Genomic DNA, 111835 nt, shown 5'->3' on the forward strand with positions numbered 1-111835 from the left:
AACTCCGAGTCAGCCCGACTCGCGGCTCTGCCAGCATGGGTCCACGAGTACAACCACCACCGGCCCCACTCAGCAATCGGGAAGGCCACACCCATCACCAGGTTGGACAACCTGGCTGGGCATCACACCTAGTTGGTCGATCCATCGACCCGGTTTCCTGGGCATTCATTGATGGATCAACTAGGAAAGGCGCCACATTGCGTCGTCTACACAAGCTCATCGCTGCAATTGCACTCGTTCCGGCTTTCGCCACTTTGACTGCGAACCCAGCGAGCGCCATCGAGAACTCGGCGAGTGGTTCGAAGCCTGCAGGAGGTGGCTATAACTTCCGGGTCAGTTTCACTGACACGTGGTCAACCCCGTCGACCTCCACATGGCGTTTCGACACCTCGCGTTCATCCACGAACTGGGCTGTCCCTGGTCCCGTGGCCCCCACTTCCCCGTACGCCAACAACATCAAGTTGACTCTGACCGACGAGATCTGTGTGTCGAAGTACGGCTTTGGTGGCGTTGATTTCACGAAGCCGCCGTCCGTCCAGGTCGAGGGCAACTGCGTGAAGGATTCGACCACCTGGGACAACCGGCGGAGCGGGTCGCACAACTGGGACGGCGTCACCGCTCGGGGCAATAGCTACGGTCGATGGCTGTGGGTGTCCCACGACTCGTCGTCGAAGCTTGTCTGGCAAGGATCCAGCTGGAATGTGTACGCGTACAAGAAGGTCCACCCGCAGGGCTACCCGATCTGACAATGCGCCGACATGCATTCGGGCGGGGAGCGCGATCCATGTGGATCGCGCTCCTTGCTCTCAGCCTTACGCTGTCCCTCGTGAGTTGCACGGACGACGGCCGCTCATCCGCGCCTTCGTCGGCTCCTGATCTACCCGACCGTGCCCCTGAGCTTGACGCAGTCTTGACCGCCCTCGCGATCACGGACCAGCGTGGGGGAGTTGAAGCTATGGCGATTCCTGACCACGCTGACCCCGAGCGCGTGCTGCGGGCAAGGATCGTGTTGACACTCGTTGAGGACGAGTTTGCCGACGCGTCCGGGGATCTGGCTCACGAGCTCCGACGCTGGGCAACGCACTTTGACACCAACGACGTCGGTCACTGGGATTTGTTGGTGGCTGCGAAACTGTCCTTGGGTGAGGCGTCCTTTCGAAGAGCAATCGGGCCGCGTGTCCGGCGAGAGCTAAGTACGGCAGAACCGAAATCGGCTGGGCACCTTCGCGCGATTGGCGCCATGGATGCTAGCCGCGACAAGTCATCGGAATGCGACTGGCGTCTCAGCCCTTCAGAGGCAACCGTGGGTGCATTCCTGGACCGCGCTGCGGTAGCCACTTCCGGTCGGTGTCCCAGTTCGGTCGGCCTGCCTCGCGCCTCGGCAGCCTCGAAGTACGTGGCGAAGGGGCCCATGCAGACGGTCGCTGTGCTGGACGGCCTACAGAGCATCGCGGCGTCAAACCACGCCGATCGATCAGCGATTGCGAACCTTGAAGGACAGGTGCGGACAGTCGCCTCCCAGTGGCTCTCTGGAAGTGCGACGCTGAACCAGGCTGAGGTCTTCAATCTCGCACGGGTCGTCGCTTCGTCGGGGTCCCGGCTTCCGAAGTTGCAGGCGGACACCTTGAAGCGCCTTAGGGCAACCGTCATCTTGGCGGGACGCACCATCGATCAAGGGGAGCCGTTTACCGTCGCGGACTCGGTGGCGCTTGTCGCAGCATGGCGAATCCTCGGTAAGTCCGTTCCGCTTTCGACCGGTTCCGCTGGGGATGATCGCTCTGTCATCTTGGGTGCATGGAGCCTGATGCTTGCAGGCGGCGCTGCGGCTGACCTCGCGCAGGTCGACCTTGACTTTGTCGCCTCGCTTGGCATCGCGGGGAGGGCTACAGCTGCCACGGTAAACCTCGTTGTAGGTGATTCACCGTGTGACGCTTTTCCAGGGGGCGACACTGGACATGTGGTTGACGACGAGATCGTGTCGGACGGCGGCGCTTTCTGGGGACTGGTTCTCGCTGGATCCATCAGCGAATGCGCGCCAGATGAAGCGGAGCGTCTCAGAGAGCAAGCGCTCCGTGCGAGTGCAGCGACAACCGGTCTCCTCCGAGAATGGCTGCGATACCAGTCGGCATGCGATGGCGGTTCCGACTCTCGTCCGCCGTCAGTACTCCCTGCATACCAGTCGAAAGGCGAGTTGGGTCCAGCGTCTGAGGTACTTGCCTATCTCATGTTGGAGTCACAGCGGACTGGCGAAAAGTGTGTCGCTCTCCATCGCGCAATCCTAGGATTGGATCAGAAGTGAAGAGGTATCTTGCTAACGGTTTTGTCACTTGCTTCCTCATTCTTGCGAGTTTCGTCAGTTTCGCTCGCGTAGCACTATTGACTCCGGAGCCGTCGCGTCCGGCCGCGTGGTGGGCAGCCTTTGCGGGCTTCGCGCTCGCCCTTCTCGCGTCTGTCATCGGCCGAGGCAAACAGGGCGTGACGTCCATGTGAACGGCCAACGCGGGCAGGGAGGATGATGAACCCTTGCTACGGCGTACCGCAGTGCGGCTCCGACTGGACGACACGGTGTTGCATGTCTTCCTAGTGACCCGACGTAGAGGACGGGTCACTGCCCTAAGTTGCAGCGAAAGCCGGCGACCTTATCCAATCTCTACCGATTCGATCGTCACTGCCTTGCTGGGAGCGCCCCCGCCGGCGGGGTGCGCGCCATCGTTGCCCTCCATTGCGATCTCGTTGATAACGGCGAGGCCAGCCTCGTCGATCGTGCCAAAGGTCGTGTATCGGGGCGGAAACTGCGAGTCGCGGAAGACGAGGAAGAACTGAGCTCCATTGGTGTCCGGCTGCCCGGTGTTGGCCATCGCGAGCGTACCGGCGGGGTACGCCTCGTCACCGCTCAGCTCGTCGGCGAAGGAGTAGCCCGCGCCGCCCGCACCGGTCCCGGTCGGGTCGCCGCACTGGAGGATGCCGAAGCCCTCCAGGTCGCCGATGCGCGGGCACGGGGTGTCGTCGTAGAACCCCTGCTCGGCCAGCGAGACGAACGAGTTGACCGTGCACGGCGCGCTCGCGGCGTCGAGGGTGAGGCCGATGTCGCCGAAGTTCGTCGTGATGGTCGCGGCGATCGTGCCCTCGGCCTGCGCCTCGGCGTCCGGCGCCTCGACCTCGCGGGCGGCCTCGCGGCCGTCCTCGGGGTACTCGCACGTGGTCGTCTCGCCGGAGGCCGTGGTCTCCGAGGACGACTCCGAGCCGCCGGCGGGGTCCGACGCGGTGTCGTCGCCGCTGTCACCGCATCCGGCGAGGACGAGGACGGACAGGCACGCCAGGACGGCGGCAGGACGCTTCAGTGCGGGTCGCTTCGACATGCGGGCGATCGTAACGAGCCGCGCCTCACATCTCCTCGTGGGTGTCGGGGTCGCCGCCGAACAGGCGCCCGTCGTCCTCGCCGAGGGCGGTGATGGCGGCCACCTCGGCGGGGGTGAGCTCGAAGCCGAAGACGTCGAGGTTCTCGGCCTGGCGCGTGGCGTCGGCCGACTTGGGGATCGGCAGCGAACCGAGCTGGACGTGCCAGCGCAGGATGACCTGGCCGGGGGAGACGTCGTGGGCGCGCGCTGCGGAGGTGACGGCGTCCTCGTCGAGCGGGGCGCGACGCTTGCCCATCGGGCTCCACGCCTCGGTGCGGATGCCGAGGCGCTCGTGGACCTCGCGCATCCGGTCCTGCGGGAAGCGCGGGTGCAGCTCGACCTGGTTGACCGCGGGCGTGACGCCGGTGTCGTCGATGATGCGACCGAGGTGCTCCTCGGTGAAGTTCGAGACGCCGATCGACCGCACGAGTCCATCCTTCTGCAGCTGCACCAGCGCGCGCCACGCCTCGACGTACTTCCCCTGGCTGGGGTTGGGCCAGTGGATCAGGTGCAGGTCGGTGTGCTCGAGGCCGAGGCGCTCCAGCGATGCGCGCACCGACGCGACGGCGTCCTCGTAGCCGTGGTGGCGACCGGGGATCTTGCTGGCCACGAGCACCTCGTCCCGGGGCAGGCCGGAGCGACGGAGCGCCTCGCCGACCTCGAACTCGTTCTCGTAGTTCACCGCGGTGTCGAGCAACCGGTAGCCGACCTCGAGCGCGTTGAGGATCGCGCCGGTGCCGGCCTCGCCACGCAGCGGATAGGTGCCGAAGCCGATCGCCGGGATCGTGGTGCCGTCGTTCAGGGCGTACGTCGGGGTGTCAGCCATGCGCCCCAACCTAGGCGCCCGGACCACGCCTCGTCCCGCGGCGGTCGGCCCACGACCTCATGGAGCGCCGCGCGGCTCCTCGTGCGCCGGGCCGTCGCTGAGCTCGTCGACGACGAGGAGGTCGCGCCGGACCTGACCGGACCGGAAGGACGCCCGGCCCACCATGTGGCTGGCCACCACAGTCGTGGCCATCTGCAGGACGACGACGAGCGCCAGCAGTCCGACGACCCCCGGGTCGCGCAGTCGCAGGGCGACGCCGGTCATCACGAGCACCGTGCCGAGGACCTGAGGCTTGGTCGCGGCGTGCATCCGGCTCAGCAGGTCCGGCATCCGGAGCACCCCGATGGACGCGAGCAGCGCGAGCACGGCCCCGAGCAGGATGCACACGGCGGCAGCGAGGTCGGCGGCGGCGGTCCAGCTCATCGCGCACCCCCCCGCCGCTTCTCGGGCGCGCCGGCCTCGAGGTCGTCGCTGCGGCTGGCGTAGCGAGCCACGCTCACGGGCCCGACCAGGCCGCACCCCGCGAGCACCACCAGCACGGGCAGGACGTAGGTGACCCCGGTGTGCGCGACGTGGAGCGCCGTCGCGCAGACCGTCACCGCGACCAGCACGTCGAGAGCGACGCTGCGGTCCAGGATCGTGGGGCCAACGGTGAGCCGGACGAGCAGGAGTGCAGCGGCGACGGCCAGCATCGCTCCGGCCGCGACCAGGACCCAGGTCATCGTGCCCTCCGATCGGCCTCGGCGGCACGGGGCGGCAGCGCGCGGAGCACGCGTTGCTCGAGGTCGAGCGCGGTGCGTCGGAAGGCGTCGGCCGCCGACGCGTCGGGGGTGTCGAGCACGTGGAGGTAGAGCGTGTGGGTGGACCGTCTCACCTCGACCACGACCGACCCGGGGATGAGCGACAACATCGAGGCGACGAGGGTCGTGATGAAGTCCGACTCGGTCTCGAGGTCGACGGCCACGACCGCGTTGCGGACCGGTCGGCGCCTCAGCACCACGCCCGCGACCTGCACGCTGGCGCGCACGACGTCGACCGCGAAGCGGACCACCACGCCGAGCAGCGGCAGCGGGTGGATCCTGGAGCCGAGATCGATGGGTGGCAGCGGGAAGACGACGCTGACGAGGACCGCGCACAGCACGCCGCCGACGATCAGGAACGGGGTGACGTCGCCCCACAGGGCCAGCCAGACCAGCAGCAACCACGCGACGGACAGGGGCTGGACTGCGCGGTGGCGAGCGGGCCGCACGGTGCCGTCACGCCTCGTGCGCATGACGGGGCTCATGGCGTCTCCTCGGTGAGCACCGCGGTGAGGTAGGTCGTGCGCTCGTGGAGGTCGTACGCCGCGCGGTCGCCGAGCGCGTAGAGCGGGCCGGCGACCACCGTCAGCAGGACGCTGACTGCCACGAGCGCGGCTGCTGGTGCCACCATGCCGAGAGGGGAGTGGCGCAGGTCGTCGCCGTCCTGGATGAGGGTGTGGAAGTCGCGCTCGGGCTCGCTGTCGTCACCGAGGCGTCGAGCCTCCTCGATGTCGCTGCGGCTGACGGTGCCCTGCGCGGTGTGGACGTGCCCGCGGTGCGGGTGCACGACGCGCGTGTCGTGGCCGGGCACGGACTCGGCGTCACCGATGGCCTCCAGTGCCTCGTGGGCCTCGAGCGGCGTACGCCAGAAGGCGACCGCCCACGTCTTGGCGACGGCGTACAGGGTGAGCAGGCTGGTGGCGGCGCCGGCGCCGACGAGGGTCCAGGCAAGCCAGCCGCCGTCGCTCTCGGCCGCCCGGAAGAGCCCGACCTTGCCGATGAAGCCGGAGAACGGCGGGATGCCGGCGAGGTTCATGGCGGGGACGAAGAACAGCACGGCGAGGAGCGGCGCGATCCGGGCGAGACCGCCGATGCGCATCAGGGCGGTGCTGCCGGCCCGGCGCTCCACGAGCCCGAGCACGAGGAACAGCGCGGTCTGGATGGTGATGTGGTGCACGACGTAGAAGATCGTTCCGGCGGTGCCCTCGCGGCTGTCGAGGCCGATGCCGAGGATGAGGTAGCCGATGTGGCTCACCAGCGTGAAGGACAGCATCCGCTTGATGTCGGACTGCGCGATGGCGCCGAGGATGCCGATCAGCATCGTCAGCAGCGCTGCCCAGAGCAGCAGGCCGGTGAGCGGGCTGTCGGGGAACAGCAGCGTCTGCGTGCGCAGGATGGCGTAGACCCCGACCTTGGTGAGCAGCCCGGCGAAGACGGCGGTGACCGGCGCGGGCGCTGTCGGGTAGCTGTCGGGCAGCCACAACGACAGCGGGAAGACGGCCGCCTTGATGGCGAACGTGGTCAGCAGGAGAAGTTGGAGCATCAGCGAGACGTGGTCGGGCAGCTCGGCGAACCGTTGGGCGAGGTGCGCGAGCGTGAGGGTGCCCGTAGCGGCGTACGTCACCGCGAGGCTGATGAGGAACAGCGTCGAGGACAACAGGTTCACCAGGACGTAGATCGTCCCGGCCCGCACCCGTGCCCCGGTGCCGCCCAGCGTCAGCAGGACGTAGCTGGCGAACAGCAGCATCTCGAAGCTGACGAAGAGGTTGAACAGGTCGCCGGCCAGGAAGGCGTTGGACACCCCGGCGACGAGTACCAGGAAGGTCGGGTGGTAGACCGAGATCGGCGCACCCTCCTCGTCCTCGGTCATGCCCTGTCCCACGGAGTAGGCGAGGACGGCGAGGGTCACGATGCTGCTGACGAGCAGCATCAGCGCCGCCAACCGGTCGGCGACCAGGACGATCCCGAGGGTCTCGGGCCACGCGCCGATCCAGACGGTCTGCGGGCCGTGGGCGTCCGCCTGGACGAGGAGCATCGCAGAGATCGCGACCACCGAGCCGAGGACAACAAGGCTGAGCCACCGCTGGAGGCGGGGATGGTGTAGCAGGGCCAGAGAGGCGCCGGCGCCGAGGACGGGCAGCAGCACCGGGAGGGGGACGAGCGAGTTCACGACGACCTCACCTCCTCCTCGGTGGACGCGAGCGGGTCATCGTCAGGTCCCTGGTTCACGTCACCGCTGGAGTCGTCGCCGGGGTAGTCGGAGGTCGTCGCGTCGTAGGCCTCGGAGGTGACGTCGCGTAGTGCCAGGCGCCTGATGGTGTCGTCCTCTATGTCGTCCTGCACGTCGTCGTGGCCGTTGAGCTGCCAGCTGCGGTAGGCCATGGCCAGGACGAACGCCGTCGTGGCGAGCGTGATGACGATGGCCGTCAGCACCATTGCCTGGGGGAGTGGGTCGGTGAGGCCTCCGGTGGGTCCGTCCTTGGTGACGATCGGGGCGCGGCCGGCGGGCCCGCCCGCAGCCATGAAGGACAGGCTCACGCCGTTGCCCGCCATGACGAACCCGACCAGCACGCGCGACAGGCTGCGCTCGAGCACGAGGTAGACACCGCAGCCGAGGAGAGCCGCCGCGACCAGGACGAGGGTGAGGTTGACGCTCATGCGGTGTGGACCTCCGCCTGCGCGCGCCGCAGGTCGCGCTGGATGTCGCGGTCGATGTGGGAGCCCAGGGCGCGTAGGAGGTCGAGGACGAGTCCCACCACGACGAGGTAGACGCCGACGTCGAACAGCACGGACGAGACGAGGTGCAACTCGCCCAGGAGCGGGACCTGCACGTCGACGACGGCCGACTGAAGCACCACACCACCGAAGGCGAGGGGGAGCAGGGCGGCCAGCGCCGCGACCGCGAGCCCCGCACCGATCAAGCGTCCGGCGTCCACGGGAGCAGCCTCGTCGAGCTCGTAGCGACCCCCGGCGAGGTAGCGGACCACGAGCGCCAGCCCGGTAGTCATGCCGGCGGCAAAACCGCCGCCGGGCAGGTTGTGCCCGGCGAGCAGCAGGTAGATGGAGATGACGACCAGCGTGTGGAAGACGAGCCGGACGATCACCTCGAAGATGATCGAGCGCTTCTCCGGCGGCAGCGTGCGCGACCCCGGCAGCCAGGCTCGACGACCAGGCTGGGTCGCGACCTTCTTCACCCCCGACGGGTAGGGGATCTCGTGCACCCGGCGGATGTCGGCACCCCGCGCGTTGACGTACACCAAGCTCGCCACGCCTGTCGCTGCTGCCACGAGGACCGCGAGCTCGCCGAGGGTGTCCCACGCGCGAGTGTCGACGAGGACGACGTTGACGATGTTGCCGCCACCGCCGAAGTCGAGCGCCTCCTGCGGCAGGGCCACTGACACCGGCGGTCTGGTGCGAGCCGCCCCGGCCACCAGCAGGAACCCCGCCGTCACGACCGCGACGGCCAGGCCGAGCGCGGCACGCAGGTAGCGCTGCCGGCTGAGCGGTCGGTCGGTGAAGTACTCCGGGAGCCGGCGCAGGGCGAGCACGAAGACGACGACGGTGAGGGTCTCGACCAGCGCCTGGGTCAGGGCGAGGTCGGGCGCGCCCTGCAGCACGAAGAGCACCGCTGTGCCGTAGCCGGTGACTCCCACGAGCAGGACCGCCCGGATGCGGCGGCGCGAGCGGGCGGTCATCAGGGCCGCGACCACGATGACCACGCCGACGACACCTTGCGCGGGCGTGTCCCACGCCTTCACCTTGATGTCGTCGAGGCCCTGCACCAGCGCCGCGCCGGGGAGGATCACCACCACGAGGAGGATGATGGCGAGGTACGCCGCGGCGGAGCCTCGCTGGACGACACCGGTGACCTCCACCGCGGTGCGGTCGAGCAGTCGCATCCCGCCGCGGTAGGCCCGCTCGAGGCTCCAGTCGTGCGCGAGGGCCGCCTGCACCCGGGCGACGGGTTCGCGCGCCACGAAGAGCGCCATGCCGAGGGCGAGAGTGACGACCGTGAGCAGCAGCGGGAGCCCGACGCCGTGCCACAGCGTGAGCTCGGGCTCGTGCGTACCGGCGGGGAAGGCGAACGCCGGACGCTCGAGCACGCGGGTCAGCGGTCCGCCGAACATCCCGAGTGCCAGGGAGAGAGCCGCCAGGGCCACGGGGACGGCGACGAAGGGGAGCGATGGGGAGCGGACCGTGAGGGGCTCGTCCACCTCGCGGGTGCCGAACGCTCCCCACACGAATCGTGCCGAGTAGGCGGCGGTGAGCACCGACCCCGCCACGACACCGGCCACCAGCAGCCACCCAGTGGTTGCGGCGATGCCCGTGCCGTCACCCTCGCGCGCCACGTCTACGAGGGCCACCAGCACGCTTTCCTTGGCTACGTAGCCTAGTAACGGGGGAAGCCCGGCCATGGAGCCCGCTGCGAGCGTCGCGGTCACCGTGAGCAGCGGCAGCCTCCGGCCCAGCCCCGTCAGCTGTCGCATGTCACGGGTGCCCGTGGCGTGGTCAACGATGCCGACGACGAGGAACAAGGTCGCCTTGAACAGGGCGTGGGCTAGCAGCAGGGCGAGCCCGGCCAGCATCGCACTGCGGGTGCCGATGCCCAGGACCAGCACGAGGAAGCCGAGCTGGCTGACCGTGCCGTAGGCGAGCAGGAGCTTGAGGTCGTGCTGGCGCAGGGCGCGTATGCCGCCCACGACCATCGTGGCGAGGCCGAGGCCGAGGAGCGCCGTCCGCCAGCCGGCCACCCCGGCAAACGCGGGCGCCAGCAGCGCGACCAGGTAGACGCCGGCCTTCACCATCGCCGCGGCGTGCAGGTAGGCGCTCACCGGGGTCGGTGCCGCCATCGCCGAGGGCAGCCAGAAGTGGAAGGGGACGAGGGCCGACTTGCTGATCGCACCGACGAGGAGCAGGTGCACCCCGACGGTCACCGCGGCGCCGGCCGGGGGATCGGCCAGGATGTCCGAGATCCGGTAGGTGCCTGCCGTCTCGCCGAGCAGGATCGCGCCGACGAGCAGGACGAGTCCGCCGAACGTCGTGACCACGAGCGCCTGGATCGCTGCCCGACGGCTGGCCCGGCGGTCGGGATCGTGCCCGATCAACAGGAACGAGAAGACGGTCGTGAGCTCCCAGAAGACGTAGAGCAGCAGCAGGTCGTCGGCCAGGACCAGCCCGAGCATCGAGGCGATGAACGCCACAAGGACACCGGCGAACCGGGGGACCCCGACGTCGTCGTCCCGGAAGTACGACGCACAGTAGGCAAGCACCAACGCCCCGACGCCGAGGACGACGAGCGACATCACCCACTGCAGGGTTCCCATCGCGAACGCGAGGTCCATGCCGAGACTCGGCACCCAGGGATGGACCTCGACCAGCGCCTCGCCGGCGCTGATCGCCGGCCCCTGGGCCGCGATCCAGATGGTGCCGGCCGCCGGCACGAGGGCCAGGACGCCCAGCATGCGGCGCCCGGAGCGCAGGACGAGCCACGGTGACAGCGCGGCGACCGCGAGCAGGGCAGCGATCAGCAGCAGCACGGCGGTGGTCCTCGTGGTCCGTTGTGGTCGTGCCGGGCGGATGTCACCGGCAGCACCAAACGTAGCGGCGTTCGAACACGCACCACGAACACGCAGGCGCTCGCACGCCGAAGATGGGGGACAGACCCCATGCGGAGCAGCGCGATCGGACCGGGAACTGCACTACTGGACACCCTGCGTATCAAGTTTCGTCGCATCGACCTTCAATCACGGGGCTGGCGGCTCTGATCGGACGGACGCGTCTGCGGCCATGGGCAGCCATCTCTGAGAGCCAACACGGCTGTTAGAGCGGCTCGCGGATTCTCTTGGCGGGAAACCGACGATGTCAGCCCTGCACCGACCGGTCGACCATTCGATCTCGGGAGCCTTGCGAGGCGTAGGCGCCCATTCCTGCGATGAGCGCGCCTGCTACGAGCGCAAGGTACGCATTGGACACGTCTCGCTGGTAGATGACGTTGTATTCCCAGGGGACAAGACCGGGAGCGCTGAAGACGAAGGCGAAGACAACTGGCAAGAGCCAGCCCAGCCCCACACCGAGCAGGCTGACGCCCAGAGCGCAGAGGGCCACGAACAACATGGCGTCGACCGTCACGATGACCACCGGCAGAGATGCGATGACGGCGGTGACCACCGCAGCAGCGGATGTAAGGACGTAGATGCCCGAAACCAGCGCAATCCGGGGAACGATCAGCCTGCGCGCGGCCGATCCAATCAGGTCTCGTGGACCCTCATACAAGACCGTGCAGCTAACTATGACGGGTATCACGATGCCTGCGATAACGCCCGAGTCGACAACGGTTCCCAACGCTTCGTAGGGGTACTTGATTGGAACGGTGATGGCGGCAAATAGGCTCACAGCCGCCCAAGCCACCAGCACCGCACCGCACCAGCGCCATGTCAGTGCGTGAGCTGCGGCCCATGCGCTGACCATTCTGTAGTGACGCCGGGGCGCCGTCGTGGGGACCCGGTCGTGCCGTGCGGTCCTCATCAGTGTTCGAAAGCCTCCCAAGTGAGCGATCCGGTCCGGATCTGGTCCGCGTGCTCATGGAACCAGTCCGCGCGTGCGTCCGCGTCAAGGTCGGAAAAGAACGCGAGATCAGACTCGTGGCTGTCGTAGTTGAGAAACCGCGGGTCGAGAGTTGGGCCACCGAATGGGCCGGACCCGTCAGTCTTGGCGCCGGCCTCGGTGAGGTACCAACGCCAGAGGACGTCAGTCGGCGAGGCCAGGGGGCGCAAGTCGGCTACTTCTGAACCCCTCTCCGCTCCATCGCCGGACGCGGTGGACGCCACCCGTGGGATGAAGTAGGCCACAAGGCCGTAGTGGACTTGATCGGTGTCAAGGTAGGCGTAGGCGCTGATGTCGCTGGCTTGTGACAAGGAAACAACGTCGGCGTCCAGAGCTTCTTCTCGTGAAGTGATTTCTTCTATGTCCCGGTTGACCTCTGCGGAGATGCCTGCCGCCTCGTCGTCAACGTAGGTCACTTTTGGCAGCAGGCCGGCGAGAAGGTTTGTCGCGAGGTGAAGTTCAGGGCCAAGTTGTTTACGTACGATCTCCTTTCCGCGGGGCAAACACAAGGACGACGCCAAAGACTTGGTGCCTGCCGGGGAGTCGGTTTCCCCTGCCGGCGCACCCGACGTCACCTCGCAGCGCAGTTCTGTTGCGGCAAGGTCCACCCCTCTGGTCTCTGGTGTGATGGCCAAGAGTGGCGTTGCTACCAGTCCCGCAGCGATGAGGGCAGCCGAAGAGACTCTTTTCGCGCCTACCCTTCGCATCAAGACATGCAGTGCGACTGTCAGCCAGAACACTGTTTGCAGTCCCAGTACCCATGCAAGCACGGGTTGGAACGTCACTCGCCTTTCGTCGATGGGAGTCATCGCCAGAAGAATGGAGTCGGCGTTGAAAGAAAGGAATCCGAGCAGGAGGTAAACGGCCAAGGCGCAGATTGGGGCACCTAGGTACCAAGGCAGTCTCGAACCAGCGACCTGACCAATGATGGTCACGGCGCATATGCAGGCGACTTGAGCGAGCACGGGCAACAATGCGGGTCGGCCATACTCGGCGCTGAAGGAAGTTGCAACCAGGCCCGGCGTTGCGCCGAGCAGATAACCGACGGTGGTCCAGGCAGCAGGTTCAAGCACGGCGCGTGCTTGAACCTGCAACGCGTTGCGTCCGGCTGCCTGGCGCATGGAATCCATGCCGTTGCGGGCCGTGGTTGCGCCTAGGAACGCCCCGACCGCCGCAGCCGCGGGCAAGGCGAAGATGAAGGCAGTGCCGGTGTGCTTCTGGGTTTCGGTCCACAGACCTAACCATTGATCCCATCGGCCTACGTACGCGATGGGCAGACAGAGGGCAACACCTAAGGCGCCTATCAATCCTAGTCGAGGCGGTATCTCGAGGAACAGCGGCCTAGGCATCAGGCTGCCCAAAAGTGCGGCTCGAGTCCTCGCCTGGCCGGTCTCCTTCTTGACGTGGATGTGTGGCGTTCAAACGGCGGTCGGACGCAGCCAGCACGTCCAAGAAGCCGGCACGCAGGTCTAGGTGAGGCGAGCCGTCATACCCGGAGCCCGCACCCTGCTCGGACCTACTCGCATCAGCGCCCTCGCGGCGGACGCGACGGCCCCGGTCGGCAAGCTCCTCTGTGGTGGCGTCGTAACACACCGTGCCGTTGTTGAGCACGACGACCCGACCTGGGAACGCCTCGACATCCTCAAGCAGATGGGTCGATATGAACACGATGCGATCTGCTGCCAAGGTGCGCACGATGTCGTGAAATCTAGCTCGTTGCTCAGGATCGAGTCCCACGGTGGGTTCGTCCAGCACGAGCAGGCGAGGCTCGTGCACGACCGCTTGCGCGATGCCTGCGCGACGCAACATCCCGCCAGATAGTTGACCGAGGCGCCGTGCACGTTGGTCGGCAAGATCAGTCCGGCGTAGCGATTCATCGACTCGCATCTCGACGTCGGTCGGCGTCACGCGCTTTAGCCAAGACGCGTATCGCAAGTAGTGCTCGACTCTCATCGACAGCGGCGCGGCTAGATGCTGGGGCAGCCAACCGGTGTCGGCATGGTGGGCGCGCCAATCCTCGGCACGAGTCAGCTCTCGTCCATTGCGGACGAGCTTGCCGTCATCGGGGCGCTCGATTCCGGTAAGCATGCGACAAAGCGTTGACTTCCCCGCACCGTTACGACCGAGGAGCACCGTTGTGCCCGGTTCTAGGTCGAGCGTCACGTCCTGCAGCGCCTTCACTGACCCGTATGTGTGTGTGACAGCAGCCAGGCCGACGGCGACAACGCCGTCGGCCTGGGGCGGAAGCTGTGTCGCCAACTCCGCGGGTGACTTCAGAGGTTGCGGGACAGCTGCTGGTTGCGCCAGCCGTCGAGCATCATCTGGAGCACTTGCTCGTCGGGTCGGAGGACTGGCGTCGACTGGACCAGCTGGACCCGCCCTGAGTCGTCAATCTGCATCGAGCACTCCCAAATCTCCCGTTACATCCAGTGAGTCAATGATGCATCTGATGAGACCGGCTTTATGTCTGCGCAGGTCAACGGCGTGTCGCTCGGCCAGTAGGGCGACGGCTTCGACCACACGAGTGCCCCGCCAACGTCCGTAAGGAGGTCTGGTTCTGCAGTGTTTTCGCAGGTCACGAGCATTTTGGTCGTTGCAGGCGGGGCAGTGGATGTCCCGTCTCATCCGATCCGACGCACGGAACGTTCAACAGCGCGGGATGCGTCAACTTCAGCGAGACTGGTGGTCAGCCCGCCTCTCACTGAAGTTGGCGCAACTCCTCAAGTCGACCTGGACCGCGTCCTGGAACCAAATGGCTCTGAAGCAGTTGCGACCTGCGCGACGCGCATGCAAAGAGTAACCGCCTTGTGCACTACGTGAGCGGGATCGGCCCAGCGTACGGGTGTGTGCTGATCCGAGGGGGAGCAAGCCGAGTCAATCAGGCTCGTGACAATCCAGAGTGCGGTTGGGGTCTGAAGAGTCCTTTGAACGAGGGCGATCAAGAACCGAGTTGAGCCTGCAACTCGCTAAGCGAGAAGTTCACCACGCCGCCGCTCGCGGACTCCATCAGACTCTTGACCTGCCCCTCACCGTTCACTCCGTATACGAAGTACGCGTCAAGAACCTGACCAAGTCCGTCCAAGGTGACGGTCTTTCCGGCCACTAGTAGTCTCGAATACTGGGCGATATCCTTGCGCTGAGGAGCAACCTCGGGGCCGGCAATGAATTCCACGTCACCGATCTTCCCGCCGCCAACAATCAGTCTGATTGGGTCCTTCACCACCGCGTTTCCGCGGTGAACCGAATCGACAGTCGCATCAATCGGCGTAACGATAAACTCGTCCGCCGACTCCGAACCGTCAGGTCCGATGCTGCCGATGAACTGAGGGGCCCCGAGTTTGGTTGCCTTAACGACCACGATGGTGTCGACGTCAGGCATAGTGACGAGTCCCGCAAGCGACCGATCGAGAGGGTAACCCGAGACTCGAGTCACAGTCGCAGGACTGGGACCCGTGGTCGGCTTTTCCGCCTTTGCTTCGCCAACCGTCTCTCGTTTGGTCTCAGCTTGGCTGCAGCCAGTTGCCCCAAGAGCGAGAGTCGCGACGATTGTAACTAGAGCCTGACGGGTCCTAGTACCGTTCATAAGTCAATCCTCACTTCATGAAGGCCGCGCCGGCCCTGTCGTCGCTGTTAACATTCCACTTCTGAACATAATTGGGGTTCATGGCGGCCGCGATTTCTGCGGAGGACATCGGGCCGCACTGATTGGGGTGTTCAAGAACCAGTTCGTGGCCAAGCTCATGGACCGTGATGGTTCGGACATCGGCTACCCGATTCGCCTGATTGAGATTGCCGTTCAGGTTCCATGACCAGTTCGGATTCAAGTACACATCACCGCTAACGACCGTGTTTCCGGAGATCGCCAGAGTCGTCACACCCGGCGCACCGCCGAACCCACCCGCCGGTGTGGCATACCTGAGTGTCATGCTTTCCGCCGCACTCGTAATTAGGATCGCCCAACTGGCGCCCGAAATGTTACTCCACTGTCCAGCCGAGGCCACTATGGCATTGTTCCATCCCGACGGTACGTTCGACCCGATCTTCATGTACAGGTTGCTACCGGCCCAGGTGTAGTTGCTGCCGCAGTAGGCCTGAGCCGGCGCAGCCGCAGCAAGCGGCGCCAACGCGGTGCCGGCAACCAGTGCGGTGGCCATGAGTCGCATCGCTCGTCTCTTCATCAGTCTTCCTCTGTACGATGGTTGCAAGGAGCCGAAAGGGAGCTGGTAAGCGGACGGCGGTCCGATCGTTTCAGCCGGTGGGAGCTTCGCCGAGGCCTCCACCGCACCTCGGACGCGGGAAGCTTGCCCGAGAAGTGCTTATGAGTGTAAGCACCTCACGGGCAATTGCGCTATGACCGAACTGCAACTTCGACGTGCAATGTCGCCACGCGGTTCCCGCCTTCGAGGGCCATCGGAAGATGCCGGACGGCGTGGGTCAGGTACTGGCACTCTGGGCCAGGGGTGCGCCGGGCCGGGGTAGCACCCGCTGGGCGGGGACTCCGTTGTTGAGGTGGTGACGGAGGGGGTCTTGGCCGCCGGTGGGGTAGTAGCCGTTGGTGACTGTGTCGGCGACGCGTTGGAGGAAGTGTCGGACGCGGGTGTCGTCTGCGTTGAAGGCGAGGTGTCGCCAGTGTGGTGAGGTCAGCAGGGCGGTCAACGCGACGGCAGTGGGGTAGCGGGCGGCGTGTACGAGCGGATCGAGGTAGGTGCAGGGTCGTCCTGCTCGGAGGCTGTCGAGTCGGGCGGTCACGGCGGGGAGTGACCGGTTCTGGTGGTGCCAGTCGGAGACGATGCGTGCGGAGGTCTCATAGACGTCGTGGACGGCCGTGCGGCCGCGGCGGGTGATGAGGTTGCGGTGTCGCCGCCAAGCGGCAAGGACGTCCGGATGGCCAGCGAGGTCGAGCTGCTGGGTTGCTTCGTCGAGAGGGCTTCCAAGCCAGTGTCGGTGGTGGAGGCAGATGACCTCGTCGTGGGTGACCCAACGCCGCACGTCCTGGGCGATCCCGGCGCGTCGACAGCACAGCTGGCAGGCGCTGTGGGTATGGGTCGGCTCCCCTCGAAGGAGCGGAGCAATGCGTCGATCGTCGGTGCGGAGTTGCGGCAGCGCGAACCTCAAGGCGTCCGCCGGGCGGCCGGTGAGTGCACCGAGGATCACTGCTATGTCGTCGCCGGGCTTGATACCGAGGTTGGCTCCGGTCCGGTCGGCGGGCAGGCCGTTGGCGATCTGGAGCCGCCGTAGATACGAGGCGAGGGTCTCGTGGGAGAAGGGCGGGACCGGGCGCGGTAGACGTCGACGCGGCCGGGTCAGGACGGGGCTCGTCAGGAGGCCGGTGCTAGGCATGGCGGGCCGTGTGGCGGCGGGGTTCGGGTGCGGCCAGTTCGGCTGCGTGGTCGATCACGGTGGCGTCGAGCAGTGCACGGTCGATCGCTTCGGTGCCGAACAGGATGGCGGTGATCGCGGCCTGGCGGACAAGGTGGGAAAGGCTGCTGATGGAGCCGTTGGTGCGCTGGTGCAGGTACTTCGCTTGGCCGGTCAGGCTGCCCCGCCGGTGCTCATGCAGCCGCAGCGCGGACTCGATGGTGGCCACGAGGGCCTTCCACTCGTCGTTGAACGGGAACGGGCCCGTCCGGGTCAGGACAGAGCGGCCGGAGATTTGCTGGCCGCGGAGCCCGGTGAACAGTCCGGAGGATTCGACGTTGATGCCGGCGTAGACGAAGGTCGCTGGCAGGTGTTCGGTGAAGTACTTCAGGTGGTCCGACATGTCCTCGCCGGCGGTGGTGGCGAGGTTGAGGTTGTGGATCTCGTCGACGATGACCAGATCGGTGCGGCACTCGGTCAGGACGTGGCAGACGGCCTCGGCGATGGTAGAGAGGTTCTGCCGCGCGCCGGTGGGGATGCCGAGGAAGTTGGCGAACTCGATCGCGAGCTTGCGTGGGGATCCTTTGGGTGGGGTCGTGATGTAGACGACCGGGATCCGCTCCTGGTCGGGGAACCGGAGTCGAGTGCGGACCTCATGGGTCTTGCCGAGCATCTTGATCGCGGTCGTCTTCCCGGTCGCCCATGGCCCGGAGACGATCAAGCTCCGACGGGCGCTGATTTCTCGCTGGTTGAGCAGGGTGAGCAGCCGGCCTTGGTGGATGACGTCCTTGACCGTGGAGGTGTGTACGACAATCAGCTCGGAGTGGTAGGCGACGCGGTGCTCGTCGTAGGCAGCCCGGTGCTGCTCGGACAGCGCATAGTGACGGTCCTCGGGGAGGAGTTCGAGGTCGTTGGGGCCGGCGTTGACGAAGCTGCGCCAGCCGGCCAGCGTGGTGGTCGGCGCACGCCGGGCGTCCACCAGGTCGATCTCGAAGTCACTGGCACATTCACTGCCATTGGCGGCGTCGCTGTCGGTGCTGTTCGTGGTCACCACCATCGTTGTGCCTCCTCGTGGGGGTCGTACACGCCGAGCGGGATGACTGCGGCGAGTTCCTCGTCGTCGGCCTGGGCGGCGTCAGCAAGAACTTTCTCGGCCGTTCCGGGCGCTGGCTCGGGGGCGTCTGGCGGCGCTACCTTGGGGAGCGGGGTTGGAGCGCTGGTGTTCGCGGTGGTCTTTGCTGCGACGCGCCGGTCGCGGTGCGTTGTCTTCGCCCGCTTGCCGGTCGCCGGAGGAGTGTCCGCTTGGTCGCCGGAGGCGCGGCGGAGGAGGTCGTCGACCAGGCGCGCGATCTCCTCTTCGGAGGGGCTGGTGTGGCCGCGTTCGGTGATGATCTTGCGGGCGTGGGTCCAGGCGTCCTCACCGAACGGGACGGGTGCGGAGGCGAGCTGGCGCCACCACAGCGTGATCCAGCCGGCGTCGGGCTGGTGGTGGTTGCGGACCCAGACCCGGGTGACGTCGTAGGGGTCGTGGTGGACCTCCCACAGGTCCTTCATGCCAACGGCTCCGGAGGGCTGGCCGCGGTAGGGGTTGAGCTCCTCGGCGTCGTACACGCGGTGGTTGATCTTGACCCCGTAGGAGTTGATCGCCCGTGGCTTCATCGGCAGAAGTTCGATGTAGTCATCGCCTGACAGCGGCACCGGCACGTAACCGGCGACGCCGAGCAGGGCCGCGTACTTCTCGTTCGGGGTGAGGACCTGGCCGGGGGAGAAGGGATCGCGCAGACCCTCGTGGGGGCGGTTCTGCCACCCGGTGACGATCCACTCATCGAGCAGGTCCTGCAGCTCGACCAGGGAGAACACCGCGTCCTGTTCGGCGTTCTTGCCGCGGCGTTCGACCGAGGAGCCGAGATAGCCGGCGACGTACTGGGCGAACAGGGTGCCCACCGACTGTAGCGTCCGTTCGACGACCGGCTTGTCGGTCGGTGTGTCAGGGTGCGCGGGCTGGAGACTGATCCCCAGCGTGCGGCACGCGGATCGGAACGTGTCGGACAGGTAGGCCTTGCCGTGGTCGACGACAATCGTCTCGGGTACGATCACCGGCTTCGCCGCGGCGTTTTCGAGCCGGTCGTCGACCGAGCGCATCGCCTGGTAGGGGAGCGCGGAGTAGGCCATCGAGATCGCCTGCGGCCAGCCCGGCCGCATCGGCTCCGGCGTCATGCAGCGCGCGAGCAGCAGAGCAGCGTCGACGGCCTTCGTGGTCGGGCGGAGCACGGCCGCGGGCAGCGACCGGGTGGCGACATCGACCACCGCCGTGAGCTCAACCCGGCCGACAATCCCGTCGGCGAGGACCACAGCGACGTCGAGGGGAGTGGAGTCGATCTGCATCAACTCACCGGGCCGCACGGGAAAGACCGCGCCGAACGGGCCGTCCGGTTGCTGGGCGAGCGTTCTTCGCGTCCGTGCCGAGCCGGTCGCGTGGCGTCCTTCAGCGAGCCGCTTGAGGAGGCGGTGGAAGGTGGCGCGTGACGGCAACTGGACATCGTCGACGCCGTGCTCGGTTTCGAGTTCGTTGACCATGTCGCGCCACAGCCGGTCGCTCGTGCCGGACGAGCGTTGTCTGTTCCGTTCAAGCACGCGTTTGAGAGCCTCGACGACGCGCGGATCGGTGCGACCGGCGACTGAAGTTGTCCGCACAGCGCGGCGATCCACCACGCCGAGCAGGCCGTCTGTCTCATAGGCGGCGCGGCGCTTCTGCAACGCGCGCAGCGTCACTTCTTCGCCCATCGCAACGAGCTCGTTGACCTTTGCCTGTTCGCGCTGGCGCAGTGTTGTCGTCGTGACGTCGAACGGCGGTCGGGGGAGCGTCACGTCGGGTGCGGTGCAGGGGACACCGTAGATGACCTCGGTGAGGTGCTCCTCCCACCAGCGTGCCCGCCCTTGGACTGCTGGAGGAAGTTCGTTGAACAGCGCCGTGGGTGGCAGCGATCCGCGTGCTCGTCGCCCGGTTTGGCCGCCGAAAGTCGGGTCAGCGAAGAGCGCGTTGAGGGTGAGCGCCATCGGCTTGCGGCCCTGAGCGGTGAGATAGACGGTGCCGGCGTCCAAGCCGCCTACGTCCCACACCTGCCCGTCGAAGCGGATCCGGTCGCCGACGCGGACGGTCGCGGCCCGTGTCACGGGCGTGCTCGCCGTACCGGGGAGTTCATCCTGAGCCGCCTGGTCCGCAGGGCGGCGTCGAGTTCCCCCGACCAGAGCAGATGGAACAGGCAGGGGAGAACAACCACTGGATCCCCGACAAGCCGAGCCAGGGTGCCGACGGTCTGCTCGGACTTCGTGACGGCGCCCAAGAGAGCGTCCGCAACGTCCTTGGTGCGGCAGCGTGGGTGTCGGTAACCCGAGAGCCAGCGCACGTTCGCGTTCAAGGTGGGAGCGATGTCGCCCAACCGCTGGTAGCCCCAGCCGACCTGCGCGCATGCGGCGGCGGTCGCGTCGAACACCTCAGCGTCCTTCACCGCCCGCTCATCGGGACGGACGTCAATCACGACACCGGTGCCGTCGACGGCCCTGACGAAGAAGTCGGGTGTGTGCCTGCCCGGACCGGACGACATCGGCAGCATCGCCGTGAACGGCTGCGCCGCCACGGCGACGACCTCGGGAGCGAAGTCAAGGAGCATCAGATGATCACGTTCGAGCCAGGACTCGAACGCCACGTGCGTCCGCGTGGTCGCGAACCACCACGAGCCCGCGAAGTTGCGCTGGCCCTTGAAGGCCCGAGGTGTCCGAACCGGAGGCAGCGACTCGAACCGCTCAGGCCAGGCGTCAGCCAGGTCTGCCGTCACCAACTCACGCGTCATCGACCTGAACGTGAGCCGCACGTCCAGATCGCGTCGGGCAACCGCCACAGTCGCCGCGCCAGCCGATGACATACATCGACGGTGGACCCGATCTACGTCAGATTGAGTGAGACACGCCGACCCAATGCGCCGGATTCAATGAGACGAATCTTCGAATGCGCCAGATTCAGTGAGACCGCGCCGACTCAACTGAGACAGGACAGTGGAGCGGTCCAGCGCAGTTGTTTCATCTGACACGATACGCAGACTACTATCTGACATAATGTCAGTTATCGGCGATAAACTAACGGGAGTAGCAACAGATGCAACTACTCCCGTTCTTCGAGTCTGTCCACGTTCCTGCAGGTCAAGCGGCACGTCGCTGCCGAATGGATGCCGGCGATCCGTGCCGAACCTTGCAGCATCCGCGCAGGTCGCCGTAGGGTTCCTGCATTAGATGCAGGTTTCCACGGACTGAGGTAGGTCATGGAGGGTGTTCCGGGCTTCGTCCCTCGTGTCCTTCGAGACGCCGAGGTCGGCCTCTTCCGCGCCGACGAACGCGTGTTCGAGGCGATGCTCGACGGCTGGAAAGCACAGATGCTGGCTCGCGGGCTGACCACCCAGACCATCGAGGGCCGCTGCCGCCTCCTGGCACGTTTCCAGGAGTACGCCGGTACGTTCCCGTGGACGTGGCGGCCCGTCGACCTGGACGACTTCATGGCCGAACGGCGCTCTGGCGAGAAGCCGATCAGCCTCACGACCCTGCGGTCGGACAGCAACGCGATTGCGATGTTCTGTGCCTACGTCTCGTCGCCGAGCTACGGCTGGGGTGAGTTCTGTGAGCAGACCTTCGACGATGTCCCCGCGCAGATCGCCTTCGACTGGAACACCCCGCGCCACACGACCGATGACGCGGTCCCGCCAGGACGGCGAGCGTTCACGCAGAAGGAGCTGCAGAAGCTCTTCGATTACCAGGACGACCTCGTCGACCGCGAGTACGCCGCCGGAAGCAAGCGCTGGCTCCCAGCGTTGCGCGACTCGATCGCGTTCAAGGTCTGTTACGCCTACGGGCTGCGCCGCCGCGAGGTGGCGATGCTCGACCTGCACGACTTCGGCCCGAACCCGCACGTGCCCGCGTACGGCGAGTTCGGCGCCGTGACGATCCGATGGGCCAAGGGCACCGCAGGATCCGGGCCCCGACGTCGCACCGTGCTGACGGTTCCCGAGTTCGAGTGGGTCGTGGATCTCCTGCGGTTCTGGATCCACGAAGGTGGGCGGGACCGCTTCGCCACTGCCGACCGCTCGGCTGCGCTGTGGCCTAGCGAACGGGCCGACAGGATCACGCTGGGCGGCCTTGGGGACTCGTTCGCCGCCGCGCGCGACGCAGTGGGCCTGCCCAAGGAGCTCGGCCTGCACTGCCTGCGCCACTCCTACATCACCCACTTGATCGAGGCGGGCTACGACCCAGCGTTCGTGCAGACCCAGGCCGGTCACGCACACGCCGCGGTCACCGGCGTCTACACATCGGTCGGTGATGACTTCAAGCAGAAGACGATCCAGAAGATGATCGCCCGCCGTATCGCGCGTCCCGAGGAGGCGAACCCCGATGGCTGAGCAACGTCGCATCGGCTACAACTGGAACCTGCGGACCGTGATGGCGCAACGGAACCTTTGGAAGAGCACCGAACTGATGCCGCTGCTGAAGTCGCGCGGCGTCAATCTGTCCGAGAGCCAGGTGTATCGACTCGTCACGGGCACCCCTGAGCGCATCCCTGCGCGCACGTTCGCCGCCTTGTGCGACATCCTCGACTGCGAACCCAATGACCTGTTCGAGCCGTACGTCGAGATGCGTGCAGCGAAGACTGCGGATGCGCCGAAGCGGCCCGAGGACCTCGGTGTGAAGCCGGGCAGCCCGATCGCGCGACGGGTCAGGATCGTCCCGGACGACGAGGATGGCTAGACCCCGCAAGCAGGGCGACGCGACCCGATGGCCGGTCCCTTGCGGCCGCTGCGGTGAGCATCACCAGAGCGTCGCGAACTGGCCAGACGGCGGGGTCTGCGGATACTGCTACCAGCGAGCCAAGCGAACGCGCGGCACCTGCACCTGCGGCCACCAGGGCGTCCTCCCCGGTCGGATCGACGGATATCCCGCCTGCCGGCGATGCTCCGGCGTCAAGCTGAACATCGACTGCAAGACCTGTGGCGCCGAAGACGAGCTCTACCGCGGCGGTCGGTGCCAGAGATGCGAGCTCGCAGTGATCGTCGACCGCATTCTCACCAATCCTGAGACCGGTGTGATGGCCGCCGAGCTCGTCCCGGTGGCCGCAGCGCTGAAGTTGATGAAGCGATCCAACAGCGGAGTGACCTGGATCAGGCAGCGTCACGTCACAGCCTTCCTGAAGGACCTGGCGATGGCGCCGACGATCACCCACGAGAAGCTCGACGAACTGCCGGGAGCGGACCGTACGCGCAACTTCATCCGGGGCCTGCTGGTCGAGCACGGCGCCCTGCCGCGGCGCGACGAGCTCGCAGTCCGCTACAACCAATGGGCGACCGGTGCACTCGAGCGGGTGAGCACCGGCGAGCATCGCGACGTCGTACGTCGCTACATCCGCTGGCACTTGCAGCGGCGGATGAACCAGATGGAGACGGTGCCGCACGGCACGTTCCTCCGATCGAAGCAGACCGTCACCGTGGCGATCGAGTTCCTGAACTGGCTCCACGATCACGGCTTCGCACTCGAGGAGCTCCGGCAGGAGCACCTCGATGCCTGGTTGGCGGACGGGCCGAGCACCCGCAGTCTGGTTGACCGCTTCATCCCGTGGGCGATCAAGTGCCGGCTCGTCGACCCCGACCTCACCATCGCCCGCCACCGCCGCGGCACCAGCCCGAAGCTGTCCGCGTCGGAGCAGGATGCAGCGGTCGAGCGTGTAGTGCACACCGACGAGCTCACCGTGCGCGACCGCGCCGCCGCAATCCTGGTCATCGTCTTCGGCCAGCACATCGAAGATGTCATCCAACTGACCTGGGACGACGTCACCGTGACGGACGACCTCGTCACCATCAGGCTGGGGAGGACCGAGTTCGCACTCCCCTCCCCCTTGGACGAGCCCATGCGCCAACTCGCTGCCGCGCCCGGCAACGACCTGACCGCGTCCCACCCGAACAGTAACTGGGTGTTCCGCGGCTATTCCCCCGGCCGACACATCCACGGCGCCAGCATGCGAAGCAGGCTCAAGTCCGTCTTCGGCACGCGTGCGGCGCGACTTGGGACCCTTCACGAGCTCACCAAGCTCGGGCCGGTGCCGATAATCGCCGACGCGCTCGGCTACCACCCATCCACGATCGAGCGCCACGCGATCGGTTCGGCGAGCACCTACGCCGAGTACATCGGGGCGACGCGCGAACTGAGGCAGATCTCATGAAACAGAAACGATCCGTCGGAATGGAAAGCAGGCAGGGATTGTGCGTCAGGACCTGATCGTCATCGAGCCCCACGACCCTGGGTGGGCAGATGCATTTCAGACGCAGAAGGCTGCAGTCGAGGATGCATTCCGTGACTGGCTGGTTGCCCCTGTGGAGCACATCGGATCGACGTCCGTTCCCGGGCTACCGGCCAAGCCGATCATTGACATGCTCGCCGTGACCGACGACTACCAAGCATTCGTGCCGGCCCTCGTCGGGCTAGATCGCATCGGCTGGGTTCCCGCGCCGGAACCGGGCGACGAAGACCGACGGAAGTGGTCAATTTGTTTCCCGAGCGTGGAGCACCGGACCCATCACCTTCACGTCGTCGAGCACAGCTCCGTGGGCTGGAGGGACTGGCTGCTGTTCCGGGACTACCTCCGGACTCACACCGAGGAGGCAGCGCGATACGCAAAGTTGAAGACGGAGCTTGCGTCAGCGGACCACAGCGACCGAGCTCGGTACCGGACGGGCAAAGCTCCACTCATCGCCGAAATCATGGAGCGCGCGAAGGCTTGGAGCGAAGCAGGTCGCAAGTAGGAGGGCACGATCGCGGTCGTCAGCTGAGAGCCGGAAGCAGATCGGCCACGGCGCCGAGCCTGTCCGGGAGGGGCAACCGTCCGGTGCCCATTAGCACCGCCTCCTTGTCGTCCGATACCCCCGGAAGCGGCTGCGCGATCAAGGTTTCGATCGTCAACCGGGCCAGCCTGAGGGCATTGGCGGGCGCGGGCTCATCGGACAGCAGGTCGAGGTGGTGCACGACGTCTTCGACCGCCCAGATCGCGAGGAAGTCGCCGGCAGCGAAGACATGGCCCTGCCACAGGCACCGACGTTCATCGCGGGAGACGACGCCCCGACGAACGGCGGCCGCCACGTCGCGCAGCTGCGCGGTCGCCGACGCCGGTCGTGCGTACACCGACGTCCGACGGCGCTGGGACATCAGCGCAGGTACCGGGTCGCCCGTCGAGTACTCCGTCGCGAACGCGGACCAGTAGCTCGCGGCGTCCACGGAAGGCTCGTCGTCGACGGGCGAGACCATGCCCCCGAGCATTTCCTGCCATCCGGCCAAGACATGAGTCACCACGTCCAACCGACTCCATCCGTGGCACCGGGAGACATCCAAGAGCTCGTACTCACCGAAGGTCTCTACCGCGCGTAGGAACGAGTCGATCGAGTCCGCGCAGGCAGCGCGCCCATCGTCGAGGGAGACCGAGAGTCCCATGCCGAAACCCTACTTGCGAGTCCGCTGAGCGATCTACTCCCGGCTCATCGACTCCCGTCCCTGCCAGTTTGTCCACGGTGGCGAAGTGCGGTCGTCGTGGTGCGTCTCCCGCACCGTGGTGACCGCACAGTCGTCACAAGCAATTCTCAGGCATGCGTCCTCTAACCCTGGAGCACCTCTGCGATGGCGCTGGCGTCCGACAGCCGTCCGTCGGCGATCGGCGTCAGGTGCGGCATCACTCGCCGAGTCGCCGCAGCACGTTGGCGTTCCTCGAACGCAGTCGGGACGAGGCATCGCGCACCGATGACTCGTGGCCATGGCGGGACTGATCCTTCGTCAGGTGCAGCAGCCACTGCGTGCCTCCGGTGTGGATCAGCGCATAGCGGCGTACGCCGTCGCGCCCGTGCAGCGAGAACACGAGCCGCCGCTCGTCACGGTCGTGCTCCTCCCAGGCGCCGGTGTCCGCGACGGACTTGTGCTCGTCCTCGAAGTCGACGTGGTCGAGCGCGTGGTCGTCGACGGCGATGGCCAGCCGGTCGCGCGCCGGGTCGTCCGGCAGCCCCTTGGGCACCGCCCAGCTGCGCAGCACGCCGTCCTCCTCGAGCCGCAGGTCGAAGTGCGGCGAGGGCTTGCGGTGGTCGTGGAGGACGAAGCGGGCCGGTGTCGGCATGCGGACGACCCTGCCACGGGAACCCCTGCGACGCACGGTGCGTTGGACAATCGCCCGTCGTACGTCGAGAGGAACCCATGCTGCCCAGTCCCACCATCCAGGCCGACCGACTGATCCAGCTCGGTGTGCACGAGCACGCCGGTCTCACTGCCGACCAGCTGCGCGCCGCCGCCGCGACGAGTCCTCCCGGGCTCCTCGTCACCGCGGCGCCGGCCTCCGCGATGGCCCCGCTGATGACCCGGGGCAGGCGCACCGGCTTCGTGGTCGAGGACATGACGGACGTGGACTCCTTCGACGCCACCGACGCCGCTCCCCTGCCTCCCGCGCCGTACGTCGTGACAGGCCTCGACCGCGGCGACGAGCACGCGAACCGGAGCCCCGAGGAGTGCCTGCCCGAGATCCTGGCGGCGGGCCGCTCGCCGCTCACCCTGGTCGAGGGCATCCACTGGGTCCTCCAGGACCCGGACGTGCTCGAGCGCAACCGGTGCTTCATGACCGTCGGGTCCCGGCTGCGCAAGGCCAACGGGTCGTACGACGCCCGCACGCCGGCACTGTGGATCAGCAACGGCACCGGTCGTGACGGGCGCGAGCGCAAGGACGCGCCCAAGGTCGGCTGGTGCTGGTGGGGCAACCGGCACACATGGCTCGGGATCGCCTCGTGCTCCGGCAGGACCCCTGTCGGCTGAGTGTGCCGCGCTAGCGCGGCTCCCAGGCCAGCACCGCGTCGCGCAGCTCGTCCGGAGGTGCGGCGCTGTCGAGCGTCAGCACCGGTCGTCCCGCCTCGGCCAGCCACGCCTCGTGCGCCCAGAGGCTCCGGCCGGTGAACTCCGGGTCGTCGTAGCCGCTCGCCCAGGTGAGGAACTCCTCCCAGGCGTCCGGGTCGACGGTGCGTCCCTCCCGGCGCAACTCCTCGCGGGCGTGCAGCCGGCGCATCCGCTCGGCCGGGTCGAGCCGCAGGAAGACCACCGCGTCGCACTCGGCGACGACCTCCTCGCCCCAGCCCAGCATCGAGCCCGACAGCACCCACGCCTCGCGCGGCACGAACACCTGCCGCATGAGGGCGATCCGGTCAGCCTCCGGCCGCTTCTCGGCGTACGGCGGGTCGGTGGGCACCCAGAAGTAGTCGTCGGCGTCCGCGTGCGGGACCGACCACCACGACGCGAGCGTGCGCGCCAGCGTCGTCGTGCCCGACCCGCTGGCGCCCATGACGTGCAACCGGCAACGCCGCATCAGGTGCCCACCATCAGAAGCGCCGCAGCTGGTAGGTCCCGAGGGTCGTGGCGACGACCTCGCCCTGTGCATCGGTGATCGTCGCCTCCAGCACGAACTCCCCCTTGCCGGTCGCGAGCGCGTCGCGGCGCACCCGCGCCACCTCGTCGTCCGACAGGCTCGTCGAGGCGCGTACGACGCCCAGCGCGGGCCGCCGGAAGCGGATGCTCGACTCCTTGACGAGCGGCACGAAGCCCGCGAGCTCACCGTCCGCGTCGAGGTCGAAGGTCGCCAGGCTCAGCACGCCGCCGAGCATCTCCGCGACGCTGAACAGCGATCCGGCGTAGGTGACGCCGAAGTGGTTGACGTTGGGCTCGGCCGGCAGGTCTGCGACCGCGCGTCCCGGGCCCACGTCGACGAGACGGATGCCCATCGCCCCGAGGATGGGCATCGAGGCGACGGCGTCGGCGAACCGGTCGGACACCTCACGCCTCCAGCGTCGTGCGCAGGGCCGTGACGTCCTCGGGCCCGACGCGGCAGCAGCCGCCGACGAGCCGGGCGCCCGAGACCACCCACGCGTCGACGTCCTGGGCGGTGAAGGCCGAGCGCCCCTCCCACTCGCGGGTCTCGGCGTTCCACGACTGCCCGGAGTTCGGGTAGACCACGACGGGGCCGTAGGGGCCGGCGAGCTGGACGGCGTCGCGGGCGTCGGCCGGTGTCGTGCAGTTGACCCCGATCGCCAGCACCTCGGCCACGTCGGCCGCCATCGCGAATGCCTCCTCGAGCGGCTCCCCCGCCCGGGTGCGTCCGTCCGCGGCCGACAGGGACAGCCACGCCGGGACGCCGGTGCCGTCGAGCTCGGCCAGCACGGCCTCGACCTCGGCCAGGCACGGGATGGTCTCCACCGCCAGCACGTCGGCGCCCTGCCCGACGGTCGAGGCGAGCACGTCGAGCCGCGGCCGGTGGAAGGCCCGCAGGCCGTCGACGTCGAGGTCGTAGTCGCCGCGGTACTCCGACCCGTCTGCGAGCACGGCGCCGTACGGCCCCACGGACGCGGCGACCCAGCCGTGCGGGGCTGCGCCGTCGCGGGCGGCGGCAGCCAAGGCGACGCTGCGGCGCAGGATGGTCTCGACCTCGTCACGATCGGCGCCGGCGGAGCCGAAGCCCTCGAAGGAGACCTGGTAGGACGCGGTCGTCGCGACCTCGGCGCCCGCGGCGAAGAACTCCCGGTGGGCCGCCTCGATCGCGGCCGGGTCGTCGCGCAGCAGGCGTGCGGACCACAGGTCGCTGGACAGGTCGTGTCCGTGCCGCTCGAGCAGCGTCGCGAGCCCTCCGTCGAGGACGACGGGGCGGGAGGCGATGGTCTCGCGGAGGCTGTGCGGGCTCATGTCCCCCATGCTCGCAGGTGCCGGCGAGCCGTCCGGTTGGACCCGTCGGTCACGATCACGGAGTGCCAGAGGGACACACCATCCACCGACTCGCCCGCCGCCACGCCAGGCTGCTGGTCGGCCAGCGCGTCGCCGCAGACAGCCCACAGGGACGCTTCGACGACGGTGCGCGCCTCCTGGACGGCCGGCTGCTCGACGCGACCGACGCGTGGGGCAAGCACCTGTTCCACCGCTACGACGACCTCTGGCTCCACGTGCACCTCGGGCTCTACGGGAAGTTCCGCGACGGCGTCCTGCCCGCCCCGGAGCCGCGCGGGGCGCTGCGACTGCGGCTGGTCGGTGCCGGGCACTGGCTGGAGCTGCGCGGACCGACCGCCTGCGAGGTGATGACCGACGCCGAGCGGGCGTCGGTGCTGGCCCGGCTCGGCCCCGATCCGCTGCGTCGTCGACCGGACGCCGAGGCGTTCGTTGTGCGCGTGCTGCGCAGCCGGGCTCCGATCGCCACGCTGCTGATGGACCAGTCGGTCGTCGCGGGCGTCGGCAACGTCTACCGCGCCGAGGTCCTCTTCCGCCAGCGCCTCGACCCCTACCGCCCCGGCCGCGAGCACGACGCTGCGACCCTGCAGCTGCTCTGGGACGACCTCGTCGTGCTCCTGCGCGCCGGCGTGCGCGCCGGGCGCATCGTGACGACGCTGCCGGAGGACCGCGAGCGTCCGGCGGGCCGACCGCGACGGGTCGACTCGCACTACGTCTACGGGCGTGCCGAGCTGCCGTGCCGGATCTGCGGGACCCCGGTGCTCGACGCGCAGATCGCTGCCCGCCGGCTGTTCTGGTGCCCGGTCTGCCAGGCCTGAACCGACTGCGGGCTCAGGCGCCGACGTACGCCGCGAGGTGCTGGCCGGTCAGCGTCGGCTCCGCCGCCGCGACCATCTCGGCGGGCGGTCCCTCGAAGACGATGGTGCCGCCGTCGTGCCCGGCGCCCGGACCGAGGTCGATGATCCAGTCGGCGTGCGCCATCACGGCCTGGTGGTGCTCGATGACGATGACCGACTTCCCGGAGTCCACGAGGCGGTCCAGCAGCCCGAGCAGGTTGGCCACGTCGGCGAGGTGGAGGCCGGTGGTGGGCTCGTCGAGGATGTAGACGTCGCCCTTCTCCCCCATCTGCGTGGCGAGCTTGAGCCGCTGGCGCTCGCCGCCCGACAGCGTCGTCAGGGGCTGGCCGAGCGTGACGTAGCCCAGGCCGACGTCGGCGAGGCGGTCGAGGATCTTCACGGCCGCCGGGATCCTCGCCTCCCCCTCGCTGAAGTGCTCCAGCGCGGCGACCACGGACATCTCGTGCACCTCGGCGATGTCCTTGCCGCCGAGCGTGTGCTCGAGCACCTCGGCCTTGAACCGACGGCCCTCGCACTCCTCGCACGGCGACTCGACGGTCGCCATCGGGCCGAGCTCGGTGAAGATGACGCCGGCGCCGTTGCAGGTCGGGCACGCCCCCTCGGAGTTCGCGCTGAAGAGCGCCGGCTTCACGCCGTTGGCCTTGGCGAAGGCCTTGCGGATGGGCTCGAGAAGACCTGTGTACGTCGCCGGGTTGCTGCGCCGCGAGCCCTTGATGGCGCCCTGGTCGATCACGATGACCTCGTCGCGGCCGGCCAGCGAGCCGTGGATCAGCGAGCTCTTGCCGGATCCGGCGACCCCGGTGACGACCGTCAGGACGCCCAGCGGCACGTCGACGTCGAGGTCGCGGAGGTTGTGCGTCGAGGCTCCGCGGACCTCCATCGCGCCGGTCGCGGGCCGCACCGTGTCCTTGAGCCGGGCCCGGTCGTCGAGGTGCCGGCCGGTGACGGTGTCGCTGGCGCGAAGTCCGTCCACGTCGCCCTCGAAGCAGATGGTCCCGCCCGCGGCGCCCGCGGCCGGCCCGATGTCGACGACGTGGTCGGCGATGGAGATGGTCTCGGGCTTGTGCTCCACCACCAGCACGGTGTTGCCCTTGTCGCGCAGCTGCAGCAGGAGGTGGTTCATCCGCTCGATGTCGTGCGGGTGCAGGCCGATGGTGGGCTCGTCGAAGACGTAGGTGACGTCGGTGAGCGAGGAGCCGAGGTGGCGGATCATCTTCGTGCGCTGCGCCTCACCCCCCGACAGCGTGCCCGCCGGGCGGTCGAGCGAGAGGTAGCCCAGGCCGATCTCGGAGAACGAGTCGAGCAGGTGCTGCAGGCCCTTCAGCAGCGGTGCGACCGACGGCTCGTCGAGCGCCCTGACCCACTCGGCGAGGTCGCTGATCTGCATCTCGCAGAGGTCGGCGATCGACTTCCCCCCGATCTTCGAGCGCCGCGCCTCGGGCGTGAGGCGCGTGCCCTCGCAGTCCGGACAGGTCTGGAAGGTCACCGCGCGGTCCACGAAGCGGCGTACGTGCGGCTGCATCGCCTCGGGGTCCTTGGACAGCATCGACTTCTGGATCTGCGGGATGATGCCGTTGAAGGTGAGGTTGACGCCCTCGACCTTGATCTTGGTCGGCTCCGACCACAGCATCGTCTCGAGCTGCTTCTTGGTGAAGGACCGGATCGGCTTGTCCATCGGCAGGCCCATGCCCTCGAAGAGCCGGCCGTACCACCCGTCCATGGAGTAGCCGGGCACGGTGAGCGCCCCGTCGGCGAGCGACTTGTCGGCGTCGTAGAGCGCGGTCAGGTCGATGTCGTTCACCTTGCCCATGCCCTCGCAGCGCGGGCACATGCCGCCGAGGTAGACCTCCTGCTTGGCGACCTTGCGCTCGGTGCGACCGCCCTTCTCCGTGGTCATCATCCCGCTGGCCTTGCGGGTGGGGACGTTGAAGGAGTACGCCGTCGGCGGCCCGACGTAGGGGTCACCGAGGCGGCTGAAGAGGATCCGCAGCATCGCGTTGGCGTCGGTGGCCGTGCCGACGGTCGAGCGCGGGTTGGCTCCCATCCGCTCCTGGTCGACGATGATCGCAGTGGTCAGGCCTTCGAGGTGGTCGACGTCGGGACGGGCCAGCGACGGCATGAAGCCCTGGACGAAGGCGCTGTAGGTCTCGTTGATCATCCGCTGCGACTCGGCCGCGATCGTGGCGAAGACCAGCGAGCTCTTGCCCGACCCGGATACGCCGGTGAAGACCGTCAGGCGCCGCTTCGGCAGCTCGACGGTGACGTCCTTGAGGTTGTTCTCGCGCGCTCCCTCGACCCGGATCAGGTCGTGGTCGTCGGCCGGGTGCGTGGTGCTCATGCGTGGTGTTCTCCCCTGTCTGCGCGCCGCGGCCTCCCGCCCGACGGCTGCCGGTCATCCTGCCAGTACGACGTCCCGGGCGGCAGCGACGTGACAGTGCACGCCCCGCGGGATGAGGCTCGGAGTGGGGGCGGCGTGCCATGGTCGTGGCATGACCTCACACGACGACCAGCTCGAGACCGTCGCCCGGATCATGGAGGACACCCGCATCGCGGTGCTGACCTACGTGAGCCCCGAGGGCGCGCTCGTGTCCACGCCGATGGGGACCCAGGACTTCGAGCAGCCCGGGACCACCTGGTTCCTCACCGAGCGCGACACCGACAAGGTGCGCGCCATCGAGGCCGACCCCCGCGTCAACGTGTCCTACTCCAGCGACGCCGGCTGGGTCTCGCTCTCGGGCACCGCGCGCGTCAGCGAGGACCGGGCGAAGCTGCAGGAGCTGTGGGACGCCTCAGCCGGCGCCTTCATGTCGGGCGGACCCGAGGACGCCTCCAACGTGCTCCTCGAGATCGACGGTGCCACCGCGGAGTACTGGGAGTCCCCGGGCAAGGTGAAGGCCGCCGTCGAGCTCGCCAGGGGCCTCGTCGGCCGGCACACGCCCGACATGGGTGACAACGACACCGTCAGCCTCTGATCCCGTGCTGGTCGACGCGCACGGACCTGCCGGCGCCGGCGAGGCGTGGCGGCTCTTCACCACGCCCGAGCTGTGGCCGACGTGGGCTCCCCAGATCAGCTCGGTCGAGGCCTCCGACACCGTCCTGACGACCGGCACCACCGGGCGCGTGCACGGCCCCGCCGGGGTGACGGTCGACTTCACGGTCACCCACGTCGACCACGCCGAGCGCTCGTGGTCCTGGCACGTCGGACGCGGGCCCGTCCAGGTGGGCATGGACCACCACGTCCTCCTAGCCCCCGACGGCTCACGCGCCGTGCTGCGGGTCCCGGGCCGGTCGGCTGCCGTGGCGCAGCCCTACCGCGTCCCCGCCGCGATGGCCCTGCGCCGACTGGTGGCCGGGTCTCCCGGCGGCAGTGACGGCGATCCTGCCGAGGTCGTCCGGACCTTCGACTTCGCGTTCGCGCCGTCGTACGCCGTCGCCGGGCGCGCCTTCGGCATCTCGCCGCGGTCGACGACCGTGGAGGTCGGTCCCGAGTGGCTCTACGTCCGCTACGGCCCGTGGCGCCTGGTCACGCCGCGCAGCAACATCGCCTCCGCCGACGTCACCGGCGGGTTCTCCTGGGTCAAGACCGCCGGTCCCCCGCACCTGTCGCTCAGCGACCGCGGGATCTCGATGACCACCAACGGCGACCGCGCGCTGTGCCTGTCCTTCCACGAGCCGGTGGCGTCGATCGACCCGACCGCCTCGATCGCGCACCCCGGTGCGACGCTCTCGGTCGCGGACCCGGAAGGCCTCGCCGCCGCGCTGGGGCTCGGCGCCTGACGGTCCTGGGTCAGGTCCGGACGACCTGGAGCCCGAGCCACTCCCCCAGTGCCGCCAGCTCGGTGTCGACGCGCCTCCGGCGAGCGGTCGACCAGTCGTCGTCCTCGTGCACCGCGTCCACGACGAGCACGCCCGCCTCGCGGTCGGCGGTCGCGTCGACCTTGCCGACCAGCTCGTCGCCGTCGAGGACCGGCATGGCCCAGTAGCCCCAGCGCCGTGACTCGACCGGCTTGTACATCTCGAGCTGGTAGTCGAAGCCGAAGAGGTCAGCCATCCGCTTGCGGTCGAAGACCAGCCGGTCGAGGGGCGAGAGGATCGCCGTACGCCCCTCGAAGCCGTCGCAGTCGGCGTCGTCGAGGAGCGCGGGCTCGACCCGCCACTGGCCGCGGGTGCCCTCGACGCGCGCGGCCTCGCCGACGTCGCGGACGGCGTACGGCTCGTGCCAGGCCTCCAGCGCCCGCGGACGGGCCAGCCCGAGCGCCCGGAGCCGTCGTGCGGCGAGCGTGCGGTGGGCCTCCTCGGCGGGCACGGTCGGGTCGCCGGGATGCACCCGCTCGGCGAGGTCCCACCGGCGCTCACGGCCCTCGCGGGAGGCGACCGCGACCTCGCCGCGCGCCTCGAGGCACTCCAGCAGCTTCATGACGTTCTTGTTGTCCGTCCAGCCGGTCGAGCGCCACGGCACCTCGCAGGTGTCGGGCAGGTCGCGCGCGGGCGTCGGACCCTCTGCTCTCAGGTACGCCAGCACGTCGCGTCGGCACCCGTCGTTGGCGGCGACCCAGTCCGCGAGGTCGTCCTGCCACGGCTTGACCGGCGGCTCCCCCGGCCAGGCGTCCATGTCGGCGCGCAGGAGCGCGACGTCCTCCCCCGGGCGGAGGAGGCCCTGCACCTCGACCACGGCGCCGTTGCCGACGAGCTCGGCGAGGGCGTCGGGGTCGTAGGACCCGCCGAGCCGGGTCCACAGCGCGAGGTCGGCGTGCTGGGCGACGACCGAGGTGAGGTCCACCTGCAGGAACCCGAGGTGCCGGATCGTGTCGAGGACGTCGACCGGCCGGTGCGCGTCGAGCAGCTGGGCGCGCACGGCGACGCGCCGAGCCTGCTGCCGCGTCAGCTCGTGGACCCCACCCATGGCGTGATCCTAGGGCGCGTGGACCGCTGACCTCGCGCGCGGCCGGACCACGCGGGCATGGCCCGATCGGGTCATTCGGGTGCCAGATCGGGTAAACCGGCGGGTGTTGGGCCCCGAACGGCGTCATCCGGTGTCACTCTCGACGTCACAAGGACGAGGGGCAACCGATGTCCCCGCCACCCGGAAGCGGGAAGGAGCCAGACCATGTGGGACACCGTCCAGACCACCACGGACCACCTGTCGCACGACCTGCCCTGCACGGGGTGCGGGCACGGACGCCACACCTACCTGCCGTGCTCGGACACGTGCAGCTGCGCCGAGGGCCGCGACCGGCTCCTCAGCACTGTCTGACGGGCGCAGTCCAGGGCGCCGGGTCAGCGCTGCTTGACCCGGTCGACGACCTTCGCGTGCAGCCGGCGCTTCATCCCGCGCCGGAGCCGCTGGTGCACCCGCTCGTGGGCGGGCGGGCGTCCCTGCTCGTCGAGGGCGTAGCTCGCCACCTTGGCCAGCCGGGGACGCTCGTGGTCGTCGATCACCTCGCCGGTGACCCACCACATGCGCAGGCTGGGACCGTTCAGCTGGAGGCACGCCAGGTTGTTGTCGAACCACGGCCCCTCGGCGTAGCGCCAGGTGAGTGGTGCGTCCGGCACCCGCGCCGACTTCGAGGCCAGCCGGCCCACCGGTCCGGCGACGCCGTAGGAGAGCACCGCGGTGGCGAAGCGCATGTTGCGCGACAGCGGGTTGCGGATGGGTGAGCAGACCGCCTGGAGGATCGTGGAGCGCATCGGCGGACCGTGCCGCAATGGCTTGGCCTCGCTGACGTAGCTGTGGTGCACGTCGCCGGACAGGAAGGTCACCGTCGACGGGGCGGGTCCGCGCTCCCCGGCGGCCACCTCCATCACCTGGTGTGCCACCTCCTGGAAGCTCTTCTGGAAGGCACCCCAGTGCTCGAGGTCCACGAGCTGGCGCAGCCACTCCCCCGCGCGACCGCCGCGCTCACCCCACGCGCCGTCGGCGAGAGCCTCGCTGAAGGCCTCGAGGTGGTGCAGCCCGCGGGCGAGCATGAAGGGCAGCGAGGTGCCGATGAGCAGGTGGTCGACGCCGCCGCGCAGCTGCTCGTCGAGCCAGGCCGCCTCGTCGGGGTCGAGCAGCGCGCGGGCGTCGGGCTCGAGCTCGCGGGCGGCCCGCGAGTCCACGACGACGAGCCGGGCCTGCGTGTCGAACTCGCGGACGTAGCTCCACCGGTAGGTGCGCGGTTGCTGGTCGACGCGCTCGGCGAAGGCGTCGAGCACCACTCCGAGGTCGAGCTCGTCGTCGCCGGAGTGGGCAACGACCTGCGCCCAGACCTCGTCCTGCGCGCGCTCCTGCGGCGACATGTTGCCGAGGTGCTGGTAGACCCAGTAGGACCCGAGGCCGGCCACGATCCGGCCGTGCCACCAGGTGGTGGCCTCCATCTCGCGCCGCCACTCCTGGGAGGTGTTCCAGTCGTCGCGGATGTCGTGGTCGTCGAAGATCATCGCGCTCGGCACGGTCGACAGCAGCCACCGGTTCGCCGGGTCGGACCACGCGAGCGCGTAGAGGTGGGCGTACTCCTCGTAGTCCTGGAGCTCGGTCCACGGGGCCTGCTCGATGTCGCGCCGCGAGCTGATGAACTCGCGCATCGCCTCGGTCGTCTCGTCAGCGTAGACCTGGTCGCCGAGGAAGAGGACCAGGTCGGGCAGCCGGGTCGGGTCGAGGTCCTCGTCATCGGGATCCATCGGTGCGACCTGGCCGGCGAGCTCGAGGGCCCACGCGCGCATGGCGTCGACGCCGTGGGTGCGGTTGCCCTTCTCGTCGTGGGAGACCGACGTGCGGCACGAGCCGAAGGCCAGCCGCAGCGGACGACCGGCCTCGAGCGTGGCGATCACGGGCGCGGGGAACGGCGAGGACGGCTCCGGCCAGACCTGCTCCCCGTCGATGTCGACGGAGTAGGTCCCGGTGCTGCCCGGCTCGAGGCCCTCGACGCAGACGAGGGCGTAGTGGTGCCCGTGGACGGTGAAGGTCGGCGCGCTCGCCGACGCGGCGCCGCGGGTGACGGTGACCGTCCCGCGGTCGCGGGTCTCGACCCACACCGCCGCGGACGTCTCGTCGACGTGGCGCAGGAGCGGGCCGAGGACCAGGAGGTCGTCCGAGGCGCTCACGGTTGGAGGAGGACCTTGGTCGCGCGGCGCTCGTCCATGGCGCGGTAGCCCTCGGCCGCCTCCGCCATCGGGAGCGTCAGGTCGAAGACGCGACCGGGGTCGATCGCCCCCGACAGCACGCGCTCGAGCAGGTCCGGCAGGTAGCGGCGCACCGGTGCCATGCCGCCGGCAAGACCCACGTTCTTCTGGAACATCCGGCGCACCGGCAGCTCGACGCCATGCGGCACCCCGACGAAGCCGACCGTGGAGCCCGGGCGGGCCACGGCGAAGGCCGTTTTCATCGCGCCATCCGTGCCGACGCACTCCAGCACCGCGTCGGCGCCCACGCCCTGCGTCAGCTCGGCGATGATCGCCTCGCCCTCCTCGCCGCGCTCGGCCACGACGTCGCTGGCCCCGAAGGCGCGCGCAATCTCCTGGCGCGACTCGTGGCGCGACATGGCGATGACGCGCCCGGCGCCCATCTGCGAGGCGGCGAGCACGCCGCACAGGCCCACGGCACCGTCGCCGACGACGACCGCGGTGCCACCGGGGCGTACGCCGGCGGCGACCGCCGCGTGCCAGCCGGTGGCCATCACGTCGGTGAGGGCGAGCAGGGACGGGATGAGCTTCTCGTGGGGCATCCCGTCGGTCGCGACGAGGCTGCCGTCGGCCTGGGTCACCCGGGCGTACTCCCCCTGCCCGCTCGTCGTGAAGCCGAGCCCGGTGCAGGCCGACTGGACGCCGGCGCGACAGTGGACGCAGGTGTTGTCGCTGTGGCAGAACGGCACCACCACGAAGTCGCCCACGCGCACGTCCTTCACGTCCGCGCCGACCTCCTCCACCACGCCCACGCACTCGTGGCCGATGGTGGAGCCCGCGTCGATGTCGTTGTGACCGCGATAGGGCCAGAGGTCGGAGCCGCAGATGCAGCCGGCGACCACCTTGACGATCGCGTCGGTGGGGGCCTCGATCCTGGGGTCGGGCACCTCCTCGAAGCGGATGTCGCCGGGGGCGTGGATGGTGGTTGCTCGCATGGCGGCGATCCTGCCACGCAGCCCCACACCGGCCCACACCCCGGCGAAGCCCGGCAGAGTGGCGTTATCTCATATCTGAGATACCGTTGTCGCCATGGCTGACTACAAGGGTCGCATCGGCAACCTCATCCGTGACGCGCGCAAGCACCGGGGTCTCACCCAGCACCAGCTGGCCGATCTGCTCGGCACCAGCCAGAGCGCGATCAACCGGATCGAGAAGGGTCACCAGAACCTCTCCCTCGAGATGCTCGCCCGCATCGGCGCGGCGCTCGACTCCGAGATCGTGGCGCTCGGCGCCGGCCCCACGCACCTGCGCGTGGACGGCCCCACGACCCTGTCCGGGTCGATCGACGTGAAGACCTCGAAGAACGCGGGCGTCGCGCTGCTGTGCGCCTCCTTGCTCAACAAGGGGCGTACGACGCTGCGCAAGGTCGCGCGCATCGAGGAGGTCAACCGGCTGCTCGAGGTGCTCAACTCCCTCGGCGTCGCGACCCGCTGGCTCAACGACGACAACGACCTCGAGATCATCCCGCCGGCCGAGCTCAACCTCGCCGCGATCGACGAGGCCGCGGCCCGCCGCACCCGCTCGGTGATCATGTTCCTGGGCCCGCTGCTGCACCGCTACGACGAGTTCGACCTGCCCTACGCCGGTGGTTGCAACCTCGGCGAGCGCACCGTCGAGCCGCACATGTCCGCGCTGCGTCCCTTCGGCCTCGACGTGAAGGCGAGCGACGGCAGCTACCACGCCAGCGTGAACCGGACCATCGAGCCCGAGCGCCCGATCGTGCTGACCGAGCGTGGCGACACGGTGACCGAGAACGCGCTCATGGCCGCCGCGCTCCACCCGGGCACGACCGTGATCCGCAACGCCTCGTCCAACTACATGGTCCAGGACCTCTGCTTCTACCTCCGCAAGCTCGGCGTCGAGGTCGACGGCATCGGCACCACCACGCTGCGCATCACGGGGCGCACGTCGATCGACGTCGACGTCGACTACTCCCCCTCCGAGGACCCGATCGAGGCGATGTCGCTGCTCGCGGCGGCCATCGTGACGAAGTCCGAGATCACCATCCGCCGGGTGCCGATCGAGTTCCTCGAGATCGAGCTGGCCACCCTCGAGGAGATGGGCTTCCGCTACGACCGCTCGGACGAGTACGTCGCCAACAACGGCGAGACCCGTCTCGTCGACCTCACGACCTACGCCTCCGACCTCCGCGCGCCGCTCGACAAGATCCACCCGATGCCGTTCCCGGGCCTCAACATCGACAACCTCCCGTTCTTCGCGGTCATCGCCGCGGTCGCCGAGGGACAGACGCTGCTGCACGACTGGGTCTACGAGAACCGCGCCATCTACCTCACCGAGCTCAACAAGCTCGGCGCGCAGGTCAAGCTGCTCGACCCGCACCGGGTGCTCGTCGAGGGCCCGACGCACTTCTCCGGTGCGGAGATCGTCTGCCCGCCGGCCCTGCGCCCCGCGGTGGTGCTGCTGATCGCGATGCTCGCCTCCAAGGGCCGCAGCGTGCTGCGGTCGACGTACGTCATCCACCGTGGCTACGAGGACCTCGCCGAGCGGCTCAACGAGCTCGGCGCGAACATCGAGACCTTCCGCGACATATAGATCGGTTAGCGCCCGCTCAATCGCGGCCACACTCCCATCGGTGGTCGAGTAGCCGAGCGAGGGACGAGCGAGGCGTATCGAGACCTAGCGAGGTGCGGATCTCGATACGGCCTTGCGCGGCTTCGTTCCTCAGCCGCGGGCCTACTCGATCTGCTTTCGCGACGCCGGCCGCTCGTTCCTCGCGGTCGACTGCTCAAGCAAACAGCGTCTCGACCCAGGCGCGCGACTGCTTGCCGACGGACGGCGGGGCCGTCATGTCGGCGGTGATCCGCGGCATCGGGGCCGTGTGCTGACCGGCGTTGCGGTGCCAGTCGGTCTCGGCCTCGACCAGCACGCCGAGGTCGGCGCGCGAGAGGAAGACGCCGTGGCCCTCGGGGCACTGGTGGACGGTGGCCTCGCCGAGGGTGCGCTCGTCCATCTCGGCATCGCATCGAGGACAGGTCATGCTCTCCATCCCCCGACGGTACTCCCGAACCCCATACTTGGGCCGTGACCGCGCCGCACGTGCCCGCTACGGGCTACCTCGACTCGCCCCGCCCCCTCGCCTTCGCCCACCGCGGCGGCGCCTACCATCCCGAGATCGAGGGCCTGGAGAACACGCTCGCGGCCTTCCGGCACGCGGTGGCGCTCGGCTACACCTACCTCGAGACCGACGTCCACGTCACCAGCGACGGCGTGCTGCTCGCCTTCCACGACACCGTGCTCGACCGGGTCACCGACCGCACCGGCAGCATCGCCACCTCGACCTACGCCGAGGTCCAGCGCGCGCTGATCGGCGGCTCGGAGCCGGTGCCGACGCTGGGCGAGCTGTTCGACGCCTTCCCCGACGCGAGGTTCAACATCGACCTCAAGTCCGAGGGCGCGGTGGAGGCACTGGCCGCGTTCATCGAGGAGCGCGACGCCTGGGACCGGATCCTGGTGGGGTCCTTCTCGGCGAGGCGGATGGAGGCGTTCCGGCGCCGCACGGCGCGGCGGGTCGCCACGTCGGCACACCCGCTCGAGGTGGCCGTCTTCGTCCTGTCCCCCAGCGCCCGGCTGGCGCGGCTGCTCACGCGCGGACGCCCCGTCGCCCTGCAGGTCCCGCACCGACAGGGGCGGCTGCTGGTGGCCTCCGCCGGGCTCGTACGCCGTGCGCACGCCGCCGGCGTCCAGGTGCACGTGTGGACGATCGACGACCCAGTTGAGATGAACACCCTCCTGGACCGTGGTGTCGACGGCATCATGACCGATCGCACGGACATACTCAGGGACGTGCTCCGCGCCCGCGGACAGTGGCACGGCCCTGACGAGGGCCGCCCGGACGGCATGGAGGATCAGGCATGAGCAAGGTCGAGGGCGGCATCGCGAACCTGGAGCCCCTGGAGCAGGCGCGGGAGCAGAAGGCCTGGTACTGGTACGACTGGGCGAACAGCGCCTACACGACGACCATCGGCACGGTCTTCTTCGGCCCCTACTTCATCAGCCTGGCCGAGAACGCCGTCGGCGGCGAGGACGGCCGGTTCGAGGTCGGGTCGCTCTCCCTGCCGCCGGACTCGCTCTTCTTCTGGCTGATCACGGTCTCCACGATCCTGTCGGCGATCGTCCTGCCCCCGCTCGGGGCGTACGCCGACCGGGTGGCCAACAAGAAGCGCCTGCTCGCGACGCTCGCGTGGACCGGCGCGTTCTTCGCCTCCCTGATCTTCTTCGCCACCGGTGACAACTGGTTGCTGGCCGCGGTCGGCATCGTGTTCGGCAACCTGTTCTTCGGTGCCGCCGGGGTCGTCAACGACTCGATCCTGCCGCTGATCTCCGACGAGGACGACCGCGACCGGGTGTCGTCGCGGGGCTGGGCGTTCGGCTACCTCGGCGGCGGCCTGCTGCTGGTCATCAACCTCGCCGTCTACCTCGGGCACGAGGCCCTCGGCCTCGACGAGGGACTGGCCGCGCGGTTGTGCATGCTGTCCGCAGCCGTGTGGTGGGCCGGGTTCACGCTCATCCCGTTCCTGCGGCTGCGCAACCACACCCCGGTCGACGTGGAGCAGGTCGAGGGCAACGCCCTGCGCCGCAGCTTCGGCCAGCTGGCCGCGACCCTGCGCGACATGCGCAACTACCCGATGGCGCTCACCTTCCTGGTCGCCTACCTGTTCTTCAACGACGGGATCCAGACCGTCATCGCCTCGGCGTCGGTCTACGGCTCCGAGGAGCTCGGGCACTCCCAGACGATCCTCATCGCGACGATCCTGATGGTGCAGTTCGTCGCGTTCGGCGGTGCGCTCATCTTCGGCCGGCTGGCCGGTCGCATCGGCGCCAAGCGCTCGATCCTCCTGGGCCTCGCGATCTGGTGCGTCATCGTGACCGTGGCGCTCTTCCTGCCCGCGGGCAACGTGCCGTTCTTCCTGATCCTCGGCGCTGCGATCGGCGTCGTCCTCGGCGGCTGCCAGGCGCTCGCGCGGTCCTACTTCTCGTTGCTGATCCCCCGTGGGAAGGAGGCCGAGTACTTCAGCTTCTACCACGCGATGGACCGCGGGACGTCCTGGTTCGGCACCGCGACCTTCGGCATCGTGCTGGCCGTGACCGACTCCTACCGACCGGCGATCTTCGCCCTCATCGCGTTCTTCGTCGTCGGCGGCCTCCTGCTGACCCGCGTGGACACCGAGCGTGGAATCCGCGACGCCGGGAACGACCTGCCAGCCGTCATCTGAGGTCCTCGGAGGTCCTGATCTGCGCGTAACCGCGACCACCTGCACCCCTGGGGGTGAAGTCACTCACGCGTGAGCGTGGGTTCCGACACGATGAATCCACGGAATTGTGGCGGCCCCGCTACGGTTGAAAGATCACAGAGGGGCGAGCCCCGTCGCCACGAGCGGCGTCACGGACCGCGGTCCTGTTCGTCCCCCTACCAACCCGGTACACAATTCAACGGGTGTCAGCAACCCAACTGGAGGTGGGCACGGTGGCGGAGCGCACACTGCGTGGCGCGAGGCTCGGCGGCCAGAGTTTCGAGGACGAGCGCGGGATCGAGTTCGCGGCTCGGCAGCAGGTCGGCTATGCATGCAAGCAGGGCCATGAGTTCGAGGTCACGATGTCGGTCGAGGCCGACATCCCGGCCGTGTGGGAGTGCCCGCGCTGCGGCGCCGAGGCGCTGAGCACGGCGGGCATCCTCCCCGAGGAGAAGGTCGAGAAGCCGGCTCGCACGCACTGGGACATGCTCCTGGAGCGTCGCTCGGAGAAGGAGCTCGAGGACATCCTCAAGGAGCGGCTCGACCTGCTCCGCGGCGGAGAGATCGGCCCGGCGCACCTGCACCGCGCCAACCGCAAGAAGCGGGTCTCCTAGGCCGCACGGCAGCTAGTCGACGACGTCGCCCCGGACCACCGGCCCCTCGGGCCCCGGTCCGGGGCGTCGTGCGTCCCAGCCGGGTGCACCGGGGAAGCCCCCGAGACCCGCACCCGGTACGACGACGAGGCGACGCTCCACCACCGAGGTCAGCAGCCGCCGCGCGACCGGCCGGGTGAACGGCAGGATCAGCAGGATCCCGAGCAGGTCGAGCAGGAAGCCCGGGCTCAGCATCAGGGTGCCGCCGATGAGGATGAGCGCACCGTCAGCGATCTCCCGGGCCGGCATCCGTCCGCCCTGCAGCGCCTCGCGCAGCGCCAGCCAGGCGCGCCCGCCCTCGCGCTTGATCAGCCACGCACCCACCATGCTGTCGAGCACCAGCAGCACGATCGTCCACCAGGGGCCGACCAGCTGGCCGACCTGGAGGATCGCCCAGATCTCGGCCAGCGGGATGACCACGAACGCGAGTGCCAGCACGGGGCGCAGCCACCGGCGCCGGCGACGCGGGCCGGTGCGGGGTCCGAGCGGCTGGCTCACGCGTCGACCTTGCTCCGGTGCAGGCGTGCACGGCGCTCGGACAGGCCCCAGCGGGTGATCTTCTTCAGCGACTCGCTGGCCACCTGGCCGCTCATCTTGGAGTCACCGCGCACGCGCTCGATGAACTCGATCGGCACCTCGGTGACCCGGAGGCCGCGCGAGACCGTGCGGTAGGCGAGGTCGGTCTGGAACACGTATCCAGTAGACAGCACGGACTCAAGGTCGATCGCCTCGAGCGTGGCACGCCGGAACAGGCGGAAGCCGGCGGTGGCGTCCTTGACGCGCATGCCGAGCAGGAGCCGGACGTAGAGGTTGCCGCCGCGCGAGAGCAGCAGCCGCTGGAGGGGCCAGTTCACCACGGAGCCGCCGGGCACGTAGCGCGAGCCGATCACCAGGTCCGCGGTGTGCAGGGCGTCGAGGAGCCGGTGGAGCTGCTCGGGCTGGTGGGAGCCGTCGGCGTCCATCTCGCCGATGACGTCGTAGCCGGCGCGCAGCGCGACGTCGAAACCGTTGAGGTAGGCAGCGCCGAGGCCGGCCTTCTCCGTGCGGTGCACCACGCTGATCGCCGGATCGCCGGCGGCCAGGGCGTCGGCGAGGTCACCCGTCCCGTCGGGGCTGTTGTCGTCGACGATCATCACGTCGACACCGGGCTGGGCGCGGCGCAGGCGCTCGACGATCCACTCGATGTTCTCCGACTCGTTGTAGGTCGGGATGACCATCACGACCCTGCCGAGCCCCTCGACACTCACGCCTGCTGACCTCGTCCCGGTGACGGTGCGACGGCGCGGTCGCTCCGTCGGCCACGACGATAGGCGATCAGGGCCGCGAACGTGTGCACGACGAGGAAGACGAGGGTGAACCTCGCCGGCCAGACCCCGAGTCGTACGGCGGGGGTGATCGTGGTGCTGAGCCCCACGGCCTCCACCAGGACCTCCTGGGTGCGCGCGGGCGCCGACGCGACGACCGACCCGTCGGGCCGGACGACACCCGAGACGCCGTTGATCGCGGCCACGACGACCCAGCGCCCGGTCTCGAGCGCCCGCAGCCGGCTGATCTCGAACTGCTGGTCGAGCTGGGCCGTCTTGCTGAAGAGCACGTTGCTCGTCTGCACCGTCACCAGCTCGGCCCCGCGGGCGACCTGTCCGGAGATCACGTCGTCGTAGGCGACGTCGAAGCAGATCGCGTCGGCCACCAGGAGGTCGCCGACCCGGATCGGGACGAGGCTGGTGCCGCGGACCATGTCGCGTGGCACCAGCCGGAGCTGGCCGTAGGTGTCGGGGATCAGGCTGCCGCGGAACGGGATGTACTCGCCGTACGGCACGGGGTTGCGCTTGGTGTAGCGGTCGGCGCTGCCCAGTCCCGGCTCGAAGACGATCCCCTGGTTGAGGACCCGCGTGTCGTCGAGCGGGTCGTCCGCGATCGCTCCGACGAGGACCGGTACGCCGATCGCCTCGGTGGCGGCCTCGATCCCGGCGCTGGCGCGCTCGTCGGTGAAGGGGTCGACCGCCGTGGAGTTCTCCGGCCACACCACGAAGTCGGGCGCCGGGACCAGCCCCTCTGCGACGTCCTCGGCGAGCTGCTGGGTGGCCCGCACGTGGTTGTCGGTGACCTCGCGGTTGACCGCGACGATGTCGGTCCCGTCACCGGGGATGTTGCCCTGCACCGCGGCGACGGTGGCAGTGCCGGTCTCCTCCACCGGGACCGTGACGAGCACGGGTGCGAAGGTCACCACGGCCAGTGCGCCGACCGCGGCGTACGTCGTGCGCGTGGGCGTCCGGAGACCGAGCAGCAGCCACGCCAGCACCGTCCCCGTGAGGGCGACGAGGAAGCTCACCGCCGTCATCCCGATCCACGGGATCGCGTCGGCCCACGGAGTGTCGGCGGTCGCGTAGACGAGGCGGCCGAAGGGCATGCCGCTGAACGGGAAGCCGCTGCGCCAGGTCTCGATCCCGACCCACCACAGGGCGGCCCACACGGGCCACGCACGCTGGCGGAGGCTCCACGACAGCCCGATGCCCAGCGGCACGAAGAACGACGCCTCCAGGGCGCACATGGCGATCCAGGCGTCGGTGCCGACCGACCGCATCCACACCATCACCGCATAGGTGAACGTGATGCCGAACAGCAGGCTCGGCAGCCACGCACGCCGCGCGCGCAGGCCGCGCACCGAGAAGACCAGCGCCGCGATCGCCGGCGGCATGAGCCACGACCAGCCGATCGGCTCGAAGGCCGCTGCCAGCACGAGTCCGCCCACGAGGGCGAGGAGGCAGCGCTGCGGCACGGGTCAGACCGTAGCCGACGGCTGCGCACCTGCAGCGGAGCGGGAGGGACGTAGGGGCTTCGGACCAACGCGCGACCGGCTGGCTGGCGATCGCGCGAAGTTGTCTAAGGCCCCGTGGTCCCTCCCGCATCCGGCCCCCGCGGGGCGCTCTCGACGGGACGCCGGACGGTGGGCATCGCTGGCTTCGCGTACCCCACGTCGGACCTCCCGGTGTCGAAGGCGCCACCCACGAGCTGCACAGGCGGACCCCGAGACCCTCTCTCCGCCGCAGCGCAGTGTCAACACGGCTCTGACCAGCCAGAACGCGCGTTGTCGCAGGTCAGCGACGTGCGATCACTGGGAACTCACTGAGAAAATTTCACCTGGATCGGCGTGTCGTGCCGTGACACGCCGACGCCTAGTGCGACGCGGGAGGTACGACGACGGTGCCGGTGGCGGTGGTCGCCACGACCGGCGGATCGAGGACCTCGGCAGCGCCGGGCGCGGCCTCGGTCGGAGCGCCGCGTCCGACCACGTGCACGGCGAAGTCCATCACCCGGCTACGGGTCCCTTCCCGGACGAGGGTCGCGGTGATCTCCAGTACGTCACCGGCGCGCACCGGCGCCTTGAACTGGACGTCGGAGTAGGAGGCGAAGAGGCCCTCGTCGCCGTCGAGGACGATGCACATCTCGGTGGCGACGTCGCCGAACAGCCCGAGGCTGTAGGCGCCGTCGACCAGGTTGCCGGCGTAGTGGGCGTGGGAGTAGGGGACGTAGCGCCGGTGGGTGACCACGGTGCCCACTCGGTCCCCGGCGGGGTTGGTGTCGCTCATGAGGCCTTCTCCTGGGTGAGCCGGTGGACGATGAACGAGGCGACCTCGCCCGGCGTCGTGCCCCGGCTGAAGACACGGTCTACGCCGAGCTCGTCGGCCATCGTCTCGTCGAAGCGGGGACCGCCCACGACCAGCAGCGGGCGCCGGGCTGCCGGGTAGGCCTCGCGGAAGGCCGCGGACATCTCGCGGGTGTTGAGCAGGTGGGCGTCGCGCTGGGTGACGACCTGCGAGACGAGGACCGCGTCGGCCTTCTCCTCACGCGCGGCCTCGACGAGCTGCGGGACGGACACCTGGGCGCCGAGGTTCACGACCTTGATCTCGCGGTAGTACTCCAGGCCCTTCTCCCCCGCGAACCCCTTGATGTTGAGGATCGCGTCGATGCCGACGGTGTGGGCGTCCGTGCCGATGCACGCGCCCACCACCGTGAGCCGGCGGCGCAGCGAGCGCTTGATCGAGGCGTTGGCCTCCTTCGGCGTGAGCAGCGGGTAGTCGCGCTCGACGACCTCGACCGTGCTGGGGTCGACGAGGTGGTTGACCCGGCCGTAGACGACGAAGAACGTGAAGCCCTCCCCCATCGGCTTGGCGTGCACGACCAGCGCGGGGTCCATGCCCATCTTGTTGGCGAGCTGCACCGCGGCGCCCTCGGCGACCTTGGAGTGCTCGATCGGCAGCGTGAACGACAGCTGCACCATCCCGTCACCGGTGGTGTCGCCGTACGGGCGGATCAGACTCACGCGTCCCCCTCGAGGATCTCGGTCGCCGGGTTGTAGTAGTCGCGGGCCTTCCTCGCCACGCCGTCGAGGCCCCGGCCCTTGTCGGCGGGCCGCTTCATCAGGCCGAAGGTGCCGTCGGCGATCGCGGCCAGCAGCGGCGGGTCACCGGCGGAGTCCGTGTCGTCCTTGATCTCCTGGAGCAGCGCGATGGCCTCGCCGAGCACCTCACGGGCGCGCTGCGCGATGAAGCCGTCGGGAGCGGGCCGGAAGTCCTCGTGGAGCTTGCCCGCAGCGTTCATGACGTAGCGGACGTTCTGCAGCGCGAGGTCGCGGTCGGAGATCCACGGCGTGACGACGGCCTCGGTCATCATCCCGACCAGCAGGATGCCCTGGCCGGTGAGCGCCCCGACGAGGTTGAAGAAGCCGTCGAGGAGGTAGCCCTTGAAGATGTCGCCGGTCATGTGGCGGGTGGGCGGCATCCACTTGAGAGGCGCGTCCGGGAACAGCTCGCGGGCGAGCATCGCGTGGGCCAGCTCGAGGCGGAACGAGTCGGGCACCTCAGGGTCGATCTCGAAGGCGTGGCCCAGGCCGAGCTGCCAGTCCTCGAGCCCCGCCTCCTTGGCGAAGTACTCGTTGAGCAGCTGGCTGGTCGTCACCGTGTGCGCGGCCTCGACGGCGTCGGCGGTGGTGAGGTAGTTGTCCTCGCCGGTGTTGATGATGATCCCGGCGCGAGCATGGACCTGGCGGCTGAAGCGCTGGTCGACGAAGGTCCGGATCGGGTTGATGTCGCGGAAGAGGATGCCGTACATCGAGTCGTTGAGCATCATGTCGAGGCGCTCGAGCCCGGCGAGCGCGGCGATCTCCGGCATGCAGAGGCCCGAGGCGTAGTTGGTGAGCCGGACGTAGCGGCCGAGCTCTCTCGACGTCTCGTCGAGCGCCGCGCGCATCAGGCGGAAGTTCTCCTGGGTGGCGTAGGTGCCGGCGAAGCCCTCGCGGGTCGCGCCCTCGGGCACGAAGTCGAGCAGCGACTGCCCCGTCGAGCGGATCACCGCGATCACGTCGGCGCCCTCGCGGGCCGCGGCCTGCGCCTGCGGGATGTCCTCGTGGATGTCGCCCGTGGCGACGATGAGGTAGATCCACGGCTTGCTGGGGGCATCACCCACCTTCGCGATCAACTTCTCGCGGGCGGCGCGCTGGCGGTCGATCTGCTTGATGCCGGCGCCGACCGCCCTGCGCGAGGCCGTCCGTGCGCGCGTGGCGTCCTTGCCCTCGGGCACGCGGAACGTCACCGACCCGGCGGCCGCCTTCTGGGCGAGAGTGAGGAGGTCGTCGCCCTCCCCGCGCAGCAGCGCGTCCCACACGGGCAGGCTGACGCCGTGCTCGAGGCCGACGTCGGCTCGTACGGCGTCGGTGAGCCGGTTGACCCAGGGGGTGCCGTCGGGGTCGGCGCCACCGAGGCCGGCCAGGCGCAGTGTGGCGCGCTCCACCGACACGGTGGTGTGGCGGGTGGCGAGGTCGACGATCGGCTTGCCGACCTGGCGGGCGAGCGTGCGCGCACGGCGTACGTCGGCGCGGTCGATGCCGAGCTGGCTGGCGGGCCTGCGGGTCGCCATCACAGCCTCCGCTCGAAGAGCGACCGGACGCCGGCGTCGGCGCGCAGCAGCTCCATGGCGTACGCCGCGTGGCCGGGGACGTAGCCGTTGCCGACGAGCATCCGCACGTCGGCGGCGAGGCCCTCCGCGCCGAGCGCGGCGGCGCTGAAGCTGGTGGCCATGGAGAAGAAGATGACGGTGCCGCCCTCCGTGGTCGCGAGGATCGCGCCGCCCTCGCAGCCGGGGACGTCGACGCACACGACCGTGACGTCGGCCGGACCGCCGGCGGCGGTGACCGCCTCGCGGAGCGCGATCGGGTCGCGGGCGTCAGCGATCGCCACGGCGTCGGCCAGGCCGGCGCCGGTGAGGAGGTCGTGCTCGGACTGGTGGGGCACCACGCCGATGGTGCGGGCCGCGCCGGCCGCACGTGCGGCCGCCAGGCTGAGCGAGCCCGACTTGCCCGCTCCGCCGATGACGGCGACGACCGGCTCCTTGCCGCGGGCGGCGTACTCCTCCACGACGCGGGCGGTCAGGGCGGGTGCGCCGCAGACGTCCATCACGCTGAGGGAGAGGGCGGGGTCGAGGTCGTCGGGGATGACGGCGGCGATGGAGCGCCCGAAGAGGATGGCGTAGCCGTCGCACGGCACCTGCTCGCTGCGACCGTCCCACGCGGCGAGGCCGTCCTCGATGACGAGCGGGGTCAGCGTCAGGCTGATCAGGGTGGCGACGCGGTCGCCGACCGCCAGGCCCAGGGGCGACTCGGGGCCGACCTCCTCGACCGTGCCGACGAGCATCCCGCCGGACCCGGTGACCGGGTTCTGCATCTTGCCGCGGCTGGCGACGATGTCGAGCACCTCGGCGCGTACGCCGTCACCGCTGGTCTCGCCGTACGTGGTGTGCGCGCGCTCGAGCTGGCGGAACGACGCGGCGTCGAGGTTGAGCCTCTCGACCCGCACGCGGACCTCATCGGGCCACAGCTCGCGCCGGGTGTCGAGGCGCTGGGCGGCCTGGGGCAGCACGACGGCGTCGTCGAGGACGCGGTGCAGGCCGGTCGGATCGCCGGCACGCAGGCCGGTCTGGAGGTCCGAGGTGGGGGTCATGCGGTGCATCCTTCTAGGTTCCGGCAGTTCGGCCGCAAATCTTGCGGCGTGGCATTGGACTCGCCGCAGGTTCTCCGCGTACTGTCCCAGATGTGTCGCCGACCACACAACCGGCGCGCCGCACGGCCACACCACGACCCGCTCGGGTCGGCATCAAGGAGATCTCATGAGCATCGAGACCGCCACCCACCTCGGGCCAGGCCTCGCCAACGGACAGCCCTACCCCTACCAGCGGGTCGAGCTCGTCGAGCCCGACTGGACACGGTTCCCGGGATGGTCAGGCGTCACCGCCGAGGAGTGGGCGTCGGTCCAGTGGCAGCGCGCCCACTGCATCAAGAACGTCAAGCAGCTGCGTGAGCTGATGGGCGACCTCGTCGACGACCGGTTCTACGCCGACCTCGAGCGCGACCAGGCCGAGCGGGCGACGATGTCGATGCTCGTGCCGCCGCAGATGATGAACACGATGGTCCCCACCGTGTCCCCCGCCGGTGCGGGCTCGCTCACCGAGGCGTTCTACGCCGACCCGATCCGCCACTACATGATCCCGGTGTTCAGCGACCGGCGCACCGACTGGCCCTCGCACCCGCACGCCGCGCGCGACTCGCTCCACGAGCACGACATGTGGGCCACCGAGGGCCTCACCCACCGCTACCCCACCAAGGTGCTCGCGGAGCTGCTGCCGACCTGCCCGCAGTACTGCGGCCACTGCACCCGTATGGACCTCGTCGGCAACTCGACGCCTGCGATCGAGAAGCTGAAGTTCGCCGGCAAGCCCAACGACCGCCTCGGCGACATGCTCGACTACCTGCGCCGCACGCCGTCCGTGCGCGACGTCGTCGTCTCCGGCGGCGACGTCGCCAACATGCCGTGGCCCCGCCTCGAGGCGTTCCTCATGGCGGTCATGGAGGTCGACAACATCCGCGACATCCGTCTGGCCACCAAGGCGCTGATCGGCCTGCCGCAGCACTGGCTGCAGCCCGACGTCGTCGAGGGTGTCGGTCGCGTCGCCTCGCTGGCCCGCTCGCGCGGCGTCTCGCTCGCGATGCACACCCACGCCAACCACGCGGCCTCCGTCACGCCGATCGTCGCCGAGGCGACCCGCGCGATGCTCGACGCCGGCCTGCGCGACGTACGCAACCAGGGCGTGCTGCTCAACGGCGTCAACGCCGACCCGCACGCACTGCTCGACCTGTGCTTCAGCCTGCTCGACGGCGCGCAGATCATGCCCTACTACTTCTACATGTGCGACATGATCCCGTTCTCGGAGCACTGGCGGGTCTCGCTCGCCGACGCGCAGCGCCTCCAGCACCACATCATGGGCTACCTCCCGGGCTTCGCGACGCCGCGCATCGTGTGCGACGTCCCGTTCGTCGGCAAGCGCTGGGTGCACCAGAACGCCGACTACGACACCGCGCACGGCATCTCCTTCTGGACCAAGAACTACCGCACCTCGATCGAGGCCGACGACGCTGAGGCGCTCTCGCGCTTCTACGAGTACTACGACCCGATCCACACGCTGCCCGAGTCCGGCCAGCAGTGGTGGGAGGAGCACGGGCGGCTCGACGAGGCCTCGCTGAAGGCTGCGGAGATGGCCGAGGCGTCGCGGCGTACGGCGGCGCTCCAGGCTTGGTGAGGGGCGGTTCGTCCTCTTCTCACGCTCGGGATCCCCGGCTGGCCGGGGATCCCCTAGGTTGTCGGCCTCTGCAAGGCCTGACAACCTGCGGGGGTCCCTGACAACCCCGCGGCGCCTGTCCTGCGCGTGGCCGGCTCGCTGGTCTGGTGGCGGGCCACCAGACGTCCACAGGCCGCGCTGATCGCCGTTCCTCCACATCTGGAGTCCTCGCCGGAGGCGAGCTGTCGGCGTCATTGACAAATCTGTGCGTATGGAACCTCGACTCCGCGCACTCATCGCCGAGAACGGTGTCTTCACACGCAAGGACGCCAGCGCGCTCGGCTACCACGACGCTGCCATCGCTGCCCACGTCAGGTCAGGCGCGTGGATCCGGATCCGGCGCGGCGCCTACGTGCTCGGACCGGAATGGTCCGACCTCGGTGCCAAGCAGCGCTACGCGACCCTGTGCCGGGCTGTCGTCCGCCAGGCGAACGCCCGCGTAGTGCTCAGTCATCTCAGCTCGGCGAACGAGCACGGCGCGCCTCTCTGGGATTGTGACCTGGCTGCGGTGCACCTGACTCGTCCGGACGGGCGCGCAGGGCGGGCCGAGGCCGGCGTGGTCCAGCACCGAGGTGCGATCGGGAAGGACGATGTCGTACGCCGCCGTGGGCTCGAGGTCATGAGCGCGACGCGTACTGCGCTGGAGCTGACCATGCTCCTTGATGCCGAGCATGCGTTGGTGGAGATCGACTACCTGCTCCACCACAGCCTCACCACGATCCCAGAACTACGCAAGCGCTACGAGGCCATGACCTACTGGCCGCGCACGCTCACGACTGAGCACGTGCTTCGTCTCGCCGACTCGCGGTCGGAGTCAGTGGGCGAGACCCGGGCTCGCTACCTGTGCTGGAGCGAGCGCCTCCCGGCACCCGTGCCCAACTACCCCATCGTGGACCACAGGGGCGTCGAGATAGCGCGAGTCGACCTCGCCTGGCCCGAGCTTGGAGTGTTCCTGGAGTTCGATGGCAAGGTGAAGTACGAGGAGCACAGGCGTGAGGGCGAGTCGGTGGTCGACTGCGTGCTGCGGGAGAAGCGGCGTGAATCACTGATCTGCGAGATCACAGGCTGGCGGTGCATCCGGATCGTCTGGGCCGATCTCTACAAGCCAGCTGAGACGGCGGCTCGCATCCGCCGGCTCTTCCGCACCAACGCTGCCTGACCCGGCGGGTTGTCAGGCTCTCCTCGTGGTTGCCGGCCTTTGCAAAGCCTGACAACCTGAGCGATCCCCGGATGACCGGGGATCCCGAGAGCCGCTCAAGCGGTGACTCATGCAGCAGGGCGACGCCCGCTCAGTCGACCGTACGGTTCTCGTACGCCGTGGAGAGCACGATCGTGGTCCGCGTCGAGACGCTGGCAGCGCCGCGGATCCGGGCGAGCAGCTCTTCCAGCGCGAGGGGCGTGGCGACGCGGATCTTGAGGATGTAGGACTCCTCCCCCGCGACCGACCAGCAGGACTCGATCTCCTTGATGCCCACCAGCCGCTCGGGGTAGTCGTCGGGCTGCGAGGGGTCGATGGGGGTGATCGAGATGAAGGCCGTGAGGGGCCGGCCGAGCTGGTCGTGGTCGACGGTGGCGCCGTAGCCCTTGATCAGCCCGCGCTGCTCGAGGCGCTTGACGCGCTGGTGCACCGCCGAGGTGGACAGGTCGGTCGCCTTGCCGAGGTCGGTGTACGACATGCGGCCGTCAGCGGCCAGCAGGGCCAGGATCTGACGGTCCTTGGACTCGACCTCGGGAGAGCTCACGTCGCTCACCCTAGTGCGAGCCGGACAGGGCCTCCACCAGGCGCACGGCTGACGAGCCGAGCCCCCACCGCTCGTCCAGCGCCACCAGGGCTGCGTGGTCGACCGGAGTGCGCGGGCGGGTGAGGTCCGGCGACCCGAGGTCGAGGTCGCGGCGTACGGCGACCACCTCGGGTGCCACGGACAGGTAGTCGGCGGCGGCCTTGATCTTGCCGCGCGGGCCGGGGCCCATGTCGGAGTCGGGGTCGTGCGCGGCCGCGACGATCGAGTCGACGTCGCCGAAGCGCCCCAGCAGGGTGGCAGCGGTCTTGTCCCCCACCCCGGCGACTCCGGGGAGGCCGTCGGAGGCGTCGCCGCGCAGGGTCGCGAGGTCGGCGTACTGGTGGGCGTCGACGCCGTACTTGGCGCGCACCCACGCGTTGTCGACGCGCTCGTGCTTGCTGACCCCGCGAGCGACGTAGAGCACGCGGACCTGGGCGTCGTCGTCGACGAGCTGGAAGAGGTCGCGGTCACCGGTGACGATGTCGACCGCCATGCCCGCGTCGGTCGCCAGGGTGCCGATCACGTCGTCGGCCTCCATCTCGGGATGTCCCACGACCGGGATCCCGTAGGCCTCCAGGACGGAGATGATGATCGGGATCTGCGCCTCGAGCGGGTCGGGCACCTCTTCGACGTCGGGCCTCGGGCCAGGCACCGCGGCCACGACACGGTGGGCCTTGTAGGACGGGATGAGGTCGACGCGCCACTGGGGGCGCCAGTCGTCGTCCCAGCAGCAGGCCAGGTGCGTGGGGTCGTACTCCCCCACCAGCCGGCTGATGAAGTCCATCAGGCCGCGCACGGCGTTCACCGGCGTCCCGTCGGGGGCCTTCACCGAGTCCGGCACCCCGAAGAACGCGCGGAAGTAGAGCGAGGCGGTGTCGAGGAGCAGGAGGCGGTCCGTCATAGGGTCACCCTGTCACTCCGCCAGCACGCTGTAGGCGATGACGCCACGCTTGAGCAGCTTGGCCGTGGCCCGCGCGGTGGCGCGCAGCGCGGTGTCCCCGGCCGCGTCGGCGACCTGGCCGCAGAGGTCGAGCAGCTGCTTCATCCAGCGCACGAAGTCGCCGGCCGACAGACCGGTGACCTGCAGGACGTCGTCGAGGTCGTCGCCCTCGGCCCAGCGCCAGGCGGCCCAGGCGAACCCCATGTCGGGCTCGCGGAGGAAGTCGAGCTTGTGGTCGCGCTCGAGGGCGTCGAGCTGGGCCCAGAGGCGTACGACCTCTGCCAGGACCGGACGCACCTGGCCCCCGGGCATCTTGGGCGACGTGGCGTCGTCGGCCCGGCGTGCCTCGAAGACCAGCGACGAGAGCACGGCGGCGAGCTCGGAGGGCGCGAGCTCGTCGAGCACCCTGGCCCGGATGGCCTCGGCGGCCACGAGATCCATGTCGGTGTAGATCCGCCGCAGGTGCGAGCCCCGCTCGGTCACCTTGTCGCCCTCGAGGTAGCCCAGCGCGGTGAGCACGTCGCAGACGCGGTCGAAGGTGCGCGCGACGGTGTTGGTGCGGTTGTCGACGCGACGCTTGAGGGTCTCGGTGTCGCGCTCGAGCTTGTAGTAGCGCTCTGCCCACCGCGCGTGGTCCTCGCGCTCGGGGCACTGGTGGCACGGGTGCGACTTCAGCTCGGCGCGCAGCCGTCCGATCTCGCGGTCGGTGGGCGTGTCGCTGAAGGAGTCCTGCTTCGTACGCCGCGGGCCGGGCGCGTCGAAGGAGTCGGCGCGCGAGCGCAGCGCGTTGGCGAGCTCGCGGCGCTGGCCCGGGTTGCGACCGTTGAACGACTTCGGGATCCGGAGCCGGCCGATCGACTCCACCGGCACGGGGAAGTCCATCATCGCCAGGCGCCGCGCCTGGCGGTCGGCGGTGACGACGTAGGGCCGCGGCTCGTCGCCGGAGGTCCCGGGGTCGACGACGACGGCGAGCCCGCTGAACTTGCCGGCGGGCACCTGGATCACGTCGCCGGGTCGCAGCTTGCCCAAGGACGCGGCCGCCTCGCCGCGGCGGTCCTGGCGGCGCTCGCGGGAGGCACCCTTCTCGAGGTCGGAGATGCGGCGGCGCAGTCCGGCGTACTCCATGAAGTCGCCGACGTGGCAGGTCGCCGCCTCCCGGTAGCCCTCGAGCGCCTCCTCCGCCTTGTGCACCTGCCGCGCCAGCCCGACCACGGCCTTGTCAGCCTGGAACTGCGCGAAGGACTGCTCCAGCAGCTCCCGCGAGCGCGCCCGGCCGAACTGGTGCACGAGGTTGACGGCCATGTTGTAGGACGGGCGGAACGACGAGCGGAGCGGGTACGTACGCGTGGAGGCCAGGCCCGCGACCTCGCCGGGGTTCATGCCGGGCTGGTAGAGCACGACGCCGTGGCCCTCGATGTCGAGGCCGCGTCGGCCCGCACGCCCGGTGAGCTGGGTGTACTCCCCCGGCGTGAGGTTGGCGTGGCTCTCGCCGTTCCACTTCGACAGCTTCTCGATGACGACCGTGCGGGCGGGCATGTTGATGCCGAGCGCGAGGGTCTCGGTGGCGAAGACCACCTTGACCAGGCCCTCCTGGAACAGCTCCTCGACCACCTGCTTGAAGGCCGGCAGCAGGCCGGCGTGGTGGGCGGCGATGCCTCGGGTGAGGCCGTCGAGGAACTCGTGGTAGCCCAGGACGTGGAGGTCCTCCTCGGGCAGCGAGCGCGACGCCTCCTCCACCCGCGCGAAGATCTCGTCGCGCTCGGCCGCCGTCGTGAGGCGTACGTTGGCCTGCACGAGCTGGCTCACCGACGCGTCGCACCCGGCCCGGCTGAAGATGAACACGATCGCCGGGAGCAGCCCCTCACGGTCCAGGCGCTCGACGACGTCCACCCGGCTCGGGATCCACACCCGACGGCCGTTGCCGACGGATCGCGGGTTCTTCGACGAACCGGGCTTGCCCTTGCGCGGCGAGCGGCGGTCGCGCATGAGGCGGGTGCTGGCCCAGTCGTCGCGGGCGATGCGGGTGAGCTCCTCGTTGACCGGGGCGCCCTCCTTGACGAAGCCGGCGCTCGCGTCGACGTCGGAGGAGGCGAAGAGGTCGAGCAGCCGGCGTCCCACCATGACGTGCTGGAACAGCGGCACCGGCCGCTTCTCCTCCAGGATCGTGGTGGTCTCGCCGCGCACCGTGGCCAGCCACTCGCCGAACTCCTCGGCGTTGGACACGGTCGCCGACAGCGACACCAGGGTCACCGACTCCGGGAGGTGGATGATGACCTCCTCCCAGACCGCGCCGCGCATGCGGTCGGCGAGGTAGTGCACCTCGTCCATGACGACGTAGCCCAGGCCCAGCAGGGTGCGCGAGCTCGCGTAGAGCATGTTGCGCAGCACCTCGGTGGTCATCACGACCACGGGTGCCTCGCCGTTGATCACGTTGTCACCGGTCAGCAGCCCGACGTTGTCGGCGCCGTAGCGCTTGACCAGGTCGTGGTACTTCTGGTTCGACAGCGCCTTGATCGGGGTGGTGTAGAACGCCTTGCGCCCGGTCTGGAGGGCGAGGTGGATGGCGAACTCGCCCACGATGGTCTTGCCGGAGCCGGTCGGCGCTGCGACCAGCACACCCCGGCCCTGCTCGATCTCCTGGCAGGCCCGCACCTGGAAGTCGTCGAGCTCGAAGCCGTAGAGGCCGGAGAAGTCCTTGAGCATCGGGAAGGACTGCTCGCGCCGGAACGCCGCGTAGCGCTCCGCGGGCGTCTGCTCCTCCTCGGACGGGGTGCCGGACGGGGTGCTCATGCGATGACCTCCAGGGCGCCGGGGACGCACTCGACGGTGAGGGGCAGCGGGCCGAAGCGCTCGCCGTCGGCGTACGACACGATGCCGGGCGCGGCGACGGTGACCGAGCGGACCCGCCGGTGGACGTACTCGGCGACGCCGTCGATGCGACCGGTGAACAGGCGCGGGTACGAGCGGACCAGCTTGGACTTGCTCATCTCGGTGATGACCACGACGTCCAGCATGCCGTCGTCGAGCAACGCGCCCTCGGTGATCCGCAGGCCTCCGCCGAAGGACGGGCCGTTGCCGACCGCCACGAGCATGGCGTCGTGCTCGACGGTCTCGCCGTCGAGCTGGAGGACGTAGTGGAGGGGCCGGAAGGTGCGTAGCTCGGCCAGGGTGGCGAGGTTGTAGCGCATCTGGCCGTGGGGCCACGTCATGGTGTTGGCGCGCTCGTTGACGATGGCGTCGAAGCCCGCCGCCAGGACGGTGACGAAGTAGCGGTCGCCGCTTCGGGCGAGGTCGATGGTGCGGGTGCGCGTCGCGATGATCCGGTCGGCGGCAGCCACGGGGTCCGTGCGTGGGAGGCCGAGGTAGCGCGCGACGTCGTTGCCGGTGCCGCTGGGGATCAGGCCGAGGGGTACGCCGGTCCCGGCGACCGCCTGCACGCCGAGGTGCACCAGCCCGTCGCCGCCGCACACCACCAGCGCCTCGACCCCGTCGGCCACGCAGCCGGCCGCGAGGTCGGCCGCCTCGTCGGCGTCGCGGCCCTGGAGGTTGCGCACCACGAACCCGCTCTCGCGCAGGCGGGCGAGCGCGACGTCACGATGCCGGGCGCCTCGGCCCCGGCCCGACGTGGGGTTCGTCAGCAGCGCGATCTCGCGGCCCCGGACCGAGTCGGGTGCTGAGGGGTCGTGCATGAGCGCGACCCTATCCCCCGGTGCTAGGCACCGAGCCGCAGCAGGGCGGCGTAGCGCTCGGCGTGCGCGCCCACGGCGCGGGCCAGGCGTCCGAGTGCGTCCAGGACGAGCTCCGGGCCGAAGCGGGTGCCGGGGACCGCGAGGACGAGGCGGGAGTCGAGCTCGCCGATGACGACCTGCCCGTGCCGCCACGCCTGGTGCACGCGCAGCCGGCCCGCGTCGTCGACGACGGGCTCGGGGTAGGCCTCGTCGACGGCCAGGAGGTCGCAGGGGATCTCGAGGGAGTCGGAGTCCGCCGTCAGGCGACCGCGGACCAGGTGGCCGGTCCGCAGGCCCTGGTCGGCGCGCCACACCACGTCGTGGGTGCCCAGCCACTCGGGCAGGTCGAACGGGTCGACGTCGGTGATCACGGCCTGCATGGGTCCAGCCTCTCAGAGCCGGATCAGATGGCAGACAGCTCGTCGGGGCTCAGCCCGGCATTGGGGGCCTTGCGAGCGCGCCGACGGTCGTTGAACCGGGCGATGGCCTCCGAGAGGAAGAACAGCACCACCATCGGCACGGCCATCAGGGTCATCGTGAAGGGGTCCGCGGACGGCGTCGCCACCGCGGCGAAGATGAAGGTGCCGATGACGATCCAGGGCCGGTAGGCCTTGAGCGCCGCGCCCTTCACCACCCCGGCGAAGTTGAGCAGCACGACGAAGACGGGGATGTTGAAGGCGAGGCCGAAGACGAACAACGTCCGGGTGAAGAACTGCAGGTAGTCGTTGAAGTCGATGAGGTTGGTGACGTTGTCGGGGTTGAACCCGATCAGCACCTCCAGGGCGACCTGCAGGGTGACGTAGCCGAGGACCACGCCGGAGATGAAGAGTGGACCGGCGACCCCCGCGAAGATCCGGCTCATCCGGCGCTCCTGCGCGTAGAGCCCGGGCAGCACGAACGCCCAGATCTGGTAGAGCCAGTAGGGCGCCGTCACGATGCCGGCCGCGAAGCCGCACAGCGTGAGCCAGAGCAGCAGTCCGCCTCCGGCCCCACGGGTGGTGGCGTTGGTGGTGCCCTCCGGGAGGGTGGCCTGCGCCGCCTCGTAGGGGCCTACGACGAGGTCGAGCAGGGCGTGGCGGAACACGAGAGCGACCACGAGTGCGACCGTGAAGACGAGCATGACCCGCAGCAGGCGTGCGCGGAACTCGCGGAAGTGGTCCGAGAGCGCCATCCGGCCGTCGGGGCCGACGGCCTCTGGCGACGGTCCCTTGAACAGACCGATGAGGCCGGAGATCCTCACCCGGGTCAGGCGGTCGTGTCGTCGCGCCGCTCGCGCAGCACCTCGCCCGAGGCCTCGTTGTGCGCCGGGGCCTGCGTCTGGTCGCGGCGCTCGAGCTCGAGCTCCTCGGGCGTCTTCTGCTCGTCGACGTCGTCCTTGTCGTCGCGCAGGCCCTTGGTCTCGGTCTTGAAGATGCGCAGCGCCTGACCGGAGCTGCGGGCGAGGTCGGGGAGCTTGGCCGCGCCGAAGACGAGCACGACGATCGCGAGGATCACCAGCCACTCCAGACCCTGCGGCATGCCGACCATGGGGTTGATCATGAGGTCACTCCGTCGTTCTCGGGGTCGTTCTCGGTCTCGTGCGGACGCATCGTAGCCACGTCAGCTGAAGTCTACGCCGTCCGCCTGATAGTGGCTGAGCGCCGCACGTGCGGACGCAGAGATTGCTGCGGCGTGGTGGGCGGGGGCCAGCACGGTGGCGTGGGGCGCCAGGCGCAGGAGCAGCGACCGCACCCACTGCTCGCTCGCGACCTCGAGGTCGACGTCGACGGTGTCATCGGGACCGGGGCGCTGCGCGCGCACCTGGTAGTACTCCATGACCCAGCGTGCGGGCGGGGCCAGGCGCAGCGTGACGGTGGTGGTCTCGGCGTCGCTGAACCAGCCGCCGGTCAGGTCCCGCGGGCGGGCTCCCGGGTCGGCGACGGGAGTGTCGAGCTCGGTGGCGTCGAGGATCCGGTCCACCCGGAAGGCCCGGTCCCCCTGAGCCGTGTGGCACCACGCGTCGAGGTAGAGCAGGTCCTCGACGCGGGCGAGCCCGCGAGGGTCGACCACGCGTCGTGACTCCTCGTCGCGGGAGGGGACGTGGTAGGTGAGCTCGACCTGGCGGCCGTGGCGCATCGCGGACTCGAGCACCGGCACGACCGCGCTGGTCTCCAGCGGCGTGGGGGCGACGTGGAGCCGCAGCAGCTCCTCGCCGTCCTGCCCCGCGGCCTGCTCGAGCTTGGCCAGGGTGCGCTCGATGACGTCGCGCGCCTCGTCCGGCGCCGCCTCGACCATGGTGCGCAGCGCCACCACGAGCGCGGTGGCCTCGGCCGGCGAGAACCGCACCGGCCGGGCGAGGTAGTCGGCGTTGTCGACGCGGATGACCCGGTCGCCCTCGAGCGCGTCGAGGTCGACCTCGATGAGGTCCCCGGGCAGCCCCGGCGAGAGGCCGGTCATGAAGAGCAGTCGCAGGTCGCGCTCGATCTGGTCGGCGTCGGTGCCGAAGTGCGCGGCGGCGTCGTCGAGGCGCACCTCGCCGCGGGCGAGCAGGTAGGGCACCAGGGCTAGCAGGCGGGCGACCTGGTCGGGTGCGGTGTCGCCGGGCTGGAGGGTCACCGGACCTCCCCCGCCACGGCGCGCAGGCGGGCCGCGACGTCGTCGCGCAGCGCCTCGGGTCCTTCGACGACGACGTCGGCGCCGTAGGTCAGCACCTCGTCGGAGAGCTCGTGCACGGGACCCTCCACCACCAGCAGGTCCCACCCGGGACGGTCGGTCATCGCGGTCGCGCTCTCCGCGCGTCTCCGCAGGCCCACGCCGGTGCCCTGCCGGACCCGCACCTCGGCCCGCACGGAGGGGAACGACGGCGACAGCCGCCGGGCGAGGGCGCGTACGTCGGTGCCGGCGGGGACGACGTACGCCCCGGACTTGCCGGTGGCGCGGACCGGGCCCACGATGCGCGAGAGGCGGAAGACCCGCTCGGCCCCGCGGTCGACGTCGAGGCCGACGACGTACCAGCGACCCGAGGAGCGCGCGAGGCCCCACGGCTGGATCCGGCGGGTGGTCGGCTCGGTCTCGTCGGCGCGCTGGTAGGGGAAGCTGACCTGGCGCCGCTTGCCGACCGCGTCCCACAGCGGCTCGAAGGCCGGCTCGTCGGCGGTGATCGCCGGCGCAACGACCTCGAGGCGGGACGGGTCGATCTCGACCCCCTGGCCCTTGAGCTTGGCCAGCGCCCGGCCGGTCGCCTTGGCGAGGGTCGCCTGCTGCCAGACCTGCGCCGCCAGCCCGAGCACCGCCGCCTCGTCGGACTCGAAGCGGATCTCGGGGAGCGAGGTCTGCTCGGTCGGGATGCGGTAGCCGATCTCGTCGTCGAAGAACGCGTCGGCACTGCCGACCTCGATCACGGCCCCGATCTGCCGCAGGGCGTCCTTGTCGCGCTCGAAGGCCCGCTCGAACGCCTCGTCACCCGCCGGTCCGCGGGCGTGCTCGGGGTAGCACGCCTCGCGGATCGCGTCCTTGCTGATGAAGCGTCGTGCGCCCAGCAGCAGGATGTGCAGGTTCATCAAGCGCTCGGCTCGAGGCTGCGCCATCCGCTGCTCCCCCTCTGTCCGCTGGCGGTGTGTGGACCCGGAGTCGGGTCAGGAGACGCCGAGGATGTCGACGACGAAGAAGAGCGTGTCGGTGCCCGTGATCCCGGCCTGCTCGTTGCCCTCTTCGCCGTAGCCCTTGGCCGGCGGGATCTCGAGGATGACCCGCGAGCCGACGGTGCGGCCCACCAGGCGCTCGTCCCACCCGGCGATGACCTGGCCGACGCCGATCGGGAACTCGGCCGGCTGGGCGCTGTAGGACTCGTCGAAGGGCTCGTCGGCGTTGTAGACCTGGCCGAGGTAGTCGACGGTGAGGGTGTCGCCGGACTTGACCTTGGCGCCGTCGCCCTTGATGAGGGTGGTGGCGATCAGCTCGCCGGTCGGCTCGTGGGCGGTGCTGAAGTCCAGGCCGGTGACGACACCGTCCTCCTCGATCAGCGTGGGCGCCCAACCGGCAGGCTTCTTCTCCTCGCCCTGCGGGCCGTCGAGCGCCGGCTCGGGCGGGACGGTCTCGGAGCGACCCAGGATGTCGACGACGGCGAGGACGGAGTCCTTGTTGCCGATGCCGATGCTGGGGTTGCCGAGCTCGCCGAAGGCCTGCTCGGCGGACGTGAGCAGCACGATGCGGTCACCGACGGTGCTGCCGATCATCGTCTCCCGCAGGAAGGGCAGCACCTCCTCGGAGAGCTCGACCTCCTGGGTGCCCTGCTCGAAGGTGTTCTGCGCCTCTTCCTCGGTGAAGCCGTTGCCGATCCACCAGTTGGCCTCGACGGTGTCGCCGTCGGCCACGGTCTCGCCGTCGCCCTCGATGAGGACGTCCTTCTCCTCCTCGGAGCCGTCGAGGCGTCCGTCGAAGGTCACCTTCGGGGCCTCGCCGTGCTTGCCCTCGATGGTCACCGAGCTCAGCGGGGCGCCTCCCGCCTCGGCGTCGCTGGAGTCGGAGCCGCACGCGGCGAGGCCGAGCATGCTGAGGACGAGGACACCGCTGACGGCAGCGGAACGTACACGAGACACAGGTTCACCTAATCGATCGGTCGGCGTTGCCCGGACACCCTATCCAGCAGGTCCCACCCGCGGTGGCGCCGCACCGCGCCTGTGCACGACGGGTGCGGGTCACATCCCGTCGATGAGCCTCTGCACCCGCTCGTCGTACGCCTTGAACGGGTCCTTGCACAGCACGGTGCGCTGCGCCTGGTCGTTGAGCTTGAGGTGCACCCAGTCGACGGTGAAGTCGCGGCGGCGCTCCTGCGCCTTGCGGATGAACTCTCCGCGCAGCCGGGCGCGGGTGTTCTGCGGCGGCACGCTCTTGGCCTCGAAGACCTTGAGGTCGGTGGTCACGCGCGCCACTGCCCCACGCTTCTCGAGCAGGTAGTAGAGGCCGCGGCCGCGGTGGATGTCGTGGTAGGCGAGGTCGAGCTGCGCGATGCGCGCGTCACCGAGCGACAGCCCGTGCTTGGCGCGGTAGCGCTCGATCAGCTTGTACTTGATGACCCAGTCGATCTCGCGGTCCACCAGGCCGAGGTCGTCGGACTCCACGGCCTTGAGCCCGCGCTCCCACAGGTCGAGTGCGCGCTCGATGGTGGGCGTGGAGATCTGTCGCCGGTCGACGAAGTCGCGGGCCTTGCCGAGGTACTCGGCCTGGATCTCCAGGGCGCTCGCCTCACGGCCGTTGGCCAGGCGCACCTTGCGGCGGCCGGTCGGGTCGTGGCTGATCTCGCGGATGGCGCGGATCGGGTTCTCCATCGTGAGGTCGCGCATCACCACGCACTCCTCGATCATCCGCAGCACGAGGTCGCACGAGGCCACCTTGAGCATCGTGGTCGTCTCGCTCATGTTGGAGTCGCCCACGATCACGTGGAGGCGGCGGAAGCGCTCGGCGTCGGCGTGCGGCTCGTCGCGGGTGTTGATGATGGGCCGGCTGCGGGTGGTGGCGCTGCTGACGCCCTCCCAGATGTGCTCGGCGCGCTGGCTCACGCTGTACGACGCCCCGCGCGGGGTCATCACGACCTTGCCCGCCCCGACGACGATCTGCCGGGTGACGAGGAACGGGATGAGGATGTCGGCGAGCCGGCTGAACTCCCCCGCTCGGCCGACGAGGTAGTTCTCGTGGCAGCCGTAGGAGTTTCCGGCGGAGTCGGTGTTGTTCTTGAACAGGTAGATGTCGCCGGCGATGCCCTCCTCGTGCAGACGGTTCTCGGCATCGAGGAGCAGGCCCTCGAGGATGCGCTCCCCGGCCTTGTCGTGCGTGACGAGGTCGACGATGTCGTCGCACTCGGGCGTGGCGTACTCGGGGTGGCTGCCGACGTCGAGGTAGAGCCGGGCGCCGTTGCGCAGGAATACGTTGGACGAGCGACCCCAGCTGACGACCTTGCGGAAGAGGTAGCGCGCGACCTCGTCGGGGCTCAGCCGGCGCTGCCCCTTGAACGTGCACGTGACGCCGTACTCGTTCTCGATGCCGAAGATGCGCCGGTCCATGGGCCCACCCTAGGACCGTGCACCACGTCCGGTGCGGCATCCGGCGCCGAATCCCACCCGGCGAGCCGCCGTTGCCCCGACCACCTAGGTTGCTGTCATGGACGAGATGCCTGCACCGTCGCACCCGACCGCACTCGACTCCTGGCCCGCACAGGTCGCCGTGGCAGTGGCCACCGGAGTGGTGACCACCCGTTGGCCGATGGAGCGCTGGACACGGACCGCGCGCTGGACCCTGCACGGCGGGCTGGGGGTGCTGGCGGGCGCCGCCGCAGGTCTCGCTGCCCGCCGGCCCGACCTCCTCGCCCCGGAGGACAGCACGAGGGAGGAGCCCCGGACGCCTCTGGGTCCCGCCGCCACCGCTGGGGTCGTCGTGGGCCTCGGGGCACTGGTCACCGGGCTGAGCCGCGGCAGCGAGGCCGCCGACAGCTGGGCGGAGCGCACGCTGGCGGCCCGGGGCGTACGCCGTCCGCGGGTGTGGATGGGCGCTGCGGCTGCAGGCCTGTCCCTCGCGATGAGCGTCGCCGAGCGGCGCGACGAGGACGCGTCGCGCGCCGAGGAGCCGCACCCGACCGGCGCCTGACACCGCCCTTGACTCAGCGGCCCCGGCCGGGTGAGCGTTCCTCCATGGGACCCCGCCACCTCGTCGCGACCGTCCTGGTCGAACCGGGCACCGTCGAGGACCTCGAGCTCCGGGTGATGACCGACGACCTGTGGTTGTGGCCGGTGCGATCCGCTCCCGTGGTTGTCGACGGCGCGCGCCTCGAGAGCCAGGTCCGTCGACGCATGGTCGAGCAGCGGCGCGGCGAGTGGGACGACGCAGCCGGATGGACCCCCGCCTGGGTGGGGTTCGGTCCCGCGTGGCACGAGTTCGGCCCGCACGGCGACGTACGCCCGCCCGGTCCGCTCCCCTGGGCCGCGCACCAACGGCTGTGGGCCGCGCTGGACGAGTTCGGGTCGCTCGTGCGCTACCGGCGACGGCTCAACGGCATCCCGACCGTCGCCACAGCCATCTGGCCGGGGCTGTACCTGCGCTGAGCCGTGGCCCGGCGCCACGACCGCACGGTCAGACCTGACCGGGCCCCGTCGGCGGTGCCGCGGGACTGTCGGGCGGGGCCACCGGTGGGGCCACCGGCGGCGCGACCGGGGGCTCGCCCGACACCGGGTCCTCCAGCGGCGGCGTCGCCCCCGAGACCTGGTCGGTCGGGTCGGCGGGGTCGTCCTGGCCGGAGTGGCGCGGGCCGGACCCGGCCAGCGCGTCCTCGGGCGAGGCCGCGTCGGGCTCCTCGACGCCGCGACGGCCGAGCACCTCGACGAGGCGGGTCTCGCGCAGTCGCAGGAACTTGCGCGGCTGGGTGCGGGTGCGGTCGAGCACGGCGACCTCGAGGTCCCCGGTGGGGATCACGCGGTCGTCGCTCTCGCTGTGGCCGAGTGCCGCGACCGCGACGCGGATCGCGTCGTCGAGCGAGGCCCCGGCAGTGTAGTGCTCCTTGAGGTGGCCGGCGACCACGTCGGCCGCACCACCCATCACGGCGAAGCCGTGCTCGTCGGCGACCTGGCCGTCGTAGGTGAGGCGGTAGAGCTGGTCGTCGGCCGCGGTGTCACCGATCTCGGCGACGAAGATCTCCACCTCGTAGGGCTTCTCGCCGCCCGAGGAGAAGATCGTGCCGAGCGTCTGGGCGTAGGCGTTGGCCAGGCCGCGACCCGTCACGTCACGCCGGTCGTAGGCGTAGCCGCGCATGTCGGCGAGGCGTACGCCGGCGATGCGCAGGTTCTCGAACTCGTTGTAGCGACCGACCGCCGCAAAGGCGATGCGGTCGTAGATCTCGCTGACCTTGTGCAGGGCCTGCGACGGGTTCTCCGAGACGAACAGGACGCCGTCGGCGTACTGGAGGGCGACGACCGAACGCCCGCGCGCGATGCCCTTGCGGGCGAAGTCGGCGCGGTCCTTCATCATCTGCTCGGGAGAGACGTAGAACGGCATGCTCATGGCTGGGGTGACTCCTACGTCGGATCAGGTGAGCGCCGCGGCGGGGCCGTCGGGGCGCTGCATGCGGGAGGCCAGGATGCGGTCGGCGATCACGGACACCTCGTCGTCAGGCATCCGGCGCCCGCCGTCGGGAGTGATCACGTGGACCACCGGGAAGATCCGGCGGGTGATGTCGGGGCCGCCGGTGGCGGAGTCGTCGTCGGCGGCGTCGTAGAGCGCCTGGATGACCGCGGTGACGGCCTCCTCGGCGTTGAAGTCGTCACGGTAGAGCTTCTTGAGCGACCCGCGGGCGAACAGCGATCCCGAGCCGACGGAGTGGAAGGCGGTCTCCTCGTAGCGGCCGCCGGTCACGTCGTAGCTGAAGATGCGGCCCTGGTCGGCGGCGAGGTCGTAGCCGGCGAAGAGCGGGACGACGGCCAGGCCCTGCATGGCCATCCCGAGGTTGGCGCGGATCAGGGCGGCGAGGCGGTTGGCCTTGCCGTCCATCGACAGCGTGCTGCCCTCGATCTTCTCGTAGTGCTCGAGCTCGGTCTGGAACAGCCGCACCATCTCGACCGCGAGGCCGGCCGTGCCGGCGATGCCGACCACGGAGTACTCGTCGGCGGGGAAGACCTTCTGGATGTCGCGCTGGGCGATGATGTTGCCCATCGTGGCGCGACGGTCCCCGGCCATCACCACGCCGTCGTCGAAGGTCGCGGCCACGATCGTGGTGCCGTGGGGGGCGAGGTCGGCGGCATTGCCCGCCGGGACCGCGCGGCGCGACGGCAGGAGGTCAGGGGCCTCGATGCCGAGGAAGTCGGCGAAGCTCGAGGTGCCCGGGGTCATGAAGGACGCGGGCAGGCGGGAGTCGGTCACTGGCCGCCCTTCTGGATGAACGACTTCACGAAGTCCTCGGCGTTGGACTCCAGGACCTCGTCGATCTCGTCGAGGATCGCGTCGACGTCCTCGTCGATCATCTCCTTGCGCTCGGCGACGTCCGTCTCGGCCACCTCCTCGGTCGTCGTCTCGTCCTGGGAGGACCTGCGCGGTTGCTTCTGCTCCTGGGCCATGACTCGACCCTATCCACTCGCACCGACGCCACAAGGACGTTCGCCCTCGGCGGACCTGCGCGAGTCGCCCGGCCGGTCCCCATAGGCCATCGGGCACCACGGGTGGGGGGACCTTTGCGCGGATGGGGCGTTGCATCACCCGGTCCGCGCGGGAGTCACCGCTTCAGCGGGGACTCATGCAAGGAGCAAGACTCAGCGGGTGATCGCCGCGACCAGCGCCTGCGCGGAGTCGCTGCGGTCGATCAGCTCACCGACGTGGGCGCGGGTGCCACGGAGCGGGTCGATGGTCGGCACCCGCTGGAGGGACTCGCGTCCCGGGAGGTCGAAGATGACCGAGTCCCACGACGCGGCGGCCACCGAGTCGGCGTACTTGTCGAGGCAGCGGCCGCGGAAGTAGGCGCGGGTGTCGACCGGCGGGTCGTGCATGGCGGCCTCGATGGTCGCGTCGTCGAGCAGGCGACGGATCCGGCCCGCGCCGGCGAGGCGGTGGTAGAGGCCCTTGTCGGGGCGTACGTCGGCGTACTGCAGGTCGATGAGGTGCAGCTTGGCGTCGTCCCAATCGAGGTGGTCGCGGTCCCGGTACTGCTGGAGCAGCTTGAGCTTGGCCACCCAGTCGAGATCCTCGGCGCACTCCATCGGGTCGCGCTCGAGCCGGTCCAGCACCGACTCCCAGCGCGCCAGCACGTCGACGGTCTGGTCGTCGGCGTCCGCGCCGTAGCGGTCCTCGACGTACTTGCGGGCCAGCTCGAGGTACTCCATCTGCAGCTGCACGGCTGTGAGGCGCCGACCGTCGCGCAGGCTGAGGAGGTGCTTCAGCGTGGGGTCGTGGGACACCTCGCGCAGGGAGCGGACCGCGCCCTCGACGCTGAGGTCGCGGTCGATGAACCCGTCCTCGATCATCGCCAGGACGAGCGACGTGGTGCCGACCTTGAGGTAGATGGAGATCTCGGCGAGGTTGGCGTCGCCGAGGATGACGTGGAGGCGGCGGTAGACCGCGGGGTCGGCGTGCGGCTCGTCGCGGGTGTTGATGATGGGCCGCTTCAGCGTGGTCTCAAGCCCCACCTCGACCTCGAAGTAGTCCGAGCGCTGGCTGACCTGGAAGCCGCGCTCCGGCGTCGTGTCGCGCCCGTCCTGCCCGATGCCGACGCGTCCCGCCCCGGTCACGACCTGGCGGGAGACGAAGAACGGCGTCAGGTGCCGCACGATCTCGGCGAACTGCGTCGAGCGCCGCATGAGGTAGTTCTCGTGGGCACCGTAGGAGGCGCCCTTGTTGTCGGTGTTGTTCTTGTAGAGCAGGATCGGCGCGGTGCCGGGCACCTGGGCGGCCATCCGGGAGGCGTCCAGCATCACCTGCTCCCCCGCCTTCTCCCAGCGCACCACGTCGAGCGGGGTGGTCACCTCGGGCGAGGAGTACTCGGGATGCGCGTGGTCGACGTAGAGACGGGCGCCGTTGGTGAGGATGACGTTGGCCAGCCCGAAGTCCTCGTCGGTGAGCTGAGTCGGGTCGGCGACCTGGCGGGCCATGTCGAAGCCGCGGGCGTCGCGCAGCGGTGACTCCTCCTCGAAGTCCCAGCGGGCCCGGCGCGCCTTCGCCGTCGAGCTGGCGTAGGCGTTGACGACCTGCGACGAGGCCACCATCGGGTTGGCCGTGGGCTGGCCCTGGACCGAGATGCCGTACTCGACCTCCGTGCCCATCACGCGTCGTACGCTCATGTCATGAGCCTACGGGTCTGGGACGAGCGCGTGGTGCCGCGACTGACCGACTGGAGCCTGCGCGGCCACGAGGTCGGTGAGCTCCGCGAGGTCGCGTGCACGGGCCTGTCGGGGCGGGTCCTGGAGCTCGGCTTCGGGAGCGGGCTCAACATCCGGTGGTACCCGCCCGACGTCACGTCGGTCACCGCCGTCGAGCCGTCCGACGTGGGCTGGGAGATCTCCGAGCGACGGCGCGGACGCACCGACGTGCGGATCGAGCGCGGCGGCCTCGATGGGCAGCACCTCGACCTCGCGGACGACTCGCACGACCATGCGCTCGTCACGTTCAGCCTGTGCACGATCCCCGACCCGCTGCTCGCCCTGCGGGAGGCTCGTCGGGTGGTGCGACCCGGTGGCCGGCTCCACGCGCTCGAGCACGGGCTGGCGCCGGAGGAGTCCGTACGCCGCTGGCAGCGCCGCCTGGAACCACTACAGCGTGCTGTGGCCGGTGGCTGCCACCTGACGCGCGACATCCCGGCCCTCGTGGAGGGCGCGGGATGGCACGTCGAGGAGGTCGAGCAGGCGTACCTGCCCGGGCCGGGCATGTCCCGGCCGTGGACCTACGGCTACCGGCTGGTCGCCGGATGAGCCGCGGCGCGGTGGGAGTGGGTCAGCGACCGCGACGCAGGTAGCCGGCGAGGAAGAGGACGATGAGGACGACGACGACGATGATCAGAATGGTTCGCATCCCGCCAACCTAGCGCCAGCGAGCCCCGGGGCACCCCCTCCCGAGGGGTGTCGGGGCGGCGTGTCGCGCTGTCAGTCCCCCGTGGCGCGTCGGCCGTTGACGGCGGACGCGTGCGCGGCGTTGACCGCCGCGATGCCCAGCCAGGCGACCACGACGGCGGGGAGGCCGTTGTCGGTGGCGACCATCGGCACGATCGTCACCGGCACGCCCACCCCGAGCGAGATCACCCCGAGGACGAACTGTCGCAGCCGGCCGCCCTCCGCACCCGCCGTACGCCGCTGGCGCAGCGCGACCTCCTCGGACACCCGCCGCTCGACCGCGCGCTCGATGCGCTCGGCGAACCCGTCGACGAGCTCGGCGTCGTAGCGGGCGCCGAGCTCGCGGCGGGTGGCGAGGGCGGCCTCGATGTCGCCGTGGCCGAGGTCGTCCTCGCGGTTCACCCAGGGCTCACAGGTACTGGCCGGTGTTGGCGACCGTGTCGATCGACCGCCCCGGCTCGGTGCCCTGCTTGCCGGTGATGAGCGTGCGGATGAAGACGATGCGCTCGCCCTTCTTGCCCGAGATCCGCGCCCAGTCGTCGGGGTTGGTGGTGTTGGGCAGGTCCTCGTTCTCCTTGAACTCGTCCACGCACGCCTGGAGCATGTGCTGGACCCGCAGGCCGCGCTGCGCCGGGTTGAGGTCGCTGTCGAGGAAGTCCTTGATCGCCATCTTCTTCGCGCGGTCGACGATGTTCTGGATCATCGCTCCGGAGTTGAAGTCCTTGAAGTAGAGGACCTCCTTGTCGCCGTTGGCGTAGGTGACCTCCAGGAAGCGGTTCTCGTCGGTCTCGGTGTACATCCGCTCCACCGTCGCGCGGATCATCGCGTTCACGGTCGCGACGCGGTCCTGGCCGAACTCCGTGAGGTCGTCGGCGTGCAGCGGCAGCGTCGGGGTGAGGTACTTGGAGAAGATGTCGCGCGCGGACTCCGCGTCCGGGCGCTCGATCTTGATCTTCACGTCGAGCCGGCCCGGCCGCAGGATCGCGGGGTCGATCATGTCCTCACGGTTGGAGGCACCGATCACGAGCACGTTCTCCAGCGCCTCGACACCGTCGATCTCGCTCAGCAGCTGGGGGACGATCGTGTTCTCCACGTCGGAGGAGACTCCCGAGCCGCGGGTGCGGAAGAGCGAGTCCATCTCGTCGAAGAACACGATCACCGGGGTGCCGAGCGACGCCTTCTCCCGCGCCCGCTGGAACACCAGCCGGATGTGGCGCTCGGTCTCGCCGACGTACTTGTTGAGCAGCTCGGGGCCCTTGATGTTGAGGAAGTAGGACTTGCCCGACGCTCCCGTGCGCTCGGCGACCTTCTTGGCCAGGGAGTTGGCCACTGCCTTGGCGATCAGCGTCTTGCCGCAGCCGGGCGGGCCGTAGAGGAGCACGCCCTTCGGCGGCTTCAGCTCGTGGTCCTTGAAGAGCTCGGGGTGCAGGTAGGGCAGCTCGACGGCATCGCGGATCGCGTCGATCTGGGCGGTGAGGCCGCCGATCTGCGTGTAGTCGATGTCGGGCACCTCCTCCAGCACCAGCTCCTCGACCTCCGACTTCGGCACGACCTCGTAGACGTAGCCGGCACGGGTGTCGAGCAGCAGCGAGTCGCCAGCGCGGATGGTGACGTCCTCGGCGCGCAGCGGCTCGGCGAGGCGGACGACCCGCTCCTCGTCGGCGTTGGCGATGACCAGGGCACGCTCGCCGTCGGCGAGGATCTCCTTGAGCATCACGACCTCACCGACCTGCTCGAAGTCGAGCGCGGCGACGACGTTGAGCGCCTCGTTGAGCATGACCTCCTGGCCGCGCACGAGGCCGTCGAGCTCGACCGCCGGGCTGACGCTGACGCGCAGCTTGCGACCGCCGGTGAAGACGTCGACGGAGTCGTCGGCGTTGCGGCTGAGGAAGGTGCCGAAGCCCGCCGGCGGCTGCGCCAGGCGGTCGACCTCCTCCTTCAGCGTGGTGATCTGGTCACGGGCGTCGCGCAGCGTCTGCGCCAGCCGCTCGTTCTGGCTGGACACCGCGGCCAGCGACCGCTGTGCGTCCGCCAGGCGGCTCTCGAGACCGCGGGACTGCCCCGGTGCGTCCTCGACGCGACGGCGCAGGTCCAGGACCTCGGCCTCCAGGTAGCGCACCTGCGTGGCCAGCTGCTCTCGGGTGGGCTCGGACATCTCGCACCTCCTGTCCAGTGACACTACCCACTGACCGATGGGACGGAAGTGAATGTCTCGCCGTGTTGGTCACCGGTTTGCCGCGGCGGGCCCGACCACCCGCGGCTCAGGACCCGTTGAGCCGCCGGATCGCGAGGAGCTCCTCGTGGCTGAAGCGGCCCGAGGCCGCGAGCACCTGCTGGAGGACCGCCGACTTGCCCGCGATGTAGGTGTCGATGTCCATCTCCGGGTCCGCGGCCAGCGCGAGCTTCGCGGCGGCGTACGCCTCGCGCAGGTCGTCCCGCGAGCGCAGCACGTCGCGCACTGCGAGGTGGTTGCGGACGTTGGCGGTGCCGGCGGTGCAGACGTAGACGTTGCGCCGCGGCGGTCCCGGGGCGTGGAAGGCCTCGCGACCGGACACGCCGAGGTCACCGCGGTGGACGTAGCCGATCGACTCGAGCGCAGCGACTGCGGCGGCCACGTCGGCCGGGTCCACGACCACGTCGACGTCGAGGATCGGCTTGGCGGCCAGGCCGGGGACCGACGTCGAGCCGACGTGCTCGACGACAGCGGACCGGACGTCGGCCAGCGCCTCGCGCAGGACGGCCGCGACCGCCTCGAAGTCGTCGGCCCACCGGGGCGAGTGCTCGACGACCTGGACCCCGCTCATGCCTCGGTGTCGGCGTCGCTGTCCTTGACCTCGACCGGCGGGATGTCGGCCGGGCGCGGCCCTGTGTAGTCGGGGCCGTACGCCCCGGGGGCCGGCCGACGGGTCTTGCGCGGGGGCTTCTCCCCCGGCGCCATGCGCCGCGCGGTGACCAGGAAGGCGGTGTGGCCGATCATCTTGTGGCCGGGTCGCACCGCGAGTCCCTCGACGTGCCAGTCGCGCACGAGAGACTCCCACGGCTGCGGCTCGGTGAAGCCGCCGTGCACGCGCAGGGTCTCGACCACGCGGGACAGCTGGGTCGTGGTGGCGACGTAGGCGCAGACGATCCCGCCCGGCACGAGCGCGTCGGCCACCGCGTCGACGCAGTTCCACGGGTCGAGCATGTCGAGGATGATGCGGTCGACCTGCGTGCCGAGGCCGGGCAGGCCCTCCTTGAGGTCACCGAGGCGGAGGTCCCACGCCGGGTGGCTCTGGCCGTCGGGGGCGGAGAAGAACTGGTTGACGTTGCGGCGGGCGACGTCGGCGAACTCCTCGCGCAGCTCGTAGGACGTCACCCGACCCCACGGGCCGACGGCGCGCAGCAGCGAGCAGGTGAGGGCGCCCGAGCCGGCGCCCGCCTCGACGACGCGCGCACCGGGGTAGATGTCGGCCAGCGCGATGATCTGGGCGGCGTCCTTGGGGTAGACCACGGCCGCGCCCCGCGGCATGGAGACGACGAACTCGTTGAGCAGCGGGCGGAAGACGAGGTACTGCCCGCCGGCCGACGAGGTGAGGGTGAAGCCCTCGTCGCGGCCGATCATGTCGTCGTGGTCGAGGTGGCCCTTGTTGGAGAAGAAGCGCTTGCCGGCGACCAGCTCGAAGTTGTGCTTGCGGCCCTTCTGGTCGGTCAGCCGCACCCACTCCCCCTCGCGCAGGGGACCGCGGTGGACGCCGGACCAGGCCTCGGCGGGGACGTCGGGAGAGGTCTCGGGCATGGCGCGCAGACTAGTGCGCCCGAGCCCGATCCACCCATCCGGCGGCGTCGTGCAGGTCGCGAGCGGCAGGCTCAGCGGCGGGCGTTCTCGCGGAAGGCGCGGTCGACGTCCGCGGTCGAGAGCACGCCGTAGATGTGACCGTCCTCCTCGACGAGGAGGTACTCCTCGGCCGGACGCCGGCTGATCGCGAGGATCAGGTCCTCGCCCGCGACGGTGGCGGGGAGCGTGAGCCCGTCCTCGAGGACACGGGTGACGGTCGAGACCGGCACCCAGGGGCGGCGCTCCTCCGGCATGGCCGTGACCGCGGCCTCGCTCACGATGCCGATCGGGGAGCCGTCGTTGCCCACCGTGACGATGCTGCCGGCCTGCGCGTCCTGCGCGCGGCGTACGGCCTCGGCGAGCGGGAGGTCGGCGGGGACGGTGAGCGTACGCCGGGCCAGCGGGCGCGCGACCAGGGCCGGCAGGCGCTCGCGGAGCCGGGCGTGCGCCATCGCGGCGGTCGCGCCGGTCCAGAGGAACAGGCCGAGGATGAAGACCAGGACGACGTCGAGAATGGTGGGCGACTCGCCGGTCAGCGGCTCCATCACGACCGGCCAGGCGAGCAGGGCCAGCGCGGTGAGGCGGCCACCCCAGCCCGCGACGATCGTGGCGCGGTGCTGGTTGCCCGAGGCGCCCCAGACCGCCGCCTTGAGGACCCGGCCACCGTCGAGCGGGAGCCCGGGCACGAGGTTGAGGACGCCGATGATCAGGTTGGCGCCGGCCAGGCCCTGCACCGCGGCACGGACCAGACCGTCGGGGACCACGAACCACAGCGCCGCGGCGGCGATCCCGACCCCGATCGAGGTGAGCGGACCCACCACGGCGATCCAGAACTCGTGGCGGGGCCGGCGCGACTGCCCGTCGATCTCGGTCATGCCGCCGAGGAAGTGCAGGGTGATGGAGTTGACGCCGTAGCCCAGTCGCTTCGCGACGACCGCGTGCGAGGCCTCGTGGAGCAGGACGGAGAGGTAGAGCACGACGGCGAAGACGAAGCCGGCGACGTACTTCCAGAAGCCCAGGCCCGGCTGCACCTGCTCGATGCGCGGGGCGAAGGTCAGCGAGATCAGCAGTGCGACGATGAGCCACGAGCTCGTGATGAGCACGTCGATCCCGACGATCGAGCCGATCCGCCACGTGCCCGGAGGGCGCGGCGCGGGGCGCGAGGTCCCCTGCGGCGGGGCCGGATCATTCGGTGCGGGCACACCACGACCCTAGCCAACCCCGCCCACGGCGGTGCGCGCGCCGTGAGCGGTGTCGTACGCCTCGCCTAGGGTGAGCCGCGCCATGACGATCCCCACCGCAGACTCCCCCGCCGAGCGCGTCTCCACGCCCGTGGACGGCGTCGAGGTGCTCGGAGCGCTGTCGCCCAGCCGGGCCGGCGACTTCATGGCCTGCCCGTTGATGTACCGCTTCCGCACCATCGACCGCCTGCCCGAGGAGCCGTCGCCCGACGCGGTGCGGGGCACAGTGGTCCACAAGGTGCTCGAGGACCTCTTCGACCTGCCTGCGGCCGGCCGGACCCCCGAGGCGGCCGCCGACATGCTCGAGCCGACCTTTGAGGCGCTGCTGGAGGCCGAACCGGCGCTCGGGGAGATGTTCGGCGACGAGGGTCCCGACCTGACCGCGTGGCTGTCGTCGTGCCGCCCGGTCCTCGCCCGCTACTTCGACCTCGAGGACCCGCGTCGCCTCGAGCCGGCCGATCGCGAGCTCTACGTCGAGGCCCTCCTCGACTCCCGGCTGCTGCTGCGCGGTTTCGTCGACCGCGTCGACGTCGCGCCCGACGGCCGGATCCGCATCACCGACTATAAATCGGGACGCTCCCCGGCGGTGGGCTACGAGGCCAAGGCCCTCTTCCAGATGAAGTTCTACGCCCTGGTCATCTGGCGCCTGCGCGGCGTCGTGCCGTCGGTGCTCCAGCTGGTCTACCTCGGCAACGGCGAGATCCTGCGCTACGAGCCCGACGAGGACGACCTGCGCGCCACCGAGCGCAAGGTCGAGGCCGTCTGGACCGCGATCCAGCTCGCCCACGAGACCGGCGACTGGCAGCCCAGCCCGTCGCGCCTGTGCGACTGGTGCTCCTACCACCAGTTCTGCCCCACCAAGGGCGGCACGGTCCCGCCGCTGCCCGAGCCGGTGCCGGTGCAGGCAGACGCCTCTGCGGACGAGGCCGACGACTGACCTCGACCGCGTCGCCGTACGTCGTCGCGCGCGGCCCGGTCTCAGGGCACCGGCGGACCGTCCGGCGCGAGGAAGGGCGACCCATCGTCGCGCGGCGCGCCCCACGACGACTCGTCCGTTGTCTCCGGTGCCACCTCGTGGCGCTCGATCTCCCCCCGGGCGATCTCCTCGGCCCAGTGGCACGCCACCCGGTGCCCAGGGCTCGAGCCGGCCACGTCGACCACGCGCAGCTGCGGCCGCTCGGTGTCGCAGAGGGTCTCCTGCCGCCACGGGCACCGCGTGTGGAAGCGGCAGCCGGTCGGCGGGTTCGCCGGCGACGGCAGGTCGCCGGTGAGCAGGATCTGCTCGCGCGAGTCCTCGACCTCCGGGTCCGGCACCGGGACGGCCGACATGAGGGCGCGGGTGTAGGGGTGGAGCGGTACGTCGTACAGCTCCCCCGCCTCGGACTCCTCCACGAGGCCGCCGAGGTACATCACGCCGATGCGGTCGCTGATGTGGCGCACCACCGCGAGGTCGTGGGCGACGACGAGGTAGGTGAGGCCGAGCTCCTCCTGCAGGTCCTGGAGCAGGTTGATCACCTGCGCCTGGATCGAGACGTCGAGGGCGCTGACCGGCTCGTCGGCGACGATCAGGTCGGGACCGACCGACAGCGCCCGGGCGATGCCGATGCGCTGGCGCTGGCCGCCGGAGAACTCGTGGGGGTACTTCTTCAGCCCCGACGGCGGGAGGCCCACCGCCGACATCAGCTCGCGCAGCCGGGTGTGGGTCGCCGACGCGTCGGTGTCGAGGCCGTGCGCGCGCATGCCCTCGAGCAGCAGCGCCTCGACGGTCTGGCGTGGGTCGAGGCTGGACATCGGGTCCTGGAAGACCATCTGGAAGCGCTTGCGCTCACGACGCAGCGCCTCGCCCTTCAACGAGGCGATGTCCACGCCGTCGAAGAGCACCGAGCCCGCCGTGGGCGGCTCGAGGTTCAGGATCGCCTTGCCGAGGGTCGACTTGCCGCAGCCCGACTCCCCCACCAGCCCGTAGGTCTCGCCGCGGCGGATGGTGAGGTCGACGCCGTCGACGGCGCGCACGTGTCCGACCGTCCGGTCGAAGACGACACCGCGCTTGATCGGGAAGTGCACCTCGAGGCCGCTCACCTCCACGAGCACCTCGCCCGGTGCGCCGGTCCGCGTGTCGTGGGCCGGGTCGAGCCCGGTGGATCCGCTCATCGGGACACCCCCATCGGGTTGAAGCAGCGCAGGCCGACCACGTCGTCGCCCTCCCACTCGGGCGTCTGCTGCACGCACACGTCGAGCGCGTTGGGACAACGCGGCGCAAAGGCACAGGCGGAGTCCCACGGCAGGTTGTCTGCGACGGAGCCGGGGATCGGTGAGAGCGCCTCACCGCGCGGGGCGTCGAGACGCGGGATCGAGTTGAGCAGGCCGACGGTGTAGGGGTGGCGAGGACGGGAGAACAAGGTGTGCCGGTCGCCGCGCTCGACGATCCGGCCCCCGTAGAGCACGTTGACCTCGTCGCACAGCCCCGCGACGACGCCGAGGTCGTGGGTGATCATCACCAGCGCCGTGCCGGTCTCGACGACGAGCTCCTTGAGCAGGGCGAGGATCTGCGCCTGGATGGTCACGTCGAGCGCCGTGGTGGGCTCGTCGGCGATCAGCAGCCGGGGCTTGCACGCCAGCGCCATCGCGATGAGCGCCCGCTGGCGCATCCCGCCGCTCAGCTGGTGGGGGTAGTTGACCAGGCGCGCCTTCGGGTCGGGGATGCCGACGCGCTCCAGCAGCTCGGCCGCCTTCGGCATCGCCTCCTTGCGGCTGAGTCCCTGGTGGCGCTCCATCACCTCGGTGACCTGCCGCCCGATCTGCACGACCGGGTTCAGCGACGACAGCGGGTCCTGGAAGATCATCGCGATCTCTCGACCCCGGCGGTCCCGCATCTGGCCCGGGGACAGCCGGAGCAGGTCCTCGCCGTCGAAGACCGCCGATCCCTCGACGGTGTTGCCGCGGGTGGGCAGCAGGCCCATGATCGCCAGCGACGTGACCGACTTGCCGCAGCCGGACTCGCCGACGAGGCCGACGGTCTGCCCGGGACGTACGTCGAAGCTGATGCCGTCGACCGCCTTGAACGGCTGCTCCCCCCGTCGCCCGAACGTCACCCGCAGGTCGCGGACGGAGAGGAGCGGCTCGGAGGAGTGGACGGGGTGGACCGCGTGCGTGCTCATCGGGGTGCTCATGGCACTACCTCCGGGTCTTCGGGTCGAGGGCCTCGCGCAGCGACTCGCCCATCAGCGTGAAGCCGAGGGCGACGACGATGATGCAGGCGGCCGGGTAGAACGCCAGGTGCGGCGCCTCACCGAGGAACGGCTGGGCCTTGCCGAGCATCTGGCCCCACTCGGGGCGGCGGTCGTCGGGGTTGCCGAGGCCGAGGAACGACAGCGCAGCCGCGTCGATGATCGCGACCGCCAGCACCAGCGTCGCCTGGACGATGACCGGACCCAGCGCGTTGGGCAGCATGTGGCGGAACACGATCGCGCGCTGCTTGACGCCGAGGGACCGCGCCGCGAGGACGTGGTCACTGGCACGCTGGGCGAGCATCGACCCCCGCAGCAGCCGGGCGAAGATGGGCACCTGCACCGTGGCGATCGCGATGATCAGCGTCCACTGGCTCGGCCTCGTGGCCAGCGCCGCCAGCGTGAAGGCCAGCAGCAGCGACGGGATGGACAGCATCACGTCCACGATGCGCATGACGAGTGAGTCGATCCAGCCGCCCACGGCCCCGGCGAGCGTGCCGAGGACGAGCCCGCCGAGGAGACCGAAGAAGGTCGCGAGCACGCCCACGAGCAGGGTCTGCTGCGACCCGACGAGCAGACGTGACAGGAGGTCGCGGCCCTTGTCGTCGGCGCCGAGCGGGTGGCCCGCCTCGGGCCCGGGCACGGGGTTGGACTGCGGGCGTACGTCGTCGAGGAGCGGACGCGCGGCCGGGTCCCACGGAGCCAGCCACGGCGCGACGAGCGCCAGCGCGATGAACGCGACGGTGATCGCGAGGCCGACGAGGAAGACCGGGTTGCGACGCAGCCGGCGCCAGGCGCTCTTGATCAGCGAGACGCCGCCCTCCTCGGCGGCGGAGGCGGAGGCGAGCGCGTCGATGCGCTGTGAGCGGCGCTCGGCGTACGTCGTGCGCTCCGGTGGGAGCTCGGGGGTCGGTGTCATCGGGCTCACCTCGTCCTGATCCGGGGGTCGATGACGGCGTACGCGATGTCGACCAAGAGGTTGACCAGCACGTAGATGGCAGCCGCGGCGATGATCAGCACCTGCAGCACCGGGTAGTCCTTGTCACGGAACGCCGTGGCCAGGGCGTCCCCGATGCCACGGATCGAGAAGACGGTCTCGGTGAGCACCGCCCCCGACAGCAGCGCGCCTACCTGCAGGCCCACGGTCGTCACCACCGGCAGTATCGCGTTGCGCAGCACGTGGCGTCCGCGGATCACCTGCGCGGTGAGTCCCTTGGCCTCGGCGGTGCGGACGTAGTCCTCGTCGAGGACGTCGAGCACCGAGGCACGGGTGATGCGGAAGATGACGGCGAACGGGATCGTGGCGAGCGCCACCGCGGGCAGCACGAGGTGCTTGAGGGCGTCCCACGCGGCGTCCCACTCGCGGGTGAGGATCCCGTCGAGGACGAACAACCCGGTCACGCGCGTGGCGTCGAGGCCGGTGCTCTGGCGTCCCGACACGGGGAGCAGGTTCCACTCGACGGCGAAGAAGTACTTGAGCAGGAACCCGGTGAAGAAGACCGGCACCGCGACACCGACCAGCGAGAAGATCACGGTCGTGGTGTCGAGCGGGGTGCCCTTGCGCCGGGCAGCGAGGTAGCCCAGCGGGATGCCGAGCGCGATGGCGATGACGAGGGCGAAGAACGACAGCTCGATGGTCGCCGGCAGGCGGGCGAAGAAGATGTCGAGGGCGTCCTCGCCCGGCAGCACCTTCGTGGACACGCCGAAGTCGCCCTGGACCGCCCGCTCCATGTAGCGGAGGTACTGCACCGGCAGGGGCTGGTCGAGACCGAGGGCCTTCTCCAGCGCCGCACGTCGTTCGGGGGTGCCACGCTCGCCGAGCAGCGCGGACACGGGGCCACCGGGCAGCGAGCGCAGCCACACGAAGACCAGCACGGACAGGACGAGCACGACGCCGACCATCTGGATCAGGCGGCGCAGGACGAAGCGAAGCATGGATCTCCTCTACACCGGCCCGGACCAGGGGGTCGTCCGAAGGACGACCCCCTGGCACACGGGACGTTTCACTGGTGGGCGAGGAGGACCTCACTCACCGCCGACGGAGACGGTGTCGAACTCCTCGGCGGTCAGCGGGCTCGGGATGACGCCCTCGACACCCGGGCCGACCACGAGGGCCGGCGGCGAGTGGCTGATCGGCAGGCCGGGGAGGTACTCCTCCATGATCTGCGCGTTGATCTCCTCGAAGGCCGCGGAGCGCTCCTCCTCGTCGACGATCGCGTCGGCCGCCTTGAGGTCGTCGGCGAGCTGCTGGCCCCACGGCATGGCCGAGGTGCCGAAGTCGTTCTCCTTCAGGTTGCCGAAGAACGTGCCGATGAAGTTGAACGGCGAGTCGTAGTCGCCGGTCCACCCGAGGATGTAGGCGTCGTACTTGCCTGCGGTCACGTTGTCGAGGTAGCCACCGTTCCAGGACGCGGTCTTGACCTCGACGTTGACGCCCACGGCCTCGAGGTCGGTGCGCAGCGCCTCGTAGAGCTTCTGCGGGTCCGGCATGTAGGGGCGGCTGACCTCGGTCGGGTAGGCGAACGTCAGCGTCATGCCCTCGGCACCGGCCTCGGCCAGCAGCTCCTTGGCGCGCTCGGGGTCGTACTCCGGGGCCTGCAGCTCGGTGTTGTAGCCGCTGACCGTCTTGGGCATGAACTGCGTCGCGACCTCGGCACCCTCGGGCAGCTGGGTCTGGACGAGCTGCTCGCGGTTGATGGCGATGTTGAGGGCCTGGCGGACCTTGAGGTCCTGCAGCTGCGGGTTCGTGTCGGGGTTGAACCCGAGGTAGAGGATGTTGAAGGCGTCACGGATCTCGACGCTGTTGCCGGACTCCTCCAGCGCGTTCCAGTCGACGGGGTTCGGCAGGTCGTAGCCGTTGATGCTGCCGGCCTCGAGCTCCTGGCGACGGGTGCTCTCGTCGGGGATCACGCGGAAGACGAGCTCGCTCACCTTCGCCGCGTCGCCCCAGTAGTCGTCGTTGCGCTCGAGGCTGATCGTGCCGTTCGCCTCGTCGTACTCGCCGAAGGTGAACGGGCCGGTGCCGACCGGGTTGTTGGCGTAGTCGGGGAACGAGAAGCCCTCGCCCTCGGCCGCGATGCCGTTGGCGTCGCCCTCCTCCAGCGCCTTGGGCGACTGCATGGACAGCGACTCGAGGGTCAGCATGGTCGGGAAGCCCGACGTCGGACCGCTGATCGTGACGACGGCCTCGAACTCGTCGGTGGCCTCGCAGCTCTGGTAGAGCGAGTTGTCGGGGTCGTTGGCGAAGGCGCCCATGACGTAGCCCCAGTACTCGCCCGCGACCTGGCCGGCCTCGTTCTGGTCGAACATCCGCTCGAAGTTGGCGCACACCGCCTCTGCGTTGAACGGCTCGCCGTCGTGGAAGGTGACGTCGTCACGCAGCGTGAACGTCCACTCCGTGCCGTCCTCGTTGGGCGTCCACTCGGTCGCGAGCTCCGGCACCACCTCGGCGCTGCCGGGCTCGATGCCGAGGAGGCCCTCGAACATCTGCCGGGTGACGCGGAAGGTCTCGCCGTCGGTGGCGTAGAACGGGTCGAACATCTCGGGGGCGCCGGCGGCTCCGAAGATGAAGGTCCCGTCGTCACCACCACCTCCCCCGTCGCCGGCGTCGCGGTCGCTCTCCGCACAGCTTGCGAGGGTGGCGGCTGCGATGAGCGCCGCGGTGAGTGACGCCATGGTGCGCTTCGGGGTCATCCGAGAACCTTCCGTCCGATATGCGTTCTGGGGATGGCCAGCAACCCTAGTCCGCCGGACGTGAGCCGGGCCACACCGCCACGGTCACGGTCGTGTCACGGCCGCCTTGACGCTCCGCCCGGCCGCCACGGCGAGGGAATCGGTGTCGAGACCGGCCAGCGTCTCGACGAAGACCCGCCGCTCGCCCTGCTGCATCGGGACGTGGTTGGGCACGCAGACGACGGTGCAGCCGGCTGCGGCCGCGGAGGTCGCCCCGGTGTTGGAGTCCTCGATGGCCACGCAGTCCTCGGGCGCCATGCCAAGGTCGGCGGCGGCCGTGAGGTAGGGCTCGGGGTGCGGCTTGCCGTGCTCCACCCGGTCGCCGGTGACGACACTGGCGAAGGTGTCGGAGGGCAGCTGCGCCAGGATCGGGTCCACGAAACGCTGCCACGACATCGTCACGAGCGCGCACGGGACACCGCGGCGTACGAGGTCCCCCAGCAGCTCCTGCGCCCCCGGACGCCACGGCACGCTCTCCTCGACCCGCGCGACCACGCCGTCGAGGAGCTCCTCGACGATCTCCTCGCGGGTCCGGTCGATGCCCATGTGCGCGCGGATGTAGTCCGCCGAGTCGAGCAGCGCGTTGCCGACGAGGTTCATCGCGTGCTCGTGCGACCAGGTGCCGCCGTACTTCTCGGCCATCGCGAACTCGGTGGCGACCCAGTAGGGCTCGGTGTCGACGAGGGTGCCGTCCATGTCCCACAGGACGGCGGCGGGCAGGACAGTCGGCGTCACCGGTGAAGTCACCGCACGACCCTATCGATCGTCCGGACCCTCTCCGCGCGCCGCCCACGGATGATCCCGTCACTGGCCAAGTGGCCCGCGCACGGGTAGACAGTGACTCCTCTCGGGAGCTCCTCGGGATCGGGATGAGGAGAAGTCCATGGTCGCCATCCACACGTCCGTCGCGATCGTCCTGGTGATCGCCTTGATCATCAAGGGGCGGATCGACCCGGTGATCTCGCTGATCCTCGGCTCGCTCTACCTCGGCCTCGCCGCCGGCGTCGGCTTCGCGGGCACCATCGAGGCGATCACGACGGGCTTCGGCGGGATCATGGCCGAGGTCGGGCTGCTGATCGGGTTCGGCGTCCTGATCGGGTCGCTGCTCCACTCGACGGGCGCATTCCGCCGCCTGGTGGGCCTGCTCGTCCAGCGGGTCGGGTCCGGGCGGCTGCCGTACGCGCTCACCTCGATGCTGGCGGTCGTGATGCCGTCGATCTACGTGGACGTCCAGGTCGTGCTCGCCGCTCCGGTCGCCCGGTCGGCGTCACCGTTCATCGGCAGGATCGGCCTGCCGGTCCTCGCGTCCGCGCTCGGCTGCGGCATCTTCGCGGGCTACGTCTTCGTCATCCCCGGCCTGGCCGCCATCTCGATCGCCGGCCTGCTGGACATCCGGCTCGGCGACTGGCTGGTCTACGGCGTCGTCATCGGCCTGGCCACCGCACTCGTCTCGACGCTGCTGATGCGGGTGCTCTTCAGCGCCGGAGGCATGTGGGACCCGGTGACCGACGAGGAGGTCGACGAGGCGATGGCCGAGCAGGAGGCGGCCGACGCCGCCTACCTCGCCGGCGAGGCCGACACCTCGCAGGAGGCCAAGGACCAGCGCGAGGCCCGGGCGCGCGAGGTCGAGGCCGAGTCCGGCGTACGACAGCTCCCGCTCGTGGTGCTGATGCTGCCGATCCTGGTGCCGCTCCTGCTGATCGCCTTCGGCGCGTTCGCCGAGCTCGGCGGCTGGTCGACCACCTTCATCGCCTTCCTCGGCGACGCCAACATGGCGCTCTTCATCGGACTGCTGGGGGCCTACGCCCTGTCGCGGTCCTCCGCGGGCGCGGAGCGCACCAACGAGGCGATGGAGGACGGGTTCCACACCACCGGCGAGATCCTGCTCATCACGGGCGTGGGCGGCTCGCTGGGCGCGGTCATCGAGGCGACCGGCCTCGACGCGGTGCTGGGCGACCTGTTCCGTGCCGACGAGGGTGCTCCGGTCGTCCTCAGCATCCTGCTGGCCTGGTTCATCGCCGCGGTGCTGCACCTGGCGATCGGGTCGGTGTCGGTCGCGGCCATCACCGCCGCCGGGATCATCGCCCCGATCCTCGACTCGCTGACCGTCTCCCCCATCGTGATCGGCCTCGCCATCGCCTCGGGGGCGATGTTCGCCCTCCAGGTCAACAGCAACTTCTTCTGGATGTTCAAGTCGCTGCTCGGGCTGTCGACCAAGGGCACGCTGAAGACCCTGACCCTCGTCACCTCGGTGGCGTCGGTGGTGTCGCTCCCGATGGTGATGCTGGCGGCGCTCGTCGCCTGAAGCCCGAGCGGTCCGGGCAGCTCCTCGCGCTCGGTCCTCGACCTCAGTCCTCCGGGTCGTAGCCGAGGTTGGGCGAGAGCCACCGCTCGGCCTCGGCGAGGGTCCAGCCCTTGCGCTCGGCGTAGTCGGCGACCTGGTCGCGGTTCACGCGCCCCACGACGAAGTACTGCGACTGGGGGTGGGAGTAGTAGAAGCCGCTCACCGAGGCGCCGGGCCACATCGCCATCGACTCGGTGAGCTTGATGCCGGTGTGCTCCTCGACGTCGAGGAGCTCCCACAGGGTCTGCTTCTCGGTGTGCTCGGGGCACGCCGGGTAGCCGGGCGCGGGGCGGATCCCGTCGTACTGCTCCTTGATGAGCCCTACGTTGTCGAGCTGCTCGTCGGGCGCGTAGCCCCACATCTCCTTGCGCACCAGCTCGTGCAGGTGCTCGGCGAACGCCTCGGCCAGCCGGTCCGCGAGCGACTCCAGCAGGATCGCGTTGTAGTCGTCGAGCTCGGCGCGGAAGGCCTCGACCCGCTCGGTCACGCCGTCACCGGCGGTCACCGCGAAGGCACCGACGTGGTCCGGCAGCCCGCTCTCCTTGGGCGCGACGAAGTCGGCCAGCGAGCGGTTGGGTACGCCGTCGCGGTGCTGGCCCTGCTGGCGCAGGTGGTGCAGCCGGGTGTGCACCCGGCTCCGGTCGTCGTCGAGGTAGAGCTCGACGTCGTCGCCCACCGAGCTGGCCGGGAAGAAGCCGACCACGCCGTGGGCGCGGATCCACTTCTCCTCGATCATCTGGTCGAGCATCGCCTGCGCGTCGTCGTACAGCTTGCGCGCGGCGGGACCCGAGCTCGGGTTGTTGAGGATGTCGGGGAAGGCGCCCTTCATCTCCCAGGCGTTGAAGAACGGCTGCCAGTCGATGTAGGGGCGCAGCACCGACAGGTCGTGGTCGCGCAGCACCCGGACACGCTGGCCGCTGCGCAGCTGGTCCGGCTGTGGTGGCTGGTAGTCGGTCCAGTCGATGGGGGTCGCATTGGCGCGTGCCTGCTCCAGGGTCACCATCGGACGGTCGTTCTTCGCGGAGTGGCGCGTGCGGAGCGAGTCGAAGTCGGCCTTGACGTCGGCCATGAGCTTCGCGCGACCGGTCTCGTGGAGCAGCGCCGCAGCGGTGGGCACCGAGCGCGAGGCGTCCTTGACCCAGACGACCGGGCCGTCGTACCTGGGGTCGACCTTCACCGCTGTGTGGGCACGCGAGGTGGTGGCGCCGCCGATGAGCAGCGGGATCGTGAGGCCCTGGCGCTGCATCTCGGTGGCGAAGTTGACCATCTCGTCGAGCGAGGGCGTGATCAGGCCGGAGAGGCCGATGATGTCGGCTCCGACCTCGGTGGCGGTGTCGAGGATCTTCTGCGCCGGCACCATCACCCCGAGGTCGATGACCTCGTAGTTGTTGCACTGGAGCACCACGCCGACGATGTTCTTGCCGATGTCGTGCACGTCGCCCTTGACCGTGGCCATGACGATCGTGCCGTTGGTGTCCTTGGCGGTGGCCAGCTCGGGGTTGTCGAGCTTCTCCTGCTCGATGAAGGGGATGAGGTAGGCCACGGCCTTCTTCATCACCCGGGCACTCTTCACGACCTGGGGCAGGAACATCTTGCCGGCGCCGAAGAGGTCGCCGACGACGTTCATGCCGTCCATGAGCGGTCCCTCGATCACCTCGATCGGGCGGCCTCCGCGCTCGGCGATCTCCTGGCGCAGGATCTCGGTGTCGGACTCGACGTGCGCGTCGATGCCCTTCACGAGGGCGTGCGTGATCCGCTCGCCGATCGGCAGCGCACGCCACTCGTCCTCGGTGACCTCCTCGGCCTCGGCCGAGCGGTTGTGGGCCTCGGCGATCTCGAGGAGCCGCTCCGCCGCGTCCGGGCGGCGGTTGAGCACGACGTCCTCGATGCGCTCGCGCAGCTCGGCGTCGACCTCGTCGTAGACCACTAGCGCGCCGGCGTTGACGATGCCCATGTCGAGGCCGGCCCGGATGGCGTGGAAGAGGAAGACCGCGTGGATCGCCTCGCGGACCGGGTTGTTACCGCGGAAGGAGAAGGACACGTTGGAGATGCCGCCGCTGACCTTGGCGCCGGGCAGGTTCTGCTTGATCCAGCGCGTGGCCTCGATGAAGTCCTGGCCGTAGGTCGCGTGCTCCTCGATGCCCGTCGCGACCGCGAAGACGTTGGGGTCGAAGATGATGTCCTCGGGAGGGAACCCGACCTCGTCGACGAGGATCCGGTAGGCCCGCTCGCAGATCGCCTTGCGGCGCTCGAGGTTGTCGGCCTGGCCGTCCTCGTCGAACGCCATGACCACGACGGCGGCGCCGTACTTGCGGCACAGGCGCGCGTGGCGGCGGAAGGCCTCCTCACCCTCCTTCATGGAGATCGAGTTGACGATGGCCTTGCCCTGGACGCACTTCAGTCCGGCCTCGATGACCTCCCACTTCGAGGAGTCGACCATCACCGGCACGCGGCTGATGTCGGGCTCGGAGGCGACCAGCTTGAGGAAGCGGTCCATCGCGGCGACGCCGTCGATCATGCCCTCGTCCATGTTGACGTCGATCACCTGCGCGCCGGCCTCGACCTGCTGGGCTGCGACGCTGACGGCGGTGTCGTAGTCGCCGTCCTTGATGAGCTTGCGGAACCGGGCGGAGCCGGTGATGTTGGTGCGCTCACCGACGTTGACGAACAGGCTCTCGTCGGTGATGGTCAGCGGCTCGAGGCCCGAGAGCCGCATCACCGGCTCGTGCGGCACCGGCTCGCGGCGCTCCTGGCCGTCGACGGCACCCGCGATGGCGGCGATGTGGTCCGGCGTGGTGCCGCAGCAGCCACCGACGAGGTTGAGGAAGCCGGCCTCGGCGAACTCGGCCAGGACCGACGCCGTCTGGTCGGGCGTCTCGTCGTACTCGCCGAACGCGTTGGGCAGTCCGGCGTTGGGGTAGACCGAGACGAAGGAGTCCGCGAGGCGCGAGAGCTCCGCGACGTAGGGGCGCATGTCGCGCGCGCCCAGCGCGCAGTTGAGGCCGACAGCCAACGGACGCGCGTGGCGTACGGAGTCCCAGAAGGCCTCGGTGACCTGGCCGGAGAGCGTACGACCCGACGCATCGGTGATGGTGCCGGAGATGATGACCGGCCAGCGGCGCTCCTGCTCCTCGAACAGCGTCTCGACGGCGAAGATCGCCGCCTTGGCGTTGAGGGTGTCGAAGATCGTCTCGATCATCAGCAGGTCCGAGCCGCCGTCGACGAGGCCGCGCGCGGCGACGAGGTAGGCCTCGGCGAGCTGGTCGAAGCTGACGTTGCGCGCGCCCGGGTCGTTGACGTCGGGCGAGATCGAGGCCGTACGGGTCGTGGGGCCGAGCGCACCGGCGACCCAGCGCGGGCGGTCGTCGGTGGCGACCGCGTCCGCTGCTGCGCGGGCCAGGCGCGCGGACTCGAGGTTCAGCTCGTAGGCGAGGTCCTCGAGGCCGTAGTCGGCGAGCGAGACCGCGTTGGCGTTGAAGGTGTTCGTCTCGATGATGTCGGCGCCCGCGCGGAGGTACTCCTCGTGGATCGTCCGGATGATGTGCGGCTGCGTGATCGACAGCAGGTCGTTGTTGCCGACCAGGTCGCTGGGGTGGTTGGCGAAGCGCTCCCCGCGGTAGCCGGCCTCGTCGGGCCGGTCGCGCTGGATGGCCGTGCCCATCGCGCCGTCCAGCACCATGATCCGCTCGCTCAGGATCGCCGTGAGGGCGTCGGTGGCGTCGGGGCGGTGCTGCGGGTTCACGTGGAGCCTTCCTCTTGCCGGCGAACGACCAGCCTAGGAAGGTCGTCCGACAGGCGGACCGGGTTCCCACATGGTGGCACTCGGCGACACGGCCGACGAAATCACGACGGCAGGCTGGGCGGCGCGCCCTAGGCTGGGGCGGTGATCGAGTTCGACGACGTGCAGGACCTGGTCTCCCCCGTGGTGATCGCCGCCTTCGAGGGGTGGAACGACGCGGCCGACGCGGCGTCCGGCCTGGTCGACCACCTCATCGAGGAGTGGAAGGCCGAGGTCATCGGTGCGATCGACCCCGAGGAGTTCTACGACTTCCAGGTCAACCGCCCGATCATCGCCACCGACCACAACGGTCACCGGCGGCTCACCTGGCCCACCACCCGCATCGCGGTGGCGCGTCCCGCCGAGCTGGACCGCGACGTGATCCTCGTGCGCGGGATCGAGCCCAACATGAAGTGGCGCCAGTTCTGCGCCGAGCTGCTCGCCGCCTGCGACGACCTCGGGGCCGAGCTCGTGGTCACCCTCGGCGCGCTGCTGGCCGACAGCCCCCACACGCGGCCGATCCCCGTGAGCGGCACCGCGACCGAGCCCGAGCTGGTCGACCGGCTCAACATCGAGCAGTCGAGCTACGAGGGACCCACCGGCATCGTCGGCGTCTTCAACGACGCGTGCACCCAGCTCGACATCCCGGCCGTGTCCTACTGGGCCGCGGTCCCCCACTACGTCGCCCAGCCGCCCTGTCCCAAGGCGACCCTCGCGCTGCTCGGCCAGCTCGAGGAGCTGCTCGAGGCGCCGATGCCGCTGGGCGACCTCGTCGAGGACGCCAAGGCGTGGGAGCGCGGCGTCGACGAGCTGGCGGCGGAGGACGAGGACGTGGCCGACTACGTCCGTGCGCTCGAGGAGACCCGCGACACCGCGGACCTCCCCGAAGCCAGCGGCGAGGCGATCGCGCGGGAGTTCGAGCGCTACCTCAAGCGCCGCGACACCGACTGAGGCCGTCTCGCGGGGGCGTACGTCGTGGTCGCGAGCGCTCCGCCGCGCGTTGGTGAGCGGTGAGTGAGGGGGATTCGCGGCCGGCGGAATGCCCCTCACTCACCCCCGTCGGCGAGTCCGCGCCGGACACGCCAGGTGGCGGTGCGTGAGGAGGATCTTGCGCCTGCGGAATGCCCCTCACTCACCGCTTCGGGCGGCTGTCGGAGGCGTACGTCAGAGCGACAGGCCCAGTGCCGCGTCGAGCAGCCGGTGGATGGTCGCCGCCGCCTCGCGGTCGGAGGTCTCGGCGAGCCCGGTGGTGCCGAGGGTGGCCTCGACCCATTCCTGCACGGCGGCCACGGCGGTGGGGGCGTCGAGGTCGTCGGCCAGGGCGGCGAGGACGCGCTCCACGACCGGAGCGGCGTCCGCGCCGGCACCGAGGGCCAGTGCCCGGCGCCAGGTGGCGAGGGTGTCGACGGCGTCCCAGAGCTGATCGTCGGTCCACTCCCAGTCGCTGCGGTAGTGGTGGCGCAGCAGCACGAGCCGGATCGCCATCGGGTCGACCTCGCTCATCCGCAGCGCGGACACGAAGACGAGGTTGCCCTTGGACTTCGACATCTTCTCGCCGTCGTAGGCGACCATGCCGGCGTGGGCGTAGGCGCGGGCGAACCGATCGCCGGGGTGTGCGACCTGGGCGTGGCCGGCGGACATCTCGTGGTGCGGGAAGACCAGGTCGCTGCCGCCGCCCTGCACGTCGAACGCGGTGCCGAGGTGGTCGAGGGCGATCGCGGTGCACTCGATGTGCCAGCCGGGACGCCCCGGGCCCCACGGGCTGTCCCAGGCGGGCTCACCCGGTCGCTCGGCGCGCCACAGCAGGCAGTCGAGCGGGTCCTTCTTGCCCGCACGGTCGGGGTCGCCGCCGCGCTCGGGGAAGATCTGCAGCATGGTCTCGCGGTCGAGGCCGGAGACCGACCCGAAGTCCACGTCGGCGGTCACCGAGAAGTAGAGGTCGTCGTCGACGCGGTAGACCGCACCCGCCTCGTCGAGGCGCTCGATGAGCGTGATGACCTGCGGGATCGACTCGACGGCCCCGATGTAGTGCGCCGGCGGCAGGACCCGCAGCGCCTCCATGTCGTCGCGGAACAGCTGTGTCTCGCGCTCGGCCAGCTCGACCCAGTCGACCTTGACCTTCTCGGCACGCTCGAGCAGCGGGTCGTCGACGTCGGTGACGTTCTGGACGTAGGTCACGTCGTGGCCGGCGTTGCGCCAGGCGCGGTGGAGCAGGTCGAAGCCGACGTAGGTCGCGGCGTGGCCCATGTGGGTCGCGTCGTAGGGCGTGATGCCGCAGACGTAGAGCCGCGCCGGCCCCTCGGGACGGGTCTCGACGAGGGAGCCGGTGGCGGTGTCGTGCAGACGCACCACCGGGCCTGTCACAGGCAGTCGGGGAACGTCGGGGGACGACCAGGCACGCATGCGGCGCAGCCTATCGGCCGGTCGGAAGTCACTGTGGAGGAGATCTCGATACGCCCTCGTCGCGGCTTCGTTCCTCAGCCGCGGGGGCTACTCGATCTGGCCGGGCCCACGCGCCGACCTCGTGCCTCGGTCGACGCTGCCCGTCTCAAAAGGGCGGCCAGGGGATGACGGGGTACGACGACGTGGCGGGGCCCGGGAACTCACCGCGGGCCAGCAGCCGCTGGACACGGCTCACGGTCATCGCGACCTCGGCCTCGGCCAGCAGGTCGGTGAGGGTCGCACCGAGCGACCCCTCGAGCGCTGCGGCGAGGCGCCGCAGCCCGGTGGTCTCGTCGTCGGTGATCGGCTCGCCGACCCAGCCCCAGAGCACCGTGCGCAGCTTGTGCTCGAGGTGGAAGGTCAGCCCGTGGTCGACGCCGTGGCGATGCCCGTCGGGCATCGGCAGGACGTGGCCGCCCTTGCGGTCGGCGTTGTTGACCACCACGTCGAAGAGCGCCATGCGCCGTAGCGCGGCGGTGTCCTCGTGGACCAGCGCGACGGGCTGGTCGTGGGCGTCGAGGCCGTCGAAGACGTGGCGGTAGCCCTCGGGCAGCTCGCCCTCGGCGACGATGTCGACCGGCGCCTGGTCCTCGTCCTCGTCGCGCCACAGCTGCACCATGCCCGGGCCGTGCGGTCCGTCGCCGAGGACCGTGGGCGGCACGATGTCCCAGCCCAGCGCCTGCGAGACGGCGTACGACGCGACCTCGCGCGAGGCGAGGGTGTGGTCGGGGAAGTCCCACAGCGGCCGCTCCCCCGCGACCGGCTTGTAGACGACCCGCACCCCGCCGAGCTCGCCGACGAAGGTGGCGTTGGAGGCGGGAAGGACGCGCCCGTGGAGCGTCAGCTCCCCGGTCGGGAAGCCCTCGGGCAGGTCAGGGGTCACGACGCCGGAAGCCGTTGGCGCGCACGCACAGGTGGCCGTCGGGGTCGACGGGCTCGCCGCAGAAGGGGCAGTCCGGTCGGCCCGCACCGATGACCGAGCGGGACCGCTCGACGAAGGAGCGGGCAGCAGCGGCGGTGATGCGGACGAGGAAGATCTCCTCCGGCTCGGGCTCGAGCAGGTCCTCGAGGTCCTCCTGGAGCTGCTCGGGCGACACGACGGCCGCCTCGGTGAACGGGAAGACCTCGATCACCACGCGCTCGTCGGTGCCGTCCCACGACAGGGTCATGGTGCCTGCGCGGAACTCATCCTCGATCGGCTGCTCCAGGGGCTGGCCGTCCACCATGTCGCGCGGGGCGATCGCGGGGATCAGGAGCTCGCCGCCGGCGCCGCGCATGAGCTCGTCGAGCAGCTCGTCGATGCGCTCGGCGAGGGCCGCCACCTGCTGCTTCTCCAGCGACACGCTGACCAGCCGGGTGCCTTCGCGGGCCTGGAGGAAGAAGGTGCGCTGGCCGGGCTCGCCAACGGTGCCGGCGACGAAGCGCTCGGGCGGGTCGAAGCGGTGCACGACGGGCATGTCACTCACCCTAGGACGTCGCTGTCTGGGTCTCGGGGGTGGCCTGCGGGCCCGCGCCGCCGCCGACCGCGGCGTCACTGCCGCGGCGTCGCCGGGACTTCTTGGGGGGCGTGAGCCACGACAGGTCGCCGGCATGGGTGTTGGTGCCGAGGACGAAGGGGCGCGAGTCGGTGTAGCGCACGATCGACACAGACGCAGGGTCGACGTGGATCCGCTGGAAGAGGTCGAGGTGCGTCCCCAGCGCGTCGGCGAGGATCGACTTGATGACGTCGCCGTGGCTGACCGCCAGCCAGACGGCATCGTCGCCGTGCTCGGCCGAGATCCGCGCGTCGTGGCGGCGGATCGCCGCAACCGCCCGGTCCTGCATGGCGCGCATCGACTCCCCGCCGGGGAAGGTCGCGGCGGACGGCTGCGTCTGCACGGTCTTCCAGAGCTTCTCCTTGGCGAGGTCCTTCAGCGCCCGGCCCTGCCACTCGCCGTAGTCGCACTCGGAGAGCTGCTTGTCGGTGCTGGCCCGCAGCGGCGTGGCCTGGGGCCGGGTGACCTCGCGGCACGTCTCACGGCATCGCTCGAGCGGGCTCGTGACGGCTGCGCAGAGGCGTACGCCTGCCAGCCTGTCCCCCACGGCGACGGCCTGCTTCACGCCGGTGTCGTCGAGGTGCACGCCGGGCAGGCGCCCGGCCAGGACGCCGGTCGCGTTGGCGGTCGAACGACCGTGTCGGACGAGGATGACGGTAGCCACGCCAGCGACCCTAGCCAAGACGGGGTAGGACTAGCCTGACCGCGTGATCGTGGACAACGCCCTCTACCACCGGGGCAAGCGGGTGCCCCTCGGCGAGGGCGACCAGAGCCTGGGCCACGCGCGGGTCCCGTGCGCGCCCGGCGACTTCCAGTGGATCGGCATCCACGACCCCAGCCCCGAAGAGCTCCAGCTCATCGCCGACACCTTCGACCTGCACCCGCTGGCGGTCGAGGACGCCGGCGACTCCCACCAGCGCCCGAAGCTCGAGCACTACGGCGACACTCTCTTCCTGGTCCTCAAGACGCTCTGGTACGTCGACGAGGAGGACGCGGTCGAGACCGGCGAGATCAACATGTTCGTCGGCGCCGACTTCGTGGTGACCGTGCGCCACGGCGAGGGCATCGACCTCGCCGACTCGCGCAAGGACCTCGAGGAGCGCGCACAGGTGCTCGAGCACGGCCCGATGGGGGTCATGTACGCCATCTGCGACCGCGTCGTCGACGAGTACGAGCGCGTCGGGGCGGCGCTGGAGGAGGACGTCGACGAGGTGGAGGAGTCGGTCTTCTCCCCCGCCCGCACCGACGACTCGACCCGCATCTACGTCCTCAAGCGCGAGATCGCCGAGGTGCGCCGAGCGGTGATGCCCCTGCGCGAGCCGATGCGGAAGTTCTCGATGCACTCCGACACGGTTCCGACGATCCGCACACCCATCCCGATCACGGCCGAGACCGCGACCTACTTCCGCGACGTCTCCGACCACCTCCAGCGGGTGTCGGAGGTGATCGACAGCCTCGACATTCTGCTGTCGACCGCCTTCGACGGTCACCTGGCGCGGATCTCGGTGCAGCAGAACGAGGACATGCGCAAGATCTCCGCCGGCGCCGCCCTCGTCGTCGTGCCCACCCTGATCGCCGGGATCTACGGCATGAATTACGAGCTGTTTCCGAAGAACGACTGGGACTACGGTTTCGCGTTCGCAGTGGCACTGATGGTCGCTACGGCGGCTGGCTTGTTCGTCTGGTTCAGGCGATCGGGCTGGCTCTGAGTCCTCAACCTTCGGCCGCGACGCCGTGACGCCGACCGGTTCGGCGACTGGGGACACGGATGAGGTCGGTATCCACGTCATCGCAGCGAGGCACGCACGACCAACCCTGTGGGTTGTCCGGGTCGTAGTGGACCACCGTGTTGTCGCGCTCGAGCCCTGAAAGCCATGCATTGAGCATGTCGCTCATCTGCGTCGTCAGCACCTTGCCAGCCCGACGACGAGCCTCGGCGCCCAGCATGGAGACTGCGTGTGCGTGCCGGTGTTCGGGCAGCACCGCCCACGGAATCAGGTCAACATCACGGACGATGCGATTCTCGATGCCGTTGCGCCTGCGGAGCGCGGCCCACATGCTGATGGTGGTCTCGATCTCATACTTCCGACGGTAGGTATCGACCATCCACTGATACGTCCGCCCCTCCTCGAGCCAGCGAACGACCTCCCGCATGTCCTGGACCTTCGATCGTGCTGGCAACGCTCCTGTACCCCTTGTCTCCGCGTAGCGGGCTCACTCATCGATGGGTAGAGATAGCATCCTGGTGACCCGGGCATCGTGCCGCCATGGACGCGTGCGAGCCGTTCACTGGGGAACCGAGGGCACGTGCCCACCGTGTTGGTTCCTGCTTCTCGTTCCCCAACCGCGCGGTAGTCGCGGAACCACCCTGAGGGCGACGCACCACGGCCCCGGCGGTTGTCGTGGCGCTCACCCAGCTGGTGGCGCTGGGTTGCTGCCGACACCATCAGGCCGTCAGCACGCCGGCGCCCAGGAGGATGAGCGTGCCGGCGCCGAGCAGGATCCGGTAGATGACGAACGGCGTGTAGGACCGCGTGCTGACGTAGCGCAGGAGCCAGGCGATGGCGGCGTACCCCACGACGAAGGAGACGACGGTCGCGGTGATCGTCGGACCCCAGCCGTAGGTGTTGTCGCCGTTGGGGATCTCCTTGAGCTCGAAGAGGCCCGCACCCACGACCGCCGGGATCGCCAGCAGGAAGGCGAAGCGCGTGGCGGCCTCGCGCTCGAAGCCGAGGAAGCGACCCATGGAGATCGTGGCGCCCGAGCGCGAGACGCCGGGGATCAGGGCCATGGCCTGGGCAGCCCCCATCAAGACCGCGTCCTTCATCGTGAGCTTGCCGAGCACGCGGTCGGTGCGGCCCACGCGGTCGGCGATGCCGAGCACGACGCCCATCACGATCAGCGTGGTGCCGATGATCCAGAGGTTGCGGAAGTCGTTCTCGATGATGTCCTTCAGCAGGACGCCGAGCACCACGATCGGCAGCGAGCCGACGATGATGTACCACCCCATCCGGGCATCGATCGTGCCGCGGTACTCGGGCTGGAAGAGCGAGCGCACCCACGCGCTGCCGATGCGCCAGATGTCCTTGCGGAAGTAGATCAGCACCGCGAGCTCGGTGCCGATCTGGATCACCGCGGTGAAGGCCGCTCCCGGGTCGCCCCAGCCGAAGAGCTCGGGGAAGATCCGCAGGTGGGCGCTGCTCGAGATCGGCAGGAACTCGGTGAGTCCCTGGATGATGCCGAGGACGACTGCCTTGAGGAGATCGATCACAGGGGGTGAGCCTACGGGCGAGTCACCGCCCACCCGCGCACGCCCCGTGGCTACTCTCACCTCCATGCAGCAGCGATCCGTCGGCGCCACCGGGCTCAAGGTCTCCCGTCTGGGCCTCGGCACCATGACCTGGGGTCGCGACACCGACGAGCACGAGGCGCGTGACCAGCTCATCGCCTTCGCCGAGGCCGGTGGGACCCTGCTCGACACCGCGGCCGGCTACGGCGACGGCGCCAGCGAGGAGCTGATCGGCACGCTGATCGGCGACGTGGTCTCCCGCGACGAGGTCGTGCTGGCCACGAAGGCCGGCATCTCGCGGCGTACGGGCGAGCGGGTGACCGACACCTCGCGCGGCACCCTGCTGACCACCCTCGACGCGTCGCTCGCGCGCCTCCGGGTCGACCACGTCGACCTGTGGCAGGTGCACGTGTGGACCGACGAGACGCCCGTCGAGGAGACCCTGTCCGCGCTCGAGCTCGCGGTGTCGTCGGGCCGGGCGTCCTACGTCGGCATCTCCAACTACACCGGGTGGCAGACCGCGCAGGCCGCGACCTGGCAGCGCGCCTTCCCCGGGCGTACGCCGCTCGCGTCCACCCAGGTCGAGTACTCCCTGCTGAACCGGCAGGTCGAGCACGAGGTGCTGCCCGCCGCGCAGGCGCTCGGCCTCGGCGTGCTGCCGTGGTCGCCGCTCGGACGCGGCGTGCTGACGGGCAAGTACCGCACCGGCACGCCCTCGGACTCCCGGGCGGCCACCGAGCACTTCGCGAGGTTCGTCGGCGCCTACCTCGACGACCGCGGTCGCGGCATCGTCGAGGCCGTCGCCCGCGCCGCGGACGGCCTCGGGTGGTCGCCCCTCGAGGTGTCGCTGGCGTGGGTCCGCGACCGTCCCGGCGTCACCGCGCCGATCGTCGGCGCGCGCACCGCCGCCCAGCTCGACGGCGTCCTCGGTGTCGAGGAGCTGACGCTGCCCCCCGAGATCGTCGCCGCCCTCGACGACGTGTCCGCCGACTGACCGATCCCCGAGCAGACGGGAGAAGACCACATGGCCAGGATCCAGCGCCGTCCCCCCGGGCGCGGCATCGAGTGGGAGTACGAGACGCTCGTGCTCCCGCAGGACTTCTCGCGCAACGTCGTGACGCGCCTGCTCGTCGACCGGGCCGAGCACGGCGGCTGGGAGCTCGACCGGCTGCGGATCGGCCACGACGGCAAGCGCCGTGTGGTGCTTCGCCGCAAGATCATCCGCCAGCGGCTGACCCTCTTCGCCGGCTGACGGGCGTCCATGGGGTCCGGACCCCATGTCGTCCCCCGTCGCGGCGTGCTCGACTCGAGGAACGGGAGCGGACGGGCCGTTCCCGACGGAGGGAGCGCCATGGCAACCGGACGACGGCACCACACGGACCTCAGGATCGTCGAGCTGGCGGTCGACCCGGCCGACGTGGACCGTGACACCTACCCGGTCAGGATCCGGCTGACGCGCCCGCTGACGGCGTACGAGGTCTCGGGGCTCGCTGTCATGGAGCCCGGCCTCCGCACCGACGGCGACGCCATCGTCGTCCCCTCTGCGCGGCTCGACGACGTGGCTCGGGAGTGCGACACCTGGGCGCACCGTCTCGAGCGGGTGCAGTCACGCGCCGACGAGCTCGAGGGCGAGGCCCTGGCCGCGGACAGCCGGCGGATCGACGAGCAGGCACGGCACGGCTCGCACCTGCTGAGCCAGCAGGCCGACGACCGCGGTCTGCACTGACCCACCAGCCTGCTCACCACCCTGAGGTGCCGGGCGCTCCCTTGAAGGGGCCGGTCACCCGTGAGGTGATCCAGCCGCCGTAGAAGTGTCCGGGCTGGGGCTGAACGACCTCACCGTCGACGGTGCACCGGTCGACGCGCCCGGGGTAGAGCGCGACGTGGTCGACGAGCTGCTCGAAGCCCTTCGACGGCGCCGGGTAGGTCCACGCGATGGCCGGCAGCACCTCGTCGCCGACGACGATGTCGAGGTAGGCGGCCTGGCCCTTCCACTCGCACCAGGAGGCGCCCTCTCCGGGGCGCAGCACGCCAGCGGCGAACGCATCGCGCGGGAGGTAGTAGGTCGGCGGGTGGCTGGTCTCCAGGACCCGCAAGCTGGCGTGGGTGTCGGCGACCACGACGCCGCCGTGGGTGACGACGACGTGCTCGGAGCTCACGTCGACGCGGGGAGGGCGGGGGTAGTCCCAGACGGACTCGGTCTCGACGGCGCTCATGCGACCAACCTACGGAGTGGGAGGTCGGCTCGTGAGCCACGCCTGACCACGCCTGGCCGAGGCCTGGGCGAGCCACGCCTCCTCCACGAGCTCGACCAGCTCGTCGCGGTCCACCTCTCCGACGCGAGAGGCCCTCAGCAGCACCGACGGGTGCCCGTCGAAGTGCGGGGTGGTGAAGAACGGCAGCCGGTCGTCCTGGAGCAGCGCCTGCTTGTCGCCCTCCGAGGCGACCCACAGGACGATCACGTCGTCGTAGCGCTCCCCCGTGTCCGGGTCGACCGCGTCGGGGCGTGGAGTCCGGAAGTAGACGAACGACTTGCTGCCGACCTGGTAGACGGGATTGCTCTCGGGCCGGAAGACGGTGACGTGGGGCATCGCCCGCGCCGTGGCATGAATGTCGTCGACCGTCGCCGGACGGGTCACGGCACTGCTGCCTCGGCCTTCGCCTTCAGCTCGCGCACCATGGCGTCCGGGTCGTCGGCGGAGTAGACGGCCGATCCTGCGACGAAGACGTCGGCACCCGCCTCGGCACAGCGCTCGATCGTCTCGAGCGAGACGCCGCCGTCGACCTGGAGCCAGGTCTCGAGGCCGTGCTTGCGCACCAGCTCCCGAGCCCTGCGGATCTTGGGAAGACAGAGGTCGAGGAACTTCTGTCCGCCGAAGCCGGGCTCGACGGTCATGATGAGCACCATGTCGAGCTCGGGCAGCAGCGCCTCGTAGGGCTCGATCGGGGTCGCCGGCTTGAGGGCCATCGACGCGCGGGCGCCCTGCGCACGGATCTCACGCGCCAGGCGCACCGGCGCCTTCGCCGCCTCGGCGTGGAAGGTGACCGAACCGCAGCCCGCCTCGGCGTACGCCGGCGCCCACCGGTCGGCGTCCTCGATCATCAGGTGCGCGTCGAGCGGCTGGGAGGCATGCTTGCTGAGCGCCTCGATCACCGGCAGCCCGAGCGTGAGGTTGGGGACGAAGTGGTTGTCCATGACGTCGACGTGCACCCAGTCGGCGCTCGGGATCCGCGCGACCTCGTCGGCCAGGCGCGACAGGTCGGCGTTCAGGATGCTGGGAGTGATCTGGATGCCCACGCCCTCGATCCTAGGGACTCGGTGCGTCGTCCATCCGGGCGGCTCGGCTGTCGGCGGGTACGACGACGTGCAGGGCGTTGCGGTCGACCTCGAACGTCGCGGGCGTGGTGGCCGCGACCTCGCCGTCGAGGTTGACCTCGATCGGCTCGTCGGTGACCAGTCGGAGGCGGCGGGCCGTCACGTGGTGCACCCGGTCGTGCTCGACGAGGTGGCCCGTGCGCAGCAGCCGGGCGATCGAGACGTGGTCGCGCAGGCGCCCCTGCTCGACGGCGTACACGTCCAGCAGGTGGTCGTCGATCGAGGCGTTCGGCGAGACCGTGAGCCCGCCGCCGTAGTGACGGCCGTTGCCGACCGCCACCTGCATCAGGTCCTGCAGCTCCAGCACGGAGCCGTCGTCGAGCTCGAGGCGGGCTGCGAACGGACGGTGGCCGCGGTAGGCGGCGAGGGTGGCGACCGGGTAGGCGAACCGCCCGAGGCGGCGCTTGAGTCCCGGGGTGAGCCGTTGGGCCACGGCGACCGACAGTCCCAGGGAGGCGACGTTGAGGTAGACCTGCCCGTCCACGCGGCCGAGGTCGACGTCGACGACCTTGCCGGTCAGGAGGGTGTCCACCGCCGCGGTCAGCGCGGTGGGGATCTCCAGGGTCCGGGCGAAGTCGTTGGCGGTGCCGAGCGGCAGCACGCCGAGCGTCGTCGACGTGTGTGCGACGAGGCCGGCGGCGCAGCCGATCGTGCCGTCGCCACCACCGACCACGAGGAGGTCCGGCTGCGTGGCCATCGCCTCGTCGAGCGCGTCCCGGAGTCCCGCTCCACCGTGGGCGGGGTGCACCTGCACCTCCTCCGCGGCCCTCCCCAGCTCACGGGTGACGAGCGGGAGGGCACGGGAGCCGGTGCGGGAAGCCGTGTTGACGACGACGGCGACGCGGTCGGTGCGGGGCTGGGGGTGCGGTGCGTCCTGCATGCCTCGACCGTAGGCAGCGCAGGTGAGAGGACGGTGAGGACGGCCTGTGCGCAGGCTGTGGGCCTAGGCCTCGTCCGGCTCCGGCGGCGCGGCGGGCCCCTCGGCCTCGTCGCGGTCGGCCCACTCGAGCAGCGGCGCGATGTCGAAGGGGTGCGCGTCGATGTCGGCGTGGAGGTCGCCGATCCGCGCGAACCGCTCGGGCATCGTGAAGATCGTGAAGTCGTCGGGCTCGCAGTCGTCGACCTCGTCCCAGCGGATGGGCGCCGAGACGCGCGCCTCGGGCACCCCGCGCACCGAGTAGGCCGCGGCGATCGTGTGGTCACGGGCGTTCTGGTTGTAGTCGACGAACAGCTGCGCGGGGTCGCGGTCCTTGCGCCACCACGCGGTGGTCACCTCTCCCCCAGCCCGCCGCTCGACCTCGCGCGCGAACGCCAGCGCCCCCCGGCGTACGTCCTGGAAGCCGTGGTCGGGCGGGATCCGGACGTAGACGTGCAGCCCCGACCCGCCGCTGGTCTTGGGGAAGCCGGTCGCGCCGAGCTCGTCGAGCACCTCGTGGGCGACGTGCGCCACGCGCCGGACCGTCGCCCAGTCGCAGTCGGGGCCCGGGTCGAGGTCGATGCGCCACTCGTCGGGCTTCTCGGTGTCGGAGCGGCGACTGTTCCAGGGGTGGAACTCGACCGTCGACATCTGCACCGCCCAGATGACGCTGCCGAGCTCGGTCACGCACAGCTCGTCGGCGGTGCGCTTCCAGCGCGGGAAGAACAGCTCGACGGTCTCGACCCAGTCGGGCGCCCCGGCGGGCAGCCGCTTCTGGTGGACCTTGTCGCCGGCGAGGCCCTTGGGGAAGCGGTGGAGCATGCACGGGCGCTCGAAGAGGGCGTTGACGATCCCGTCGCCGACGGCAAGGTAGTAGTCGACCAGGTCGAGCTTGGTCGCCCCCGGCCCACCGTCGACCGGTGGGAAGTAGACCCGGTCGGGGTTGGTGACCTTGACGACGCGACCGTCGACCTCGACCTCGGTGAACGGCGACGGCATGTCAAGGAGCCTAGCCGGGCGCGACGCAGTCGCGCCCGGCGTGGCGAACGATGTCGAGTAGCCCCGCGACCGAGGCACGAGGTCGCGTCAGGGCGTATCGAGACACAAGGAGCCTAGCCGGGCGCGAGGTCACATCAGGGTGTGTCGAGACACAAGGACCCTGGCCGCGCGGTCGCGCTACTGCTCGGCGCCGTCCGTGGGCGTGGCGGGCTGATCGACGGTGACGGTCACCGGCTCGGACCAGCCCTCGTCGGCGTACTGGCTCTGCGGGCGGTGCCAGCGCAGCTCGGTGGTCTCGGTGACTTGTACGTCGACCCGGGCCTGGCCGTCGGGGCCGGAGAGGACGGGCTCACCGACGGGCGCCCACGCGCCTCCGGGACGGCGCGACTCCAGCACGAGCGTGTCGCCGGTGGCGCGTCCCCCGGCCTCGGTGACCCGGCCGGTCACGGTGACGGACTCGCCGGCGGGGACCTGGTCGCGGTCGACCCCGACCGTGGTGGTGAGGGTGGTGCCCTCGAAGTCGAGGGTGCTGCCGGACGCCTTCACGGCGTCGAGGTTGAAGGCCCGGCCGTCGCAGCCGAAGCCGGTCACCACGAAGCCCGGCCCGTCGCCGTGCCGGGCGGCGAGCTCGCCGGTCGTGGCGCGGCCCTCCTGGGCCAGGGGCGCGCGGGTGGTGAGGTCGACCAGCGTCCAGTCGTAGGTCAGCGCCGAGGCGGCCACGCTCGACCAGGAGCCTGCGGCGACGTCGAGGTCGGCACGCCCGCTCCAGGCGGTGCCGGGCGGGCTGTCGGGCGTCACCGCCATCACGTAGGAGACGCCCCGGGTGCCGCCGGTCGCCGCGACAGAGACCGATGCGTCCACCCCCGCGAGCGAGCCGAAGGCGGCGTAGGGGCCGGAGGCGGTGCCCGGCCCGCCGGGCACGAGGCCGAGCGAGCGGCGGCCCACGGGCGCGGAGTAGGGGCCGAGGTTGATCCGCGACCCGGGTGCGGCGGTCGGGCCGCTGAGGGACTCGCAGCCGACGTAGGTCATGAAGAGGTCAGCGTCGCCGGTGACCGGACCGGTCAGGGTGCGCGTGCCGCCGGCATGCGCCGGTCCCGTGCCCACGGCGGCCAGCGCCACCATTGTCGCGACGGCCGTCGCCCTGCTCCGCACTCGCATCAGTTCCTGCTCCCCGTCGTCCGCCACACCCCTCCGGTGCGACGCACTGCATCCATCATGGTGTGGCCTGCGGCGGATGTGAACAGCAGGCGCAGAGATGTCCCCTGAATGTCACCTGTCGGGGTGGCTGTCGTCGCCGCTGGCTAGGTTGAAGCCATGTCGTTCAGGGGGGCCGACGTGCCACGCCACCCGGTACGTCGCGTCGAGCCGCGAGCCGACCACGACCTCGCGCCGGACCACTACCCCGCGGCGATCCCCGCCGTGGCGCAGCTGCTCGCCGACGGCCTCGACCTCGAGCCGGGCGTGACGTTCCTCGTCGGCGAGAACGGGTCCGGGAAGTCGACCCTCGTCGAGGCCGTCGCCCTCGCGTTCGGGCTCTCGCCCGAGGGCGGCAGCACCCACAGCCGCCACTCGACCCGCGCCACGGAGTCCGCCCTCGGTGACGCGCTCCAGCTGGTGCGCGGCGCCGGCTCCACCAAGTGGGGCTTCTTCCTGCGCGCCGAGACGATGCACGGCTGGTACTCCTACATGGAGGACCACGCGAGCGCCGACGACCCGGTCTTCCACGAGCTCAGCCACGGCGAGTCCTTCCTCGCGGTGCTCGAATCGCGCTTCACCGGCAAGGGCTTCTTCTGCCTCGACGAGCCGGAGGCCGCCCTGTCGTTCTCCTCCACCCTCGGGCTCATCGCGACGTTGCAGCGGGTGGTCGCCCGCGGTGGACAGGTCCTGTGCGCGACGCACTCCCCCGTCCTCGCCGCCATGCCCGGGGCGCGGATCCTCGAGGCCGGGCCGTGGGGGCTGCGCGAGGCGGCCTGGGACGACCTCGACCTCGTCGACCACTGGCGGCGCTACCTCACGGAGCCGTGGTCCTACCTGCGGCACCTCGAGGACGGCTGAGGCGCCAGCCGGGGGCTCAGCGGCGTCGCAGGGTCGCCGCGAACATCGCGTCCGTGCCCTCGCGATGGGGCCACAGCTGGAAGCGGTCGACCTCGTCGGTGTCCTCGCGGCGTCCGAGGACGGCAGCCACGATGTCGGTGGTCTCGGCGACCACGGGCGAGCAGGTCGCGTAGACCACGATCCCGCCCGGGCGCACCGACTCCAACGCCACGTCGAGCAGCACCTGCTGCAGGGCCGTCAGGAGGTGGAGGTCCTCGGGCGTACGCCGCCACCGCGACTCGGGTCGCCGCCGCAGGGCGCCGAGGCCCGTGCACGGTGCGTCGACCAGCACCCGGTCGAAGGTGCCGGGCAGCCACGCGGGGCGCGCACCGTCGCCCGCCAGCACGTCGACCGAACCCTTCGGGAGGGCGCGCATCGCCGAGGCGACGAGCGCGGCACGGTGGGGTTGCCGCTCATGGGCAACGAGCCGGGCACCCCGGCCGGCTGCGAGGGCGCCGAGCAGCGCCGCCTTGCCGCCGGGTCCGGCGCACAGGTCGAGCCAGCGCTCGTCGCGCCCTTCGAGCGGGGCGTCGGCCATCGCCAGGGCGACCAGCTGCGAGCCCTCGTCCTGCACGCCCGCGCGGCCCTCCGCCACGGCCGCGACGCCCGAGGGGTCGCCGCCCTCGAGCACGACGCCGTACGGCGACAGGCGGGTGCGCCTGCCACCGGCGGTCTCGAGCTCCTCCACCGACGCCAGGCCGGGGCGGGCCACCAGGGTGACCCGCGGTGCCGCGTTGTCAGCCGCAAGCAGGTCCGAGAGCTCCTCGTCCCCGAGGGCCTCGGCCAGCGCGTCGACGACCCAGCGCGGGTGCGAATGCGCGACGGCGAGGTGGCCCCGGGGGTCGCTCGTGGCGTCGGGCGCCACCTCGCGCACCCAGTCGGTGAGCTCGCGCCGGCTGATGGCGCGCAGCACGGCGTTGACCAGACCGGCCGGCCCCTGGCCCACGCTCGCGCGGACCAGGTCGACGCTCGTGGAGATCGCCGCGTGGTCCGGCACCCGCATCGACAGCAGCTGGTGGGCGCCCAGGCGCAGCACGTCGCGCACCTCGGCCTGCAGCTTCGGCCGCGTCAGGCAGGCGTCGATGATCGGGTCGTAGAGGCCCTGCATGCGGATGGCGCCGGAGGCGAGCTCGGTGGCGAGCCCGGCGTCGCGGCCCTCGAGCCGGTGCTTGCGCAGCACCTGCGGCAGCACGAGGTTGGCGTAGGCGTCGTCGACCCGCACGGCGGTGAGCACGTCGAGCGCGGCCCGGCGCGGGCGGTCGACCGGACGGCGGCGGCGCTCACTCACCGAGGTGCTCCCGGACCAGCGCCCGCGGGGCCTTCGCCGCCCACGCGTCGGTGATCACCTCGGCGAGCTCGGCACGACCGATCTCGTCGAGCCGCGACTGCTGGACCAGGACGGCGTTGTAACCCTTGAAGTGGTCGATGGTGAAGAACGGCGTCGAGGCGTCCTCCACGAGTGCGTGCTTCTCGACCTCGGTGGGGGTCATGATCACCACGAGGTCGTCGTACATCTCCCCGGTCTCCGGGTCGATCGCCGTCCGGCCGGGGGCGCGGTAGAGGACGAACCCCTTTCCCTTGTCGCCGCGGGGCACCTTCCACGTGGGCCGGTCGCCCCACGAGGTGCCCAGCTCGGTCTCGGGCAACGACGCGCAGATCTCGTCGATGTCCTCCGGACGTGCGGGCCGGTCCTCGGGGGTGCTCACCCCGTCGGCTCCTCGGCGCCGAGGCGCACCCCGGACTCGAGGCGTACGCCGCGCGCCCAGTCGGCAGCGGCCATCTCCTTCTTGCCGAACGCCTTGACCTGCCCCAGCCGGACGGGCGTGGTCCCGGTGCCGACGTGGACCGCGTTCTTGGTGACCTCGATGACGCCGGGCTCGAGTGGCGAGAGGTCGGTCGGCGTGACGGGACCGAGCTTCATCCGCTCCCCGGCGTACGTCGTCCACGCGCCGGGTGCCGGCGTGCAGGCCCGGACCTGGCGGTCGATGCCCACCGCCGGGTGGGTCCAGTCGACGCGGGCGTCGTCGACGAGGATCTTCGGGGCGAAGGACACCCCCTCGGACTGCTGCTCGCGGGCCTCGAGGCTGCCGTCCTCGATGCCGTCGAGGGTCTGCACGAGCAGGCCGGCGCCGCCCTCGGCGAGCCGCTCGAGCAGGTCGCCAGCGGTGTCGCCGGGGCGGATCCGCTCTGTCATGACGCCGAAGACAGGGCCGGCGTCGAGCGCCTTGACGATGCGGAAGGTCGTGGCGCCGGTGACCTCGTCACCGGCCCACAGCGAGTGCTGCACGGGTGCGGCGCCGCGCCACGACGGCAGCACCGAGAAGTGCAGGTTGATCCAGCCGTGCGGCACGAGGTCGAGCGCCGACTGCGGCAGCAGTGCGCCGTAGGCGACGACCGGGCAGGCGTCGGGACGCAGGTCGGCGAGGGCCGCCTGGAAGTCGGGGTCGCGCGGGTGCTCGGGCTTGAGCACGGGTACGCCGAGCTCCTCGGCGCGCTGGGCGACCGGGCTGGCGACCAGCCTGCGCCCGCGACCGCTCGGGGCGTCGGGGCGGGTGACCACGCCGACGAGCTCGTGGCGGCTCGCGGCGACGGCCTCGAGCGCGGGGACGGCGACCTCGGGGGTGCCGGCGAAGACGACGCGCATCAGTCCTGCTTCCTGGTGGGGCTCGACGAGGGGGTCCGGGGCACGGGGCCGGTGGTGCTCACCGGGCGAACCCGTGGGTCGCGTGCGGGCTGACCCGCACGGTCGGCTTCTCGAGGCCGAACCACTCGGACTCGCGGATCTCCTTCATCGCCGCCTTGCGGGCGTCGGTGTCGAGCTTGTCGATGAAGAGGATGCCGTCGAGGTGGTCGGTCTCGTGCTGCATCGCGCGGGCGAGCAGCTCCGAGGCCTCGATGCGCACCGGTTCCCCGTGCACGTCGAAGCCCGTGGCCACGACCGACAGCGCGCGCAGGCAGTCGTAGGTCAGCTCCGGCAGCGACAGGCAGCCCTCGGCACCGTCCTGCGTCTCGTCGGAGAGCTGGAGCGTCGGGTTCACCAGGTGGCCGACCTCGCCGTGCACGTTCCAGGTGAAGACCCGCAGCCCCACGCCGATCTGCGGCGCGGCGAGGCCGGCGCCGGGCGCGGCCAGCATCGTGTCGGTGAGGTCGGTGACGAGTTGGCGCAGCTCGCGGTCGAAGCTGTCGACCTCGATCGCGCGCTGGCGCAGCACGGGATCGCCGAAGAGGCGGATGGGCTGGACGGCCACGGAACTCCTTGGGACCTGGGGACTGCTGGGCTCGGAAGGCACCCAAGTCTAGGGACGGAGCCGCACCCGGGTCCCATCGGCGCTAGAGGCTGAGCGGATCGACCTGGATGCGCACCGCCTCCAGCTTGCGGGCCGAGCGCAGTCGCTGCAGGTCGCCGAGCGCCTCCGACAGGGCCGTCCCCCGCGACCGTGGCACCCGCAGCACCGCGCGGTGCTCCCCCGGGTCGTGCTCGAGCGGCACCGGGCCCAGCACCTCGGCACCCTCGGGGAGGTCGAGCAGGTGGAGCACGTCGTCGAGCGCCCCCAGCTCGCCGGTGACGGTCGCGATCCTCGCTGCCGGCGGCAGGTGGGCGGCGGCGCGCTCCTCGCTCTCACGCCGCGCGAAGCCGGTCGGGTCCCACCGCACGAGGGCCTGGAGCGCCGGGTGGGCCGGGTCACCGACCGCCACCACGTGACCACCGGCCCGGACGAGGGCCGCGGCGTTGAGCCAGCGACGCAGGGCCTCCTCGCCCGCCCTCAGGTCGTCGCGGGCCAGCGTCAGCCAGGTGTCGAGCAGCAGCACGGCGGCGTAGCCCTCCTCCGCCACCGGCTCCGCGCCGACCGTGGCGACGACGATGTCGTGCGCGCCTCCCACGTGGTCGAGCACCCGCTCGCCGCTGGAGCTGCGCACCGTCGTGCCGGGGAACATCCGGCCCAGCTCCTCGGCCGTACGCGCCTCGCCCCGCACCGGGGCCCGCAGCCCCCGGCCGCGGCAGGTCGGGCACGTCCACGCGGACTCCACGTGGCCGCACCACCGGCACTGCGGCGGCGCCGCCGGCCCGGGGATCGTCAGCGGTCCCGTGCAGGCCGTGCAGCGCGCCGGGGTGCGGCACGTGTCGCACGCCAGGGACGCGGCGTAGCCGGCCCGGGGGGTCTGCACCAGCACCGGGCCCGACTCCAGCCCGGCGCAGAGCGCGTCGTAGGCGGCGCGCGGGACGCGGGTGCCGATCGAGCGGTCCTCGCCCGGCACCGCCTCGACGCGGACCCGGCGTCGGAGCTCCGGCCGTGGCACGGAGAGCTCGTGGACCCAACCGGAGGCGACCAGCTGCTGCACCTCGGGGGTGCGGGCCACCCCCGCGAGGAGGACGGTCGTCGACCGCTGGGCGGCGCGCGTGAGCAGCACGTCGCGGGTGTGGGGGTAGGGGGCGCGCGGCTCGGCGTGGAGGTCGTCGCCGTCGTCCCACACCACGACCAGGCCGAGGTCGTGCACAGGCGCGAAGGCCGCGGCACGGGTGCCGACGACGACGCGGCGGGCGCCGCGCGAGACGGCGAGGAACTCGCGGTAGCGCGCCGACGGGCCCACGTCCGCGGTGAGGCACACGTGGTGCCCCGGACCGAGCTGCGCGTCGAGCGCGGCACCGACCCGTGCCACGTCGCGGGCGTCGGGCACGCACACCAGCGCGCCCTGCCCCGCGGCGTACGCCGTCGCGACGACCTCGGCGAGCATGGCGGGCCAGTCGTCCGCGGGTGCAGCCGACCACGCCGCGCGGGGCGACTCCCCCGCGGCGAGGCGGCGCAGGAAGGCGTCGGCGTGCTCGACCTCCGCCCACAGTGACGGGCCCGTGGGAGGGGCGGGCGTCGGCGCGGGCTCGGAGACGGCCTTCTCCGCGGTCGCGTGCCGTGGCGGCACCGCCAGCCGCAGCACGTCGGAGCGGGCGCCGGCGTAGCGGTGGGCGAGCGTACGGCTCAGCTCGGCGACCTCGGGAGCCAGCACGGGTTCGGCGCTGACCACGCGACGCAGCGGCTGGAGCGTGCCGGTGTGGTCGGTCTCGCTGGTCCGCTCCACGACGAAGCCGTCGACGTCCTGACCGGCGAAGCGCACCTTCACCCGCGCCCCGGGGACGGCGGTGTCGGCCATCGCGCGCGGCACGGCGTAGTCGAAGGGTCGGTCGAGGTGGGCGAGCGCGATGTCGACGAGGACGCGCGCCACCGGGTCGGCCTCCGCGGGCTCCCACGACGCGGCCTTGCGGCGGCGGGTGGCGGCGGCCTTCGCGCGGGCGTCGTCCACGGCAGCACGAAGCCCCGGGAGCATGTCTGCTTCCGGGGCCTCGTGATCGCTCATGCGGTGGATTGTGTCAGCGGGCTCGGACAGTGCCGCCCGAGGTCGGGCAGGTGTGCGAACTCTTGCGCTGTCGGGGCGTTGCAACACCCCGGCAGCGCGGGAGTCACCGCTTCAGCGGGGACTCATGCAGCACGGGCCTCATGCAGCACAGGCCTCAGACCCCCGCAGCAGCCTTCAGCTTCTCGGCGCGGTCGGTCGACTCCCAGGTGAAGTCCGGCAGCTCGCGGCCGAAGTGGCCGTAGGCCGAGGTCTGGGCGTAGATCGGGCGGAGCAGGTCGAGGTCGCGGATGATCGCGGCCGGGCGCAGGTCGAAGACCTCGAGGACCGCGTCCTGGATCTGCTCGTCGCTCACGACACCGGTGCCGAAGGTCTCGATGAAGACGCCGACCGGGGCCGCCTTGCCGATGGCGTAGGCCACCTGCGCCTCGCACCGTCGGGCGAGGCCCGCTGCGACGACGTTCTTGGCGACCCAGCGCATCGCGTAGGCCGCGGAGCGGTCCACCTTCGACGGGTCCTTGCCGGAGAAGGCGCCGCCGCCGTGGCGGGCCATGCCGCCGTAGGTGTCGACGATGATCTTGCGACCGGTCAGGCCGGCGTCACCCATCGGACCACCGATGACGAACGTGCCGGTCGGGTTGACCAGCATCCGGTAGCCCTCGGAGGGAATGTCGAAGGACGCCAGGACCGGGTCGATGACGTGCTGCTTGATGTCGGCCTCGAGCTGGGCGTGCTCGACGTCTGGGCCGTGCTGGGTGGACAGGACGACGGTGTCGATGCGCACCGGGCGGTCGTCCTCGTCGTACTCGATGGTGACCTGGGTCTTGCCGTCGGGGCGCAGGTAGTCGAGCACCCCGTCCTTGCGGACCTCGGTCAGCCGCTGCGCGAGGCGCTGGGCGATCGTGATCGGCAGCGGCATCAGCTCAGGGGTGTCGTCGCAGGCATAGCCGAACATCAGGCCCTGGTCACCGGCGCCGCGCTTGTCCAGCTCGTCCTCGCTGGAGCCGACGCGCGACTCGTGGCCGGCGTCGACGCCCGCGGCGATGTCGCTGGACTGGGCGCCGATGGCGACCTGGACGCCGCACGTGGTGCCGTCGAAGCCCTTGTCCGAGGAGTCGTAGCCGATCTCGAGGATCGCCTTGCGGACGATGTCGGCGACCGGGGCGTACGCCGTGGTGCGGACCTCGCCGGCGACGACCACCAGGCCGGTGGTGAGCAGCGTCTCGACCGCGACGCGGAGGTTGGCGCGGTCGGGGTCCTCGGCCATCAGGTGGTCGAGGACGGAGTCGCTGATCCGGTCGGCGATCTTGTCCGGGTGACCCTCGGTCACGGACTCGGAGGTGAAGAGGCGTCCAGCCACAGTGCTCTCAATTCTCGTGTGGAAAAGTCGGGTCAAACCTACCCGCTGCCCAGCATCCGGGACGCACGTCTCACCCGGCGAATCGCCGGAGGACCTCGTCCCAGATCACGTGCGCGAGCGCGGTCTTGCTGCCGTGGGGCACCTCGACGACGTCGCCGTCGGCACCCAGGATCACGGCCTCGTTGTCGTTGCTGCCGAAGACCGCCCCGCCGCTCACGTCGTTGACGACGAGCAGGTCGCAGCCCTTGCGGGCGAGCTTGGCGCGGCCGAGCTCGAGCACCGAGCCGGTCGCGTCGCCGGTCTCGGCGGCGAAGCCGACCACGACCGCTCCCGCGCGCGCCCGGTCATGGGAGATCTCGGCGAGGATGTCGGGGTTCTGCACCAGCGCGATCGACGGCGCGGAGCCGTCCTCGGCCTTCTTGATCTTGGCGTCGCTCACGCTCGTGGGACCGAAGTCCGCAGGCGCGGCGGCCATGACGACGGCGTCCGCGGTGGCTGTCGCGGCGACCACGGCGTCCCGCAGCTCGTCGGTCGTCTCGACCCGTACGACGCTCACGCCGGCCGGGTCGGGCAGGGACACGTTGGCGCTGACCAGCGTGACGTGGGCGCCGCGCGACGCCGCCGCACGGGCGAGGGCGTAGCCCTGGAGGCCCGAGGAGCGGTTGCCGAGGAAGCGCACGGGGTCGAGGTACTCCCGGGTGCCACCGGCCGAGACGACGACCTTCAGCCCGGAGAGGTCCGGTGCGCCGACGCCGCGCTCGAGCACGCCACGAGCGAGCTCGAAGATCTCCGCAGGGTCGGGCAGGCGCCCCTTGCCGGTGTCGGCGCCGGTGAGCCGGCCCTCGGCCGGCTCGATGACGACGACACCGCGCTGGCGCAGCGTGGCCACGTTGGCCTGGGTGGCCGGGTGCTCCCACATCTCGGTGTGCATCGCCGGGGCGAGGACGACCGGGCAGCGCGCCGTGAGGAGCGTGTTGGTGAGCAGGTCGTCGGCCAGGCCGTGGGCCGCCTTGGCGATCAGGTCGGCGGTCGCCGGGGCGACCACGACCACGTCGGCGGCCTGCCCGATCTTCACGTGCGGCACCGCGTGCACGTCGGTCCACACCTCGGTGGACACCGGCTTGCCCGACAGCGCCGCCCAGGTGGGCGCCCCGACGAACTCCAGCGCCGCAGCCGTGGGCACGACGGTGACGTCGTGCCCCGACTCGGTGAACCGGCGCAGCAGCTCGCAGGCCTTGTAGGCCGCGATCCCGCCGGAGACCCCCAGGACGACCTGTGCGGTCATCGAGAGGCTCGCGTCACTCCGTGGCGTCGCCGGCGGCAGCAGCCTCGGCGGCGGCGGCCTCGGCGGCGGGGTCGATGTCCTCGCAGGTCAGGAGGTCGTCGTTGATCTCGCGGAGCGCGATCGAGAGCGGCTTCTCCTGCACGTGGGTGTCGACGAGCGGGCCGACGTACTCCAGCAGGCCCTCGCCGAGCTGGGAGTAGTAGGCGTTGATCTGGCGGGCGCGCTGGGCGCTGTAGAGCACCAGCTTGTACTTGCTGTCGGTCTTGGTGAGCAGGTCGTCGATCGAGGGGTTGGTGACGCCCTCGGCGGCGATGGTGGGAGATGCCACGGTGTTGGTGCCTCGCTAGTCAGATCGGGCGGTGCGGATCGGGTCCAACCATCAAGGCTACCAACTCGTCGGCAGCAGCGTGAACTTCGTGGTTCACGATCGTCACGTCGAACTCGCTCTCGGCCGCCAGCTCGGCGCGCGCGGTCTCCAGGCGGCGCTCGCGCTCGGCCTCGGTCTCGGTGCCGCGACCGACGAGACGGCGTACGAGCTCGTCCCACGACGGGGGCTTCAGGAACACGAAGAGCGCCTCGGGCATGGTCTCGCGCACCTGGCGCGCGCCCTGCAGGTCGATCTCGAGCATGGCGGGCTGGCCGGACGCCAGGGCGAGGTCGACCGGACCGCGGGGCGTGCCGTAGCGCGCGGCCTTGTGGACCACCGCCCACTCCAGCAGGTCGCCCTTCTCGATCATGGCGTCGAACTCCTCGTCGGAGACGAACCAGTAGTGGACGCCGTTCTCCTCCCCCGGTCGCGGGCGACGGGTGGTGGCGGACACCGACAGCCAGACCTCGGGGTGGGTCTCACGCACGGCGGCGGCGACGGTGCCCTTGCCGACGGCGGTGGGACCGGCCAGGACGATCAGGCGCGAACGACGGGTGGGGGCGGCGGGAGCTGCTTCGGTCACGACGCGTCGGGGCCGAACTCGCGCTCGAGCGCGGCGACCTGCTTGACCCCGAGCCCGCGCACGCGGCGACTCTCGGCGATCCCGAGGCGCTCCATCACCTGGCGCGCCCGCACCCGGCCCAGGCCGGGCACGGACTGCAGGAGCTCGACCACCCGCATCTTGCCGATGACCTCGTTGGTCTGGCCCTCCTTGAGCACGTCGAGGATCGAGCCGCCCGAGTTCTTCAGGCGGTTCTTCACCTCGGCCCGCTCGCGTCGGGAGGCCGCAGCCTTGTCCAGGGCTGCCTGGCGCTGCTCGGGCGTCAGAGGGGGCAAGGCCACGAAAGCTGTCCTTCAGGGTCGCGAGGAATGGGTCCGGCGGTGGGTTCGGCTCAATCTAGTCAGGTCCCGACGGGGCAGGCAATCGCGCCCGCACGATCGCCGCCGCGAGGTGACCTGCGCGACAGCCAGGCCCGACTCAGCGCGACAGCGGCGTGCCGCAGACGTCGAGCGCGTGCTGCTCGACCGCGGCCATCGCGGTCACCGTCCGCTCGGAGCCGACCGCCCGAGCGGCGGTCTCGATCTCGCTCCGCGCCTCGTCGTCGAGGCCGGTGGGCGGCTCGTCCGCGGAGTACGTCGTGGCGTCGACCTCGTGCTCGTCCAGCACGTCCTCGAGGGCGTGGAGCGGATCGACCACGGCGTCCCAGTCGTCCGCGAGGTCGCGGGGCGCGTG

The 111835-nt window shown here is 70.4% G+C and carries 114 protein-coding genes (1 of these 114 cut by a window edge); 29 read left to right on the forward strand and 85 right to left on the reverse strand.

Annotation, left to right across the window (positions count from 1 at the left end):
• A partial coding sequence (locus IRX98_RS02655; RefSeq protein ID WP_224274230.1) for an integrase core domain-containing protein occupies positions 1-132 on the forward strand: 132 nt, incomplete at its 5' end.
• 293 nt (positions 133-425) lie between these two features.
• Complete coding sequence (locus IRX98_RS02660) at positions 426-746, forward strand: hypothetical protein (RefSeq protein ID WP_224273650.1); 321 nt, start codon at positions 426-428, stop codon at positions 744-746.
• Positions 747-2639: 1893 nt separating this feature from the next.
• Here the strand turns inward: IRX98_RS02660 and IRX98_RS02665 are convergent.
• The 15 genes from IRX98_RS02665 to IRX98_RS02730 form a co-directional block, all read right to left on the reverse strand.
• A complete protein-coding gene (locus tag IRX98_RS02665; RefSeq protein WP_224273651.1) occupies positions 2640-3359 on the reverse strand; it encodes a peptidylprolyl isomerase in 720 nt (239 codons plus the stop codon).
• A gap of 25 nt (positions 3360-3384) precedes the next feature.
• A complete protein-coding gene (locus IRX98_RS02670) occupies positions 3385-4224 on the reverse strand; it encodes an aldo/keto reductase (RefSeq protein ID WP_224273652.1) in 840 nt (279 codons plus the stop codon).
• 57 nt (positions 4225-4281) lie between these two features.
• Positions 4282-4647: a monovalent cation/H(+) antiporter subunit G gene (gene mnhG / locus IRX98_RS02675; protein ID WP_224273654.1), complete on the reverse strand. Its 366-nt coding sequence runs from the start codon at positions 4645-4647 to the stop codon at positions 4282-4284.
• Positions 4644-4946, reverse strand: coding sequence for a monovalent cation/H+ antiporter complex subunit F (locus IRX98_RS02680; RefSeq protein ID WP_224273656.1), 303 nt, complete (start codon positions 4944-4946; stop codon positions 4644-4646). The genes mnhG and IRX98_RS02680 overlap by 4 nt, the downstream gene beginning before the upstream one ends.
• Positions 4943-5509: a Na+/H+ antiporter subunit E gene (locus IRX98_RS02685; RefSeq protein WP_224273658.1), complete on the reverse strand. Its 567-nt coding sequence runs from the start codon at positions 5507-5509 to the stop codon at positions 4943-4945. Before IRX98_RS02685 ends, IRX98_RS02680 begins: the two co-directional genes overlap by 4 nt.
• Positions 5506-7194, reverse strand: coding sequence for a Na+/H+ antiporter subunit D (locus tag IRX98_RS02690; RefSeq protein WP_224273660.1), 1689 nt, complete (start codon positions 7192-7194; stop codon positions 5506-5508). The genes IRX98_RS02685 and IRX98_RS02690 overlap by 4 nt, the downstream gene beginning before the upstream one ends.
• Positions 7191-7682, reverse strand: coding sequence for a Na(+)/H(+) antiporter subunit C (locus IRX98_RS02695; protein ID WP_224273662.1), 492 nt, complete (start codon positions 7680-7682; stop codon positions 7191-7193). Before IRX98_RS02695 ends, IRX98_RS02690 begins: the two co-directional genes overlap by 4 nt.
• Positions 7679-10561 (reverse strand): Na+/H+ antiporter subunit A, encoded by a 2883-nt coding sequence (locus IRX98_RS02700; protein WP_224273664.1) that lies wholly within the window; start codon positions 10559-10561, stop codon positions 7679-7681. Before IRX98_RS02700 ends, IRX98_RS02695 begins: the two co-directional genes overlap by 4 nt.
• A gap of 325 nt (positions 10562-10886) precedes the next feature.
• Positions 10887-11549, reverse strand: a complete 663-nt coding sequence (locus tag IRX98_RS02705; protein WP_224273665.1) for a hypothetical protein — start codon at positions 11547-11549, stop codon at positions 10887-10889.
• A complete protein-coding gene (locus IRX98_RS02710) occupies positions 11549-12748 on the reverse strand; it encodes a hypothetical protein (protein WP_224273666.1) in 1200 nt (399 codons plus the stop codon). The genes IRX98_RS02705 and IRX98_RS02710 overlap by 1 nt, the downstream gene beginning before the upstream one ends.
• Positions 12749-12968: 220 nt before the next feature.
• A complete protein-coding gene (locus IRX98_RS02715; RefSeq protein WP_224273667.1) occupies positions 12969-13808 on the reverse strand; it encodes an ATP-binding cassette domain-containing protein in 840 nt (279 codons plus the stop codon).
• 92 nt (positions 13809-13900) lie between these two features.
• On the reverse strand, positions 13901-14026 hold the full coding sequence (locus tag IRX98_RS22955) for a hypothetical protein (RefSeq protein WP_268928632.1): 126 nt from the start codon (positions 14024-14026) through the stop codon (positions 13901-13903).
• 539 nt (positions 14027-14565) lie between these two features.
• On the reverse strand, positions 14566-15006 hold the full coding sequence (locus IRX98_RS02720) for a hypothetical protein (RefSeq protein ID WP_224273668.1): 441 nt from the start codon (positions 15004-15006) through the stop codon (positions 14566-14568).
• 214 nt (positions 15007-15220) lie between these two features.
• Complete coding sequence (locus tag IRX98_RS02725) at positions 15221-15781, reverse strand: matrixin family metalloprotease (protein WP_224273669.1); 561 nt, start codon at positions 15779-15781, stop codon at positions 15221-15223.
• A 280-nt stretch (positions 15782-16061) separates the two neighbouring features.
• Positions 16062-16376 carry a hypothetical protein gene (locus IRX98_RS02730; RefSeq protein WP_224274250.1) on the reverse strand — a complete coding sequence of 105 codons (315 nt, stop codon included), beginning with the start codon at positions 16374-16376 and terminating at the stop codon, positions 16062-16064.
• Between the two features lie 135 nt (positions 16377-16511).
• On the opposite strand from IRX98_RS02730, the gene IRX98_RS22465 reads away from it, so the two are divergent.
• Positions 16512-16865: a hypothetical protein gene (locus IRX98_RS22465; protein ID WP_235744729.1), complete on the forward strand. Its 354-nt coding sequence runs from the start codon at positions 16512-16514 to the stop codon at positions 16863-16865.
• Between the two features lie 94 nt (positions 16866-16959).
• Here IRX98_RS22465 and IRX98_RS02740 read toward each other — a convergent pair whose 3' ends face one another.
• From IRX98_RS02740 to IRX98_RS02750, 3 genes are read right to left on the reverse strand one after another with little or no spacing between them, the layout of a single operon-like run.
• The gene (locus IRX98_RS02740; protein WP_224273672.1) at positions 16960-18036 is read right to left on the reverse strand and encodes a TniB family NTP-binding protein; all 1077 of its coding nucleotides are present in this window, start codon (positions 18034-18036) and stop codon (positions 16960-16962) included.
• Positions 18033-20159, reverse strand: a complete 2127-nt coding sequence (locus IRX98_RS23300) for a Mu transposase C-terminal domain-containing protein (RefSeq protein WP_224273674.1) — start codon at positions 20157-20159, stop codon at positions 18033-18035. The genes IRX98_RS02740 and IRX98_RS23300 overlap by 4 nt, the downstream gene beginning before the upstream one ends.
• Positions 20156-20836, reverse strand: coding sequence for a TnsA-like heteromeric transposase endonuclease subunit (locus tag IRX98_RS02750; protein ID WP_224273675.1), 681 nt, complete (start codon positions 20834-20836; stop codon positions 20156-20158). The genes IRX98_RS23300 and IRX98_RS02750 overlap by 4 nt, the downstream gene beginning before the upstream one ends.
• Before the next feature lie 465 nt (positions 20837-21301).
• On the opposite strand from IRX98_RS02750, the gene IRX98_RS02755 reads away from it, so the two are divergent.
• The 4 genes from IRX98_RS02755 (at position 21302) to IRX98_RS02770 (ending at position 24820) form a co-directional block, all read left to right on the forward strand.
• On the forward strand, positions 21302-22429 hold the full coding sequence (locus tag IRX98_RS02755) for a tyrosine-type recombinase/integrase (protein ID WP_224273676.1): 1128 nt from the start codon (positions 21302-21304) through the stop codon (positions 22427-22429).
• Positions 22422-22775 carry a helix-turn-helix domain-containing protein gene (locus IRX98_RS02760; protein ID WP_224273677.1) on the forward strand — a complete coding sequence of 118 codons (354 nt, stop codon included), beginning with the start codon at positions 22422-22424 and terminating at the stop codon, positions 22773-22775. The genes IRX98_RS02755 and IRX98_RS02760 overlap by 8 nt, the downstream gene beginning before the upstream one ends.
• A 295-nt stretch (positions 22776-23070) precedes the next feature.
• The gene (locus tag IRX98_RS02765; RefSeq protein WP_224273678.1) at positions 23071-24240 is read left to right on the forward strand and encodes a site-specific integrase; all 1170 of its coding nucleotides are present in this window, start codon (positions 23071-23073) and stop codon (positions 24238-24240) included.
• Positions 24241-24280: 40 nt separating this feature from the next.
• Positions 24281-24820: a GrpB family protein gene (locus IRX98_RS02770; protein ID WP_224273679.1), complete on the forward strand. Its 540-nt coding sequence runs from the start codon at positions 24281-24283 to the stop codon at positions 24818-24820.
• Positions 24821-24839: 19 nt separating this feature from the next.
• On the opposite strand, the gene IRX98_RS02775 is transcribed toward IRX98_RS02770, so the two are convergent.
• Positions 24840-25502: a maleylpyruvate isomerase N-terminal domain-containing protein gene (locus IRX98_RS02775; RefSeq protein WP_224273681.1), complete on the reverse strand. Its 663-nt coding sequence runs from the start codon at positions 25500-25502 to the stop codon at positions 24840-24842.
• A 235-nt stretch (positions 25503-25737) separates the two neighbouring features.
• Entirely contained in the window at positions 25738-26172 is a 435-nt protein-coding gene (locus IRX98_RS02780; protein WP_224273682.1) for a DNA polymerase ligase N-terminal domain-containing protein, read from the reverse strand.
• A gap of 77 nt (positions 26173-26249) precedes the next feature.
• Here IRX98_RS02780 and IRX98_RS02785 point away from each other — a divergent pair, with 77 nt between their 5' ends.
• Positions 26250-26858: a DUF5701 family protein gene (locus tag IRX98_RS02785; RefSeq protein WP_224273683.1), complete on the forward strand. Its 609-nt coding sequence runs from the start codon at positions 26250-26252 to the stop codon at positions 26856-26858.
• A gap of 10 nt (positions 26859-26868) precedes the next feature.
• Here the strand turns inward: IRX98_RS02785 and IRX98_RS02790 are convergent, their stop codons facing one another.
• From IRX98_RS02790 to mmuM, 3 genes are read right to left on the reverse strand one after another with little or no spacing between them, the layout of a single operon-like run.
• On the reverse strand, positions 26869-27474 hold the full coding sequence (locus IRX98_RS02790) for a P-loop NTPase family protein (protein ID WP_308044388.1): 606 nt from the start codon (positions 27472-27474) through the stop codon (positions 26869-26871).
• The gene (locus tag IRX98_RS02795; protein ID WP_224273685.1) at positions 27416-27865 is read right to left on the reverse strand and encodes a PaaI family thioesterase; all 450 of its coding nucleotides are present in this window, start codon (positions 27863-27865) and stop codon (positions 27416-27418) included. Before IRX98_RS02795 ends, IRX98_RS02790 begins: the two co-directional genes overlap by 59 nt.
• 1 nt (position 27866) lies before the next feature.
• A complete protein-coding gene (mmuM, locus tag IRX98_RS02800) occupies positions 27867-28769 on the reverse strand; it encodes a homocysteine S-methyltransferase (RefSeq protein WP_224273686.1) in 903 nt (300 codons plus the stop codon).
• A gap of 62 nt (positions 28770-28831) precedes the next feature.
• Here mmuM and IRX98_RS02805 point away from each other — a divergent pair, with 62 nt between their 5' ends.
• Positions 28832-29623 carry an Fpg/Nei family DNA glycosylase gene (locus IRX98_RS02805; RefSeq protein ID WP_224273688.1) on the forward strand — a complete coding sequence of 264 codons (792 nt, stop codon included), beginning with the start codon at positions 28832-28834 and terminating at the stop codon, positions 29621-29623.
• 13 nt (positions 29624-29636) lie between these two features.
• Here the strand turns inward: IRX98_RS02805 and IRX98_RS02810 are convergent, their stop codons facing one another.
• A complete protein-coding gene (locus tag IRX98_RS02810; protein ID WP_224273689.1) occupies positions 29637-32000 on the reverse strand; it encodes an ATP-binding cassette domain-containing protein in 2364 nt (787 codons plus the stop codon).
• 151 nt (positions 32001-32151) lie between these two features.
• On the opposite strand from IRX98_RS02810, the gene IRX98_RS02815 reads away from it, so the two are divergent.
• Both IRX98_RS02815 and IRX98_RS02820 read left to right on the forward strand, forming a co-directional pair.
• Positions 32152-32634: a pyridoxamine 5'-phosphate oxidase family protein gene (locus IRX98_RS02815; protein WP_224273690.1), complete on the forward strand. Its 483-nt coding sequence runs from the start codon at positions 32152-32154 to the stop codon at positions 32632-32634.
• Positions 32635-32638: 4 nt separating this feature from the next.
• Positions 32639-33439 carry an SRPBCC family protein gene (locus IRX98_RS02820; RefSeq protein ID WP_224273691.1) on the forward strand — a complete coding sequence of 267 codons (801 nt, stop codon included), beginning with the start codon at positions 32639-32641 and terminating at the stop codon, positions 33437-33439.
• A gap of 10 nt (positions 33440-33449) precedes the next feature.
• On the opposite strand, the gene IRX98_RS02825 is transcribed toward IRX98_RS02820, so the two are convergent.
• Positions 33450-34565 carry a DNA glycosylase AlkZ-like family protein gene (locus tag IRX98_RS02825; protein WP_224273692.1) on the reverse strand — a complete coding sequence of 372 codons (1116 nt, stop codon included), beginning with the start codon at positions 34563-34565 and terminating at the stop codon, positions 33450-33452.
• A 204-nt stretch (positions 34566-34769) separates the two neighbouring features.
• On the opposite strand from IRX98_RS02825, the gene IRX98_RS02830 reads away from it, so the two are divergent.
• A complete protein-coding gene (locus IRX98_RS02830; protein ID WP_224273693.1) occupies positions 34770-34916 on the forward strand; it encodes a hypothetical protein in 147 nt (48 codons plus the stop codon).
• Positions 34917-34939: 23 nt separating this feature from the next.
• Here the strand turns inward: IRX98_RS02830 and IRX98_RS02835 are convergent, their stop codons facing one another.
• Positions 34940-36745, reverse strand: a complete 1806-nt coding sequence (locus tag IRX98_RS02835; protein WP_224273695.1) for an alkaline phosphatase D family protein — start codon at positions 36743-36745, stop codon at positions 34940-34942.
• A complete protein-coding gene (locus IRX98_RS02840) occupies positions 36742-37758 on the reverse strand; it encodes a zinc-dependent alcohol dehydrogenase family protein (RefSeq protein WP_224273697.1) in 1017 nt (338 codons plus the stop codon). Before IRX98_RS02840 ends, IRX98_RS02835 begins: the two co-directional genes overlap by 4 nt.
• Positions 37759-37852: 94 nt before the next feature.
• Between IRX98_RS02840 and IRX98_RS02845 the strand changes: the two genes are divergently transcribed.
• On the forward strand, positions 37853-39376 hold the full coding sequence (locus IRX98_RS02845) for a helix-turn-helix domain-containing protein (RefSeq protein WP_224273699.1): 1524 nt from the start codon (positions 37853-37855) through the stop codon (positions 39374-39376).
• Positions 39377-39569: 193 nt separating this feature from the next.
• Here the strand turns inward: IRX98_RS02845 and IRX98_RS02850 are convergent, their stop codons facing one another.
• Positions 39570-39830, reverse strand: a complete 261-nt coding sequence (locus IRX98_RS02850) for a zf-TFIIB domain-containing protein (RefSeq protein WP_308044389.1) — start codon at positions 39828-39830, stop codon at positions 39570-39572.
• Positions 39831-39865: 35 nt separating this feature from the next.
• Here IRX98_RS02850 and IRX98_RS02855 point away from each other — a divergent pair, with 35 nt between their 5' ends.
• The 3 genes from IRX98_RS02855 to IRX98_RS02865 all read left to right on the forward strand — a co-directional run bounded on the left by IRX98_RS02855 (position 39866) and on the right by IRX98_RS02865 (position 42689).
• Complete coding sequence (locus tag IRX98_RS02855) at positions 39866-40699, forward strand: glycerophosphodiester phosphodiesterase family protein (RefSeq protein ID WP_224273703.1); 834 nt, start codon at positions 39866-39868, stop codon at positions 40697-40699.
• The gene (locus IRX98_RS02860; protein ID WP_224273704.1) at positions 40696-42057 is read left to right on the forward strand and encodes an MFS transporter; all 1362 of its coding nucleotides are present in this window, start codon (positions 40696-40698) and stop codon (positions 42055-42057) included. The genes IRX98_RS02855 and IRX98_RS02860 overlap by 4 nt, the downstream gene beginning before the upstream one ends.
• Positions 42058-42308: 251 nt before the next feature.
• Positions 42309-42689, forward strand: a complete 381-nt coding sequence (locus tag IRX98_RS02865; protein WP_207081399.1) for an RNA polymerase-binding protein RbpA — start codon at positions 42309-42311, stop codon at positions 42687-42689.
• Between the two features lie 12 nt (positions 42690-42701).
• Here IRX98_RS02865 and IRX98_RS02870 read toward each other — a convergent pair whose 3' ends face one another.
• The 7 genes from IRX98_RS02870 to kdd all read right to left on the reverse strand — a co-directional run bounded on the left by IRX98_RS02870 (position 42702) and on the right by kdd (position 49723).
• On the reverse strand, positions 42702-43226 hold the full coding sequence (locus IRX98_RS02870) for an FxsA family protein (RefSeq protein WP_224273705.1): 525 nt from the start codon (positions 43224-43226) through the stop codon (positions 42702-42704).
• A complete protein-coding gene (locus IRX98_RS02875; protein WP_372455991.1) occupies positions 43223-43975 on the reverse strand; it encodes a polyprenol monophosphomannose synthase in 753 nt (250 codons plus the stop codon). Before IRX98_RS02875 ends, IRX98_RS02870 begins: the two co-directional genes overlap by 4 nt.
• Positions 43972-45507, reverse strand: coding sequence for an apolipoprotein N-acyltransferase (gene lnt / locus IRX98_RS02880; RefSeq protein WP_224273706.1), 1536 nt, complete (start codon positions 45505-45507; stop codon positions 43972-43974). The genes IRX98_RS02875 and lnt overlap by 4 nt, the downstream gene beginning before the upstream one ends.
• 397 nt (positions 45508-45904) lie before the next feature.
• On the reverse strand, positions 45905-46318 hold the full coding sequence (kal, locus tag IRX98_RS02885) for a 3-aminobutyryl-CoA ammonia lyase (protein ID WP_224273707.1): 414 nt from the start codon (positions 46316-46318) through the stop codon (positions 45905-45907).
• Complete coding sequence (kamE, locus tag IRX98_RS02890) at positions 46315-47052, reverse strand: lysine 5,6-aminomutase subunit beta (protein ID WP_224273708.1); 738 nt, start codon at positions 47050-47052, stop codon at positions 46315-46317. The genes kal and kamE overlap by 4 nt, the downstream gene beginning before the upstream one ends.
• Positions 47049-48644, reverse strand: coding sequence for a lysine 5,6-aminomutase subunit alpha (gene kamD / locus IRX98_RS02895; RefSeq protein WP_224273709.1), 1596 nt, complete (start codon positions 48642-48644; stop codon positions 47049-47051). Before kamD ends, kamE begins: the two co-directional genes overlap by 4 nt.
• Positions 48644-49723, reverse strand: coding sequence for an L-erythro-3,5-diaminohexanoate dehydrogenase (kdd, locus tag IRX98_RS02900; protein ID WP_224273711.1), 1080 nt, complete (start codon positions 49721-49723; stop codon positions 48644-48646). Before kdd ends, kamD begins: the two co-directional genes overlap by 1 nt.
• A 166-nt stretch (positions 49724-49889) precedes the next feature.
• On the opposite strand from kdd, the gene IRX98_RS02905 reads away from it, so the two are divergent.
• Positions 49890-51356: a KamA family radical SAM protein gene (locus IRX98_RS02905; protein WP_224273712.1), complete on the forward strand. Its 1467-nt coding sequence runs from the start codon at positions 49890-49892 to the stop codon at positions 51354-51356.
• A gap of 250 nt (positions 51357-51606) precedes the next feature.
• Positions 51607-52554: a type IV toxin-antitoxin system AbiEi family antitoxin domain-containing protein gene (locus IRX98_RS02910; protein WP_224273713.1), complete on the forward strand. Its 948-nt coding sequence runs from the start codon at positions 51607-51609 to the stop codon at positions 52552-52554.
• Between the two features lie 130 nt (positions 52555-52684).
• Here the strand turns inward: IRX98_RS02910 and IRX98_RS02915 are convergent, their stop codons facing one another.
• The 11 genes from IRX98_RS02915 to pafA form a co-directional block, all read right to left on the reverse strand.
• Positions 52685-53137 (reverse strand): Lrp/AsnC family transcriptional regulator, encoded by a 453-nt coding sequence (locus IRX98_RS02915; protein ID WP_224273714.1) that lies wholly within the window; start codon positions 53135-53137, stop codon positions 52685-52687.
• 10 nt (positions 53138-53147) lie between these two features.
• A complete protein-coding gene (locus IRX98_RS02920) occupies positions 53148-54077 on the reverse strand; it encodes a 5'-3' exonuclease (RefSeq protein WP_224273715.1) in 930 nt (309 codons plus the stop codon).
• Positions 54078-54089: 12 nt separating this feature from the next.
• Positions 54090-56906, reverse strand: a complete 2817-nt coding sequence (locus IRX98_RS02925; RefSeq protein WP_224273716.1) for a DEAD/DEAH box helicase — start codon at positions 56904-56906, stop codon at positions 54090-54092.
• A complete protein-coding gene (locus IRX98_RS02930) occupies positions 56903-57805 on the reverse strand; it encodes a diacylglycerol kinase (protein ID WP_224273717.1) in 903 nt (300 codons plus the stop codon). Before IRX98_RS02930 ends, IRX98_RS02925 begins: the two co-directional genes overlap by 4 nt.
• 23 nt (positions 57806-57828) lie before the next feature.
• Complete coding sequence (locus tag IRX98_RS02935) at positions 57829-58224, reverse strand: hypothetical protein (protein ID WP_224273718.1); 396 nt, start codon at positions 58222-58224, stop codon at positions 57829-57831.
• 23 nt (positions 58225-58247) lie between these two features.
• Entirely contained in the window at positions 58248-59084 is an 837-nt protein-coding gene (gene tatC / locus IRX98_RS02940) for a twin-arginine translocase subunit TatC (protein ID WP_224273719.1), read from the reverse strand.
• Positions 59085-59089: 5 nt separating this feature from the next.
• Entirely contained in the window at positions 59090-59383 is a 294-nt protein-coding gene (tatA, locus tag IRX98_RS02945) for a twin-arginine translocase TatA/TatE family subunit (RefSeq protein WP_224273720.1), read from the reverse strand.
• A 60-nt stretch (positions 59384-59443) separates the two neighbouring features.
• Positions 59444-60439, reverse strand: a complete 996-nt coding sequence (locus IRX98_RS23305) for a helix-turn-helix transcriptional regulator (protein WP_224273721.1) — start codon at positions 60437-60439, stop codon at positions 59444-59446.
• Complete coding sequence (locus IRX98_RS02955; RefSeq protein ID WP_224273722.1) at positions 60436-61410, reverse strand: helix-turn-helix transcriptional regulator; 975 nt, start codon at positions 61408-61410, stop codon at positions 60436-60438. The genes IRX98_RS23305 and IRX98_RS02955 overlap by 4 nt, the downstream gene beginning before the upstream one ends.
• 48 nt (positions 61411-61458) lie before the next feature.
• Complete coding sequence (locus IRX98_RS23310) at positions 61459-62421, reverse strand: FKBP-type peptidyl-prolyl cis-trans isomerase (RefSeq protein WP_224273723.1); 963 nt, start codon at positions 62419-62421, stop codon at positions 61459-61461.
• Positions 62422-62520: 99 nt separating this feature from the next.
• Positions 62521-63882, reverse strand: a complete 1362-nt coding sequence (gene pafA / locus IRX98_RS02965) for a Pup--protein ligase (protein ID WP_224273725.1) — start codon at positions 63880-63882, stop codon at positions 62521-62523.
• 97 nt (positions 63883-63979) lie between these two features.
• On the opposite strand from pafA, the gene IRX98_RS02970 reads away from it, so the two are divergent.
• The gene (locus IRX98_RS02970; protein WP_224273727.1) at positions 63980-64462 is read left to right on the forward strand and encodes a hypothetical protein; all 483 of its coding nucleotides are present in this window, start codon (positions 63980-63982) and stop codon (positions 64460-64462) included.
• A gap of 44 nt (positions 64463-64506) precedes the next feature.
• Positions 64507-64917 carry a hypothetical protein gene (locus IRX98_RS02975; RefSeq protein WP_224273730.1) on the forward strand — a complete coding sequence of 137 codons (411 nt, stop codon included), beginning with the start codon at positions 64507-64509 and terminating at the stop codon, positions 64915-64917.
• Positions 64918-64945: 28 nt separating this feature from the next.
• On the opposite strand, the gene prcA is transcribed toward IRX98_RS02975, so the two are convergent.
• The 4 genes from prcA to dop form a co-directional block, all read right to left on the reverse strand.
• Positions 64946-65869 carry a proteasome subunit alpha gene (gene prcA, locus IRX98_RS02980; protein ID WP_224273732.1) on the reverse strand — a complete coding sequence of 308 codons (924 nt, stop codon included), beginning with the start codon at positions 65867-65869 and terminating at the stop codon, positions 64946-64948.
• A gap of 24 nt (positions 65870-65893) precedes the next feature.
• Complete coding sequence (gene prcB, locus IRX98_RS02985; RefSeq protein ID WP_207085483.1) at positions 65894-66694, reverse strand: proteasome subunit beta; 801 nt, start codon at positions 66692-66694, stop codon at positions 65894-65896.
• Between the two features lie 26 nt (positions 66695-66720).
• Complete coding sequence (locus IRX98_RS02990; protein ID WP_207081378.1) at positions 66721-66918, reverse strand: ubiquitin-like protein Pup; 198 nt, start codon at positions 66916-66918, stop codon at positions 66721-66723.
• Between the two features lie 192 nt (positions 66919-67110).
• A complete protein-coding gene (gene dop / locus IRX98_RS02995) occupies positions 67111-68631 on the reverse strand; it encodes a depupylase/deamidase Dop (protein WP_224273737.1) in 1521 nt (506 codons plus the stop codon).
• 3 nt (positions 68632-68634) lie between these two features.
• Here dop and IRX98_RS03000 point away from each other — a divergent pair, with 3 nt between their 5' ends.
• Positions 68635-69258, forward strand: a complete 624-nt coding sequence (locus tag IRX98_RS03000; RefSeq protein WP_224273740.1) for a class I SAM-dependent methyltransferase — start codon at positions 68635-68637, stop codon at positions 69256-69258.
• Between the two features lie 171 nt (positions 69259-69429).
• On the opposite strand, the gene IRX98_RS03005 is transcribed toward IRX98_RS03000, so the two are convergent.
• The 5 genes from IRX98_RS03005 to IRX98_RS03025 all read right to left on the reverse strand — a co-directional run bounded on the left by IRX98_RS03005 (position 69430) and on the right by IRX98_RS03025 (position 74412).
• Positions 69430-69798 (reverse strand): hypothetical protein, encoded by a 369-nt coding sequence (locus IRX98_RS03005; RefSeq protein WP_224273743.1) that lies wholly within the window; start codon positions 69796-69798, stop codon positions 69430-69432.
• Between the two features lie 7 nt (positions 69799-69805).
• Positions 69806-71551, reverse strand: coding sequence for a proteasome ATPase (gene arc, locus IRX98_RS03010; RefSeq protein WP_224273745.1), 1746 nt, complete (start codon positions 71549-71551; stop codon positions 69806-69808).
• A gap of 106 nt (positions 71552-71657) precedes the next feature.
• Positions 71658-72200: a GrpB family protein gene (locus tag IRX98_RS03015; protein WP_224273747.1), complete on the reverse strand. Its 543-nt coding sequence runs from the start codon at positions 72198-72200 to the stop codon at positions 71658-71660.
• Positions 72197-73171, reverse strand: a complete 975-nt coding sequence (locus IRX98_RS03020; protein WP_224273748.1) for a tRNA (adenine-N1)-methyltransferase — start codon at positions 73169-73171, stop codon at positions 72197-72199. Before IRX98_RS03020 ends, IRX98_RS03015 begins: the two co-directional genes overlap by 4 nt.
• Before the next feature lie 71 nt (positions 73172-73242).
• Positions 73243-74412, reverse strand: coding sequence for a site-2 protease family protein (locus tag IRX98_RS03025; RefSeq protein ID WP_224273749.1), 1170 nt, complete (start codon positions 74410-74412; stop codon positions 73243-73245).
• An 82-nt stretch (positions 74413-74494) separates the two neighbouring features.
• On the opposite strand from IRX98_RS03025, the gene IRX98_RS03030 reads away from it, so the two are divergent.
• On the forward strand, positions 74495-75388 hold the full coding sequence (locus tag IRX98_RS03030) for a RecB family exonuclease (protein WP_224273750.1): 894 nt from the start codon (positions 74495-74497) through the stop codon (positions 75386-75388).
• Between the two features lie 41 nt (positions 75389-75429).
• On the opposite strand, the gene IRX98_RS03035 is transcribed toward IRX98_RS03030, so the two are convergent.
• The 6 genes from IRX98_RS03035 to IRX98_RS03060 form a co-directional block, all read right to left on the reverse strand.
• On the reverse strand, positions 75430-76602 hold the full coding sequence (locus IRX98_RS03035) for an ABC transporter ATP-binding protein (protein ID WP_224273751.1): 1173 nt from the start codon (positions 76600-76602) through the stop codon (positions 75430-75432).
• Positions 76599-77621: an ABC transporter ATP-binding protein gene (locus tag IRX98_RS03040; RefSeq protein WP_224273752.1), complete on the reverse strand. Its 1023-nt coding sequence runs from the start codon at positions 77619-77621 to the stop codon at positions 76599-76601. Before IRX98_RS03040 ends, IRX98_RS03035 begins: the two co-directional genes overlap by 4 nt.
• Before the next feature lie 4 nt (positions 77622-77625).
• On the reverse strand, positions 77626-78597 hold the full coding sequence (locus tag IRX98_RS03045; protein ID WP_224273753.1) for an ABC transporter permease: 972 nt from the start codon (positions 78595-78597) through the stop codon (positions 77626-77628).
• Between the two features lie 5 nt (positions 78598-78602).
• Positions 78603-79613, reverse strand: coding sequence for an ABC transporter permease (locus IRX98_RS03050; RefSeq protein ID WP_224273755.1), 1011 nt, complete (start codon positions 79611-79613; stop codon positions 78603-78605).
• A gap of 90 nt (positions 79614-79703) precedes the next feature.
• Entirely contained in the window at positions 79704-81371 is a 1668-nt protein-coding gene (locus tag IRX98_RS03055) for an ABC transporter substrate-binding protein (RefSeq protein ID WP_224273756.1), read from the reverse strand.
• Positions 81372-81455: 84 nt separating this feature from the next.
• Positions 81456-82157: an HAD family hydrolase gene (locus IRX98_RS03060; protein ID WP_224273757.1), complete on the reverse strand. Its 702-nt coding sequence runs from the start codon at positions 82155-82157 to the stop codon at positions 81456-81458.
• 136 nt (positions 82158-82293) lie between these two features.
• On the opposite strand from IRX98_RS03060, the gene IRX98_RS03065 reads away from it, so the two are divergent.
• Positions 82294-83715 carry a GntP family permease gene (locus tag IRX98_RS03065; RefSeq protein WP_224273758.1) on the forward strand — a complete coding sequence of 474 codons (1422 nt, stop codon included), beginning with the start codon at positions 82294-82296 and terminating at the stop codon, positions 83713-83715.
• Between the two features lie 43 nt (positions 83716-83758).
• Here IRX98_RS03065 and metH read toward each other — a convergent pair whose 3' ends face one another.
• Positions 83759-87433, reverse strand: a complete 3675-nt coding sequence (gene metH, locus IRX98_RS03070) for a methionine synthase (protein WP_235744764.1) — start codon at positions 87431-87433, stop codon at positions 83759-83761.
• A gap of 204 nt (positions 87434-87637) precedes the next feature.
• Here metH and IRX98_RS03075 point away from each other — a divergent pair, with 204 nt between their 5' ends.
• The gene (locus IRX98_RS03075) at positions 87638-88483 is read left to right on the forward strand and encodes a PAC2 family protein (RefSeq protein ID WP_224273760.1); all 846 of its coding nucleotides are present in this window, start codon (positions 87638-87640) and stop codon (positions 88481-88483) included.
• A gap of 213 nt (positions 88484-88696) precedes the next feature.
• Here the strand turns inward: IRX98_RS03075 and mshC are convergent, their stop codons facing one another.
• The 4 genes from mshC to IRX98_RS03095 form a co-directional block, all read right to left on the reverse strand.
• Entirely contained in the window at positions 88697-89935 is a 1239-nt protein-coding gene (gene mshC / locus IRX98_RS03080) for a cysteine--1-D-myo-inosityl 2-amino-2-deoxy-alpha-D-glucopyranoside ligase (protein ID WP_224273762.1), read from the reverse strand.
• 145 nt (positions 89936-90080) lie between these two features.
• Complete coding sequence (locus tag IRX98_RS03085; protein WP_224273764.1) at positions 90081-90857, reverse strand: SCO1664 family protein; 777 nt, start codon at positions 90855-90857, stop codon at positions 90081-90083.
• A complete protein-coding gene (locus IRX98_RS03090; protein WP_224273766.1) occupies positions 90847-91431 on the reverse strand; it encodes a DUF3090 domain-containing protein in 585 nt (194 codons plus the stop codon). The genes IRX98_RS03085 and IRX98_RS03090 overlap by 11 nt, the downstream gene beginning before the upstream one ends.
• Before the next feature lie 10 nt (positions 91432-91441).
• Positions 91442-92173 (reverse strand): histidine phosphatase family protein, encoded by a 732-nt coding sequence (locus IRX98_RS03095; RefSeq protein ID WP_224273768.1) that lies wholly within the window; start codon positions 92171-92173, stop codon positions 91442-91444.
• A 43-nt stretch (positions 92174-92216) separates the two neighbouring features.
• Here IRX98_RS03095 and IRX98_RS03100 point away from each other — a divergent pair, with 43 nt between their 5' ends.
• On the forward strand, positions 92217-93218 hold the full coding sequence (locus tag IRX98_RS03100) for a magnesium and cobalt transport protein CorA (RefSeq protein WP_224273770.1): 1002 nt from the start codon (positions 92217-92219) through the stop codon (positions 93216-93218).
• A gap of 4 nt (positions 93219-93222) precedes the next feature.
• Here the strand turns inward: IRX98_RS03100 and IRX98_RS03105 are convergent, their stop codons facing one another.
• The gene (locus IRX98_RS03105) at positions 93223-93663 is read right to left on the reverse strand and encodes a hypothetical protein (protein WP_224273772.1); all 441 of its coding nucleotides are present in this window, start codon (positions 93661-93663) and stop codon (positions 93223-93225) included.
• A 292-nt stretch (positions 93664-93955) separates the two neighbouring features.
• Positions 93956-94777 (reverse strand): undecaprenyl-diphosphate phosphatase, encoded by an 822-nt coding sequence (locus IRX98_RS03110; protein WP_372456009.1) that lies wholly within the window; start codon positions 94775-94777, stop codon positions 93956-93958.
• Positions 94778-94844: 67 nt separating this feature from the next.
• Here IRX98_RS03110 and IRX98_RS03115 point away from each other — a divergent pair, with 67 nt between their 5' ends.
• From IRX98_RS03115 to IRX98_RS03125, 3 genes are all read left to right on the forward strand, one after another.
• Positions 94845-95792, forward strand: a complete 948-nt coding sequence (locus IRX98_RS03115; protein ID WP_224273776.1) for an aldo/keto reductase — start codon at positions 94845-94847, stop codon at positions 95790-95792.
• 30 nt (positions 95793-95822) lie between these two features.
• Complete coding sequence (locus IRX98_RS03120) at positions 95823-96050, forward strand: DUF5703 family protein (RefSeq protein ID WP_224273778.1); 228 nt, start codon at positions 95823-95825, stop codon at positions 96048-96050.
• A 99-nt stretch (positions 96051-96149) separates the two neighbouring features.
• Positions 96150-96524: a hypothetical protein gene (locus IRX98_RS03125; protein ID WP_224273780.1), complete on the forward strand. Its 375-nt coding sequence runs from the start codon at positions 96150-96152 to the stop codon at positions 96522-96524.
• 13 nt (positions 96525-96537) lie between these two features.
• Here the strand turns inward: IRX98_RS03125 and IRX98_RS03130 are convergent, their stop codons facing one another.
• The 6 genes from IRX98_RS03130 to IRX98_RS03155 all read right to left on the reverse strand — a co-directional run bounded on the left by IRX98_RS03130 (position 96538) and on the right by IRX98_RS03155 (position 101247).
• Positions 96538-97014 (reverse strand): DUF427 domain-containing protein, encoded by a 477-nt coding sequence (locus IRX98_RS03130; RefSeq protein ID WP_224273781.1) that lies wholly within the window; start codon positions 97012-97014, stop codon positions 96538-96540.
• 9 nt (positions 97015-97023) lie between these two features.
• The gene (locus IRX98_RS03135; RefSeq protein ID WP_224273782.1) at positions 97024-97437 is read right to left on the reverse strand and encodes an MmcQ/YjbR family DNA-binding protein; all 414 of its coding nucleotides are present in this window, start codon (positions 97435-97437) and stop codon (positions 97024-97026) included.
• Entirely contained in the window at positions 97434-98096 is a 663-nt protein-coding gene (gene rpe, locus IRX98_RS03140; protein ID WP_224273783.1) for a ribulose-phosphate 3-epimerase, read from the reverse strand. The genes IRX98_RS03135 and rpe overlap by 4 nt, the downstream gene beginning before the upstream one ends.
• 10 nt (positions 98097-98106) lie before the next feature.
• On the reverse strand, positions 98107-99054 hold the full coding sequence (locus tag IRX98_RS03145) for a lipid kinase (RefSeq protein WP_224273784.1): 948 nt from the start codon (positions 99052-99054) through the stop codon (positions 98107-98109).
• Between the two features lie 63 nt (positions 99055-99117).
• A complete protein-coding gene (gene ligD, locus IRX98_RS03150; RefSeq protein ID WP_224273785.1) occupies positions 99118-100089 on the reverse strand; it encodes a non-homologous end-joining DNA ligase in 972 nt (323 codons plus the stop codon).
• A 177-nt stretch (positions 100090-100266) separates the two neighbouring features.
• Positions 100267-101247: a hypothetical protein gene (locus IRX98_RS03155; protein WP_224273786.1), complete on the reverse strand. Its 981-nt coding sequence runs from the start codon at positions 101245-101247 to the stop codon at positions 100267-100269.
• Between the two features lie 156 nt (positions 101248-101403).
• On the opposite strand from IRX98_RS03155, the gene IRX98_RS03160 reads away from it, so the two are divergent.
• Positions 101404-102144: an AAA family ATPase gene (locus IRX98_RS03160; protein WP_224273789.1), complete on the forward strand. Its 741-nt coding sequence runs from the start codon at positions 101404-101406 to the stop codon at positions 102142-102144.
• 16 nt (positions 102145-102160) lie between these two features.
• On the opposite strand, the gene IRX98_RS03165 is transcribed toward IRX98_RS03160, so the two are convergent.
• The 11 genes from IRX98_RS03165 to IRX98_RS03215 all read right to left on the reverse strand — a co-directional run.
• Entirely contained in the window at positions 102161-103471 is a 1311-nt protein-coding gene (locus IRX98_RS03165; RefSeq protein ID WP_224273792.1) for an RsmB/NOP family class I SAM-dependent RNA methyltransferase, read from the reverse strand.
• Complete coding sequence (locus IRX98_RS03170) at positions 103464-103889, reverse strand: MmcQ/YjbR family DNA-binding protein (RefSeq protein ID WP_207081350.1); 426 nt, start codon at positions 103887-103889, stop codon at positions 103464-103466. Before IRX98_RS03170 ends, IRX98_RS03165 begins: the two co-directional genes overlap by 8 nt.
• Positions 103886-104827: a methionyl-tRNA formyltransferase gene (fmt, locus tag IRX98_RS03175; protein ID WP_224273794.1), complete on the reverse strand. Its 942-nt coding sequence runs from the start codon at positions 104825-104827 to the stop codon at positions 103886-103888. Before fmt ends, IRX98_RS03170 begins: the two co-directional genes overlap by 4 nt.
• 58 nt (positions 104828-104885) lie before the next feature.
• The gene (gene def, locus IRX98_RS03180; RefSeq protein ID WP_224273796.1) at positions 104886-105431 is read right to left on the reverse strand and encodes a peptide deformylase; all 546 of its coding nucleotides are present in this window, start codon (positions 105429-105431) and stop codon (positions 104886-104888) included.
• Between the two features lie 82 nt (positions 105432-105513).
• On the reverse strand, positions 105514-107532 hold the full coding sequence (locus IRX98_RS03185; protein ID WP_224273798.1) for a primosomal protein N': 2019 nt from the start codon (positions 107530-107532) through the stop codon (positions 105514-105516).
• A gap of 154 nt (positions 107533-107686) precedes the next feature.
• Positions 107687-108889, reverse strand: coding sequence for a methionine adenosyltransferase (gene metK / locus IRX98_RS03190; RefSeq protein ID WP_224273800.1), 1203 nt, complete (start codon positions 108887-108889; stop codon positions 107687-107689).
• A 70-nt stretch (positions 108890-108959) separates the two neighbouring features.
• Positions 108960-110174, reverse strand: a complete 1215-nt coding sequence (gene coaBC, locus IRX98_RS03195; protein ID WP_224273801.1) for a bifunctional phosphopantothenoylcysteine decarboxylase/phosphopantothenate--cysteine ligase CoaBC — start codon at positions 110172-110174, stop codon at positions 108960-108962.
• Between the two features lie 13 nt (positions 110175-110187).
• Entirely contained in the window at positions 110188-110502 is a 315-nt protein-coding gene (rpoZ, locus tag IRX98_RS03200) for a DNA-directed RNA polymerase subunit omega (RefSeq protein ID WP_207085295.1), read from the reverse strand.
• Positions 110503-110521: 19 nt separating this feature from the next.
• Positions 110522-111124 (reverse strand): guanylate kinase, encoded by a 603-nt coding sequence (gene gmk / locus IRX98_RS03205; protein WP_224273802.1) that lies wholly within the window; start codon positions 111122-111124, stop codon positions 110522-110524.
• Positions 111121-111444, reverse strand: a complete 324-nt coding sequence (mihF, locus tag IRX98_RS03210) for an integration host factor, actinobacterial type (protein WP_207085293.1) — start codon at positions 111442-111444, stop codon at positions 111121-111123. The genes gmk and mihF overlap by 4 nt, the downstream gene beginning before the upstream one ends.
• 136 nt (positions 111445-111580) lie before the next feature.
• Positions 111581-111835 carry the 3' portion of a hypothetical protein gene (locus IRX98_RS03215; protein WP_224273803.1) on the reverse strand. Its footprint extends 177 nt past the window's final position, so the window shows 255 of its 432 coding nt (coding positions 178-432); the start codon falls outside the window, past its right edge; the stop codon is at positions 111581-111583.

The sequence above is a fragment of the Nocardioides lacusdianchii genome (genome assembly GCF_020102855.1).
In the GTDB taxonomy this organism is placed as follows: domain Bacteria; phylum Actinomycetota; class Actinomycetes; order Propionibacteriales; family Nocardioidaceae; genus Nocardioides; species Nocardioides lacusdianchii.

Excerpts from the sequence above, each read along its gene's own strand:
- IRX98_RS02665 (WP_224273651.1), bottom strand. The coding sequence starts at position 3,359 with ATGTCGAAGCGACCCGCACTGAAGCGTCCTGCCGCCGTCCTGGCGTGC.
- IRX98_RS02670 (WP_224273652.1), bottom strand. The coding sequence starts at position 4,224 with ATGGCTGACACCCCGACGTACGCCCTGAACGACGGCACCACGATCCCG.
- mnhG (WP_224273654.1), bottom strand. The coding sequence starts at position 4,647 with ATGAGCTGGACCGCCGCCGCCGACCTCGCTGCCGCCGTGTGCATCCTG.
- IRX98_RS02680 (WP_224273656.1), bottom strand. The coding sequence starts at position 4,946 with ATGACCTGGGTCCTGGTCGCGGCCGGAGCGATGCTGGCCGTCGCCGCT.
- IRX98_RS02685 (WP_224273658.1), bottom strand. The coding sequence starts at position 5,509 with ATGAGCCCCGTCATGCGCACGAGGCGTGACGGCACCGTGCGGCCCGCT.
- IRX98_RS02695 (WP_224273662.1), bottom strand. The coding sequence starts at position 7,682 with ATGAGCGTCAACCTCACCCTCGTCCTGGTCGCGGCGGCTCTCCTCGGC.
- IRX98_RS02705 (WP_224273665.1), bottom strand. The coding sequence starts at position 11,549 with ATGAGGACCGCACGGCACGACCGGGTCCCCACGACGGCGCCCCGGCGT.
- IRX98_RS02710 (WP_224273666.1), bottom strand. The coding sequence starts at position 12,748 with ATGCGCCAGGCAGCCGGACGCAACGCGTTGCAGGTTCAAGCACGCGCC.
- IRX98_RS22955 (WP_268928632.1), bottom strand. The coding sequence starts at position 14,026 with ATGCAGATTGACGACTCAGGGCGGGTCCAGCTGGTCCAGTCGACGCCA.
- IRX98_RS02720 (WP_224273668.1), bottom strand. The coding sequence starts at position 15,006 with ATGCCTGACGTCGACACCATCGTGGTCGTTAAGGCAACCAAACTCGGG.
- IRX98_RS02725 (WP_224273669.1), bottom strand. The coding sequence starts at position 15,781 with ATGGCCACCGCACTGGTTGCCGGCACCGCGTTGGCGCCGCTTGCTGCG.
- IRX98_RS22465 (WP_235744729.1), top strand. The coding sequence starts at position 16,512 with ATGGCCAGCGAGGTCGAGCTGCTGGGTTGCTTCGTCGAGAGGGCTTCC.
- IRX98_RS02750 (WP_224273675.1), bottom strand. The coding sequence starts at position 20,836 with ATGACGCGTGAGTTGGTGACGGCAGACCTGGCTGACGCCTGGCCTGAG.
- IRX98_RS02755 (WP_224273676.1), top strand. The coding sequence starts at position 21,302 with ATGGAGGGTGTTCCGGGCTTCGTCCCTCGTGTCCTTCGAGACGCCGAG.
- IRX98_RS02760 (WP_224273677.1), top strand. The coding sequence starts at position 22,422 with ATGGCTGAGCAACGTCGCATCGGCTACAACTGGAACCTGCGGACCGTG.
- IRX98_RS02775 (WP_224273681.1), bottom strand. The coding sequence starts at position 25,502 with ATGGGACTCTCGGTCTCCCTCGACGATGGGCGCGCTGCCTGCGCGGAC.
- IRX98_RS02780 (WP_224273682.1), bottom strand. The coding sequence starts at position 26,172 with ATGCCGACACCGGCCCGCTTCGTCCTCCACGACCACCGCAAGCCCTCG.
- IRX98_RS02785 (WP_224273683.1), top strand. The coding sequence starts at position 26,250 with ATGCTGCCCAGTCCCACCATCCAGGCCGACCGACTGATCCAGCTCGGT.
- IRX98_RS02790 (WP_308044388.1), bottom strand. The coding sequence starts at position 27,474 with ATGCACAGGGCGAGGTCGTCGCCACGACCCTCGGGACCTACCAGCTGC.
- mmuM (WP_224273686.1), bottom strand. The coding sequence starts at position 28,769 with ATGAGCCCGCACAGCCTCCGCGAGACCATCGCCTCCCGCCCCGTCGTC.
- IRX98_RS02810 (WP_224273689.1), bottom strand. The coding sequence starts at position 32,000 with ATGAGCACCACGCACCCGGCCGACGACCACGACCTGATCCGGGTCGAG.
- IRX98_RS02815 (WP_224273690.1), top strand. The coding sequence starts at position 32,152 with ATGACCTCACACGACGACCAGCTCGAGACCGTCGCCCGGATCATGGAG.
- IRX98_RS02825 (WP_224273692.1), bottom strand. The coding sequence starts at position 34,565 with ATGGGTGGGGTCCACGAGCTGACGCGGCAGCAGGCTCGGCGCGTCGCC.
- IRX98_RS02830 (WP_224273693.1), top strand. The coding sequence starts at position 34,770 with ATGTGGGACACCGTCCAGACCACCACGGACCACCTGTCGCACGACCTG.
- IRX98_RS02840 (WP_224273697.1), bottom strand. The coding sequence starts at position 37,758 with ATGCGAGCAACCACCATCCACGCCCCCGGCGACATCCGCTTCGAGGAG.
- IRX98_RS02845 (WP_224273699.1), top strand. The coding sequence starts at position 37,853 with ATGGCTGACTACAAGGGTCGCATCGGCAACCTCATCCGTGACGCGCGC.
- IRX98_RS02850 (WP_308044389.1), bottom strand. The coding sequence starts at position 39,830 with ATGGAGAGCATGACCTGTCCTCGATGCGATGCCGAGATGGACGAGCGC.
- IRX98_RS02860 (WP_224273704.1), top strand. The coding sequence starts at position 40,696 with ATGAGCAAGGTCGAGGGCGGCATCGCGAACCTGGAGCCCCTGGAGCAG.
- kal (WP_224273707.1), bottom strand. The coding sequence starts at position 46,318 with ATGAGCGACACCAACCCCGCCGGGGACCGAGTGGGCACCGTGGTCACC.
- kamD (WP_224273709.1), bottom strand. The coding sequence starts at position 48,644 with ATGGCGACCCGCAGGCCCGCCAGCCAGCTCGGCATCGACCGCGCCGAC.
- kdd (WP_224273711.1), bottom strand. The coding sequence starts at position 49,723 with ATGACCCCCACCTCGGACCTCCAGACCGGCCTGCGTGCCGGCGATCCG.
- IRX98_RS02905 (WP_224273712.1), top strand. The coding sequence starts at position 49,890 with ATGAGCATCGAGACCGCCACCCACCTCGGGCCAGGCCTCGCCAACGGA.
- IRX98_RS02910 (WP_224273713.1), top strand. The coding sequence starts at position 51,607 with ATGGAACCTCGACTCCGCGCACTCATCGCCGAGAACGGTGTCTTCACA.
- IRX98_RS02920 (WP_224273715.1), bottom strand. The coding sequence starts at position 54,077 with ATGACGGACCGCCTCCTGCTCCTCGACACCGCCTCGCTCTACTTCCGC.
- IRX98_RS02925 (WP_224273716.1), bottom strand. The coding sequence starts at position 56,906 with ATGAGCACCCCGTCCGGCACCCCGTCCGAGGAGGAGCAGACGCCCGCG.
- IRX98_RS02930 (WP_224273717.1), bottom strand. The coding sequence starts at position 57,805 with ATGCACGACCCCTCAGCACCCGACTCGGTCCGGGGCCGCGAGATCGCG.
- IRX98_RS02935 (WP_224273718.1), bottom strand. The coding sequence starts at position 58,224 with ATGCAGGCCGTGATCACCGACGTCGACCCGTTCGACCTGCCCGAGTGG.
- tatA (WP_224273720.1), bottom strand. The coding sequence starts at position 59,383 with ATGATCAACCCCATGGTCGGCATGCCGCAGGGTCTGGAGTGGCTGGTG.
- IRX98_RS02955 (WP_224273722.1), bottom strand. The coding sequence starts at position 61,410 with ATGGCGCAGCCTCGAGCCGAGCGCTTGATGAACCTGCACATCCTGCTG.
- pafA (WP_224273725.1), bottom strand. The coding sequence starts at position 63,882 with ATGGACCGGCGCATCTTCGGCATCGAGAACGAGTACGGCGTCACGTGC.
- IRX98_RS02970 (WP_224273727.1), top strand. The coding sequence starts at position 63,980 with ATGGACGAGATGCCTGCACCGTCGCACCCGACCGCACTCGACTCCTGG.
- IRX98_RS02975 (WP_224273730.1), top strand. The coding sequence starts at position 64,507 with ATGGGACCCCGCCACCTCGTCGCGACCGTCCTGGTCGAACCGGGCACC.
- prcA (WP_224273732.1), bottom strand. The coding sequence starts at position 65,869 with ATGAGCATGCCGTTCTACGTCTCTCCCGAGCAGATGATGAAGGACCGC.
- prcB (WP_207085483.1), bottom strand. The coding sequence starts at position 66,694 with ATGACCCCGGGCACCTCGAGCTTCGCCGACTTCCTCGGCATCGAGGCC.
- IRX98_RS02990 (WP_207081378.1), bottom strand. The coding sequence starts at position 66,918 with ATGGCCCAGGAGCAGAAGCAACCGCGCAGGTCCTCCCAGGACGAGACG.
- dop (WP_224273737.1), bottom strand. The coding sequence starts at position 68,631 with ATGAGCGTACGACGCGTGATGGGCACGGAGGTCGAGTACGGCATCTCG.
- IRX98_RS03000 (WP_224273740.1), top strand. The coding sequence starts at position 68,635 with ATGAGCCTACGGGTCTGGGACGAGCGCGTGGTGCCGCGACTGACCGAC.
- arc (WP_224273745.1), bottom strand. The coding sequence starts at position 71,551 with ATGTCCGAGCCCACCCGAGAGCAGCTGGCCACGCAGGTGCGCTACCTG.
- IRX98_RS03015 (WP_224273747.1), bottom strand. The coding sequence starts at position 72,200 with ATGAGCGGGGTCCAGGTCGTCGAGCACTCGCCCCGGTGGGCCGACGAC.
- IRX98_RS03020 (WP_224273748.1), bottom strand. The coding sequence starts at position 73,171 with ATGCCCGAGACCTCTCCCGACGTCCCCGCCGAGGCCTGGTCCGGCGTC.
- IRX98_RS03030 (WP_224273750.1), top strand. The coding sequence starts at position 74,495 with ATGACGATCCCCACCGCAGACTCCCCCGCCGAGCGCGTCTCCACGCCC.
- IRX98_RS03035 (WP_224273751.1), bottom strand. The coding sequence starts at position 76,602 with ATGAGCGGATCCACCGGGCTCGACCCGGCCCACGACACGCGGACCGGC.
- IRX98_RS03040 (WP_224273752.1), bottom strand. The coding sequence starts at position 77,621 with ATGAGCACCCCGATGAGCACGCACGCGGTCCACCCCGTCCACTCCTCC.
- IRX98_RS03045 (WP_224273753.1), bottom strand. The coding sequence starts at position 78,597 with ATGACACCGACCCCCGAGCTCCCACCGGAGCGCACGACGTACGCCGAG.
- IRX98_RS03050 (WP_224273755.1), bottom strand. The coding sequence starts at position 79,613 with ATGCTTCGCTTCGTCCTGCGCCGCCTGATCCAGATGGTCGGCGTCGTG.
- IRX98_RS03055 (WP_224273756.1), bottom strand. The coding sequence starts at position 81,371 with ATGACCCCGAAGCGCACCATGGCGTCACTCACCGCGGCGCTCATCGCA.
- IRX98_RS03065 (WP_224273758.1), top strand. The coding sequence starts at position 82,294 with ATGGTCGCCATCCACACGTCCGTCGCGATCGTCCTGGTGATCGCCTTG.
- metH (WP_235744764.1), bottom strand. The coding sequence starts at position 87,433 with ATGGTGCTGGACGGCGCGATGGGCACGGCCATCCAGCGCGACCGGCCC.
- mshC (WP_224273762.1), bottom strand. The coding sequence starts at position 89,935 with ATGCGTGCCTGGTCGTCCCCCGACGTTCCCCGACTGCCTGTGACAGGC.
- IRX98_RS03090 (WP_224273766.1), bottom strand. The coding sequence starts at position 91,431 with ATGCCCGTCGTGCACCGCTTCGACCCGCCCGAGCGCTTCGTCGCCGGC.
- IRX98_RS03105 (WP_224273772.1), bottom strand. The coding sequence starts at position 93,663 with ATGCGGGAGGTCGTTCGCTGGCTCGAGGAGGGGCGGACGTATCAGTGG.
- IRX98_RS03115 (WP_224273776.1), top strand. The coding sequence starts at position 94,845 with ATGCAGCAGCGATCCGTCGGCGCCACCGGGCTCAAGGTCTCCCGTCTG.
- IRX98_RS03120 (WP_224273778.1), top strand. The coding sequence starts at position 95,823 with ATGGCCAGGATCCAGCGCCGTCCCCCCGGGCGCGGCATCGAGTGGGAG.
- IRX98_RS03125 (WP_224273780.1), top strand. The coding sequence starts at position 96,150 with ATGGCAACCGGACGACGGCACCACACGGACCTCAGGATCGTCGAGCTG.
- IRX98_RS03130 (WP_224273781.1), bottom strand. The coding sequence starts at position 97,014 with ATGAGCGCCGTCGAGACCGAGTCCGTCTGGGACTACCCCCGCCCTCCC.
- IRX98_RS03145 (WP_224273784.1), bottom strand. The coding sequence starts at position 99,054 with ATGCAGGACGCACCGCACCCCCAGCCCCGCACCGACCGCGTCGCCGTC.
- ligD (WP_224273785.1), bottom strand. The coding sequence starts at position 100,089 with ATGCCGTCGCCGTTCACCGAGGTCGAGGTCGACGGTCGCGTCGTCAAG.
- IRX98_RS03155 (WP_224273786.1), bottom strand. The coding sequence starts at position 101,247 with ATGCGAGTGCGGAGCAGGGCGACGGCCGTCGCGACAATGGTGGCGCTG.
- IRX98_RS03160 (WP_224273789.1), top strand. The coding sequence starts at position 101,404 with ATGTCGTTCAGGGGGGCCGACGTGCCACGCCACCCGGTACGTCGCGTC.
- fmt (WP_224273794.1), bottom strand. The coding sequence starts at position 104,827 with ATGCGCGTCGTCTTCGCCGGCACCCCCGAGGTCGCCGTCCCCGCGCTC.
- IRX98_RS03185 (WP_224273798.1), bottom strand. The coding sequence starts at position 107,532 with ATGAGCGATCACGAGGCCCCGGAAGCAGACATGCTCCCGGGGCTTCGT.
- coaBC (WP_224273801.1), bottom strand. The coding sequence starts at position 110,174 with ATGACCGCACAGGTCGTCCTGGGGGTCTCCGGCGGGATCGCGGCCTAC.